The organism is Streptomyces xanthochromogenes, assembly GCF_014650455.1.
In the GTDB taxonomy this organism is placed as follows: Bacteria; Actinomycetota; Actinomycetes; order Streptomycetales; family Streptomycetaceae; genus Streptomyces; species Streptomyces xanthochromogenes.
This window is the reverse complement of the sequence record NZ_BMUZ01000007.1, coordinates 178,388-293,730: the sequence shown is the minus strand read 5'-3', so window position 1 is coordinate 293,730 and position 115,343 is coordinate 178,388. Positions and strand designations below refer to the sequence as shown.

Below are 115,343 nucleotides of genomic sequence, written 5' to 3'. Positions count from 1 at the left end.
ACGGCGCACTGAAGATATCCGCCGACAAGGGCAGGCTGACCGCCGTCGCGGTCGCCGACAGCAAGGGCAACGCGGTCGCCGGGAAGATATCCGCGGACGGCCTCGGCTGGGTCCCGGACCAGCACCTCGCCTCCGCCACGCAGTACAAGGTCCACGCGGTCGCCAAGGACGCCAAGGGCCGCGAGTCCGCCAAGGACACCACGTTCACCACGCTCGTCCCGAAGAACACCTTCATCGGCCAGTACGTGCCCGAGGACGGCTCCACCGTCGGCGTCGGGATGCCGGTCTCCATCAACTTCAGCCGGGGCATCACCAACCCGGACGCGGTCGAGAAGGCGATCACCGTGACGGCCGAGCCGTCCGTCCCGGTCGAGGGCCACTGGTTCGGCAACGACCGCCTCGACTTCCGCCCCGAGAACTACTGGGCGCCCGGCACCAAGGTCACCGTCAAGCTGAACCTGGACGGTGTCGAGGGCCGGCCCGGTGTCTACGGCAAGCAGACCCGCACCGTCCACTTCACCATCGGCCGCTCCCAGGTCTCCACCGTCGACGCGAGCGCCCACACCATGAAGGTGGAGCGCGACGGCAAGCTCCTGAAGACCATCCCGATCAGCGCGGGCTCCCCGCAGAACACCACGTACAACGGGCAGATGGTCATCAGTGAGAAGTTCGAGGTGACGCGCATGAACGGCGCCACCGTCGGCTTCGGCGGCGAGTACGACATCAAGGACGTGCCGCACGCGATGCGCCTGTCCAGCTCGGGCACCTTCATCCACGGCAACTACTGGGGCGACCCGTCGGTGTTCGGCTCGGCCAACACCAGCCACGGCTGCGTCGGCCTGCGCGACGCACGCGGCGCGGGCGACCCGTCGACGCCGGCCGCCTGGTTCTACAACAGCTCCCTGATCGGCGACGTGGTCGTCGTGAAGAACTCCAAGGACAAGGTCATCCAGGCCGACAACGGTCTCAACGGCTGGAACCTCTCCTGGTCGGAGTGGACCAAGTAGGCCCGAACCGACCCCGACGGACCCGGTGCTGTGAGCGACAGCACCGGGTCCGTTGCCGTTAGTGGCCGTTAACCTGCCTTCATGACTGTGAACCTGGAAGTCTCCGAGGGCGTCGGCACCATCCGCCTGAACCGCCCCCCGATGAACGCGCTCGACGTCGCGACGCAGGACCGGCTGCGCGAGCTGGCCGAGGAGGCGGCCCGGCGCGACGACGTGCGGGCGGTGGTCCTGTACGGCGGCGAGAAGCTGTTCGCGGCGGGCGCGGACATCAAGGAAATGCAGGCGATGGACCACGCGGCGATGGTCGTGCGCGGCCGGGCGCTGCAGGAGTCCTTCACCGCCGTCGCCCGGATCCCCAAGCCCGTCGTGGCGGCCGTCACCGGCTACGCGCTCGGCGGCGGCTGCGAGTTGGCGCTGTGCGCCGACTTCCGCATCGCCGGCGACAGCGCCAAGCTCGGCCAGCCCGAGATCCTGCTCGGCCTGATCCCGGGCGCGGGTGGCACCCAGCGCCTGGCCCGGCTGGTCGGCCCGTCCAAGGCGAAGGACCTGATCTTCACCGGCCGCCAGGTGAAGGCGGACGAGGCGCTCGCCATGGGCCTCGTCGACCAGGTGGTGCCGGCCGCCGAGGTGTACGAGCGGGCCCACGCCTGGGCCGCGCGCCTTGCGCAGGGCCCGGCGATCGCGCTGCGCGCCGCCAAGGAGTCCATCGACACGGGTCTGGAGGCGGACATCGACACGGGCCTCGCCGTCGAACGCAACTGGTTCGCGGGCCTGTTCGCCACCGAGGACCGTGAGCGGGGCATGCGCAGCTTCGTCGAGGAGGGCCCGGGCAAGGCCAAGTTCCTTTGAGCGCAGGGAAGTTGAGGGCGCTGGGTCGACGACGGCTGTACATGTGATGGTGATGTGTACACCCTGTGGGGGGATTAGCGCAGCCTTAAGGGCACCTTAAGGAAAACCTCTCCGGAACGCTTGGTGATCAAGCGAACGCGGCAGGTCATCGCAGGTCGGACGGGGTGTGGTCGCCTCTGGACTGCCCCTGACATATGCCAAGCGGCGCCTCCGGAGCGTCGGGTTCCGGAGGCGCTATTCCTTCGGAACCGCCCCGGAGGCCGCCCCGGGCCGCCATGATGGAGGCATGGCGGGGCTGGAGGGTGTGGAACAACCGGCGCAGCGCGTGAGTGCGACCGCGGCACGCTGGATGCCGTCCGCCGACGACGAACTGGCGCTGAAGGCGCTGGAGTTGTTCGGTAATCCGACGGAGGAAGAAGTGCGGCTGCCGTCGCGGCCGGAGTCCGCGGCGACGGCCCGCCGGATCACCCAGTCCGTGGTGCTGCGCCAGTGGGCGCTCTCGCCGACCCTCGCCGAACATGCGGTGCTGCTCGTCTCCGAGCTCGTCGGCAACGCGGTCCGGCACACCGGGGCCCGGGTCTTCGGGCTGCGGATGCTGCGCCGCCGGGGCTGGATCCGGATCGAGGTGCGCGACCCCTCGCGCGGCCTGCCCTGTCTGATGCCGGTGCACGAGCTCGACGTCAGCGGGCGGGGCCTCTTCCTCGTCGACAAGCTCTCCGACCGCTGGGGCGTGGATCTGCTGCCGCGCGGCAAGACCACCTGGTTCGAGATGCGGGTCGCCGACCGCTGAGGCGCCGGTCGCGACGGCCGGGAATCACAGAAGCCCCCTGGCTGCCGGTTGCGGCGCCTGCGGGGGCTTCTGTGGAGCGCCGCGGATCGAAGGGGGTGTGATCCACGGCGACTGAAGACGACCTGGCCCGGGTCAATGGGGGTCGTGGCTCCGACTATGACAGATGGGCGCCCCATCCTCAAAAGTCCTTAGTCAGACATAACGGGATGAACTATTACAGTTTAGCTGTGAATCGTAGGTGAGCTACAGCACTCACCTTCCAAAGCATGAATAAGTATCGGGACCCCTGAGTGAATCAGTGCCCTGGGTGCCCCCCGAGCGGCCCCGGGCAACGCGACCCGCAAAGGTCCTGAAGTGGGTCAATCGTTACCAACCGACCCTCGGCGCACTTAAATGTCCATGTGCTGAATCCATCACCCCGTGCGGTAGACCGCCGCAGCGCCCTGCGGGCCGGGGCGGGCGCGGCCATCGTGGGGGCATTCACGACGGGCTGCTCGGACGACAAGGGCGGCGCGCGGCCGGCCGAATCCCCGACGCCGCCGTCCGCCTCCGCGGCGGCCGCCGCCCCCGCCCGCCCCGGCAAGTCCCGCCCCGCACCGGCCCCCCGCGCCTTTCCCGGGCAGCCGGTCCAGATCGAGAGCGGACCCCGGGCCCGCCCGCAGGTCGCCCTCACCTTCCACGGCCAGGGCGATCCGAAGATCGCCACCACCCTGCTCAGCGAGGCCGAGAAGGCCGGTGCCCGCGTCACCGTCCTCGCCGTCGGCAGCTGGCTCGACGAGCAGCCCGCGATGGCCCGCCGCATCCTGGACGGCGGCCACGAACTGGGCAACCACACCCAGCACCACATCGACATCTCCACCATGGACGAGTCGGAGGCGTACGCCGAGATCACCGGCTGCGCGGACCGCCTGCGCCGGCTCACCGGCTCCATCGGGACGTGGTTCCGCCCCTCCCGTGCCCAGTACGCGACGCCGCTCGTTCAGAAACTGGCCCGGCAGGCGGGTTACCCGCACGTCCTGTCGTACGACGTCGACTCGCTCGACTTCACCTCGCCCGGCGCCTCGGCCGTGACCCGCAACGTCACCGGGCAGATCCGCAACGGATCGGTGGTGAGCCTGCACTTCGGCTATGCGGACACGGTCGCCGCGCTGCCCGTCCTACTCGCCGAACTGGAACGCCGCCGACTGCGCGCGGTCACGACCACGGAGCTGCTGATCTGATGCCGACCGCAACGAAGACGACCACCGCGCTGCTCGCCGCCGTCCTGCTCGCGGCCCTCGCCGGCTGCGGCTCGGGCGCCGACCACAAGGACGAGGCGCTCAGCACCAAGGCGGCGCTCCCGCCCGCCGTCGTCAAGAAGCCCGTGCCGCAGGGCCTGCCCGGGATGCCGCCCGTCCTCGACCCCAAGGACGCCTACGCGGCGGACCGGCCGAACGCGCTGCAGCCCGCGGTGAAGAACTTCCTGCCGCGCGTGTACGTGCCCAACACCAACTCCAACACGGTGTCCGTGATCGACCCTGCCACGTACAAGGTCATCGAGACGATTCCGGTCGGCCACCAGCCGCAGCACGTCGTGCCGTCGTGGGACATGAAGACGCTGTGGGTCAACAACGACCTGGGCGACTCGCTCACCGCCATCGACCCGGCGACCGGCAAGACCGGCCGTACCGTGCAGGTCTCCGACCCGTACAACCTGTACTTCACGCCCAACGGCAAGTACGCCATCGTCATGGCCTCGATGGACCGCGAGCTCGTCTTCCGCGACCCCGTCACCATGAACCGGGTCAAGACCGTCCCGGTGACCTGCGCGGGCGTCAACCACGCGGACTTCTCCATGGACGGCCGGTACTTCATCGTCTCCTGCGAGTTCTCCGGCGAGCTGCTCAAGGTCGACACCGAGAAGATGCAGATCGTCGGCCAGCAGAAGCTGCCGTTCGACGGGGCGATGCCGCAGGACGTGAAGATGTCCCCGGACGGCAAGACGTTCTACGTGGCCGACATGATGGCCCACGGCATGTGGGTCCTGAACGGCGACAAGTTCGACAAGCCGGTCCTGCTGCCCACCGGCAAGGGCTGCCACGGGCTCTACATCAGCCGCGACTCCAAGGAGATGTACATCTCCAACCGTGGCGAGGGCACCATCTCCATCTTCGACTTCACCAAGGACAAGCTCACCAAGAAGTGGGAACTGCCGGACGGCGGCAGCCCCGACATGGGCGGCGTCTCCGCCGACGGCAAGGTGCTCTGGCTGTCCGGCCGCTACAACGCCGAGGTGTACGCCATCGACACCGCCACCGGCAAGGAGCTGGCCCGCATCCCCGTCGGCTCGGGCCCGCACGGCCTCGCCGTCTACCCCCAGCCTGGCCGGTACTCGCTCGGCCACACCGGCATCTTCCGCTGAGCCGGCCCCGGTCCGCACCGCCACCACGTGCCCCGAGGCCCGCCGGCCCCGGGGCACCCGCCGGTCACCACAGCACCGGCAGCCGCTCCGGCAGGCGCTTGATGAAGCCGGTGCGCCACACCAGCTGCTCGGCCGGCACCGCGAGGCGCAGCCCCGGCATCCGGTCCACCAGGACCGAGAGCGCGGTCTCCGCGTGCAGCCGGCCGAGGCCCGTGGCCGGGCAGAAGTGCCGGCCGGCCCCGAACGACAGATGCGGGTTGTGCTCCCGGTCGAGGTCCAGGCGCTCGGGGTCGCTGAAGACCGCCGGGTCGAAGTTGGCGCCCTCGACCAGGACGAGCACCAACTCGCCCTTCTCGACGAGGACTTCACCCAGGCGCACGTCCTCCAGGGCGAGCCGCGGCAGCCCGTCGCCGATGGACAGGTTCCAGCGCAGCAGTTCGTCCACGGCCCGGCCCATGCGCTCGGGGTGTTCGCGCAGATGGCCGATCAGCTCCGGGTGCTGGAGCAGGGCCAGGACCGCCAGGCTCAGGAACGCGGAGGTCGAGACCGCGCCCGCGCCGAACATGGACACCGCGACCGTGGCCAGCATCTCGTCCGTCAGATGCGCGGACTCCCGGTCCTCGCGCAGCGCTCCGAGCCGGCCGAGCAGGCTGTCCGGCGGCACATCGGGCGCGTTCAGCCGCTCCACCATGTACCCGAGGTCCTTGTACCAGTTGAGCCCGGCACCTTCGAAGGCGTGCGCGCTCGTCATGAACGCGGTGTCCAGGCCCGACATCAGCCGCCGCCAGTCCGTGAACGGAACCCCGATCACCTGGCAGTGCAGCGCCGCCGAGAAGGGGTCGGCGAACCCCGCCCGGAGGTCGGCCGGCGGGCCCTCGGTGAGCAGCGCGTCGACGAACTCCCCGGCCCGCTCGCGCAGCCGGTCGACGAGACCGTCGGCGCGCGGGCTCAGGGACTTCATCACGGCGGAGCGCAGGCCCGCGCTGTTGATGTTGCCCATGTTGTTGACGACCTCGGGCGGGATCGTCAGCGCGTACTGGCGCGGGACGCCCGGCGCGGCGGTGTCCTTGAGGCTGAACCGCTCGTCCTCCAGGACCTGTTTGGCCAGCGCGTGACTGCTCACCAGCCAGGCCTGGTCGCCGGTGAGCGTACGGACCCGGGCCACGGGCTGCTTCTCGCGCAGCCAGGTGCACTCCTCGGGCAGCACGTCCCCGCGGCGCGAGAGCGGGAAGTCGAGTACGGGCTCGGGGGTCATGCGGCTGTTCCTTCCGGGCGCACCACTGCGTAGGCCTGGTTGCGGGAGGCGCGGAGCCCGCCGCCCTTGGCGTAGAGGAGTTCGGTCAGGGGGATCGGCGCGTGGTAGCACGACACCGAGGAGGGGACGCCGAGGATGCCCGGGGTGTCCAGGAAGAAGGGGAGCTCGGCGACGATGTAGTCGAGGCAGGCGGAGAGCTGCTCCGCGCTCACGGCGGGTTCGCCGACCTTCGTGGCGAGGAAGTGCGCCGCCATGTGCTCACAGCCCGCGCGGAAGTGCGGGTCGGTGGACAGGAAGTGCCGCACCCGGCGGTGCAGCAGCTCGTACACCGGGTTCCCGGCGAACTCCGAGAGCCCGTGCACATCGACCGGAGTGCCCTGCGGGTCCGCGTCCTCGATGCCGCGCAGAATCCTGCGGCGTACCGCCTTCAGCTCCTTGGAGGCGCGGCGGGCCGCGTGGTCCCGCTCGTAGCCGAGCGCGCTGAACAGATCGGCCACATGGAGGTCGGCGTACACGATGTCGATGCGGGAGAACCGTGCCGAAGCCCAACGGACGAGTTCGGTGATGCGGCCGGCGCTGAAATAGCTGTTACCCGGACTCACACCGATGAGGACGTGATCGCCCTCGTCCCATATGTGGTGGCAACTTCGTGTGAAGGGCTGCACGGTGAATGCTTCAGTTGTGATGGCCACAGCTGTAACGCCCCAGCGCCGCTAGTCCCTGGGTGCCCTGTGCTCCCGGTGTGGCGGCGACAGCATGAAGTTATCCACCAGTGGCGGAGCGTGAGGAAGCGGCGGTGGGAAGTTGGCGTGAACTCCCCTTTGTCGGGCGGAAAACTGTCCTCCGTGTATGGCGAACAGTCAGGGTCGCGGGCCCTTGGGCGATTCGGCCGAACGCCGGAGTCCGCACCGCCGGGATTCCAGCGGCGGGAACCGGCCATCCGCAGTGGCGGCGCTCAGGAGCCATCCGCCGCACGGTGCGCGCACATCGGCGGCTAATCTGACCGGCGTCAGAAAAGCACCAAGCAGTAGCACCAACAAAGGGGTGGACCCAGTGGCGGACATCGAAGAGGCGCGCAAGGCGTTCGCGAAGCTCGACGTCGATGGTGACGGACGCGTCACCGCGAGCGAGTACAAGGCGGTCATGGCGCAGCTGGGCGACTTCCACGTCACCGAGACCGTGGCCCAGGCCATCATCAGGGCCAAGGACGCCAACGGCGACGGCAAGCTCTCCTTCGAGGAGTTCTGGGCGTCCCTGAACAAGTGACCCCGATCGGTGCCGGTGGCGCGGAACCGCCTGGGCGGAGCGCCACCGGTGCCGGGCCGGAATAACCCGCAGTGGCCGTGGGTTCTCGGAGCGTGTCAACGCACCAACTCCGGAAGGCCAGCTCATGAAGATCGGCATCATCGGCGCGGGCAACATCGGCGGCAACCTGACCCGCCGTCTCACCGCGCTCGGCCACCAGGTGTCCATCGCCAACTCCCGTGGCCCGCACACCCTTTCCGCCCTCGCGGAGGAGACGGGCGCGACCCCGGTCACCGTCGCGGAGGCGGCCGACGGCGCCCAGGTCGTCGTGGTCACCATCCCGCTGAAGAACGTGCCCGCCCTGCCCAAGGGCCTGTTCGACAAGGCCGCCGACGGCCTCGCCGTCATCGACACCGGGAACTACTACCCGAAGGAGCGCGACGGCCGGATCGACGCGATCGAGGACGGCCTCCCCGAGAGCCGCTGGACCGAGCAGCACATCGGCCATCCGGTGATCAAGGTCTTCAACGGCACGTACGCGCAGGACCTCCTGGACCGGCCGCGCCCCAAGGGCGCCCCCGACCGGGTCGCCGTGCCCGTCGCCGGGGACGACGCGGCCGCCAAGCAACTGGTCCGCGAGCTCGTCGACGAGCTGGGCTTCGACACCGTGGACGCGGGCGGCATCGACGACTCCTGGCGCCAGCAGCCCGCCACCCCCGTCTACGGCCTGCGCGGCAACACGGCGGAGGTCACCGAGGCCCTGGCGGCGGCCCCCAAGGAGCGCCCGGCGGCGCACTCCGCCTGAGCGGAGCCGGGAGACCGGCTCAGCACTCGATGATGTTGACGGCGAGGCCGCCGCGGGCCGTCTCCTTGTACTTGACGCTCATGTCGGCCCCCGTCTCCTTCATCGTCTTGATGACCTTGTCCAGGGACACCTTGTGGCTGCCGTCACCACGCATCGCCATCTTGGCGGCGGTGACGGCCTTCACCGCGGCCATGCCGTTGCGCTCGATGCACGGGATCTGGACCAGGCCGCCGACCGGGTCGCAGGTCAGGCCCAGGTTGTGCTCCATGCCGATCTCGGCCGCGTTCTCGACCTGCTCGGGGGTGCCGCCGAGCACCTCGGCGAGCGCGCCCGCCGCCATCGAGCAGGCGGAGCCGACCTCCCCCTGGCAGCCGACCTCGGCGCCGGAGATCGAGGCGTTCTCCTTGAACAGCATGCCGATCGCGCCGGCGGCGAGCAGGAAGCGGACGATGCCGTCCTCATCGGCTCCGGGCACGAAGTTCATGTAGTAGTGCAGGACCGCCGGGATGATGCCCGCGGCGCCGTTGGTGGGCGCGGTCACGACCCGGCCGCCCGCCGCGTTCTCCTCGTTGACCGCCATCGCGTACAGCGTCGCCCACTCCATGGCGTGCGCCTCGGGGTTGCCCTCGGCGCGCAGCAGGCGGGCGGTGTTGGCGGCGCGGCGGCGGACCTTGAGGCCGCCGGGCAGGATGCCCTCGCGGGACATGCCGCGCGAGACACAGGCCTGCATGACCCGCCAGATGTCGAGGAGCCCGGAGCGGATCTCGTCCTCGGTGCGCCACGCCTTCTCGTTCTCCAGCATCAGCGCGGAGATGGAGAGGCCCGTGTCCTGCGCGAGGCGGAGCAGCTCGTCGCCGGTGCGGAAGGGGTGCCGCAGGACGGTGTCGTCCGGCACGATCGGGTTCTCGCCGGCCACGGCGTCCTCGTCGACGACGAAGCCGCCGCCGACCGAGTAGTACGTCTTCTCCAGGAGCAGCGCGCCGTCGACGTCGTACGCGAAGACCGTCATGCCGTTGGCGTGGTAGGGCAGCGCCTTGCGGCGGTGCAGGACCAGGTCGTCGTCGTAGGCGAAGCCGATCTCGTGCATGCCGAGGACGTTGAGCCGCCCGGAGTCCTTGATCTTCTCCACCCGCGCGTCGGCGTTCTCCACGTCGACCGTGCGCGGGGACGCGCCCTCCAGGCCGAGCAGCACCGCCTTCGGGGTGCCGTGGCCGTGGCCGGTCGCGCCGAGCGAGCCGTACAGCTCGGACCGTATCCGCGCGGTGTGGGCGATGAGGCCCTCGTTCTTGAGCCGCGCGGCGAACATCCGGGCCGCGCGCATCGGGCCGACGGTGTGGGAGCTGGACGGGCCGATGCCGATCGAGAACAGGTCGAAGACCGAGATGGCCACGGGAGACTCCTTGTGGGGGTTGGTAGACGCCGTTGTCTGCCGGGGTATCGCAGAGCAAAGCTGGCACAGCATGGGATGGGGCACCGCGCTCACTACCCAGTGTGCGCGGTGCCCCGGGGCTTCGTACGGAATGAACCGAGAACGAAAGCGTACGAAACTACTTCAGGCCGGGGTACAGGGGGTGCTTCGCGGCCAGAGCGGACACCCGGGCGGCCAGGGCGTCCTGGTCGAAGTCCGGCTTCAGGGCCTCGGCGATGATGTCGGCGACCTCACGGAAGTCGTCGTCGCCGAAGCCGCGGGTGGCGAGCGCCGGGGTGCCGATCCGCAGGCCCGAGGTCACCATCGGCGGCCGCGGGTCGTTCGGGATGGCGTTCCGGTTGACCGTGATGCCGACCTCGTGGAGGCGGTCCTCGGCCTGCTGGCCGTCCAGCTCCGAGTTGCGCAGGTCCACCAGGACCAGGTGCACATCGGTGCCGCCGGTCAGGACGTCGACGCCGACGGCCCGCACGTCGTCCTGGACCAGGCGCTCGGCCAGAATCCGGGCGCCGTCCAGGGTGCGCTGCTGGCGCTCCTTGAACTCGGGCGAGGCCGCGACCTTGAACGACACCGCCTTCGCCGCGATGACGTGCTCCAGGGGACCGCCCTGCTGGCCCGGGAAGACCGCCGAGTTGATCTTCTTGGCGAGCTCCTGCGTCGACAGGATGACACCGCCGCGCGGACCGCCGAGGGTCTTGTGCGTGGTGGTGGTCACGACGTGGGCGTGCGGCACCGGGTTGGGGTGCAGACCCGCGGCGACCAGGCCCGCGAAGTGGGCCATGTCGACCATCAGGTACGCACCGACCTCGTCCGCGATGCGGCGGAAGGCGGCGAAGTCCAGCTGGCGCGGGTACGCGGACCAGCCGGCCACGATCAGCTTCGGCTTGGACTCCTTGGCCAGGCGCTCGACCTCGGCCATGTCGACCTCGCCGGTCTCGTCGACGTGGTACGGGACCACGTTGTAGAGCTTGCCGGAGAAGTTGATCTTCATGCCGTGGGTCAGGTGACCGCCGTGGGCCAGGTTCAGACCCATGATCGTGTCGCCCGGCTTCAGCAGCGCGAACATCGCGGCCGCGTTGGCCTGGGCGCCCGAGTGCGGCTGCACGTTGGCGGCCTCGGCGCCGAACAGCGCCTTGATGCGGTCGATCGCGATCTGCTCGACCACGTCGACGTGCTCGCAGCCGCCGTAGTAGCGGCGGCCCGGGTAGCCCTCGGCGTACTTGTTGGTGAGGACCGAGCCCTGGGCCTCCATGACCGCGACCGGAGCGAAGTTCTCCGAGGCGATCATCTCGAGGGTGGACTGCTGGCGGTGGAGCTCGGCGTCGACGGCGGCGGCGACGTCCGGGTCCAGCTCGTGGAGGGGCTGGTTCAGAAGCGACATCAGACGATCCCTTGAATCCCTTGTCCCAGTGGCCTGGGTCAGCTGGCGAAGTCGGTGTACTCGTCGGCGGAGAGCAGGTCGCCCGGCTCGTCCGTGACCTTCACCTTGAACAGCCAACCGCCCTCGAACGGGGCCGAGTTGACGAGCGAGGGGTCGTCCACGACGTCCTGGTTGGCGGCGACGACCTCGCCGGTGACCGGGGAGTACAGGTCGCTGACCGACTTGGTGGACTCCAGCTCGCCGCAGGTCTCGCCCGCGGTCACCGTGTCACCCACCTCGGGGAGCTGGACGTACACCACGTCACCGAGCGCGTTGGCCGCGTGCTCCGTGATGCCGACCGTCGAGACGCCGTCCTCGGCGCTCGACAGCCACTCGTGCTCCTTGCTGTAGCGAAGCTGCTGCGGGTTGCTCATGACCTGAATTCTCCTGTACGCGGGGGAGTGCTGGTGACGGGGTCTGGACGAGTGTCTCGGACGGCGGGACGGGAAAGGGGCTGCCGGACGGAGGCGCTCGTCACTTCTGGCGCTTGTAGAAGGGCAGCGCGACGACCTCGTACGCCTCGTGCGTGCCGCGGATGTCGATGCCGACACCTTCGGTGCCGGGCGCGGCGTGCGCGGCGTCCACGTATGCGATCGCGATCGGCTTGCCGAGCGTCGGGGAGGGGGCGCCCGAGGTGACCTCGCCGACGACCTCGCCGCCGGCCACCACCGAGAACCCGGCGCGCGGCACCCGGCGCCCCTCGGCGATCAGGCCGACCAGCTTGCGCGGCGGGTTGGCCTCGGCCTTCTCGGCGGCGGCCTCCAGCGCCTTGCGGCCGACGAAGTCGCCGTCCTTCTCGAACTTCACGACCCGGCCGAGCCCCGCGTCGAACGGCGTGAGCGCGGTCGTCAGCTCGTGCCCGTACAGCGGCATGCCCGCCTCCAGGCGCAGCGTGTCGCGGCAGGACAGGCCGCACGGCACGAGGCCCGCGTCCTGGCCGGCCTCGGTCAGCGCCCGCCACAGCCGCTCGGCGTGCTCCGGCGCCACGAACAGCTCGAAGCCGTCCTCACCGGTGTAGCCGGTGCGGGCGATCAGCGCGGGCACACCGGCGACCGTGCCGGGCAGACCGGCGTAGTACTTCAGGCCGTCGAGGTCGGCATCGGTGACGGACTTCAGGATGCCGGGGGACTCGGGGCCCTGCACCGCGATGAGCGCGTAGGCGTCCCGGTCGTCGCGGACCTCGGCGTCGAAGCCGGCCGCGCGCTCGGTGATCGCGTCGAGCACGATCTGCGCGTTGCCCGCGTTGGCGACGACCAGGTATTCGGGGGCCTCGGTCTCGCCCAGGCGGTAGACGATCAGGTCGTCGACGATCCCGCCGTCCTCCTGGCAGATCATCGTGTACCGGGCGCGGCCGAGGCCGATGGTGGCGATGTTGCCGACCAGCGCGTAGTTCAGCGCCTTCATGGCCTCGGGGCCGGTGACGGTGATCTCGCCCATGTGGGACAGGTCGAAGAGCCCGGCGCGGGTGCGCACGGCGTTGTGCTCGTCGCGCTCGCTCCCGTACCGCAGCGGCATGTCCCAGCCCGCGAAGTCGGTCATCGTGGCGCCCAGCGAACGATGCAGGGCATCGAGGGAGGTCAGACGGGGGGCGTTGCTCATGGATGTTGCTCCAAGGTCCCGGGGCATGACGGTCGAGGACATCCTCCCCATCTGTCATCGGAACCTGAGAGGTTCACCGTCGCGCGCTGCGCGGCACGGCTTGCACCTTGGGTGGGACCGTCCGGCAGGGGACGGTCCGCTTTTCAGATCTGCCTCGTCCGCGCGGTACGGGGCCTGAGAGATTCAAGGGAGGAACTTGCTCCTTCGGCGCCCCAGCTCACAGCTGCTGAGGACTCTCCCGCGCGGATTCGAACGGCCGGTATGCAGTTGGCGCGCACATCATTGCACGCATCCCGGAAGCGGCAAATCGCTTGAGCCCTATTACCGTCTCTTTACACTTCCAGGGCAGGGGTCCGGGAATCCGAACAGGGGGGAGTGCCATGACGGTTGGACACGGAACGGGCCGGACGCGGGAGGCGCCCGAGGCGGAAGGGCCGGGGCGGGCGGCGCGGGACCGGCCGCCGCGCCCGGTGATGAGCGAGGCGGTGCGGGACCTGCGCGGGCGGCCCGGGAGCACCCCGCCCGAGCTGCTCTTCGACGCGGGGGACGTCGTGGTGGTGTCGGGTCTGCCCGGAAGCGGCAAGACGACACTGATGCGCCGCACCGTCACCGACCGCCGCATCGACTCCCAGGACACCCGCCTCGCCTGGCAGCGCCGACTCCCCGGCATCCCGTACGCCCTCTACCGCCCGCTCACCCGCACCGCGCACTTCGCCAGGACCTGGTGGGCGCTGCGCTCCGGCGACAGCCTCGTCGTGCACGACTGCGGGACGCAGGCCTGGGTGCGGCACTGGCTGGGCCGGGGCGCCCGGCGCCGGGGGCGCGCGCTGCGCCTGGTCGTGCTCGACGTGGCGCCCGGCACCGCCCTGGAGGGCCAGGCCGCCCGGGGCCGCTGGGTGTCGAGGTACGCGTTCGCCCGGCACCGCGGCGCGGCCCGCCGCCTCATAGCCCAGGTGGAGGCCGGACGGCTGCCGACCGGCTGCGCGAGCGCGGTGCTGCTCGACCGCGAGTCGGCGTCGGTACTGCACCGCATCGGCTTCACGAAGTAGCGCCGCATGGCGTGCGCCGGGCCCATTCCCGGCACCCTTTCCGCGGCGCGCGTCGGCGGCGCTAGGGTCGAGGGGCACGACAGCAGTCGGGGGAGAAGGACGGCACATGAACTTTCCGGAGCAGGCGTTCGCGCATCCGCACGGCGGCGGGGGATGGCCCGGCAACGAGCTCGAAGAGGTCCTGTCCGCGGCCGTCGGGCAGCCCGACGCGGGCCCCCGCCTCATAGAGGTGCTCGGCCGCAACCCCGTATGGGTGCCGCTGCCCAACGGCGGCAGCCAGGACAGCAGGGACCTCGACCTGCCCACCATGGAGCTCGACGGCTCCCCCTACGTGCCGGTGTACAGCTCCGAGCAGCAGTTCCTGCGCTGTGTCGGCTCCCACATGTCGTTCGCCGTCGCCCCCGCCGTCGAGTTCGCGCGCGGGCTGCCGCCGCAGCTCGGCATCGTCGTCAACCCCGAGGGCGCGGTGGGCATGCCGCTGCCTCCGCCCGCCGTCGCCGAACTGTGCCGCACCGGACTCACCGCGCTCGACGGGCCCGCGTCGGGCGCGCGGGTGCGGCTCTTCGAGCCGGACTGGCAGGAGGAGCCGGTCGACTTCCTGGCCGTCGCGGCCGAGGAGTTCGAGGCGATCGGCGTGGTGCTCAGCGCCCGCCGCGCGCTCGCCTCCATCGAGGGCGAGTCGCCCACGCTCTTCATCGGCGTGGAGTTCGCCACCTGGGACGGGGCGGGGCGCGGCGCCCCCATGGAGGCGCTCGGCCGGGCGCTCGGCCGGGTCCCGGTCGGATGGCCGGTCAATCTGGTCCTGCTCGACGTGACCCAGGATCCGGTCGCCACCTGGATGCGCGAGCGGGTACGGCCCTTCTACGCACGGGCCCAGTAGCAACCACCGGGTGCGTCGCGGCAGGTCCCGCCGGGTCATGGCGGTGTCTGTACGGCGGCTTAACCTGGTTTCATGACCCTTGCACCCCCGCAGCCGCACGCGTGTGCCCGGGGCTGCGGGGCGGCGCAGGCGTCGGCACGGTGGATCGAAGAGGGGCGGGACCCAGGGTGAGCGCGTCAGGCACCGCGGCGGCCGGGCAGGTCGAGCACATGCTGCGCCAGGTGACCCCCGGGCGCTACGACGTGTACGAGGCGCTGCTCCACGCGCTCGCGGACCCCGCATCCGGCCGGATCTGGATGCTGCTGTGGAACGGCCGGCCGGGCTCCCCGGATGCGCAGTACGGGAACATGGAGGTCGACGGCGTCTCCTACGCGCCCTGTGTCACCTCCGTGCAGGAGCTGTCCGCCAGCGGCTGGAACCGGGATCACGAAGTGACCGGCGCCCTCGACATCGCCCGCTCGCTCTACCCCGACCGCTACGGGATCTGGCTCAATCCGCACGCCCCCGGCGGCGGCGTCGGCATTCCCTGGACGGATCTGCGCCGGATCGCCACCGGCCTCGACCGGATGCCCGCGGGGCCGCTGCGGCTGTCCGAACCGGCCGTGGAGATCCCGCAGTTCTACGCCCTGCTCGCGCAGCACGCGCACCGCACCCCGGCCGTGCGCTCGCTGCGCCGCGCCTGGGTGCAGCCCGCGCTCGGCACGCCGTACCTGGCGATCGGGCTCGACCTCTACGACACCGGTCCGCAGTCGGTGGACGCGGTGCGGGCGATGATGCAGCAGTCCATCCCTGCGGTGCCGGACGGCCTCGCCGTCTCCACCGTCGCGATGTCGGACGAGTACGACCCGGTCGGCATGTGGCTGAAGGCCGCCACGCGGCCCTTCTACGACCGTGAGGCGCACGCCGCCCCGGCCCCCGGCGGGCCCGGCTACGGCTACCCGCCGGCCGCCCCGCGCACGTACTGACTCCCCCGGCACGTACTGCCCCCCGCACGTACTGATCCGCGTGCCGGGGCCGCCCCGCGCACGTACTGACGCCCCGCACGTACTGACCCGCGTGCCGGGGCCGCCCCGCGTACGGGGGTGTGTCCCGTCCGGCGCCCCAACCGGGACAGACCGTGCCAACTCCCCTCACGCGTAAGGGGAATGTCCGTTCTGATGGGGCGAACGCCGCAATGGTCCAGCGCGTCGCTTGCGCCCCAACTTCCGCATGTCCGCCCCTGGTTCACCTGCGTCCGCATAACGGAAACCCTCTTTCCGCATCACGTTTACGCATACATTCGCCGCCAGGTCTGGCGGGTGATCGCGACGCCATTGAAGACTCCCGGCATGCAGGGCCGTTCGGGCCCTTGTGCGAGCAGCTCGACCCGCTGCCCGGTGTCGCCCCCCGCTCGCACTGCTGATGGGAACGCGCCGCTACAGCGGCAAGTGCGGGCCGGTCACCGCCGGTTGAGAGGGGTCCTTGCCACGATGACGGCACCATTGCACGACACACCCGCCGACGCGGACCCGACCGCGGACATCAGTGTCACGCCGAGCGGCGAGACCAGAGCGGTCGAGGGACGTTCGCTGGGCCGCATCGCCTGGAACCGGCTGAAGAAGGACAAGCTCGCCCTCACCGGTGGCATCGTTGTCGTGTTCCTGGTCCTCGTCGCGATCTTCGCTCCGTTGATCGTCGACGCGTTCGGGCACCCGCCGGACGACTTCCACGAGGACCAGATCGACCCGCTGCTCTCGACCCCGGTGGGCAGCTGGGGCGGCATCAACTCGCACTTCCTGCTGGGTGTTGAGCCGGTCAACGGCCGCGACGTGTTCAGCCGGATCGTCTACGGCGCGCGCATCTCGCTGCTCGTGGGCTTCCTCGCGGCCGTCTTCGCGGTCCTGGTCGGCACCGTCCTCGGCGTGATCGCCGGATACTTCGGCGGCTGGCTCGACGCCATCATCAGCCGCGTGATGGACATGCTGCTCTCCTTCCCGCAGCTGCTCTTCATCATCGCGCTGATCTCCGTGGTCCCCAACCAGCTCTTCGGCCTCAACGGCACCGGGGTCCGGCTGCTCGTGATGATCCTGGTGATCGGCTTCTTCGGGTGGCCGTACGTCGGACGCATCGTGCGCGGCCAGACGCTGTCGCTGCGCGAGCGCGAGTACGTCGAGGCGGCGCGCAGTCTCGGCGCGGGCCGCGGCTACATCCTGTTCCGGGAGCTGCTGCCCAACCTCATCGCGCCGATCACCGTCTACATGACGCTGATGATCCCCACGAACATCCTCACCGAGGCGGCACTCAGCTTCCTGGGAGCGGGCGTCAAGCCGCCCACGGCCTCCTGGGGGCAGATGCTCTCGACCGCGATCGCGACCTACCAGTCCGATCCGATGTTCATGATCATCCCGGGTCTGGCGATCTTCATCACCGTGATGGCGTTCAACCTCTTCGGCGACGGCGTCCGCGACGCCTTCGACCCGAAGGGCTCCCGCTGATGCGGGACTTCACATACTCCGGCCCGGCGCACCGCACGGGCCGCGACACCCAAAACGCCCACAACGGAGGAAGCGAGATCGTGACAACCCTAGGTTCATCAAGGCGAAAGACGGTCGCCGGCGCCGCCATCGTCGTTGCGGCTCTGCTGTCCACCGCTGCCTGCGGCGGGGGCGGCGGCAACGACTCCAAGGGCAAGGCCCCCGGGTTCAACGCCGCCAACAGCAAGCTGGCGAACGCGTCGACGAAGAAGGGCGGGGAGCTCAAGTTCGTCGGCACCCAGGACGCCGACTCCTGGGACCCGCAGCGCGGTTACTACGGCTTCATGTGGGACTACGCGCGCTACTACACGCGCACGCTGATCACCTACAAGCCCGCCCCGGGCAAGGACAGCGAGACGCTCGTCCCGGACATCGCGACCGGGCTCGCGGACGTCTCGGCGGACAAGAAGACGTACACGTACCACCTGAAGGACGGCGTCAAGTGGGAGGACGGCAAGCCCGTCACCTCCAAGGACGTCAAGTACGGCATCGAGCGCATCTGGGCGCAGGACGTCATCTCCGGCGGCCCGGTCTACCTCAAGGAAGCCCTCGACCCCACCGGTGAGTACAAGGGTCCCTACAAGGACACCTCCGCCGACAAGCTGGGCCTGAAGGCGATCGAGACGCCGGACGACAAGACCATCGTCTTCAAGCTCCCGGCGCCCAACGTCGACTTCCAGCAGATGCTGGCCATGCCCTCGGGCACCCCGGTCCGCCAGGACAAGGACACCCAGTCGAAGTACGGCCTGAAGCCGTTCTCGCTCGGCCCGTACAAGTGGCAGTCCTACGAGCCCAACAAGTCCATGGTCCTGGTCCGCAACGACCAGTGGGATCCGAAGACGGACACCGCCCGCAAGGCCCTGCCGGACAAGATCAGCCTCACGCTGCTGACCAGCGCCGACGACATGGACAGCCGTCTGATCAACGGTGACTACGACGTCGACCTCAACGGCACCGGCCTCAGCCCGGCCGGCCGCACCAAGGCGCTCCAGACGGCCAAGGGCAACGTCGACAACCCGGACACCGGCTACATCCGTTACGCGGTCTTCCCGCAGACGGTCGCCCCGTTCGACAACGAGCACTGCCGCAAGGCCGTCATCTACGGCTCGGACCACAAGTCCCTGCAGACCGCCCGTGGCGGCCCGCAGGCCGGCGGTGACATCGCCACCAACATGCTGCCGCCGATCATCAGCGGTTCGGACCCGGCGTACGACCCGTACGGCGTGACCCAGAACGACGGCGCCGCGAACGTCGCCAAGGCCAAGGAAGAGCTCGCCGCCTGCGGCAAGCCGGGCGGCTTCTCGACCACCATCGCGGTCCGCAACAACAAGCCGGCCGAGGTCGCCACCGCCCAGTCGATGCAGGCCGCGCTCGCCAAGGTCAACATCAAGGCCGACATCGACCAGTACGACGGTTCGCAGACGACCGGCATCATCGGCAACCCCGAGGTCGTCAAGAAGAAGAACTACGGAATCATCATCATGGGCTGGGGCCCGGACTTCGCGTCCGGCCAGGGCTTCCTGCTCCCGCTGGTCGACTCCAAGTTCATCCTGTCGAACGGCAACAACAACTACTCGATGCTGAAGGACCCGGCGATCGACAAGCTCTTCGACGACGCCATCGCGGCGAACACCCCCGAAGAGGCGGCCGGCATCTACAAGCAGATCAACCAGAAGGTCTCCGAGCACGCCGTCTACCTGCCGTTCGTCTTCGAGAAGAACGTCAAGTGGCGCAGCTCCCGGCTCACCAACGTCTACACGACGACCAACAACAACGGTTTCTACGACTACGCCTCGCTCGGCGTCGAGAAGTGACCGTCGTCCAATCGCTCCGCCGGCGCACCCGCCGCTAGGCACGAAGGGCAGGTGAAGGCCGTCGCGTGACGGGTCGGGGGTACCGCAATCCGGTGCCCCCGGCCCGCCGCCGGGCCGAGAGCAGTGCTCGCATATCTCATCAGGCGGTTTTTCGCCGCCATCGTGATGCTGCTGATCGTCATGCTCGTGACGTTCGGCATCTTCTTCCTGATCCCCAAGTGGACGGGCGTCGACCCGGCCACGATGTACGTCGGCAAGCAGTCCGACGCCGCCGCGCTCGAAGCGGTCCGCGAGAAGCTGGGTCTCGGCGACCCGATCTTCGTCCAGCTCTTCGACTTCGTGAAGGGCATCCTGGCCGGCCGCGACTACACCGGCGGCGGCTCGACGATCCACTGCGACGCCCCGTGCTTCGGCTACTCGTTCCGCAACGAGCAGGCCATCTGGCCGGTGCTCAAGGAGCGCTTCCCGGTCACGCTGTCGCTGGTCATCGGCGCGGCCATCCTGTGGGTCATCTTCGGTGTGCTCACCGGCGTGGTCTCCGCCCTCAAGCGCGGCTCGCTGTGGGACCGCTTCTCGATGACCGTGGCCCTCGCGGGCGTCTCGCTGCCGATCTACTTCACCGGTCTGCTCTCGCTGGCGATCTTCACGTACGGACTGCACTGGATCGACGGCCAGTACGTCTCCTTCAGTGATTCACCGGGCGGATGGTTCAGCGGACTGCTGCTGCCCTGGATCACACTCGCCTTCCTCCAGGCGGCGATGTACGCCCGGCTCACGAGAGCGACCATGCTCGAAGTGATGGGCGAGGACTACGTCAGAACCGCCCGGGCCAAGGGCCTGAGCGAATCCACCGTCATCGGCAAGCACGCCATGCGCTCCACCATGGCGCCGATCCTCACGGTGCTCGGCATGGACATCGGCGCCCTCATCGGCGGCGCGATCCTCACCGAGACCACCTACAGCATCCCGGGCCTCGGCCAGGCGGTGCTCCGCGCGATCGGTGAGCGCGACCTTCCGGTGATCCTCGGCGTCACGCTGATCACCTCGGCGGCGGTGATCTTCGCGAACCTCGTCGTGGACCTCCTGTACGCCGTGATCGACCCCCGAGTGAGGCTCGCATGACCGACCTGAACAAGACCGGCGCCGCGGTCGGCGAGCCGGTCGCGGGTGAGCGGCCCTCGGACGCCTTCCTCGACGTACGCGACCTGAAGGTGCACTTCCCGACCGACGACGGCCTGGTCAAGTCGGTCGACGGACTGAGCTTCTCCCTGGAGAAGGGCAAGACCCTCGGCATCGTGGGCGAGTCCGGCTCCGGAAAGTCCGTCACCTCGATGGGCATCATGGGCCTGCACACGGCCGGCCAGTACGGCAAGCGCAAGGCGCAGATATCCGGCGAGATCTGGCTCAACGGCAAGGAGCTGCTCTCCGCCGACCCGGACGACGTGCGCAAGCTGCGCGGCCGCGACATGGCGATGATCTTCCAGGACCCGCTGTCCGCGCTGCACCCGTACTTCACCATCGGCAAGCAGATCGTCGAGGCGTACCGGGTCCACCACGACGTCGACAAGAAGACCGCCCGCGTCCGGGCGATCGAGATGCTCGACCGGGTCGGCATCCCGCAGCCCGACAAGCGCGTGGACTCCTATCCGCACGAGTTCTCCGGCGGCATGCGCCAGCGCGCGATGATCGCGATGTCCCTGGTGAACAACCCCGATCTGCTGATCGCGGACGAGCCGACGACCGCCCTGGACGTCACCGTCCAGGCGCAGATCCTCGACCTGATCCGGGACCTGCAGAAGGAGTTCGGCTCCGCGGTCATCATCATCACCCACGACCTGGGCGTCGTCGCCGAGCTCGCCGACGACATCCTGGTGATGTACGGCGGCCGCTGCGTGGAGCGCGGCCCCGCCGAGAAGGTCTTCTACGAGCCCCGCCACCCCTACACCTGGGGCCTGCTCGGCTCGATGCCGCGCATCGACCGGGAGGAGACCGAGCGTCTCATCCCGGTGAAGGGCTCCCCGCCGTCCCTGATCAACATCCCGTCCGGCTGCGCCTTCAACCCGCGCTGCCCGTACGCCGATGTGCCCAAGGACAACATCACCAGGACCGTACGCCCCGAGCTGAGCGACGGCGGGAGCGGCCACTGGGCCGCCTGCCACATGACGCCGGACGAGCGGGAGCGCATCTGGACCGAAGAGATTGCGCCCAAGCTGTGAGCGAGGACAAAGGCGTGACGGACAACGACGTGACGATTCCCGCCCAGGGCAAGGGCGCGGCCGGCAAGAGCGTGCTCAACAAGGCAGCCGCTCCCGGCGAGGTGCTGCTCAAGGTCAGCGGTCTGCAGAAGCACTTCCCGATCCGCAGCGGTCTGCTCAAGCGGCAGACCGGCTCGGTCAAGGCCGTCGACGGCATCGACTTCGACGTCCGCTCGGGCGAGACGCTCGGCGTGGTCGGCGAGTCCGGCTGCGGCAAGTCGACGATGGGCCGGCTCATCACCCGGCTGCTCGAACCGACCGGCGGCAGCGTCGAGTTCGAGGGCCGCGACATCACCCACCTCGGGGTGCGCGGCATGCGGCCGATGCGCCGCGACGTACAGATGATCTTCCAGGACCCGTACTCCTCACTGAACCCGCGGCACACGGTCGGCGGCATCATCTCCGCCCCCTTCAAGCTGCAGGGCGTCAACCCCGAGGGCGGGATCAAGAAGGAGGTCCAGCGCCTCCTGGAGGTCGTGGGTCTCAACCCCGAGCACTACAACCGCTATCCGCACGAGTTCTCCGGCGGCCAGCGCCAGCGCATCGGCATCGCCCGTGCGCTCGCGCTCAACCCGAAGCTGGTCGTCGCGGACGAGCCGGTCTCGGCGCTCGACGTGTCGATCCAGGCGCAGGTGGTCAACCTGCTGGACGACCTCCAGCAGGAGCTCGGACTGACGTACGTGATCATCGCGCACGACCTGTCGGTCATCCGGCACGTGTCGGACCGGATCGCGGTCATGTACCTCGGCAAGATCGTGGAGTTGGCCGACCGCAAGTCGTTGTACTCGGCGCCGATGCACCCGTACACCAAGGCCCTGATGTCCGCGGTGCCGGTGCCGGACCCCAAGCGGCGCGGGGTGAAGAGCGAGCGCATCCTGCTCAAGGGCGACGTCCCCTCGCCGATCTCGCCGCCGAGCGGCTGCCGGTTCCACACCCGGTGCTGGAAGGCGACCGAGGTCTGCAAGACGCAGGAGCCCGTGCTGGTGGAGCTCAAGCCCGGCCAGCGCGTCGCCTGCCACCACCCGGAGAACGCGCCGGACCAGGCACCCGGCGAGGCGATCCTGCCGGAGGCCCGGGAGTCGATCGAGGTCGTGACGATCGGCGAGAGCGTGGCCGAGGAGTCGGCGGAGCCCGAGGCGGCCGCGGGTTCCGAGGCGGCCCAGGAGGCGGTGACCGCCGCGGAGGCGACCGCACCCGCCGAGCCTGCCGCTGCCCAGGCCAAGCCCGAGCCGGCCAAGCCCGAGCCGGCCAAGTCCGAGCCGGCCAAGTCCGAGCCGGCCAAGTCCGAGCCTGCCGCTGCCCAGGCCAAGTCCGAGCCGGCCAAGGCTGAACCGGCCGAGGCCGTGGACGGCGAGGGCGGAACCGGACCGGACGACACCGCTCAGGAGTCAACCGACAAGTAGGCCATGACAGTTCGGCAAAGTCATGTCCATGCCGAAGCGGGAGAGTGCAGAGTCTGCGTGTCCGTAACAACGGCATGCGTTCGAAGGGCAGACTCATGGCACTCTCCCGTTCGGTACGTCGTACCTCCCGCTGGCTCTCCCTCGCCACCGCGGTGGCCGCCGGGCTCACCATCGCCGCCGCGCCCGCCGCCTCACCCGGCGCCCCGGGCATCGGGGACCCGTACTTCCCCGAGATGGGCAACGGCGGTTTCGACGCCCTCCATTACGACCTGGGCGTCAGCTACAACCCCGATTCGGGGCGCCTGGACGGGCGCACCACCGTGACCGCGCGCGCCACCCAGAACCTCTCCCGCTTCGACCTCGACCTCCAGAAGCTCACCGTCGACTCGATCCGGGTGAACGGCAGGCCCGCCGACTTCAACAGAAGCGGTGACGAGATCGTCATCACTCCGCGCCACCGCCTCAGCAAGGGCGAGGAGTTCGAGGTCACCGTCGTCTACGGCGGAGTGCCGCAGCCGCTCAACGGGCCCATCGTCTTCGGCTCCGACTACGGCTGGATGAAGACCAAGGACGGCGTCTTCGTGGCCTGCGAGCCCAATGCCGCCTCCACCTGGTTCCCCTCCAGCGACCACCCCTCCGACAAGGCGACGTACGACATCCGCATCGACGCCCCCAAGGGCCTCACCGGTGTCTCCAACGGCCGCCTGGTGGAATCCCACGACCGCGGAAACCGCTCGTACTACCACTGGCGCGAGTCCAAGCCGATGGCGACCTATCTGGCGACCGCCTCCATAGGCAAGTTCGACGTGAAAACGGGCCGGACGCCCGGCGGCACCCCCATCTACGTGGCCATCGACCCGGTCCTCGCCAACCAGAACAAGGTCGACGTGTACGCGGTGACCGCCGAAGCCACCGACTACTGGTCCAAGCTCTTCGGCCCCTATCCCTTCGAGGTGACCGGCGCGGTCGTCGACGACATGCCGCAGGCCGGGTTCTCCCTGGAGACCCAGTCCAAGCCCAGCTACTCGGCCGTGCGGAGCGAGTCGACGATCGTCCACGAGCTCGCCCACCAGTGGTTCGGCGACTCCGTCTCCGTCGCCCACTGGGACGACATCTGGCTCAACGAGGGCTTCGCGACCTACGCGCAGTGGCTCTGGGCCGAACACCGCGGCACGAGGAGCGCCCACGACTCCTTCATCGCCGCCTACAACTCCATCCCCGCGGACGACGACTTCTGGAAGATCGAGGTCGCCGACCCTCAGCGCGACACGATGTTCTCGGACGCGGTCTACGAACGCGGCGCGATGATGCTCCAGGCGCTCCGCGAGAAGATCGGTGACCAGGCCTTCTTCAAGCTGCTCCCGGCCTGGACCAAGGCCCACCGCTACCACAACGCCGACACCGAGGACTTCATCAAGCTGGCCGAGAAGGTCTCGGGCAAGTCGCTCGACAGCCTCTTCCAGAAGTGGGTGTACGACACGGGCAAGCCCGCGCTCTGAGTCCGGGGTGTGCCGAGGAGCGCCCCGCGATGAGTAAAAATGCGGGGTGCTTCACTCACTGTTCAGTCCCTCCGTCCAGCATGCGCTGGACCTCGTCGGGATCTTCGTCTTCGCGATCTCCGGCGCCCTGCTCGCCGTGCGCAAGAACTTCGACGTGTTCGGCATCGCGGTGCTCGCCGAGGTCACCGCGCTGGGCGGAGGGCTGTTCCGCGACCTCATCATCGGGGCCGTACCGCCGGCCGCGTTCACGGACCTGGGGTACTTCGTGACGCCGCTGCTCGCCGCGGTGCTGGTCTTCTTCCTGCACCCCGAGGTCGAGCGCACCCAGACCGCGGTCAACGTCTTCGACGCGGCCGGGCTCGGCCTGTTCTGCGTCAGCGGCACCACCAAGGCGTACGACTACGGGCTCGGTCTCACCTCGTCGGCGGCGCTGGGCCTCGCGACGGCGGTGGGCGGCGGTGTGCTGCGCGACGTCCTCGCCAACGAGGTTCCCTCGCTGCTGCGTTGGGACCGCGACCTGTACGCGGTGCCCGCGATCGTCGGCTCCACGATGATCGTGCTGTTCATCCGCTTCGACATCCTGACCGCCGGGACCAGCGGGCTCGCGGTGGTCACGGCGTTCCTGCTGCGCATCGCCGCGCTGAAGTACCACTGGCGGGCACCGCGCGCCTGGAACCGGCGCAGTTCGACGCTGGAGGAGGCGTGAGGGGTCCGGGGGAGCGCGGGGCCATGGAAAAAGCTACCGCTCAGTAATTTATCGGTGTACGGTGCTGCCCATGGCACAGGCATCGTCACCGGTACTCCCCGCCGCGATCGGGGACAGCGAGTTCGACCGCGACACCGCGGTCTCCCTGCGGGAAGCGGGGGTGTACGACGCGGAGCTCTCCGCGGGCTGGACCATCATCCACGCCGTCAACGGCGGCTACTTGCTCGCCCTGCTCGGCCGGGCGCTCGGCGACGCGCTGCCGCACCCGGACCCGTTCACCGTCTCCGCGCACTACCTCACGCCGTCCGTGCCGGGGCCCGCGGTCATCCGCACCCAGGTGGTCCGCACCGGCCGGACGCTCTCCACGGGCCAGGCCTCGCTCTTCCAGTACGACGAGAGCGGCGCAGAGGTCGAGCGCATCCGGGTCCTCGCCTCGTACGGGGACCTCGGCGCGCTCAGCGACGACGTGCGCACCACGGCGAAGCCGCCCGCGATGCCGCCGCTGTCGCACTGCATCGGCGCGGCGGACGCCCCCGACGGCAGCCGTCCGCCGATCCCGGGCAGCTCCGCCATCACCGACCGGCTGATGCTCAAGCTCGACCCGACGACGCTGGGCTGGGCCGTGGGGGCGCCGTCCGGGAAGGGCGAGATGCGGGCGTGGTTCGGGCTCGCCGACGGGCGCGACGCCGATCCGATCTCGCTGCTGCTCACGGTGGACGCGTTGCCGCCGACCTCCTTCGAGCTGGGCCTCAAGGGCTGGACGCCCACGGTCGAGCTGACCACGCACATTCGGTGCCGGCCGGCACCGGGGCCCCTGCGGGTGTCCATCACCACGCGGAACCTGGCGGGGGGTTTTCTGGAGGAGGACGCGGAGGTCTGGGACTCGGCGGACCGCCTGGTCGCCCAGTCCCGCCAGCTGGCGCGGGCGCCGCGGGGCTGACCCCGGAGGCGGGCTTGCCCGCCCTCCCGCCCGTGACCCGGGGTTGGTTGCTCCCGGCCCCTGGGACTCCGCCCCAGACCCCGTTCGCGCCTGAAGGGCGCTCGTCCTCGAACGCCGGACGGGCTGAGGATGCCTGCATTGGCCAGCGCCGATCAGCGGGGCGGGCTGAAGATGTCGGTGCGGGCGGGCGGCAGTACCGCCAAGGGGCGCGGGGGACTGCGCGAACGGCCCCTACGTTTCGCGGACGAAGTCGGTTTTAGGGGGCGCGGGGAACTGTGCGGCCGGCCACGGGCGGTGGGCGGGCGAGGGCGGGCTTGGGGGGCGGAGCCCCCAAGGGGCCGGGGCGGGGCTAGTCCAGCCAGTGGTGGCGGCCCAGGGTCACCAGGCGGAGCTGGGCCCTGGCCGTGGCCAGGACCGCTTCCTCGGACCCCTCGTCGCCCTCCAGCAACGCCGACGCCGTCATCACCATGTGGTCGACGTACACCCCCGCCAGCATCCGCACATCCTCCGGCGGCCACCCCGCCGACTCGGGGTCGGCCCCGAGCGCCTCCGCCACCTCGTCACCGAAGGCGCGCAGTTGGACGCCGATCGCCTCGCGCACCGGGGCGACCCCACCGTGCCGCTCGCGGGCGATGAAGCGCACATGCGCGGGGTGCGTACGCACCTGCGCGGCGATCAGCGCCACCGCCCGGTCGATCCGCTCCTCGCTCGACCCCGTCGTGACGATCGCCGCCCGGATCGTGTCGTGGAGCGAACCCAGCGCCTGCTCGACCAGCGCCACCCCCAGGTCCGCCGTTCCCGTGAAGTGCCGGTAGAACGCGGCCGGAGCCATCCCCACCGCCCGGGTGACCTCACGAAGCCCCAGGCTGCTCAGGCTCTGGTGCTCCAGCAACTGGAGCGCCGAGTCCATGAGGGCCTGCCGGGTCTTCTGCTTCTGGGCCTGCCGGATCCCGAGAGTGTGGCTCATACCACTCAGTAAACATGCGTTCGCCGAAGTTGGGAACACTAGACTCAGTAGTCAGTGAACAGTCGTACTCTCAAGGCTCGTTGGCGGAGCCGGTAGAGGAAATCTGTCGACGGAACCGTCCGTCCACAGTTGTCCTCCTGCCCGGAAGTCCCCCACAGAAAGGGATCGATCCCATGCTTTTCCTCGTCGCAGCCCTCCTCCTGCTGGGGGTCGTGCTGGGCTCAGCGGCGCACCTCCCGCTCCCGGTCACCCTGGCCGTCGCCGGTGTCATCGGCGTCTGGCTGCTGGTCTTCGCCGCCCGTGAACGCCTCTCGCACCGGAAGGGCTGACCATGGAACTCGCAGCGATCCGCCGCCGTACCCGCAACCGTGACAGGGACGGGATGGCCGTCGCGGCCTTCGTCCTCGGACTGGTCGGGCTGCTCGTCATGAACGTCGTCCTCGGCCCCATCGCCATCATCCTGTCGTCGCTCTCCCTGCTCTACGGCACCGAGCGCCGGGGCCGCGCGCTGCTCGGACTGGCCCTGGGCGTGGCCGACCTCGCGGTCCTCGCCGGCCTGATGATGGCCGACCACACCGTGTCCTGGGGCCTCAACGGCTGAGCCCCCGCGCCGGTCCTGGCCGGAACTGCGGCACGGCCCGCCCCGCGCGGCTCGTAGAATCGGGCCCACCATGGCTTACCTCGACCACGCCGCGACCACTCCGATGCTCCCGGAGGCGATCCGGGCGATGACCGCCCAGCTGACCGCCACCGGGAACGCGTCCTCGTTGCACGCCGCCGGGCGGCGGGCCCGCCGCACCGCCGAGGAGGCCCGCGAGGACCTTGCCGAGTCGCTCGGCGCGCGCCCCAGCGAGGTCGTCTTCACGGCCGGCGGCACCGAGGCCGACAACCTCGCCGTCAAGGGCCTGTACTGGGCCCGCCGGGACGCCGACCCGCGCCGGGTGCGGGTGCTCGCCAGCCCCGTCGAGCACCATGCCGTGCTCGACGCGGTGCACTGGCTCGCCGAGCACGAGGGCGCCACCGTCGAGTACCTGCCCGTCGACGCACACGGCCGGGTGCACCCCGAGGCGCTGCGCGCCGCCATCGAGCGCGACCCCGACGACGTCGCCCTGGCCACCGTCATGTGGGCAAACAACGAGATCGGCACCGTCATGCCGGTGAACGAACTCGCCGCAGTGGCAAGGGAGTTCGAGGTTCCGCTGCACGCCGACGCGGTGCAGGCCTTCGGCCAGCTGGACGTGGACTTCGCCGCGTCCGGACTCGCCGCCATGACCGTCTCGGGCCACAAGATCGGCGGCCCCTACGGCATCGGCGCCCTGTTGCTGGGCCGCGAGTACACGCCCGTCCCCGTGCTGCACGGCGGCGGCCAGGAGCGACACGTACGCTCCGGCACCCTCGACGTCCCCGCCATCGCCGCCTTCGCGGTCGCCGGGCGGATCGCCGCCGAACGGCGCGGCACGTTCGCCCGGGAGACCGGAGGGCTGCGCGACCGGCTGGTGGAGGCCGTGCACAAGGCCGTGCCCGACGCGATCCTCGGCGGCGACCCAGACCCGGCCGGCCGTCTGCCCGCCAACGCGCACTTCACCTTCCCCGGCTGCGAGGGCGACTCCCTGCTGCTCCTGCTGGACGCGCAAGGCATCGAGTGCTCCACCGGCTCCGCCTGCACCGCGGGCGTCGCCCAGCCCAGCCACGTCCTGCTCGCCACCGGCACCGATCCCGACCTGGCCCGCGGCACCCTGCGCTTCTCGCTCGGCCACACCTCAACCGCGGCCGATGTCGACGCGGTGGCCGGTGCCATCGGGCCGGCCGTGGAGCGGGCCCGTACCGCGGGCCTCGTCTGAGCCGGGGCCGCGCCGAGGGCCCCGCCCGTGGCACGGCTCCGCCACGGGGCGCGTGGCAGGCCCAAGCGCGGTTCAGGCCCGGCCGGCCGCCGCCCCGACCAGCTTGATGTAGCGCGGCCAGTCCCAGTGCGGGCCGGGGTCGGTGTGATCGGTGCCGGGCACTTCCACGTGCCCGATGATGTGCGTCCGGTCCACGGTTATTCGGTAGCGGGCGCAGATCGCCGCCGTGAGCCGCGCCGACGAGGCGTACATGGCGTCCGTGAAGGACGAGGCCTGCTCCACGAAGCCCGCGTGCTCTATGCCGACGCTGCGCTCGTTGTACTGCCGATTGCCCGCGTGGAAGGCCACGTCCAGCTCCCGTACGGTCTGCGCTATGTGACCGTCCCCGCGCACCACGTAGTGCGCCGCGGCCTTGTTCCCCGGGTCCTGGAAGGTCTTGAGCGCGCTGTCGAAACTGCCCTGCACGACATGGATCACCACCCGGTCCACCGCGTAGTCGTCCGGCCGGTCCGCCATCCGCCAGTTCGGCTGGGCCGCCGCCACCCACTGGGCCCCCGCGTAGTCCAGCTCCCCGGCCTTGCGCGGCTTGTGCGGCCGCGCGTGCGGCTGGTTGAGATATCCGATCGTGCCGAGCGCCACCACCGCGCCCCCGATCAGCAGCCCTCTGCGGCTGGTCGCCATACGCCCGCCCCCGTCACTCCCCGTACCGCTCCCCGTGGCCCCACCGCAGCCCGTGGGCCGGTGGACTCCCGGATCCGACCCCTCTGAGATCCACAACGGATACTCCCGCGCCCCGGGTTCCCGATCCCACGTACCCTTACGAGTGCTATGACTCAGACTTCGCCGCAGCCCTCGCCGATGACCTCCCCGCGTCCCCTGCGCGTCCTCGCCGCCATGTCCGGCGGAGTGGACTCCGCGGTCGCCGCCGCCCGGGCCGCCGAGGCGGGCCACGACGTCACGGGCGTGCACCTGGCGCTCTCCGCGAACCCGCAGTCCTTCCGCACCGGGGCCCGCGGCTGCTGCACCATCGAGGACTCCCGGGACGCCCGCCGTGCCGCGGACGTCATCGGCATCCCCTTCTACGTCTGGGACCTGGCGGAACGCTTCCGCGAGGACGTCGTCGAGGACTTCGTCGCCGAGTACGAGGCGGGCCGCACCCCCAACCCGTGTCTGCGCTGCAACGAGAAGATCAAGTTCGCGGCGCTGCTCGACAAGGCGCTCGCGCTCGGCTTCGACGCCGTGTGCACCGGCCACTACGCGACCGTCGTCCTGAACGAGGACGGCAGCCGCGAGCTGCACCGCGCCTCCGACATGGCCAAGGACCAGTCCTACGTCCTCGGGGTGCTCGACGAGCGCCAGCTCGCCCACGCCATGTTCCCGCTCGGCGACACCCTGACCACCAAGGACGAGATCCGCGCCGAGGCCGAGCGCCGGGGCCTGGCGGTCGCCAAGAAGCCCGACAGTCACGACATCTGCTTCATCGCCGACGGCGACACCCAGGGCTTCCTCGCGAACCGTCTGGGCAAGGCCGAGGGCGACATCGTCGACGAGTCCGGCACCAAGATCGGCAGCCACGAGGGCGCGTTCGGCTTCACCATCGGACAGCGCAAGGGGCTGCGCATCGGCCACCCGGCCGCCGACGGCAAGCCCCGCTACGTCCTGGACATCTCGCCGGTGAACAACACGGTCACCGTCGGCCCCGTCGAGGCCCTCGACGTCACCGCCCTCGGCGCGATCAAGCCCCGCTGGTGCGGCACCGCCCCGGCCGGCCCCGGCACCTACACCGCCCAGCTGCGCGCCCACGGCGGCGAGACCGAGGTGACCGCCGAGCTCGTCGACGGCGAGCTGCGGGTGCGCTTCGCCGAGCCCGTCCGCGGCGTCGCCCCCGGCCAGGCGATCGTGCTGTACGACGGCACGCGCGTGGTGGGCTCGGCGACGATCGCGACGACCGAGCGGGCCGCCGCGCGCGTCTGACCCCGGGGGCCGGGCGGCTACTCGGCGACCCGGAGCACGATCTTGCCCCGGGTGCGTCCGCGCTCGCCGTACGCGTGCGCCTTCGCGGCGTCGGACAGGTCGAAGACCGAGTCGATCTCGGCGCGCAGCCGGCCCTCCTCGACCAGCGCCGCGACCGCCCGCATGCCCGCCTGGTCCGGCTCGACCAGGGTGAAGCCCGCCCGGACGCCCAGGGCGGCCGCCTCCGGGCGCAGCGCGTCCTCGTCCGGGGACGAGATCGAGACCAGGGTGCCGCCCTGGCGCAGCACCTTCAGGGAGCGGCTGCCGTACTCGCCGCCGATGGGGTCGAGGACGACGTCCACTTCCCGCACCGCCTCGGTGAAGTCCACCGCCGTGTAGTCGATCAGCTCGTCCACGCCGAGCCCGCGCAGGAAGTCGTGCTTGCCGGCGCTGGCCGTGCCGATGACGTACGCCCCGCGCGCCTTGGCGATCTGTACGGCGAGGTGGCCGACACCGCCCGCCGCGGCGTGGATCAACACCCGCTGTCCGGCGGACAGCCGGGCCGTCTCGACGAGCGCCTGGTACGCGGTGAGCGAGGCCAGGGGCAGCGCCGCGGCCTGGATGTGGTCGATCCCGGCGGGCTTGCGGACGAAGTGCCGGGCGGGGGCGGCGACGTACTCGGCGTAGGCGCCGGCCTGGTGCGGGAAGAGCGGCATGCCGAAGACCTCGTCGCCGGCCTCGTACAGGGTGACGCCGAGGCCCACCGCCTCGACGGTCCCGGAGACGTCGAAGCCGAGGATCGGCGGCGTGGTCTCCCGGCCGAAGGGGCCGTGCTCGCGGATCTTCCAGTCGGCCGGGTTGACGCCGGCGGCGTGCACGCGCACCAGGACCTCGGTCGGGCCGGGCTCGGGACGCTCGGTGTCGATCTCGGCGAGTACCTCGGGGCCGCCGAGCCGGGGGGAGCTGATGGCACGCATGGTCTGGGACATGTCTGATCCTTTGAGGGGTGTTTTCGCTGGTGGGCGCCACCAGCGGAGACCAGCCTGCACCCGGGGCGCCTCGTGTGGTGCTGGCCGTTTGGCCATGATGTGACAGAATCTGGCCATGGCCGTACGACCGAAAGTCCACCGCGTGGCGGTGCTCGCCCTCGACGGAGTGGTCTCCTTCGAGCTGGGCATCCCGTCCCGGATCTTCGACAGCGCCCGGGGCCCCGAGGGCGAGGCCCTCTACGAAGTGACCGTCTGCACCGTCGACGGAGAGCCGGTGCGCACCGAGGCCGGGTTCTCGGTCGCGGTGGAGCACGGGCCCGAGGCGCTCGCCGCCGCCGACACCGTGGTGGTCCCGCCGACCCACGACCTCGGCGCCATCGCCTCCGGCGGCCCGCTGCCCGAGCCTTTGGCCCGGGCGTTCGAACGGATCCGGCCGGGCACGCGCATGGTGTCCATCTGCACGGCCTCCTACGTCCTGGCCGCCGCCGGGCTGCTTGACGGGCGCCCCGCCACCACGCACTGGTGCGACGCCGACGCCTTCCAACGCACCTTCCCGAGCGTCCGGTTGGACCCGGGCGTCCTGTTCGTCGACGACGGAGACGTGCTGACCTCGGCGGGAGCTGCGGCCGGGATCGACCTGTGCCTGCACATCGTGCGCCGCGACCACGGCAGCGCCGTCGCCAACCGGGCCGCCCGCCACTGCGTGGTGCCGCCCTACCGCGACGGCGGTCAGGCCCAGTACATCGAGCGCCCGGTCCCCGAGCCGACCCTCGCCGGCACCGCCGGCACCCGCGCCTGGGCCCTGGAACGGCTCCAGGAGCCGCTCTCGCTGGGCGAGTTGGCCGCCCACGCCCGGATGAGCCTGCGGACGTTCACACGCCGCTTCCGGGAGGAGGCGGGCATGACACCGGGCCAGTGGCTCACCGCCCAGCGCCTCGAAGTCGCCCGCCAGCTCCTGGAGTCCAGCGACCTGCCGGTGGACCTGGTCGCCCACCGGGCGGGCTTCGGCACGGCCAACTCGCTTCGCCAGCACATGCGTTCCGTGCTCGGCGTCTCACCCGTGACCTACCGGCGCACCTTCAAGGTCGCCGACCGGGTCGCGGTGTCCGGCGCCGGTCAGGCGCTCACGGTCTCCACTTCGTAGAAGCAGAGGTGGTCCTTGATCTCGGCCACGTCCTCCTTCGGGTCCGGGTAGTACCAGACCAGGTCCGGCGCGTCCGGCAGCGACCAATAGGAGGCCGTGCCCTTGAACGGGCAATAGGTGTGCGTGACCGACGGCGTCAAGAGGTCGGTGCGGACGTCCTCGGGCGGAAGGTAGTAGCGGACCGGAAGGCCGGTCTCGCGCAGCAGCAGCGGACGCCGGCTCTCGGCCAGCACCTGCCCGTCGCGCACGACCCGCACGTGCTCGCTGACCCGCTCCACGGTGATGCGATGTCCTGTCGTCATACGAGGTGCAGCGTCCTGGAAGGCCCACTTCTTCCCCTCGTATCGTTGCCCCATGAACATTTGCGTCTTCCTCTCCGCGGCCGACCTCGACGAGCGCTACACGCGCCCCGCCCGTGAATTCGCCGAACTGCTCGGCAAGGGCGGCCACACCCTGGTGTGGGGCGGGTCCGAGAGCGGTCTCATGAAGGTCGTCGCCGACGGAGTGCAGCACGCGGGCGGCCGGCTCGTCGGCGTCTCGGTCGACTTCCTGGCCGCCAAGGCCCGCGAGAACGCCGACGAGATGGTCATCGCCAAGGACCTCGCCGAGCGCAAGGCGCTGCTGCTCGCCAAGTCGGACGCCGTAGTGATCATGGTCGGCGGGACCGGCACCCTGGACGAGGCCACCGAGATCCTGGAGCTGAAGAAGCACGGGAAGACCACCAAGCCGGTCGTCCTGCTCAACACCGCGGGCTTCTACGACGGCCTCAAGGAGCAGTTCCGCCGCATGGAGGACGAGGGCTTCCTGCCCGTCCCCCTCACCGAACTGGTCTTCTTCGCCGAGGACGGCGTCGCGGCCCTCGCCTACCTGGAGGAGTCCCTCGGCATCCAGTGAGTCCCCGACCAGTGCGAGCATGGCGGGTATGGCTACTCATCTGATCACCGGCGCCGGTTCCGGCATCGGCGCGGCCGTCGCCCGCCGACTGCACGAGCGCGGCGACGAGCTCATCCTGCTCGCCCGCGACGCCGGACGCGCGAAGGAGTTCGCCGCCCGGTACCCGGGCGCCCGCACCCTCGTCGGCGACCTCGCGGACCCCGACCGCCTCTCCTGGGCCTTCGACAAGCAGCCGATGCCCGGGCAACTCGACTCGCTCCTGCACATCGCGGGCATCGTCGACCTCGGCCCGGTCGGCGAACTGCGCCCCAAGACCTGGCACCAGCAGCTCAACGTCAACCTGATCGCCCCCGCCGAGATCACCCGGCACCTGCTGCCCCAACTGCGCGCCTCGCGCGGCCACGTGGTCTTCGTGAACTCCGGTGCCGGCCTCGCCGCGCACGCCGAATGGGGCGCGTACGCCGCCTCCAAGCACGGCCTCAAGGCGCTCGCCGACTCGCTGCGCCACGAGGAGCACGCCAACGGCGTCCGCGTGACCTCGGTCTACCCCGGCCGCACCGCGAGCCCCATGCAGGCCAAGGTGCACTCGCAGGAGGGCAAGGAGTACGACCCCGCGAAGTTCATCGACCCCGAGTCGGTGGCCACCACCATCGTCATGGCCATCGACCTGCCGGCCGACGCCGAGGTCAACGACCTCACCGTGCGCCCCGGCAAGTAGCCGGGACCGGGCCGTGCGCTCGGTTGCGTAGGCTTCCGGGGTGAGCGAACAGAGCAAATTCCCCTGGGGGCCCGCCACCGGCGTCGGCTCGATGCCGGGCGGCGACGCGCGGGAGACCGCCAAGACCGTCACCGGCTCGCTGATCGGGGCCGAAGGGGCGCGCGGCGACTTCCCGCACCTCGCGGAGCTGCCCGCGCGCGGGCCCGGCGCCGACATGATCGGGCGGACCATCGGGCTCCTCGTCGAGATGTACGGGCACGTCGAGCCCAGCGGCTGGCGGGTCGGGGACCGGCCCGGCCGGGACACCCGCCGGGCCAGGTCCTGGCTCGGCGAGGACCTCGACGCCCTGGAGGAGTTCACCCAGGAGTACACCGGCCCGCTCAAGGTGCAGGCCGTCGGGCCCTGGACGCTGGCCGCGGCCCTGGAGCTCAGGAACGGCGAGCTCTCCCTCGGCGACCCCGGCGCCTGCCGCGACCTCGCGGGGTCACTCGCCGAAGGCCTGCGCGACCACCTCGCCGACGTACGCCGCCGCGTCCCCGGAGCCCGGCTCGTGCTCCAGCTCGACGAGCCCTCGCTCACCTCGGTGCTGCGCGGACAGATCCGTACCGCCAGCGGATACCGCACCCACCGGGCCGTCGACCGGCAGGTCGTGGAGGGCGCGCTGCGCGAGGTCATGGCCGTGCACGACGGCCCCGTCGTCGTCCACTCCTGCGCCCCCGACGTCCCGTTCGCGCTGCTGCGGCGGGCCGGGGCCGCCGGGGTGTCGTTCGATTTCTCGCTGCTCACCGAGCGTGACGACGAGCAGATCGGTGAGGCCGCCGAGAGCGGCGTGAAGCTCTTCGCCGGAGTGGTGCCCGCCACCGACGGCCCATTGTCAGACCCTGCCGGTAGCGTCATGGGTGTCAGGACGCTGTGGCGCAGGCTGGGGCTGAATCCGGGGACTCTGGGCGAGTCCGTGGTGATCACTCCCACGTGCGGCATGGCGGGCGCGTCCCCGGCCCACGCCCGGGCCGCGCTCGCCCACTGCGTCCGGGCGGCGAGATCGCTCGCGGACAACCCTGAGTGACGGGGACAACGGGAAACGGGAGGACATGACGGTGGCTGGCGAACAGAACGCGGCGGTGCCCGCAGAGGCACGGGAGCAGCACGTGCTCCTCGCCGAGCAGATCGAGGAGCACCGCTTCCGGTACTACGTCCGGGACCAACCGGTCATCAGCGACGGCGACTTCGACAAGCTGCTCCGCTCCCTGGAAGCCCTGGAGGACGAGCACCCCGAGCTGCGCACCCCCGACTCGCCGAGTCAGAAGGTCGCCGTGGCCTACGAGACGGACTTCGCCTCGGTCCAGCACCGCGAGCGCATGCTGTCCCTGGACAACGCCTTCGACGACGAGGAACTCGCCGCCTGGGCCGAGCGCGTCGCCAAGGACGTCGGCACCGGCACCTATCACTACCTGTGCGAGCTCAAGGTCGACGGCCTCGCCGTGAACCTGACGTACGAGCACGGCAGGCTGACCCGTGCCGCCACCCGCGGCGACGGCCGCACCGGCGAGGACATCACGCCCAACGTGCGCACCATCGCCGACATCCCCACCCGTCTCCAGGGCGACCGCATCCCGGCGCTCGTGGAGATCCGGGGCGAGGTCTACTTCCCGATGGAGGCCTTCGAGGGCCTCAACGCGCGCCTGGTCGAAGCGGGCGACAAGCCGTTCGCCAACCCCCGCAACGCGGCCGCCGGTTCGCTGCGCCAGAAGGACCCCAAGGTCACCGCGACCCGGCCGCTGCACATGGTCGTGCACGGCATCGGCGCCCGCGAGGGCTTCGACATCGACCGCCTCTCCGGTGCCTACGACCTGTTGCGCGAATGGGGCCTGCCCACCGCCCAGCACAACAAGGTCGTCAAGACCCTCGAAGAAGTACGCCAGTTCATCGCCTACATGGGCGAGAACCGGCACTCGGTGGTGGAGCACGAGATCGACGGCGTCGTCGTCAAGCTCGACGAGATCCCCCTCCAGGGCCGCCTCGGCTCCACCGCACGCGCCCCGCGCTGGGCCATCGCCTGGAAGTACGCGCCCGAAGAGGTCAACACCAAGCTCGTCAACATCCGCGTGGGCGTGGGCCGTACGGGCCGCGTCACGCCCTACGCACAGGTCGAGCCCGTCACCGTGGCCGGCTCCGAGGTCGAGTTCGCCACGCTCCACAACCAGGACGTGGTCAAGGCCAAGGGCGTCCTCATCGGCGACACCGTGGTGCTGCGCAAGGCCGGCGACGTCATCCCGGAGATCCTCGGCCCCGTCGCCGACCTGCGGGACGGCAGCGAGTACCCCTTCGAAATGCCCGCCGAGTGCCCGGAGTGCGGCACCGCGCTGCGCCCGATGAAGGAGGGCGACATCGACCTCCGCTGCCCCAACGCGCAGTCCTGCCCCGCCCAATTGAGGGAGCGGCTGTTCTACCTGGCGGGCCGCAAGAGCCTTGACATCGAGAACTTCGGATACGTCGCGGCCGCCGCCCTCACCAAGCCGCTGGAGCCCGCCGAGCCGCCCCTGCTCGACGAGGGCGGGCTCTTCGACCTCACCATGGATCAGCTCCTGCCGATCAGGGCGTACGTACTCGATCAGGACAGCGGGCTGCCCAAGCGCGACCCGAAAACCGGCGAGGAGAAGACGGCGCTCGTCTTCGCCAACATGAACGGCGAGCCGCGCAAGAACGCCGTCTCCATGCTGGAGAACATCGCGGCCGCCAAGGAGCGTCCGCTGGCGCGCATCCTCACGGGTCTCTCCATCCGCCACGTCGGCCCGGTCGCCGCCGAGGCGCTGGCCCGCGAATTCCGGTCCATCGAGCGCATCGAGCAGGCCGGAGAGGAGGAACTCGCCGCGGTCGAGGGCGTGGGCGGCATCATCGCGGCCTCCCTCAAGCAGTGGTTCGCCGAGGAGTGGCACCAGGAGATCCTGCGCAAGTGGAAGGCCGCCGGCGTCCGCATGGAGGACGAGAGCACCGGGGAGGACGAGGGGCCGCGCCCGCTGGAGGGGCTCACCGTTGTCGTGACCGGAACTCTTGAGCGGCACACCAGAGATGGCGCGAAAGAGGCGTTGCAGAGCCGCGGAGCGAAGGTCACCGGTTCCGTTTCGAAGAAGACGTCGTTCGTCGTCGTCGGAGACAGCCCCGGTTCCAAATACGACAAGGCGATGCAGCTGAAGGTTCCGGTTCTGGACGAGGACGGCTTCGCCGTTCTGCTGGAACAAGGGGCCGACGCGGCGAGAGAAGCCGCGATGCCGACTGCCCCGGAGGGGGAATGAGGGTCAAAGAAGGGTAGTAACAGGGGGCCTGGAGGCTGCGCGGAGTCACCCGTTCGGCGCATAGCAGACCGATGCGGGTGGCTGGGTCGCATTCGGGCAAGAGCTGTAGACCGCTGCCCGACAGAGCCTTCCGCGGCCTACTGTTGAGATGTGCGCCGGTCGTGCACGGCTGATGGCCCCTGCTCGTGGAGCGGTTGGGGAGGAACACCAGCCGTGGTGGCATGACATCGGGGCCATCGCGTGCACGGGCACCGCCGGCTGTGAGAGGGACGGGAATGAAACCGACCGAGAGCACCGCCCCGGCCGTGAGGCTGCGCGGGTTCACGGGCCTTTCGTCCGGGCTGACGGCCGTCGTCACGGGCCTTGCGGGCGTGGTCCTCGCCACCGGCTTCTACCGGGCCGTCCAAGCGGGCGACGCCCTGTTCCCGGGCGGGACCACGGGCTGGTCGCTGGCCGTCCTCAGCGGCATCATCGTCGGCCACCTCGTCGCGCTCGGCCGGGAGCGCTGGTGGGGCGGCACCGGCTCCGGCGCCGCCCTCACCATCGCGGTCCTGCTCCTGTACGGCTGGCTCCCGGCCGCGCTGGTCAGCCTGGCGGTGGTGGTCCTGGTCGGCGTCGCGCGGCGCAACCGGTGGCGCCAGGGCGTGCTGCACGGCGCCGTGGACGTCCTCGGGATAGGAGCCGCGGGCCTGGTCCTGGCCGCGCTCGACATCGTTCCGAGCGTCGCCCAGCCGTGGTGGCCCACCCGGTGGAGCCTCGCCACCGCCCCCGAGATCGTGCTCGCGGCGGGCACGTATCTGCTGATCACCCGGACCCTGCTCTGGTACGCCCTCGCCCCGCGCAACGGCCTGCCCACGGTCGCCCGCACGGCCCTGTTCCGTCAGGGGCTCGTGGCGGTCGCGCTGCTCGGCATCGCACCGCTGATCTGCGTCGTCGCCATGTCGGTGCCCGTGCTGCTCCCGCTGTTCGCGGTGCCGCTCGTCGCCCTCGACTCGACGCTCTGGATCGCCCGGGCCCGCGCCGAGGAACAGCTGCGCGATCCGCTGACCGGGCTCCCCAACCGCCAGTGGCTCCTGGAACGCACCTGGTCGGCCCTGGAGGAGGCGGAGAACACCGGCTCCCGCACCGCCCTCGTCCTGATCGATCTCGACCGCTTCCGGTCGGTGAACGACACCCTCGGTCACCTCGCCGGCGACCGCCTGCTCCTCCAGATAGCCGAACGCCTCAGGACCGCCCTGCCGCGCGGCGCGGAGGCGGCCCGGCTCGGCGGGGACGAGTTCGCCGTGCTGCTGCCGGTCTGCGAATCCGCGACCAGCGCCATGCGCACGGCCCGCGGTCTGGTCGCCGAGCTGTCCTCACCGCTCGACCTGGACGGGCTGACCCTGGTCCTGGAGGCGAGCGCCGGAGTGGCGCTCTTCCCCGACCACGCGCTCGACGCCGAAGGGCTGCTGCGGCGGGCCGACGTCGCGATGTACCAGGCCAAGCGGGACCGTACGGGCGTGGAGGTGTACGAGTCCAAGCGGGACTCCAACACCCCTGACCGTCTCGGCCTGTTGGGCGACCTGCGGCGGGCGCTCGACGCCGGGGACGTGGAGCTGCACTACCAGCCGAAGGTCCAGTTCGACGGGCAGGTGGCGGGTCTTGAGGCGCTGGTGCGCTGGGTGCACCCCGAACGCGGGCGGGTGGCGCCGGACGAGTTCATCGCCATCGCCGAGTCCAGCGGGCTCATGCCGCACCTCACCGAGTACGTCCTGGACACCGCGCTCGCGCAGGTGGCCCGGTGGCGTGCCCAGGGCCTCAATGTCCCGGTCGCCGTCAACGTGTCGCCGCGCGACGTCCACACGCCCGGCTTCGCGGGGTCCGTCGCGGCCCGGCTCGCCCGGCACGGCGTACCGGCGGGCGCGCTCCAGCTGGAGATCACGGAACACGTTCTGCTGGAGGACCCGCAGCGGGCCGCCGACACATTGGCCGGGCTGACCGGGCACGGCGTCAAGATGTCCCTCGACGACTTCGGCACCGGGTACTCCTCGCTGGTGCACCTGCGGCGGCTGCCGGTCAGCGAGTTGAAGATCGACCGGTCGTTCGTGGCCCGGCTCGCCATCGACAACGAGGACGCGGAGATCGTCCGTTGCACGGTCGATCTCGCCCATTCGCTGGGCCTGTTGGTGGTCGCGGAGGGTGTCGAGGACGACGAGACGTGGGAGCGGTTGCGCGACCTGGGGTGTGATGCGGTGCAGGGGTGGTTGGTGGCCGCGGCGATGCCGCCGGAGGAGGCCACGGCCTGGCTGCTCGCCCGGGGGGACTCCGGGTGGCACCGGCCCGCCGAGATCGCGGCGGCGGCCGCGCGGGCCGAGGCGGAGGCGTCCCGGTCCTCGGGCCAGCCCGTCCAGTGACCCGGGTGGGTTCCGGCCCCCGGGGCTCCGCCCCGGACCCCGTTCGCGGCGGGGAACTGCGCGAACGGCCACGCACGGCCCGCGGCCGAATTCCCCGCCCCTGGGCCGCGAAGGCCCGCACCCCCCGCCCCGGGGCCGCGAAGGCCCGCACCCCCCGCCCCGGGGCCGTGAAGGCCCGCGCGCACCCGGGTTCGCCCTACCCCGTGTGGACCGTCCCCGCGTACCTCCGCACGAACCGGCTCCCGCTCGCCGCCGTCACCGTGAGGTCGTAACTCCCGTTCTTCAACGGCCAGTTCACCGACGTGCGGTCGTGCGGCGGGACCCACACCACCCGTGAGCCCCGGTCGTCGGACACGGTGAAGGACAGCTCGGACGCGCCTTCGTTGCAGAGGCGGAGTTCCAGGCTGCGGCGCCCGTGCAGGATGGCGGTCACCGAGGGGACGGGGGCCGGGCCCGGGGGCGTCGCACGCGTCACCGTGCCGGAGAAGCGGCGCAGGAAGCCGTCCGCGCCGTGGACCGTGAAGTCGTAGCGGCCGTCCGTCTCCGCCGTCTCCCAGACATACGTCTTCGAGGCGCCCGGCGCGACCGTGAACGGCGTGCCCGTGAACGGCTTCAGCGTGTTGGGGAGCACCGTGAAGTGGAACGTGGCCGGCCCGTGGTTGGCCAGGGTGCAGGTCACCCGGCCCGTCGCGCGGTCCACCGTCACGTCCGCCCAGGGGCGGTACGGCAGCGACCGGTGCGGACGGCTGCCCGGCTCCTGGGTGGGCATCGACTGGGCCCCGTTGGCGGGCAGCCTGACGACGGGAAGCGCGTTGCCGGCGTCCGCCTTCGCCATCAGTGCCACGGTGTCGGGGAGCTTCGGAATCGAGTAGTCCGGCTTCGTGAAGTCGAAGCAGCTCGTGAGGTCGCCGCACACCGAGCGGCGCCAGTCCGAGATGTTCGGCTCCCGGACCCCGGTCACGAGTTCCAGGAAGCGCAGGACCGAAGTGTGGTCGAAGACCTGGGAGTTGACGTAGCCGCCGCGCGACCAGGGGGAGATCGCCCACAGCGGCACCCGGTTGCCCAGGCCGATCGGGCGGCCCGCCGCGAATTCGTCCGGGGTGCCCGGCTCGGGGAACGGAGGCGGGACGTGGTCGAAGTAGCCGTCGTTCTCGTCGTACATGACCAGGAAGACGGTGTGCTTCCACACCTCCGGGTTGGAGAAGAGCGACTGGAGGGCCTGATCGACCCAGTGCGCGCCGTAGTCGGGGCCCGCCGACGGGTGTTCGCTGAAGAGGTAGGGCGCCACCAGCCAGGACACCGTCGGCAGCGTGCCGTCCTTGCAGTCCTTGTCGAAGGCGGCCGGATCGAACTTGGTCATCGCGTTGACGTAACGCGGGTCGTCCTTCGCGAAGGTGTGGAACTGCTTGAAGTACGACAGCGCGTTGTCGTCGTAGTCGCCGTACCGGTCGTCCTTCGACGGGTTGTGGTAGACCCGCCAGCTGACCTTCGCCGCCTCCAGGCGCTCGGCGTACGTCGTCCAGTCCGCGACCGGGTTGTCGGTCACCGGGGTGTTGTCCGTCCAGGGCCCGGTCGTGCCGTCCTTGCCGGGGCCGCAGGTGCCCGTCCACAGGTAGAGGCGGTTGGGGTCGGTGGGGCCCGCCTGGGAGCAGAAGTAGCCGTCGCAGAGGGTGAACGCGTCGGCGAGGGCGTACTGGTAGGGGATGTCCTCGCGGGTGAAGTAGCCCATGGTGCGCTCGCCCTTGGCGGCCACCCACTTGTTCATCGCGCCGCCGTTGATCGCGGTGTGCCCGGTGCCCCAGTCGTGCGGGAGGCCGCCCGCGTTCTGGGCGTTGTACTTCGTGGTGTCCATCCGGTACGGCAGCATGAAGCCGTCGGCACGGCCCGCGTCCGGCTGGCGGAAGACCGGGTCGCCGTTGGGGAACGTCAGCGCCTGGCGGTCGTCGAAGCCGCGGACGCCGGACAGGGTGCCGAAGTAGTGGTCGAAGCTGCGGTTCTCCTGCATCAGGACGACGACGTGCTTGACGTCCTCGATGCTGCCCTTCGGGCGCGGGGCCGCGGTGGCGGTGGCGGGGTCGGGCAGACCGACGGCGGCAGCGGCCGCGGTCGCCGCGGACGCGCCCACGAAGGCGCGGCGGCTCAGGGGAGTCATGACGGGGGAGTCCTTCGAGTCTTCGGATCGGGGGAGGGGCCGGGGCGGGCCCGGCGGCGGATCGCCGCGTCGGCGGGTCGGGCCGGGCGCTCAGCGGACGGTGAAGGTGACCGCGGGCGCCGCGTGGTCGGAGGGCCAGCCGTTGGCTGCGGTGTCCGGCACCGGCTTCGGCCGGCCCGTGCACAGCGCGTACGCGGCCTCGACGTGCAGCGGGCCCGCGTACTGGACCTGGTCGATACGGTCCTGCGGCTCGTCCGGGCGCACCGGCGACCAGGTCGTGCCGGGCTCGCGGGACGGGTTAGGGTGCGCCTCGCGGAACGCGTCGTGCAGCCCTGCCGAGGCGAGCGCCACCGTCACCGGCCAGCGCACCTTGGCGGCCCGGTCGAGGTGCGAGGGCGAGGCGAGCCCGGCCGCGAGCACCACCGGGGTGCTCCGCGCCGCCAGGTCGCCCTTCATCGCGGCGAGCAACGCCGTCGCCTGCCGGTGGCGCAGGCTCGCGCGTTCGGCGGCCTCGACCTCGGCGGGGGTGCGTCCGTCCCGCACCGCGTAGGGCCCGTACGCGGCCTCGTCCAGCTGGGCCGCCCACAGCCGGAGCCGCCGCCCGCCCGGGAGTTGGAGGGTGGCCGCGACCGCGGGCACGTCCGTGACCGGGGCCGCGGCCTCCGTGAGCGGGAAGCGGCTGACGATGCCGACCCCGGCCGGGGTGTCGTAGGAGTGCCAGCCCAGGGTGTCGGCGAGCGGTTTCGCCGAGGTGCCGCCCGTCTCCTGGAGGGCCAGGACGTCGAGCCCCTGCCCGAGCACGAGGCGCGCCAGCTTCTCCGCCCGGCCGTCGATGTGCGTTCCGGCGTCCCACAGGTTCAGCGAGGCGATCGTCAGGCGCGGCCGGGATCCGGCGGCGCGCACGGGCACCTGGACGGTGACGGCATCGCTCGCGCCCGCGCTGTCCTTGACCGCGACCACGATCCGCCCGGGATGCGGTCCCGGCCGGCCGGGCGCGGTGCCGGTGACCGTGCCGTCGGCGCCGACGGACAGCCACGCGTCGCCGGACAGGCGCCGGAAGGACGGGGTGCCGGCCGGGTTGCCCGGCGGGCGCACCCATAGCGGGGCCAGCGGGACCGACACCGGGGACCCGGCCGCGTACGCCCCGGTCGTGAAGGAGTCCACGGCGGCGTGCGGCGCGAGCACCGGCGGACGCGTGGCGATCGTGATCGGGGCGGTCCGCGCGAGGATGCCGTAGCCGTCCTTGGCCAGCAGGTAGGCGGTGTAGGTGCCTTCGCCGAGGCCGGAGGTGTCGAGCGTGGTGTCGCCGGCGGCGGTCGTCACGTACGACCAGGCGAGCGAGGAGCCGGTGCCCGGGGCGCGGTCGCCGTCGTAGACGCCGATCCAGTTCTTGGGGTCGGGCGCGTCGGTGGTCCAGTGGAAGGAGAGCTTGTCGCCCTCGCGGGGGCTGCCCGGCGTGACGAGCCGGACCGTACTGAGCGGGGACACGGGGGGCCTGGTCCTCTCGATGGACGCCGTGGTGGGGCGAGTTGGCTGAACAACTTCGCCCAGTGAGCCAGGCGTCCGCACACGCGATGTGAACGGAGGATGACCAAATGCGGGAGATCCACGGACGCGCGGGGAAGCGGCCCGGAAGCCGCGGCGAGATGGCGGGGGAGCGGCCGGAACGCGGGCGACGGCGGACGCCGGGGCCGGTGACCGAGGGTGAGCGGGTAATCCGTTTCGTGGTGAGGGCGGTGCGCCCCATAGGATTGGGGCCAAACCACACTCACTCACCCCTGAGGATCGCTGCATGCCTGGCATTACGCGCGAGGAGGTCGCCCACCTCGCCCGGCTGGCGCGTCTGGAGCTGAAGGGCGAAGAGCTCGACCACTTCGCCGGACAGCTCGACGACATCATCGGCGCGGTCGCCCGCGTCTCCGAGGTCGCCGACCAAGACGTACCCCCGACCTCCCACCCGCTGCCGCTGACCAATGTCATGCGCGCGGACGAGGTCCGTCCGTCGCTCACCCCCGCGCAGGCGCTCTCCGGCGCCCCGGCCCAGGAGCAGCAGCGTTTCAAGGTGCCGCAGATCCTGGGGGAGGACTAATCACCATGACGGACATCATCAAGCTCACCGCGGCCGAGATCGCCGCGAGGATCGCGGCCGGCGAACTCACCGCCGTCGAGGTCACCGAGGCCCACCTGGCGCGCATCGAGGCCGTCGACGAGAAGGTCCATGCCTTCCTGCACGTCGACCGCGAGGGTGCGCTCGCCCAGGCCCGTGCCGTCGACGCCAAGCGCGCGGCCGGCGAGAAGCTCGGCCCGCTGGCCGGCGTTCCCCTGGCGCTGAAGGACATCTTCACCACCGAGGGCATCCCGACCACCGTCGGCTCGAAGATCCTCGAAGGCTGGATCCCGCCGTACGACGCGACGCTCACCAAGCGTCTCAAGGACGCGGACGTCGTCATCCTCGGCAAGACCAACATGGACGAGTTCGCCATGGGGTCCTCCACCGAGAACAGCGCGTACGGCCCGACCGGCAACCCCTGGGACCTGACCCGCATCCCGGGCGGCTCCGGCGGCGGCTCCTCCGCCGCCCTCGCCTCCTACGAGGCGCCGCTCGCCATCGGCACGGACACCGGCGGCTCCATCCGCCAGCCCGCCGCCGTCACCGGCACGGTCGGCGTCAAGCCGACCTACGGCGCGGTCTCCCGCTACGGCATGGTCGCCTTCTCGTCCTCCCTCGACCAGGGCGGCCCCTGCGCCCGTACGGTCCTGGACGCGGCGCTGCTGCACGAGGTCATCGCCGGCCACGACCCGCTCGACTCGACGTCCATCGACGCGCCGGTTCCGCCGGTCGTCGAGGCCGCCCGCAACGGCTCGGTGGCCGGGATGCGCGTCGGCGTCGTCAAGCAGTTCTCGGGCGAGGGCTACCAGGCCGGTGTCGTCCAGCGCTTCAACGAGTCGGTCGAGCTGCTCAAGTCGCTCGGTGCCGAGATCGTCGAGCTGGACTGCCCGTCCTTCGACCTGGCGCTCTCCGCGTACTACCTGATCGCGCCGTCGGAGTGCTCCTCCAACCTGGCCCGCTTCGACGCCATGCGCTACGGCCTGCGGGTCGGCGACGACGGCACCAGGTCCGCCGAGGACGTCACCGCGCTGACCCGCGAGGCCGGCTTCGGCGACGAGGTCAAGCGCCGCATCATCCTCGGTACGTACGCGCTGAGCTCCGGCTACTACGACGCGTACTACGGCTCCGCCCAGAAGGTCCGCACGCTCATCACGCGCGACTTCGAGAAGGCCTTCGAGCAGGTCGACGTGATCGTCTCGCCGACCACGCCCACCACCGCCTTCCCGATCGGCGAGCGCGCCGACGACCCGATGGCGATGTACCTCGCGGACCTGTGCACCATCCCGACCAACATGGCGGGCAATGCCGCCATGTCGCTGCCCTGCGGCCTCGCGCCGGAGGACGGCCTGCCGGTCGGGCTCCAGATCATCGCCCCCGCCATGAAGGACGACCGCCTGTACAAGGTGGGTGCCGCTGTCGAGGCCGCCTTCGTGGAAAAGTGGGGACACCCGCTGCTTGAGGAGGCTCCGTCGCTGTGAGTGCACTGACCAAGGCCAAAGGCTTCAAGAAGTCCAAGGCCGGTACGTACCTGTCCATCGGCACCACCGCCTTCGGTGCCATCAGCGTCGCGAAGCAGGCCAAGAAGGCCCGCACCGACAACGACACGCTGAAGCTCCTGGACGCCATCGTCTCCGCCGCCGCCATCGCCACCGGTGTCGCCCTCCTGCTGCGCGAGCTCAAGCGCATCGGTGACGACGACGTCCTGTTGGGCTGAGAGGGAAGTTTTTCACCGTGACCGTCATTGATCTGGTCTCGTACGAGGACGCCCTCGCGTCGTACGACCCCGTCATGGGCCTTGAGGTCCATGTCGAACTCGGCACCAAAACCAAGATGTTCTGCGGCTGTTCGACCGAGCTGGGCGCCGAGCCCAACTCGCAGACCTGCCCGACCTGCCTCGGCCTGCCCGGCTCGCTCCCGGTCGTCAACGCGATCGGGGTCGAGTCGGCCGTCAAGATCGGCCTCGCGCTGAACTGCGAGATCGCCGAGTGGTGCCGCTTCGCCCGGAAGAACTACTTCTATCCGGACATGCCGAAGAACTTCCAGACCTCGCAGTACGACGAGCCGATCGCCTTCAACGGCTATCTGGACGTCCAGCTGGAGGACGGCGAGATCTTCCGCGTGGAGATCGAGCGCGCCCACATGGAGGAGGACACCGGCAAGTCCACGCACGTCGGTGGCGCGACGGGCCGCATCCACGGCGCCTCGCACTCGCTCCTGGACTACAACCGCGCGGGCATCCCGCTCATCGAGATCGTCACCAAGCCGATCGAGGGAGCGGGCGAGCGCGCCCCCGAGGTCGCCAAGGCGTACGTGGCCGAGCTGCGCGAGGTCATCAAGGCGCTCGACGTCTCCGAGGCCCGCATGGACAAGGGCCAGATGCGCTGCGACGTGAACCTGTCGCTGCGCCCCAACGGCACCGAGAAGTTCGGTACGCGTTCGGAGACCAAGAACGTCAACTCGCTGCGTTCCGTGGAGAGGGCCGCCCGCTTCGAGATCCAGCGGCACGCGGCCGTGCTGTCCTCGGGCGGCACGATCGTGCAGGAGACCCGGCACTTCCACGAGGAGGACGGGTCCACCACCTCGGGCCGTATCAAGGACAACGCCGAGGACTACCGCTACTTCCCCGAGCCGGACCTGGTTCCGGTGGCTCCCGCGCGTGCGTGGGTCGAGGAGCTGCGGGCCGCCCTCCCGGAGATGCCGCGGGTGCGGCGCAACCGGCTCCGCGAGGAGTGGGGCGTCAGCGAGCACGACATGCAGTCGATGCTCAACGCCGGTGCGGTCGACCCGATCGTCGCGACGATCGAGGCCGGGGCGGACGCGGCGGGTGCCCGCAAGTGGTGGATGGGCGAGCTCGCCCGCAACGCCAACGAGCGGGGCGTCGCGCTCGACGAGCTGCCCGTGACCCCGGCGCAGGTCGCCCGGGTCGTGGCGCTCGTCGCGGCCGGTGACCTCAACGACAAGCTGGCTCGCCAGGTCATCGAGGGTGTCCTCGCGGGCGAGGGCGACCCGGACGCGGTCGTCGAGAAGCGCGGCCTGAAGGTCGTCTCGGACGAGGGGGCCCTGGGGGCCGCCGTGGACGAGGCGATCGCGTCCAACGCCGCGATCGCCGACAAGATCCGGGGCGGGAAGGTCGCGGCTGTCGGGGCGCTCGTGGGTGCGGTCATGAAGACGACCCGGGGCCAAGCCGATGCGGGCCGTGTGAAGCAGCTGATCCTGGAGAAGTTGGGCGTGGAGGGCTAGCCCTCCGACCCCGCGAAGGGGCGACCCCACCGGCGAATCACCCGGCGGGGCCGCCCCTTTCCCACGTCCTGGGGTTCGCCCACCAGCCCGCCCGTTGCTCGGGGTTGGTGGGTTCCGGCCCTCCTGGGGCTCCGCCCCAGACCCCGTTCGCGCCTGAACGGCGCTCGTCCTCAATCGCCGGACGGGCTGAGGATGCCCGCCCTGGCCCGCGCCCACCAGCAGGGCGAGCCAACAGCAGTACCGCCAAGGGGCGCGAGGAACTGCGCGACCAGCCACGCACGGCCGACGGGCGAAGTCGGGTTTCAGGGGCGCGAGGAACTGCGCGACCAGCCACGCACGGTGGACGGGCGAAGTCGGGTTTCAGGGGCGCGGGGAACTGCGCGACCAGCCCCCACGATCCGCAGGGATCGAATTCACCCCAGCACCCCCGGCCTGCAAGGCCAAGCCCACCCCCCCCCGGCACCCGGCCCGCAGGGCCACGCCCCCCCAGCCCCCCAGCCCCCAGCCCCCGAAGGGGAAAACCGGGTTGGACTTCCGGAGGGAGTGCTTGGACGTTCACCCGGGGGCCGGGGTGGGGCCTTCTGGGGGACACCCCGGGTCACTACCGTTCCCCCCGTACGCACCACACCGCTCGGGAGGACCACGTGACCACGGACAACGCCGCCGCAGGCTCCGGCATCTCAAGGCGCCGACTGCTCGCCCTGAGCGGCGGCGCCCTCGGCGCGGCCGCCGCCGGCTCGCTGCTGCCGCCCTCGCTGCAGTCGGCGATGGCCGCCGGGCCGCCCCCCGGCGGGCTGAGCGCGGTCAAGCACGTCGTGATCCTCATGCAGGAGAACCGGTCGTTCGACCACTACTTCGGCACCCTGCGCGGCGTACGCGGCTTCGGTGACCGCAACGCCCTCCAACTCCCGGGCGGGAAGCCCGTGTTCGAGCAGCCGGGCCCGCTCGGCAGCACCGTCCTGCCGTTCCCCGTGCGCGGTGCCGCGGCCACCCAGCACAAGGACCTCCAGTACATAGGCGCCCTCGACCACTCCTGGAGCGGCGGCGCGAAGGCCTGGAACGGCGGCTGGATGGACAACTGGGTCTCCGCCAAGACCTCGGCGACCATGGCCTACTACGACCGCCGGGACATCCCGCTGCACTACGAGCTCGCCGACACCTTCACCGTCTGCGACGCCTATCACTCCTCCATCCACAGCTCCACCAGCCCCAACCGCAACCACTTGTGGAGCGGGAAGACCGGGTTCGAGGCCAACGGCCAGCGGGCCGTCGGCAACGACGCCTACGACGAGGGCACACACGCCGGGTACGACTGGGGCACCTACGCCGAGCGGCTGGAGAAGGCCGGGCGCAGCTGGAAGACGTACACCGAGTGGGAGAACTTCACCGACAACCAGATCGAGTTCTTCACCACCTTCAAGGCGATCGCCCGCAAGGCACTGGCCAAGACCGGTGGCCACACCTTCATGGAGTCGTTCTACGGTGTCGTGCGCGACGCCCCCGACGACACCGAGCGGCAGCGGCTCCTGGGACTGCTCGACCAGGGCGTCGCCACCCTCACCAAGGCCGAACGCAGCCTGTTCGAGCGGGGGTTGAGGCGCGTGCCGACCGGTACGCTCGCCGACGCCTTCGGCAAGGACGTCGCCGCCGGGACCCTGCCCGAGGTCTCCTACCTGGTGCCCTCGGCGCTGGACTCCGAGCACCCCAGCGTCTCCTCGCCGGTGCACAGCGCCACCATCGTCTACAAGGTGCTCGACGCGCTCGGCAAGCACCCCGACGTCTGGCGGCACACCGTCGTGCTCATCAACTACGACGAGAACGACGGCTTCTTCGACCACGTCCCGCCGCCCGTCGCGCCGCCCGAGGTGACCGAGGAGCAGTGGCAGGGCCACCCGACCGGGCTCGGCGCGCGGGTGCCGATGCTGGTCGTCTCGCCCTGGAGCGTCGGCGGCTACGTCTGCTCGGAAGTCTTCGACCACACCTCCGTGATCCGTTTCCTGGAGCGCTGGACGGGCGTGCGCGAGCCCAACATCGGCAAGTGGCGCCGCACCGTCACCGGCGATCTGACCTCAGCGTTCGACTTCAAGCGCGGCAGGCCGCAGCCCGCGGTGACCCGCCCGGGCCCGATCCCGCCGCTGAGCGGACGCTGGAGCCCCAAGCCGCCCGCCGAGCAGCACATGCCCGTGCAGGAGGAGGGCACCCGGCCCGCCCGGCCGCTGCCGTACCAGCCGGACGCGTACGCCAAGGTCGCGGGCGGTGCGCTCCAGGTGCAGCTCAGCAACAACGGCCGGTCCAGTGTCCACTTCGCGCTCTATCCGTACGCCAAGGAATTCCCCGTGCCGCAGCACAAGGACGTCCGGGGCAAGGCGCAGTGGAGCGTGCCGCCGGCCCAGGGGGCGGACGGCGCCTACCGGTTCACGGTGACCGGTCCGAACGGCTTCCGGCGCGAGTTCGAGGGCGCGGCTCGCACCGATGCCGCCGAGCTGACCACGTATCTCGACCACGACGACCGCGATGTCCACCTGACGCTTCGCAACCGCGGTCACCAGGCCGTCACCTTCGTCGTGCGACCGTTGGGCTACGCCGACGAGGCCGATCTGCGGGACTGGAAGCGGATCGTGACGGTCAAGCCGGGGCGCAGCCGCACCGTGGTGCACTCCGCCGCGGATGCGCACGGCTGGTACGACCTGGAGGTGACGACGGACGGCGGAGCCCCGTTCCGCCGCCGTCTGATGGGGCACATCGAGAACGGGCGGTCCAGCGTCTCCGGCTGAACCCAGGGAAGGGCCGGGGGAGGCGTTCGTGTCCGTACCGATTCTTACGGACAGGCCTCCCCCGTGAGCCTCGTGACAGGGCGTCAGCTCTTGGTCGCCAGGATCGTCGCCGAGTTCCTCAGCGTCGCGTCCACCTGGCGCTTCACCTTGGTGAGCTCCTCGGCGTGCTGGTCGATGTACTGGTTCTCGTACGCCGTGAGCACCGCCCACCAGATGCCGACGACGTTCGTCTGCTGCTTGCAGGCGACGTCCGCGCGGGCCGTCGCGAGCTCCGTCGGGCTCGGCTGCGGGGAGCGCCAGGCGGGGTCGTTGACGGCGTCGTTCGGGGTCCCGTAGGCGTACCCCTTGCCTTTCATGCAGGTGCTCCAGGCGCTGAACGCGTCCTCGACCCGGCTGTCCGCCTTCGACTGCTGATAGGGGCCGAGCATGACGTTGGCGGCGTCGAAGACGCCCACTCCCGCCGCGCCGCCCTTGGACAACTCGGCCTCCACCACGGCATTACAGCCGCCTTTGGGAACGGAATGGCCATTGATGTCGGGGCCTTTGTAGGTCCCGGTGAAGACCGACTTCTCCACGGGGGTCGGATCGCTTCCGGTGCCGGTTTTCTTTCCGTCCCCGGAATGATCGTCGGGGGAGTGGTATCCGTACTGCGCGGCACGGTTCTCGTCGATGATCAGGAACAGGGTGTCGAGTTTCTGGCCGACGGGTGCCGGGTCGATCACATCACTGCCGTGCCAGTCGATTCCGTATTGCGTCATACAGCTCCGGGCCAGCACCCGCTGGGCGTTGAGAGTGTCCAGATACTGCTGCTGATTGAGGGTGTACGCGTCCAGCGGCAGCGGCTTGATCTGCGCGGAATTCGTGATCTTCGGAATGGCGCCGATCGTCGGCGCGTCGTGCGGTCGCGCGGAGCCGGAACAGCCCGCGGCAGCAAGCAGGGCCACCGCGGCGCCCGCGGCGACCGGGCCCGATATCCTGAGGGCTCCCGCACCCGGGCGCCCTTCTCGTGCAACTCGCGCTGTCATGGCCGCCCTTCAGGCCTTCCGGACTTCGTACCCGGGTGAAGTGGGGTAGGGAGCCGCCGGTTCGCCGGTTCGGCCACCGCCGCGGACCGTGCCCTGGTCCGCGGCGGCGGCCGAGTGGAATCCGGTCAGCTCCACTCGATGGAGCTGGCGCGGTCGTTCATCGCGTTCCCGACGTAGCTGGAGTCGCCGACGAACCCGTACGTCGACCCGTTGCGGTTGCTGTTCTCGTACAGCTTGGTGTAGCAGTTCGCATAGCTGTGGAACGAGGAGACGACGTCGTTCCAGCCACCGGGCATGGAGTTGACGTAGAAGTCGACGTCCGACGTGGTGGCGGTGCAGGTGCCGCCGGTCACGGTGTAGGTGGCGCCCTGGTAGTTGGCGTCGACGAACTCGATGCCGATGACGGTGGCGGCCGGGCCGAGGGTGCTCGCGGCGGGGGCGGCGGTGGCCGATGCGGGGGTCGCGAGGGTGGTCAGGGCGGCGACCGCGATGCCGGCCGCGGCCAGCGCATATCTGGATCTCACAGCGAATCTCCCTTGATGTCTTGGGAATTGACGTGACGCCGTGCTTTCTTGCGCTCTTTCGTGCACGGTTCCGGCCGGACACCGCCGTGTCCCGGGATGTCTCCCAGGGCAGGAGCACCGTAAGTGGTGGGCCCCGCCCGGTCAATGGAAGCTTTGCGGACTCCGCGACTCCATGGGATTAGAGCAACGTCAGGGGCGTCCCGCCGCGACCGTCATGGCCGAATCCCGCGAAGACCCCGATGAACGCAATCGCCCGGATTGGTTAATTCCCCCGGTGGTAACCCCAGTTGAAAAGGGTTGGCAAAGATCCCATGTCATCGGTTGTCCCGCGGCCCGCCGACCCGCAACGGCCGTGATTCGGACACATACGTCTTCGGGCGCCCGGGAATTCCCCCCTTGACGCGGCCCGGCCGGGACATCAAGCTGGCGCCCGATCCCGCGAGCGGACCGGGCGGCTACCTGGCAGGCGGACCGAATGGCAGAGAGTCCCACGCCCGAATCGGGTATTCCGAGTGTCCTGGAACCGGAGCGGGAAGTCCGCTCCGCGGACGGTGCCGCGCAACGGCCGTCGGGTGACGGGATACCGCCCGCCGCTTCGGCCCTGATCAGACGTCAGCGCATTCTCCTGATCGTCGCCGCGGGGGCCGTGCTGCTGTCCGTCGGGGGGCTCGTAGCCTCGGTCTTCGTCCGCTCGCCCGCCCAGGACGCGGCAGGGCGCCGGGCTCCCGACCCCACCGTGCTCACCGCCCCCGTGCAGCAGCGCGTGCTGACCAAGTCGGTGGTCCTGCGGGGCACCGTCACCGCGGGCGGCAGCGTCGGCTTCACCCCCGTCGCCGGACAGTCGGCGGGCTCGGCCGCCGGAGCGCTGCTCCTGACCGGCATCCGCAAGAAGGCCGGCAGCGCGATAGCGCCCGGGGACGTCCTGGTCGAGGTCTCCGGGCGGCCCGTGCTCGCCCTGCCCGGCGGCGTACCCGCCTACCGGGACCTCAAGCCCGGCGACACCGGCAAGGACGTCGGAGAACTCCAGGACGCGCTGCGCCGGCTCGGGTACGCCGACCGCGACCCGTCGGGCACGTTCGGGCCGCGCACCAAGGCCGCCATCGCGGCGCTCTACGCCGACCGCGGCTACGACCCGCCCGACACCGGTGGCCCGCACGGCGCATCGGACCGGCAGGCGCTCACCGCGGGCCGCCAGGCCGTCACCGCCGCCGAACGCGCCCTCGCCGCCGCCCGGGCCACCCGCGACGCTGCCAAGGATGCCGCCGCAGCCTCCGCGGCGGGCACCCAACTCGCCTACGCCACACAGGACTTGACGACAGCCCGGCAGTCGCTCGACGAACTCGTCGCGCACACCGGAGTGATGCTGCCGCTCGCCGAGTTCACCTTCGTGCCCTCCTTCCCCGCCCGCCTCTCGGCCGTCAACGGGACCGTCGGCACACCCGTCACCGCGCCGCTCCTGGTCATCGACTCCGGCCGGCCCGTCGTGACGACCGTCCTCACCCAGGACCAGAAGAGCGCGCTGCGCGAGGGAATGAAGGTCCGGCTCTCGGCCGAGGTGCTCGGCCAGGACGCCGAAGGGGCGGTCACCGCGCTCGGCGCCTACACGAACGGTGTCACCAACTCCGGTCGTACCGGCGGCAGTTCTGCGGGGCAGAACGGTTCCACCGGCGGTGGTCAGGGCGGACAGGGAAATGACGTGCCACAGGCCCGGGCCGGGTATCCGCTCACCGTCACCCCGGACACCGACCTCCCGGCCCCCTGGCTCGGTCTCGACGTACGGGTCACGGTGACCGCGGCCGCCAGCCCCGGGCCGGTCCTGGTCGTGCCCGCCACCGCCGTCAGCGCCGGGGCGGACGGCCGCACCTCGGTCCTGGTACGCGCCCGGTCCGGCACCCAGGACCGGGTCCCGGTCACCGCGGGCATGGACGCGGACGGCTATGTGGCCGTCACGGCGGCCCCGGGCCACCGGCTCGTGGCCGGGGACGACGTGGTCGTGGGCCGGTGAAGATCCCGGGGAGGCGGCGCCGCCCGGCGGGCCCCGCCGCCGAGGCGCTTCCCGCGCAGAGCGCCGACGTGCTTCCCGACCCGGGTGTCGAGGTGCTTCCCGACCCGGGCGCCGACGCGCTTCCCGACCCGGGCGCCGACGCGCTTCCCGGCGCGGCCGTCGACGCGGTGATCGAGCTGGCCGCCGCCGCGCGTACGTACCCCGGGCCGCCGCCGGTGCACGCGCTGCGGCCCACCGACCTCACGGTGCGCCGCGGCGAGTACCTCGCGGTGGCCGGCCCCTCCGGGTCGGGGAAGTCGACGCTGCTCAACGTCATCGGGCTCGTCGACCGGCCCACCGGCGGCCACTACCGGCTCGACGGCATCGACACCGGCCCGCTCGCCGAAGCCGACCGCACCGCACTGCGCGGACGCCGCATCGGCCTGGTCTTCCAGGCCTTCCACCTGCTGCCCTACCGCACGGCCACCGAGAACGTCATGCTCGCCCAGGTCTACCTCGCCACCCCGCGCGACCGGCGGCGTACCGAAGCGGTGGACGCGCTGCTCGCCGTGGGTCTTGGGCACCGGCTCGACGCGCTGCCCTCCGCCATGTCCGGCGGCGAACGTCAGCGGGTCGCCATCGCGCGCGCCCTGGTCAACCGCCCCAGCCTGCTGCTCTGCGACGAACCCACGGGCAACCTGGACTCGGCGTCGGCGGCCCGGGTCATGGACACCCTCGACGCCCTCAACGCCGGCGGCATCACCCTCGTCGTCATCACCCACGACCCCGCGGTGGCCGCCCGCGCCCACCGATCCATCACCCTGCGCGACGGCCAACTCTCGGAGGATGAAACCAAGTTGAGCACAGGGAGGCCGCGGTGAGGCGACCCGTACGGCGCCCGCGCCACCCGGACGTCCCGGGTACCCGCATGACGGCGCGGGACCTGGTGGCCGAGTCCGTGGCGGGCATCCTGCAGCGCCCGGCCCGTACCGCCCTCACCGTCCTCGGCACGCTGCTCGGCGTCGGTGCCTTCGTGGCCATCCTCGGGCTCACGGCCACCGCCCGCGGTCAGATCAGCTCCGACTTCACGGTGCTCGCCGCCACCCAGGTCACGGTCAAGGACGTCGGCGCCCCCGACCAGGGCGGACAGGCCGCCGCGGCCGCGCGCTACGAGTTCCCCGACGACGCCGACCAGCGCGTCGAGCGGCTGAACGGCGCCGTCCACGCCGGAACCTACTGGCAGGTCTTCAAGACCCCGCCCGACGTCTCCACCCGCTCGGGACCCGCCATCGGCACGGCCTCCGGCGACACGCAGGGCGCCGAGGGCCTCACGGTGTACGCGGCGAGCCCCGGCCTCCTGCGGGCCGTCGGCCCCACGCTCGGCGGCGGCGCCCTCTACAACACCTTCCACGACAGCCGCCGCATGCACGTCGCCGTCATCGGCTCGGCCGTCGCTCGGCACCTCGGCATCGGCAGCCTCGCCGCTCGGCCGGCCCTCTTCATCAACGGCACCCCCTACACCGTCGTCGGCATCCTCCAGGACGTCGAGCGGCTGCCCAACCTGCTGCTCTCCGTGATGATCCCCGAGCGCACGGCCCGCGCCGACTACGGCGATCCGGCGCCCGACTACGCCGCCGCCATGCTCATCCAGACGCGCGTCGGTGCCGCCCAACTCATCGCGCGCCAAGCCCCGTTGGCGCTTCGTCCGGACCGGCCGGACCACCTCCAGGCGGTGCCGCCGCCCTCGCCCCACGCCCTCCAGGACAGCGTCACCGGCAGTCTCGACTCGCTGTTCCTGCTGCTCGCGGGCATCACGCTGGTGATCGGCACCGTAGGCATCGCCAACACCACCCTCGTATCGGTCCTGGAGCGCACCGGCGAGATCGGGCTCCGCCGCTCGCTGGGCGCGCGGCCACGTCACATCGCCGCCCAGTTCCTCACCGAGTCCGCCGCGCTCGGCACGCTCGGCGGGCTGCTCGGCACCGCCGTCAGCATCGTGGTGACCCTCTCGGTGGCACTCGCCCACCACTGGACCGCGATCCTCGACCCGTGGACCACCCTGCCCGCGCCGCTGATCGGCACCCTCACCGGACTGCTCGCCGGTGCCTATCCCGCGCTGCGCGCCGCCCGCATCGAACCCGCGGAGGCCCTTCGGCGCTGAGCCGCGCCCGCACACCGCCGTGCGAAGATTCCGGGGCGGCCGAGCGGGCCGGGCCGCCCGTGCCGTGACGGGCCGCGTACGCAGGTGGAGGAGCCGGGATGTTCGCAGTACCGCTGGGTGACGACGGGGCCGAGCTGTGCCCCCTGGAGCCGTGGCAGGCCGAGGAGTTCCTCGCCCACATGGACCGGGGCCGCGAGTTCATCGGCACCCATGTCGCGCTGCCCGACTTCGTGACCGACCCGGCCTCCGCCCGCGCCTACCTCCAGAGCTACGCGGACAAGACGGCCGCGGACACCGGCCGCCTGTACGGCATCCGGCTCGACGGCACCCTGGTCGGCGGCGTCCTGTTCCGGATCTTCGACGCGGCACAGGGCACCTGCGAGGCAGGCTGCTGGCTGGAGCCGGCGGCCGTCGGGCGCGGCCTGATCACCCGGGCCGTGACGGTGCTGATCGACTGGGCCGTGGACGTACGCGGCATGCACCGCGTGGAGTGGGTGGCGGCCGCCGAGAACACCCCGAGCATCAACGTGGCCAAGCGGCTCGGGATGACCCGGGACGCGGTGCTGCGCGAGAACTACCTCTACCGCGGGGAGCGCCACGACAGCGAGGTGTGGGCGGTCCTCGCCGACGACTGGCGGGCGGCCCGGGCCGGGGGCTGACGGCGGAGGGGTGCGCGGCGCGCGCCGGACGATCCCGGCGGCGGGCACGCGGCCGCGGGCCGGGCGTTAAGGAAGCTCTCAGCGGGCTCTCAGAAACGGCCCCTAGCGTGCCGGTCATGAACGCCACCCCCGCCACGACGAAGACCGAAGCCGAGACCGAGCCCAGGACGGACGGCGAGACGGAGACCGCCGCCACCGCCGAGGCCGCGTCCACCCCCGGGGGAGCGCCCGCGGAAACGGCCCCCGGCGCCGCCCCGGAGACCCCGGACGCGACGGACACCGAGGACCGGCTCGAACCCGAGGACGAACTCGATGCCGAGGCCGCCCCCGCCCGCGCGGGCTTCGGCGCGGGCGCCGCGGCCGTCGTCGCCGGCGCGCTCGGCGCGGTGTCCCTGAGCGGCACCTGGATGGGCAAGACGCTCTCCGAGCGGGCCACCCTGATCGGCCAGATCAAGACCTCCCAGAGCGGCACCGCGGCCCAGCAGATCCAGGAGATCTACGGCAACTCGTGGCACACCACCGCCCTGGTCAACGGCGTCTTCGCGCTGCTCGCCCTGATCGTCGGCGCGGTCGTCCTGGCCCGGCCCGCCTTCGGCACGCCCGGCCGCGCCGAGCAGCCGGTGTGGGTCAAGGCCGTCGCGCTCGCCGGAGTCGTCCTCGGCCTGGTCGGCCTGCTGATCTCCGCGGGCATGTACCTCGACCTGTTCGCGGCCCTGCCCAGCACCAAGGGCTGAGCCTCCGGCGGGGTGCCTCTAAGGCACCCGCCCCCTGCCTTAGGCGGCTCCGGTCCGCCATACGGACCGTCTAAGGCGGCGCCCCCGCACAGATGCGGCACTCGCCCCATGTGCGAGGGGCCCCTGGGAGACGAGAGTTGAGGCATCGCAAGGAGCCCGGAACACCGGGACCGAGCGGAAAGCCCGACCACTCACACCCAGGAGCACCGAGATGTTCGACTACGAGATCTACAAGAACCGTCAGGCCGAGCTGCTGCGCCAGGCCGACCAGGAGCGCCTCGCGGGCCAGGCCCGCAGGGCCGGCCGCCGCTTCGGCCGCCGCAGTGGCGGCAACGGGCCTGAGGGGCGGGTGAGTTCAGCGCGGAACCGGTTCGTACGGGCCGCCTGAACCGCCCGGTCGACCGCGATGACCACCACCCCGGCCCGCCCCGCCGACCCGGCTCGGACGCCGTCCCCGGCCGCGGCCCCCACCTCCTCGGGGGCCGCTCACCCAGCCGGGGACGGACCGCCCGCCTCCCCGTTGTCGGAGGCCTGTGCGATGCTCGGCTCCGTGGAGACCAGGTCAGTCAGCCCCGTGTTCGTCGGCCGCGCCGACGAGTTGCGGACATTGAACGAAGCACTCGCGCGCGCCGCGGCTCCGGAGGGCGAGCCGCAGGCGCTGCTCGTCGGCGGCGAGGCCGGCGTCGGCAAGAGCAGGCTCGTCGAGGAGTTCACCGACGCGGCGCGCGCGGCCGGCGCCGTGATCGCCATCGGCGGCTGTGTCGAGGTCGGGGCCGACGGACTGCCCTTCGCCCCCTTCTCGGCGGCACTCCGCGCGCTGCGCCGCCAACTGCCCGAGGAGCTGGCCGCGGCCGCCGACGGCCAGGAGGAGGAGCTCGCCCTGCTCCTGCCCGAGCTGGCCAGGACCGGACCGCCCGCCGCCCGCGAGGACGGCACCGCGCGCCTGTTCGAGCTCACCGTACGGATGCTGGAGCGGATCGCCGCCGGGCGCACCGTCGTCCTCGTCCTCGAAGACCTGCACTGGGCGGACGCCTCCACCCGCCATCTGCTCGCCTACCTCTTCCGCACCCTGCGGCGCGGCCACCTCGTCGTGGTGGCCACCTACCGCGCGGACGACATCCACCGCCGCCACCCGCTGCGCCCCCTGCTCGCCGAGCTGGACCGGTTGCGCAGCGTGCGGCGCATCGAACTGCCCCGGTTCAACCGGGCCGAGGTCCACCACCAGCTGACCGGCATCCTCGCCGCCGAGCCCGAACAGCGGCTGGCCGACGAGGTCTTCGAGCGATCCGACGGCAACGCCTTCTTCGTCGAGGAGCTCGTGGTCGGCCGCGACCCCGACGGCACCTGCCCCGACCTGAGCGACTCGCTGCGCGATCTGCTGCTCGTCCGCGTCGAGGGCCTGCCCGAGGACGCCCAACGGGTCGTGCGGATCGCCGCCGAGGGCGGCTCCACCGTGGAGTACCCGCTGCTCGCCGCCGTCGCGCGGCTGCCCGAGGACAAGCTCATCGAGGCGCTGCGAGCCGCCGTCGGCGCCAACATCCTGCTGCCCGCGGGCGACGGCGACGGCTACCGCTTCCGCCACTCCCTGGTCCGCGAGGCCGTCAGCGACGACCTGCTGCCCGGCGAGTGCTCGCGCCTCAACCGCCGTTACGCCGAGGCTCTGGAGGCCGACCCCTCGCTCGTCAGGGCCGACGAGCGGACCACCCGGCTCGCCACGTACTGGTACCACGCGCACGACGCGGCCAAGGCGCTGCCCGTGGTCCTGCGCGCCGCCGTCGAGGCCCGACGGCGGCACGCCTACGCGGAGCAACTGCGGCTGCTCTCGCGGGCGATGGAGCTGTGGGACAGCGTGCCCGCCGAGCTGCGCGAGGGGCTCAGGCCCCTGGACCACGCGGGTTCCTACCCGCCCTGCGGCTGCGCCCCCGAGAACGCGGCGTCGCTGCGCTACCTCGATCTGCTGGCCGAGTCCGTCGAGGCGGCCCGGCTCTGCGGCGATCGCGAACGCGCCCTGAAACTCGCCAAGCAGGCGCTCCGCCTCATCGAGGCCGAGAGCGACCTGAGCTCCGGGAACGACCCGCTGCGCGCCGCCTGGTTCTGGCTCCAGCGCTCCCGCCTGGTGGAGAACCTGGGGCGCGGGGACGGCTGGACCGAGATAGCCACCGCCCAGGACCTGGTGCGCGGCCTGGCGCCGTCCGCCGTGCACGCCGAGGTGCTGGCCACCGCGGCGGGCTGGGGCATGCTCCACAAGCCCGGCCCCGAGTCCCTCGCGGAGGCCGAACGGGCCGTGGAATACGCCCGGTTGGTGCGCACCGAGGAGGTCGAGCTCAACGTCAGGCTCACCCTGGGCAGCCTGATGACCGACTCGGGAGCGGTCGAGGAGGGCATCGCCACCATGCGCGCGGTGATCGACCGCTCCCTCGAACTGGGCCTGGTCGGCGAGGCTGCCCGGGGCCATGTGAACCTCTGCTCCGGCCTGGAGGCGGTCGGCCGCTCGACGGAGGCGGTACGCGTCGCCGACGACGGGGTACGGCTGGCCCGGAAGTACGGCCTCCTGGACAACGAGGCCTGGGTGCAGGCCAATCGGGCCGAGTCCCTGTTCAACCTGGGCCGTTGGGAGGAGGCCGCCGACGCCGCCGAGCGGGTCCAGCGCACGGCGGTGAGCCCCCGGCCGCTGGGCAAGGCCCTGCTGCACCGGTCCGAACTCGCCCTGTTTCGGGGCGAGTTGGAGCAGGCGGCGCTCTCCCTCGACGACGCCCACGCCGCCTTCGGCAAGCAGGATCCGATGGTCCAGCACGCCATCCCGCTCGCCCGGGCCGGGCTCGGCATCGCGGCCGCCCGGGGCCGTATCGACGAGGCCCGTACCGAGCTCGCCCGCGCCGTGGAGTCGGGCTTCCCGCCCGGCGCCCAGCGCTACGGCTGGCCGCTGCTCGCCGCGGCCGCCGCCGTGGAGGCCGATGTGCGGGGGCTTCCCTCGGCCGAGCAGGGCAGGCGCGCCGCCCTCGACCTGATCCGTACCGCGGCCCGGAGGCTGCCCACCGGCTGCCCCTCGTGCGAGGCGCTCTCGCTGGTCGTCGCCGCCGAGCTGGACAGGGCCGAGGGCCGTGAGACGGCGGCCCGCTGGGAGGCCGTCGTCCAGGCCCTCGGGCCCTTGGAGCGCCCCTACGAACTGGCCCTGGCCCGTCATCGCTCGGCTCACGCCCTGCTGGCCGAGGGCGGCGACCGCGAGACCGTCGCCACGCTGCTGCGCCAGGCCCACGCCGAGGCCGAGCGCCTCGGCGCCCGGCCCCTGCGCGAACAACTGGAACTCCTGGCCCGCCGGGCCCGCGTCTCGCTGTCCGCCCCGGACCCGGCCGGGTCCGAGGAGCCCGCCGACCCGGTGGAGGCGCTCGGGCTCACCAGCCGCGAGCAGGACGTCCTCCGGCTGGTCGCGGCGGGCCACAGCAACCGCCAGATCGCCGAGGAGCTCTACATATCGCCGAAGACGGCGAGCGTGCACGTTTCCAACATCCTTGCCAAGCTGGGGGTTTCGGGCCGCGGCGAGGCGGCGGCCCTCGCCCACCGCATGAACCTGTTCACCGCACAGCCGGCGCGGGGCTGACGCCGCTCGCGGGACGGCCGGCTCGAAGACGCGGTCGTCTCAGGTGACGTCCAGCTCCAGGACGCGGTCGTCACCGGGCTTGGGGGTGCCGCGCGAGTCGGTGTTGTTGGTGAGCAGCCACAGCTTCCCGGGCCCGGCCGTAAGGACGGTGCGCAGCCGGCCGTACTGGCCGCCCAGGAAGGCTTCGGGGTCGGCGAGCGCCTTGGTGCCGTCCAGCGGGACGCGCCACAGCCGCTCGCCCCGCAGCGCGGCCATCCACACCGAGCCGCCCTGGAACGCGATCCCGCTGGGGGAGGCCTCGGACGTCTTCCACTGGGCGACGGGGTCGACGTACCCCGCCTTGCCCGCCCTGCCCTCCACCACGGGCCAGCCGTAGTTCTTGCCGGGCTCGATCAGATTGAGCTCGTCCCAGGTGTCCTGTCCGAACTCCGCGGCCCACAGCCGATTCTCGCCGTCCCACGCCAGGCCCTGCACATTGCGGTGCCCGTAGGAGTAGACGAGCGAGTCGGCCTCGGGGTTGCCGTACGCGGGCTGCCCGTCGGGCGTCATCCGCAGGATCTTCCCGGCCAGCGACTTCCGGTCCTGCGCGAGGCCCCGCTCGCCGGTCTCGCCGGTCCCGGCGTACAGCATCCGGTCGGGGCCGAACGCGATGCGCCCGCCGTTGTGGATGCTGCCCTTGGGGATCGAGCGCAGGATGGTGTCCGGCGCCCCCAGCTGCTGGCCCTCCGGCCGCTGCGGATCGTAGATCATCCGGGCGATGCGGTTGTCGGACTCCGTGGTGAAGTACGCGTACAGGAGGTGGTCCGAGGCGTACGTGGGCGAAAGGGCGAGCCCGAGCAGGCCTCCCTCGCCCTGGTGGGCGACGCCGGGCACACTGCCGACGGCGGTCTTCCCGCCGGTCGCGGTGTCGACGCGCACGACCGAGCCGTCGTCCCGCGAGCCGACGAGGAGCGCGCCCTCGGGGAGCGCCGCGATGCCCCAGGGCGACTTCAGCCCTTCGGCGACGGTCCTGGCCACCTTCACCGAGCCCTTGGCGGGCGGGAGTTGAGCCTTGGGCGAGGCCGTCGAGGCCGTCGAGGGCGCCTTGGTGGCGGAGGCGGAGCCCTGGCCCCGCGGCTGCGCGGGCCCCGACGAGCAGCCGGCCGAGAGCACGAGCACGGCTGCGGCCAGGGCGGTTGCCACGGTGGTACGTCGCACGGTTGGGGTTCCCTTCGCCGGGGTCGATGCGCTGGGCTCATTCTGGGGCCCGGCCCGGGCGTCCAGCGGTTCCAACTCCGTTGCCGGGCGCGGTTCGTGCGGGCTCCGGGCCGCCGAAGGGCCGCCACGGGTCCACCGGACGCCCCGCTCAGTCCCGGGCCGGCGGCAGCGCGGCCAGTTCCGTCAGGTCGCGGGGGGTCAGGGGCAGGTCCGCCGCGAGGGCGTTCTCGCGCACCCACTCCTCCCGCTTGGCCCCCGGCACCGGGACCACCTGCTGCCCGAGCCGCAGCAGCCAGGCGAGGGCCACCTGCGCCGGGGTCGCCCCGTGCCGCTCGGCGACCCGGCGCAGGCCCGCCACCACGGGCTGGTTCGCGGCCATCATCTCCGCCGTGAAGCGCGGGTGGCGGGCCCGGATGTCGTCCGGTTCGAAGCCCTGCCCGGGGGTGAGCGTGCCGGTCAGGAACCCGTTGCCCAGCGGCATCGCCGCCAGCAGGCTCACGCCCCGGACCGTGCACCACGGCAGCAGCGTGCGCAGCGCCTCGCGCGACCAGAGCGACAGCTCCGCCTGCACCGCGGCCACCGGGAACACCTGCTGGACGCGGTCGAGCAGCCGCACCGTCTCCTCGTAGCGGCCCACGTGCAGCCCGTGCACCCCCGCCGGCGGGGCGGTCCGGCGCACCGCCCGCGCACCCATCGCGCTGAGCCCGAGCGCGCGCACCTTGCCCGCCGTCACGAGCTCCGCCATCGCACCCCAGGTCTCCTCGACGGGGACCTCCGGGTCGGCGCGGTGCAGCAGGTACAGGTCGATGACCTCGGTGCCGAGGCGGCGCAGCGAGGCGTCGCAGGCCCGGCGCACGTATCCGGGGCGGCCGTTGGCGACCACGTGCTGGTCGACGCCGACGAGCAGCCCGCACTTGGTGGCGACGAAGGCCTCCGCACGGCGCTCCCGCAGCACCCGCCCGATCAGCAGCTCGTTGGTGAACGGGCCGTACATGTCGGCGGTGTCGAGAAGGTTCGAGCCGGTGTCCAAGGCGGCGTGCACGGCGCGCAGCGAACGCTCCAGGTCCTGCTGTGAGCGGGTGTAGCCCCAGCTCATCGGCATGCAGCCGAGCCCGATCGCACCCGCCCGCAGGGCCCCCGCCCCGATTGTCCTGCGCTCCACCTGGCCGGATCCCTCCCTAGTCGCTCCCCAAACTAACCTCTGGCCTCCGGAACCCTTCGCATAGCCTCCTGACCATGACTTCCGACGTGTGGATCCCCTTCGACCCGGCCGATGTCCCGGGCCTGCCCGACTCCTTCGCCTACCGGGTCTGGGACGGCGGCCCCGACTTCCCGGCCGACCCCGCCGACTGCGTCTTCTACGTCGTCCCGTACATGAAGCCGTCGGAGACCTCGGTCCGCCCGCTCCCCGCCATGACCGGCGTCCAGGTGGTGCAGACGCTGACCGCCGGCATTGACCACGTGCAGCCCGGCATCGGGCTGCTGCCGCCCGGCGTACGCCTGTGCAACGCGCGCGGGGTCCACGAGGCGTCCACCGCCGAGCTCGCCGTGACCCTCGTCCTCGCCTCGCTGCGCGGAATCCCCGGGTTCGTCCGGGGGCAGGAGAGGCAGGAGTGGCGGTCCGGCTTCTATCCGGCCCTCGCCGACAAGTCGGTGCTGATCGTCGGCTACGGGTCGATCGGGGCGGCCGTCGAAGACCGGCTCGCCCCCTTCGAGTGCGCGCGGGTGGCGCGCGTCGCGCGCTCCTCGCGCGCAACGGAGCGCGGCCCGGTGCACGCACTGGTCGAGCTGCCCGCGCTGCTCCCCGAGGCCGACGTGGTCATCGTCTGCACGCCGCTCACCGAGCAGACGAAGGGCCTGGTGGACGCCGAGTTCCTGGCCCGCCTCAAGGACGGGGCGCTCCTGGTGAACGTCGCGCGCGGACCCGTCGTGGACACCAAGGCGTTGCTCGCCGAACTGGAGTCCGGCCGCATCCACGCGGCGCTGGATGTCACCGACCCCGAACCCCTGCCCGCGGGGCACCCGTTGTGGCACGCCCGCAACGTCCTCATCAGCCCGCACGTGGGCGGTTCCAGCTCCGCCTTCCTGCCCCGGGCCAAGCGTCTGCTGGTCGCTCAGCTCACCCGCTTCGCGGCCCAAGAGCCGCTCGACAACGTGGTTCTGACGACGAATCAGTAACTCTCCGGAGTGATTCGGGTGCGCCGGGTGCCCTCGCGACTCCAGGCTGTCACGGAGCGTATATGGGCTATGTCCCTGAGTGACGAGACTGGTGTATCGTCCCGACCGGGGCCCCGCCGCCGTGCGTCTGCGGCGCGGGGAGCGATCACTGCGAGGGGGGCGACGGGCGATGCACGGCCAATGGACGAACGATCCGACGCGGTGGAGCCGCCTGCGGCGATCCCGCCGCGGGCAGCACGCCGCGATGCACCGCGGTGGAGCGGCGACCGCCGAGGCGATAAGCGGCACAACGACGAACAGCGCCCGAAAGCACGGCTCTTGGGCCGCGAATCCCGGCACCCGGCCCCGGCCGGGCGGGACCGCGCCCGGGCCCCAGTGGCGTGGAGCGGTCCGGTGAGCGCGCCGGGAGCGATCCTGACCCGGCCCCCCGTGACCGGAGGTGGCGGGACCGGCATGGTTTCCCAACTCGTGCTCGCACTGATCTGTGCCGGATATGCCACCGGCGCATTCCTCGGCTGGGGCTCTGACGAACTCGCCCAGATCATGGGCGACTTCGGACTCTCCGCCGCCGCCCTGATCGCCGCGGTCTCCTGCTTCCGCTACGCGCGTGGCGGAGCCACCGGCAGCGAGAGCAGCTTCCGGCCGGCCTGGCTGCTGTTCTCCTTCTCCTCCGCCATGGCCGCCTGCGGCAACGGCGTCTGGGGCTTCTACGAGGTGGTGCTCCGGCAGGTCGTGCCGACCCCCTCCGCCGCCGACTTCTTCTTCCTCTGCTTCGCGCCGCCCGCCATCGTGGGCCTGCTCGTCCTGGCCAAACGCCCTGTCACCAGGGCGGGTTGGGTCTGCCTCGGCCTCGACTCGTGGCTCATCGGCGGCTCCCTGCTCACCCTGTCCTGGAGCCTCGCGCTCGCCCGCACCGCACGTCAGGGCGAGGGCGAGGGGGTTGCCCACGCCACCCTCACGCTGGCCTATCCGCTGCTCGACATCGTGCTCGTCAGCATGGTGCTCGCGCTGCACTTCCGGCGCTCCTCGGCCAACCGGTCCGCCGTGAACACCGCCATCGCGGCGCTCGCCCTGACCGTCCTGTGCGACGCCCTGTTCACCTCGCCGCTGCTGCGCCAGCACTACCACTCGGGCCAGCTCCTGGACGCCGGCTGGTTCGCCGGCTCGCTGCTCCTCGCCTACGCGCCCTGGGGCGCCCGCAGGCTGCCCGCCGCCCCGCCGCGCAGGCCCGCCGTGGCCCCGCGCGGGGCCCGCCCGGCGCCCGGCCGGCCGCGCGCGCACCCGGTGCCGACGTCCCGGCCGCTCGCCAGCTCCCTGGCCGCGCTCACGCCGTACCTCGCGGCCGCCGTGTGCACCCTCGGCATCCTCTACAACGTCATCGAGGGCCACCGGGTCGACCGGATGGTCGTCTTCACCGGCTGCACCGTCGTACTCGCCCTGGTGGTCCGCCAGGGGATCATGCTGCTCGACAACATCGCGCTCACCCATGAACTCGCCCAGAAGGAGAACCACTTCCGCTCCCTGGTGCAGGGGTCGAGCGACGTCATCATGATCGCCGCCCCCACCGGGATACTGCGGTACGTCAGCCCGGCGGCCGCCGGTGTCTACGGGCGGGACGCGGAGGAGCTGGTCGGCTCCGAGCTGGCCTCGCTCATCCACCCCGAGGACCTCGGCCGGGTGGTGCACGAAGTGCGCAGGTTTCTGGCGGCGCCGCCCGCCGAGGAGCCCACGACGCGGATCGAGTGCCGCTTCAAGTCGGGGACCGGCGAGTGGCTCAACGTGGAGTCCACCGTCAACCGCCACCAGGGCGGGCTCATTCTCAACAGTCGCGACGTGACCGAACGGGTGCGCCTGCAGGCGCAGTTGGAGCACAACGCCGAGCACGACCCGCTGACCGACCTGCCCAACCGCGCGCTGTTCACCAAGCGGGTGCGCAAGGCGCTCGGCGGCCGTCGCACCACCGACCCGGGCACCGCCGTGCTCTTCATCGACCTCGACGGCTTCAAGCAGGTCAACGACACCATCGGCCACCAGGCCGGCGACGAACTGCTCATCCAGGCCGCGCGCAGGCTGCAGGACTCGGTACGGGCCGGAGACACCGCGGCCCGGCTCGGGGGCGACGAGTTCGCCGCCCTCATCCTCGGCGACGGCACCCGCGACCCGGCGGCCCGCGAGTACCAGGTCAGGGAGATCGCCGACCGGCTGCGCCTGACCCTGTCGCAGCCGTACCTGATCGACGGCAACGATGTCCGGGTCGCGGCCTCCATCGGCGTCGCCTTCGCCGAGCCGGGCGTCGGCGCCGGGGAACTGCTGCGCAACGCCGACCTCGCGATGTACCGCGCCAAGAAGGGCGGCAAGAACCGCGTCGAGATGTACGCCCCGCAGATGCAGGCCGAGGTCGTCCGCAAGTCCGAGCTCGCGGCGCGGCTGCGCAGCGCGCTGAACGAGGGCGAGTTCGCCGTCCTGCACCAGCCCGTCGTCGACCTCACCACCGGTGAGGTCTCCGCCGTCGCGGCCCAGGCCAGGTGGCGCTCGGCGCAGGGCATCCTGTTCACCCCGGCCGAATTCCTGCGGGTCGCCGACGAGAGCGAGCGGGCCGCCGAGCTCGGCCGCTGGCTGCTCGAAGAAGCCGTGGAGCAGGCCGCCGAGCGGCGCCGGGCCGGCCACGACGCGCCCGTCTCGGTGCGCCTCTCGGCCCGCCGGCTGCTCGACAAGTCGATGCCGCTCGGCGCGGTGGAAGCCCTCCTGACCAGGCACGGACTGCCGTCCGGTGCCCTGGTCATCGAGCTCGCGGACAGCGACCCGAGAATCTCCTTCGACGATCTTGAGCGGCGTCTGGTGGGCCTGCGCAGGCTCGGCGTGCGGATCGCGCTCGACGGGTTCGGCAGCGGCTACGCGGCGATCAACGCGCTGCGCCGGCTCCCCGTCGACGTCCTGAAGCTGGACCGGGGGCTGGTCGAGGGCGTCGTCGAGTCGGCCCGCCTCCACAAGATCACCGCCGGGTTGCTCCGGATCGCCTGCGATCTCGGCATGCAGTCGGTGGCCGACGGCGTGGATGTGCCGGAGCAGGTCTTGGCTCTGCGCGCCATGGGGTGTACGCATGGGCAGGGCATGGCGTTCTCCGGCCCGCTCGACGAGTTCCGGCTGCGCAGGGCGCTGGTGCGGGGCGAATACCCGGTGCCGGGCGGGGTCGCGCTGCCCGTGCTCAGTGGCCGGCGCGGAACCCTGCTCGGCTCAAATAATGAGACGCCCGTCCCACCTACTTGACACCACCAGCGCGCCGGGGGGAGGGTCAAGGCCATGCGCACCCGAATTCTCGTACTTGGAAAGCGCGTCGGCTGAAGCGGAGCCCTTGCGGGCTCCGTAGACCGCACCCGACGCGCTCCCCTCGCTTGCCTCACGGCACGAGGGGTTTTTTGTTGCACTGGCACCCCTCAAGCACCACCGCGATCTCGATCAAACCACCGCAAAAGCCCTCAGCTTCGAGAAGAGAATGCCGATGACCGAGCAGGCCACCGGGGCCCACCATCCGCAGCCGCGGCCCCGTAACGGCGGACACCAGTCCGCGACCGTTGAGCACGTCACGGGCGCGAAGTCCCTCATCCGTTCTCTCGAGGAAGTCGGGGCGGAGGTCGTGTTCGGTATCCCCGGCGGCGCCATCCTCCCGGCGTACGACCCGATGATGGACTCCACCCGGGTCCGTCACGTCCTGGTCCGCCACGAGCAGGGCGCCGGCCACGCGGCCACCGGCTACGCCCAGGCCACCGGCAAGGTCGGCGTGTGCATGGCGACCTCCGGCCCCGGCGCCACCAACCTGGTCACCCCGATCGCCGACGCGCACATGGACTCGGTGCCGCTGGTCGCGATCACCGGCCAGGTCTCCTCCAAGGCGATCGGCACGGACGCCTTCCAGGAGGCGGACATCGTCGGCATCACGATGCCGATCACCAAGCACAACTTCCTGGTCACCAAGGCCGAGGACATCCCGCGCACCATCGCCGAGGCCTTCCACATCGCCTCGACCGGCCGCCCGGGCCCCGTCCTGGTCGACATCGCCAAGGACGCCCTGCAGGCGCAGACCACGTTCGCGTGGCCGCCGGGGACCGACCTGCCGGGCTACCGCCCGGTCACCAAGCCGCACGCCAAGCAGATCCGCGAGGCCGCCAAGCTGATCGTGGGGGCCAAGCGCCCGATCCTGTACGTCGGCGGCGGCGTCCTGAAGTCCGGCGCGACCGCCGAGCTGAAGGTCCTCGCGGAGCTCACCGGAGCGCCCGTCACCACCACCCTGATGGCGCTCGGCGCCTTCCCCGACAGCCACCCGCTGCACGTGGGAATGCCCGGCATGCACGGTGCGGTCACCGCCGTCACCGCACTGCAGAAGTCGGACCTGCTCATCGCGCTCGGCACCCGCTTCGACGACCGCGTCACCGGCAAGCTGGACAGCTTCGCACCGTTCGCCAAGGTCATCCACGCGGACATCGACCCGGCCGAGATCGGCAAGAACCGCGAGGTCGACGTCCCGATCGTGGGCGACGCCCGCGAGGTCATCGCCGATCTGGTCCAGGCCGTCCAGGCCGAGTACTCCGAGGGCCACAAGGGCGACTACACCGCCTGGTGGAAGGACCTCAACCGCTGGCGCGAGACCTACCCGCTGGGCTACGACGAGCCGAACGACGGCACGCTGTCCCCGCAGCGCGTCATCCAGCGCATCGGCGAGCTCGCGGACGCGGACACCATCTACGCGGCCGGCGTCGGCCAGCACCAGATGTGGGCCGCGCACTTCGTGAACTACGAACTGCCCGCCACCTGGCTGAACTCGGGCGGCGCCGGAACCATGGGCTACGCGGTCCCGGCCGCCATGGGTGCCAAGGCCGGTCAGCCGGACCGGATGGTCTGGGCGATCGACGGCGACGGCTGCTTCCAGATGACCAACCAGGAACTGACCACCTGCGCGCTCAACAACATCCCGATCAAGGTCGCCATCATCAACAACGGCGCGCTCGGGATGGTCCGCCAGTGGCAGACCCTGTTCTACAACCAGCGCTACTCCAACACCGTGCTGCACTCCGGCCCCGAGAACGGCGTCGCCGAGCAGGGCAAGCCGAGCGGCGGCACCCGCGTCCCCGACTTCGTCAAGCTGTCCGAGGCGATGGGCTGTTACGCGATCCGCTGCGAGCGCCCCGAGGACCTCGACAAGGCGATCGAGGAGGCCAACTCCATCAACGACCGCCCCGTCGTGATCGACTTCATCGTCCACGAGGACGCCCAGGTGTGGCCGATGGTCGCCGCCGGCACCTCCAACGACGAGGTCATGGCCGCCCGCGGCGTCCGCCCCGACTTCGGCGACAACGAAGACGACTGAGAGCTGTAGGAAGAGGTAAGAGGCTCATGTCCACCAAGCACACGCTCTCGGTCCTGGTCGAGAACACCCCCGGCATCCTGGCCCGGATCGCCGCCCTGTTCTCCCGCCGCGGCTTCAACATCGACTCGCTCGCGGTCGGTGTCACCGAACACCCCGACATCTCCCGCATCACCATCGTGGTCAGTGTCGAGGACCTGCCCCTGGAGCAGGTGACCAAGCAGCTCAACAAGCTGGTCAACGTCCTGAAGATCGTCGAACTCGAGCCCAGCGCTGCGATCCAGCGCGAGCTCGTCCTGGTGAAGGTGCGTGCCGACAACGAAACGCGCTCCCAGATCGTCGAGATCGTCCAGCTGTTCCGCGCCAAGACCGTGGACGTCTCGCCGGAGGCCGTCACCATCGAGGCCACCGGCGGCGCCGACAAGCTGGAGGCGATGCTGAAGATGCTGGAGCAGTTCGGCATCAAGGAGCTCGTCCAGTCCGGCACGATCGCCATAGGGCGCGGCGCCCGGTCCATCACGGACCGCTCGCTGCGCGCCCTGGACCGCAGCGCCTGAGCCCCGCCGGTACGGGCCCTGACCCGCCCGTATCGCGAGACTCACCCGTTCCTTACTCACCGCCACCGATACGGTGGACGCAACACCAGCACACCAAGGAGATTTCCCAGTGGCCGAGCTGTTCTACGACGACGATGCCGACCTGTCCATCATCCAGGGCCGCAAGGTCGCGGTGATCGGTTACGGCAGCCAGGGCCACGCCCACGCGCTGTCGCTCCGTGACTCGGGTGTCGACGTCCGCGTCGGCCTGCACGAGGGCTCCAAGTCCAAGGCCAAGGCCGAGGAGCAGGGCCTGCGCGTGGTGACGCCCGCCGAGGCGGCCGCCGAGGCCGACGTCATCATGATCCTGGTCCCGGACCCGATCCAGGCCCAGGTCTACGAGGAGTCCATCAAGGACAACCTCAAGGACGGCGACGCGCTGTTCTTCGGCCACGGCCTCAACATCCGCTTCGGCTTCATCAAGCCCCCGGCCAACGTGACCGTCGCCATGGTCGCGCCCAAGGGCCCGGGCCACCTGGTGCGCCGCCAGTACGAAGAGGGCCGCGGCGTTCCGTGCATCGTGGCCGTCGAGCAGGACCCGCAGGGCAACGGCCTGGCGCTGGCGCTCTCGTACGCCAAGGGCATCGGCGGCACGCGGGCCGGCGTCATCAAGACGACCTTCACCGAGGAGACCGAGACCGACCTGTTCGGTGAGCAGGCCGTGCTCTGCGGTGGCACCGCGGCGCTGGTCAAGGCGGGCTTCGAGACGCTGACCGAGGCCGGCTACCAGCCGGAGATCGCGTACTTCGAGTGCCTCCACGAGCTGAAGCTGATCGTGGACCTCATGTACGAGGGCGGCCTGGAGAAGATGCGCTGGTCGATCTCGGAGACCGCCGAGTGGGGCGACTACGTCACCGGCCCCCGGATCATCACGGCCGACACCAAGGCCGAGATGAAGAAGGTCCTCGCCGAGATCCAGGACGGCACGTTCGCCAAGAACTGGATGGACGAGTACCACGGCGGTCTGAAGAAGTACAACGAGTACAAGACCCAGGACTCCGAGCACCTCCTGGAGACCACCGGCAAGGAGCTGCGCAAGCTCATGAGCTGGGTGCAGAACGACGAGGCGTAGGCCTCCTCTCGGCGGGGCCGGGCACGTCATCGGTGTCCGGCCCCGTCGGCTTCGCAGCGCCCTGGACATCCCGTCCAACCCCCATCGGGTGATCCTGCCTCCGAGGCGGAAATCCTCCGGGGGAGCGGCACTACACTGCTCAGCAACACCTACGCGTCAGGCCCACAGCGTCGTGCGTCTTCCACGCGGCTAGCTAGCCCCTCCACCGCATGCGGCCGTCGGGACGGCCGTCCGCAAAGGATTCAGTGAGGACCCACGTGAGCTCGAAACCTGTCGTACTCATCGCTGAAGAGCTGTCGCCCGCCACCGTCGACGCCCTCGGGCCGGACTTCGAGATCCGGCACTGCAACGGAGCCGACCGCGCGGAGCTGCTGCCCGCCATCGCCGGTGTCGACGCGATCCTGATCCGCTCGGCCACCAAGGTCGACGCCGAGGCCGTCGCGGCCGCCAAGAAGCTGAAGGTCGTCGCCCGCGCGGGAGTTGGCCTCGACAACGTCGACGTCTCCGCCGCCACCAAGGCCGGCGTCATGGTCGTGAACGCCCCGACCTCCAACATCGTCACCGCCGCCGAGCTCGCCTGCGGCCTCCTGGTCGCCACCGCGCGCAACATCCCGCAGGCCAACACCGCGCTCAAGAACGGCGAGTGGAAGCGGAACAAGTACACCGGCGTCGAGCTGAGCGAGAAGACCCTCGGCGTGGTCGGCCTCGGCCGCATCGGCGTGCTGGTCGCGCAGCGCATGTCGGCCTTCGGCATGAAGATCGTCGCGTACGACCCCTATGTGCAGCCGGCCCGGGCGGCGCAGATGGGCGTCAAGCTGCTCTCCCTGGACGAGCTGCTCGAAGTCTCCGACTTCATCACCGTGCACCTGCCCAAGACCCCCGAGACGCTCGGCCTGATCGGCGACGAGGCGCTGCACAAGGTGCAGCCCCACGTGCGGATCGTGAACGCGGCCCGCGGCGGCATCGTGGACGAGGCCGCGCTGTACTCCGCGCTCAAGGAGGGCCGCGTCGCGGGCGCCGGTCTCGACGTGTACGCGAAGGAGCCCTGCACGGACTCCCCGCTCTTCGAGCTCGACCAGGTCGTGTGCACCCCGCACCTGGGCGCTTCCACCGACGAGGCCCAGGAGAAGGCCGGCATCGCCGTCGCCAAGTCCGTACGCCTCGCGCTCGCGGGCGAGCTGGTGCCGGACGCGGTCAACGTCCAGGGCGGCGTCATCGCCGAGGACGTGAAGCCGGGCCTGCCGCTCGCCGAGCGCCTGGGCCGGATCTTCACCGCCCTGGCCGGCGAGGTGGCGGTCCGCCTCGACGTCGAGGTGTACGGCGAGATCACCCAGCACGACGTCAAGGTGCTCGAACTCAGCGCGCTCAAGGGCGTGTTCGAGGACGTGGTGGACGAGACGGTCTCCTACGTCAACGCCCCGCTGTTCGCGCAGGAGCGCGGTGTCGAGGTGCGCCTGACCACGTCGAGCGAGTCCCCCAACCACCGCAACGTGGTCACCGTGCGCGGCACCCTGTCCGACGGCGAGGAGGTCTCGGTCTCCGGCACCCTGGCCGGCCCCAAGCACCTCCAGAAGGTCGTCGCGATCGGCGAGTTCGACGTGGACCTGGCGCTCGCGGACCACATGGTCGTGCTGCGCTACGAGGACCGCCCCGGCATCGTGGGCACCGTCGGCCGCGTCCTCGGTGAGGCCGGCCTCAACATCGCCGGCATGCAGGTCGCCCGTGCGGCGGCCGGCGGCGAGGCGCTCGCCGTGCTGACCGTGGACGACACCATCCCGGCGCACGTGCTGGCCGAGGTCGCCGAGGAGACCGGCGCCAACTCGGCCCGCTCGGTGAATCTGACCGACTGACCGGGCGGACCCGGCCTTCGGGGCCGCGCGGCTCCCGTACCCGGCTGCGGACATCGCACGTCGTAGACGCTTGTCTTAGACGGATGTCTGTATGCCGGGTACGCTGCTGTCATGGGACACCGTGAGGATCTGCTCGCAGGCGCCAAGCGCTGCCTGCTGGACAAGGGCTACGCCCGCACCACCGCCCGCGACATCGTCGCCGAGTCCGGCACCAACCTCGCCTCCATCGGCTACCACTACGGCTCCAAGGAGGCCCTCCTCAACCTGGCCTTCCTGAAGCTCACCGAGGAGTGGGGCGATGTGATCGCCGAGAGCCGGGCGGACGGCGAGGGCGCCACCACCGAGGACCTGCCCCCGCTGGAACGCTTCGAACGGGGCTGGGCGAAGGTCATCGGCTCGTACGAGGAGAGCCGCCCGGTGTGGAAGCTCCAGATGGAGATCGTCTCCCGGCTCGACAGCGACCCCGAGCTCCAAAAGGCCCTCGCCGGGCCGCAGTTGGAGGGTCGCAAGGGGCTCGCGGAGGGCTTCCTCGGCATCGACGAGCACGCCGACCCCGAGCGGGCCCGGCTCGCCGGAACCTTCTTCCAGGCGCTGCTCGCCGGGGTGATGGTGCAGTGGATGGTCGACCCGGAGACCGCCCCCTCGGCCAAGGACCTGACCGAGGGCCTGAAGATCGTCATGGGGCTCGACGGCGGCCCGGCCGAAGGCTGAGCCTCAGAGCCGCGCCGCCTTCAGCGCCATGTGCAGCAGCAGCCGGTCCTCGCCCCGGTCCAGGTCGAGGCCGGTGAGGTGCTCGACGCGCGAGAGGCGGTAGTAGAGCGTCTGGCGGTGGATGCCGAGCGCCGCCGCCGCGCGCCCCGCCTGGCCCGCGCTGTCGAGGAACACCTCGGCGGTGCGGGCGAGTTCGAGGTGGGTCGGGCTCAACAGGGCGCGTACGCACGGGTCTTGGTGCTCCGGGACGGCCAGCGCGGTCAGCATCCGGTACGGCCCGATGTCCGACCAGTGGGCCACAGGGCCGAGCGTAGGTTCGGCAAGTGCTGCCCGTACGGCGGAAGTTGCCTCCCGGTGGGCGAGGTCCAGCTCGGCGAGACCGCGCCGGGCCGTCGCCACCCCGGCGGCCGCCCCGACCCCGGCGTCCCCGCGCAGCCGTTCCGCCGCGGTGCGGGCCGGGGCGAGCGCGTCGGCCGAGCGCAGCCGGACCAGGGCGGCCAGCGCGTGCCCTGCGGCCCCGCCCGGGCCGGGCCGGGGCAGGGTGCACACGGCCGCCGCTCCCGGCACCGTACGGACCGAAGGGGCGTCCTCGCCCGGCCAGGGCGCCACGCAGACCAGCGCGTGCAGGCCGTCCGCGTCCGGGCCGAGGGCGGTCTGGAGTGCGGCCGTCGCCGTGTCGCGCTGCCAGCCGCGCTCGGCGGTGAGCACCGCGCGGAACTCGCGGGACAGATCCGCGCCGGCCTGTGTCTCGTCGGCGAGCAGCACCCCGATCCGGGCGGCCACCTCCATCGCCGCGGCCAGCTTGTCCTCGGCGGGCCCCGGATCGGCGTCGAGCAGCCAGACGTAGCCGAGGGCCACGCCCCGATGGCGCACCGGCAGGCAGATCCGGTCGCGGAAGACCCCGGCGTCGGGCGCGGCGGGGATGCGGACCGGTCCGGTGGCACGGGTGATGCCGAAGCCCTCGAACCAGGCGCGGACGGCCGGTGTCGACTTCCGGGTCAGGATCGAACGGGTGCGGACGGGGTCCATGGCGAGGTCGTCGTCGGAGTCGTGCGCACCGAAGGCGATCAGCCCGAAATCCCGGTTCTCCAGCGTCGCGGGGGCGCCGAGCAGCGCCGAGATCTCATCGGCCAGGTCCTGGTAGTCGCCCTTCACGGAAGCCATTCTCGCTCATCGCGCGCCGCGCTTCAGACATGTGTATGAGATCTGGGCCACGGATGCGTGACAGCTGTCCATGGCAGAGGATCGGGGGGATCCATAGGTTTCACGGTGGTTCTCCGTGCCGTTACCGTTTCGCCCCGAAGGCGTCCATCGTCCCAAAGGCCCCGGTCGCGGCCCCGTCTAGTTCTTTCCGTGGAGGTGCCCCGTGCTGGGTCCCGTGATCCTCGCCGCGTCGCGCAGCGACAAGATGCGCAAGCTCGTTTCGGCCGCCCCGGTGACCAAGCCCGTGGTGAACCGGTTCATCCCCGGCGAGAGCGTCGACCAGGTGGTCCGCATCGTCGAGGAGATGGTCGGCAAGGGGCTGGAGCTCACCCTGGACGTGGTGGGCGAGGACATCACCACCCCCGAGCAGGCCGCCCACGCGCGCGACGCCTACCTGGAGCTCATCGAGCGGCTCAGGGACCTCGGTCACGGCACCAAGGCCGAGATGTCGGTGAAGCTCTCGATGTTCGGCCAGGCCCTTGAGGGCGGCCACGAGCTGGCCCTCGCCAATGTGCGCCCGGTCGTCGAGGCCGCCGCCGCGATCGGCACCACGGTCACCCTGGACGCCGAGGACCACACCACCCTCGACTCGATGTTCGCCATCCACGAGGAGCTGCGGAAGGACTTCCCGCAGACCGGCTGCGTCATCCAGGCCGACCTCTTCCGCACCGAGGACGACGCCCGGCGCCTGGCCGCCGCGGGCAGCCGGGTGCGGATCGTGAAGGGCGCCTACAAGGAGCCCGCCGAGGTCGCCTACCTCGACAAGAGCGAGATCGACAAGGCGTACGTCCGCATCCTGAAGATCCTCATGGAGGGCGAGGGCTACCCGATGATCGGGTCCCACGACCCGCGTCTGATAGCCATCGGCCAGGAGCTCGCCCGCCGCGCCGGGCGCAAGCTGGACGAGTACGAGTTCCAGATGCTGTACGGGATCCGCAGCGAGGAGCACCTGCGGCTCGCCGCCGAAGGGCACCGGATGCGCGTCTACACGGCGTACGGCACCGACTGGTACGGCTACTTCATGCGGCGCCTCGCGGAGAAGCCGGCCAACCTGCTGTTCTTCGTCCGCTCGATGATCACCAAGAACTAGTCGTCCCCAGGACCACGGATTTTTCGGACAGGCCCCGAGCCTCCGTTCACCCGAACACCCCTCACACAGGACAAAGGAGTCAAGGAATCATGGACGCTGTGACCCAGGTCCCCACCCCGGTCAACGAGCCGGTGCACGGCTACGCCCCTGGTTCCCCGGAGCGCGCCCGTCTGGAAGCCAAGCTCAAGGAACTGGCGGAGAACCCCGTCGACCTGCCGATGACCATCAACGGCGAGAAGCGGATGGGCGGCGGCGAGCGCTTCGACGTCGTGCAGCCGCACAACCACCGGGCCGTCATCGGCACCTACGCCAACGCCACCGAGCAGGACGCCAAGGACGCGGTCGACGCCGCCCTCGCGGCCGCCCCGGCCTGGCGCGCGATGTCCTTCGACGACCGCGCCGCGATCATCCTGCGCGCCGCCGAGCTGCTCTCGGGCCCCTGGCGCGAGACGCTGGCCGCCTCCACCATGCTGGGCCAGTCGAAGACCGCGCAGCAGGCCGAGATCGACACCCCCTGCGAGCTCGTCGACTTCTGGCGCTTCAACGTCCACTACGCCCGCAACCTGCTCGCCGAGCAGCCCCCGGCGAACTCGCCGGGCGTGTGGAACCGGATGGACCACCGCCCGCTCGAAGGCTTCGTCTACGCGATCACGCCGTTCAACTTCACGGCCATCGCGGGCAACCTGCCGACCGCCCCGGCCCTGATGGGCAACGTCGTCGTGTGGAAGCCGTCCCCGACGCAGACCCACGCCGCCGTGCTGCTCATGCAGCTCCTGGAGGAGGCCGGTCTGCCCAAGGGCGTCATCAACCTCGTCACCGGTGACGGCCTGGCCGTCTCCGAGGTCGCCCTGGGCCACCGCGACCTGGCCGGCATCCACTTCACCGGTTCGACCAAGACCTTCCAGCACCTGTGGAAGACCGTCGGCACGAACATCGAGAAGTACCGCACCTACCCGCGTCTGGTCGGCGAGACCGGCGGCAAGGACTTCGTCGTCGCGCACCCCAGCGCCGACCGGGCCGTCCTGAAGACCGCGCTGACCCGTGGCTCCTTCGAGTACCAGGGCCAGAAGTGCTCCGCGTCCTCGCGCGCCTACGTCCCGGCGTCGATCTGGAACGACGGCTTCAAGGAGGAGTTCGCGGCCGAGGTCGACGGCATCTCCATGGGTGACGTCACCGACCTGTCGAACTTCATCGGCGCGGTCATCGACGAGCGCTCCTTCGCGAAGAACAAGGCCGCGATCGACCGGGCGAAGGCGGACGCCTCCTGCACGATCGTCGCGGGCGGCAGCTACGACGACTCGGTGGGCTACTTCGTGCGCCCGACCGTCATCGAGTGCACCGACCCGGCGAACGAGGTCTTCACGACCGAGTACTTCGGCCCGATCCTGGCGGTCCACGTCTACGACGACGCCAAGTACGACGAGATGCTGGAGCAGATGGAGTCGGCCTCCGACTACGCCCTGACCGGCGCCGTCATCTCCAACGACCGCGCCGCGGCGGCCCACACGATGGAGAAGCTCCGCTACGCGGCGGGCAACTTCTACATCAACGACAAGTCGACCGGCGCCGTCGTCGGCCAGCAGCCCTTCGGCGGCGGCCGCGCCTCCGGCACCAACGACAAGGCGGGCGCCCCGCAGAACCTGATGCGCTGGACGCTGACCCGCGCCATCAAGGAGACGCTGGTTCCGCCGACCGACTACGGCTACCCGCACATGGGCTGATCCCGTAGGCGCACCGAAACCCCGCCCCCGTCCTTGGTCCCCCAACCGAGGACGGGGGCGGTTTCCATGTCCGCCCGTCTCCGAGCGGGCCGCCCGCTCAGATCTCGACGAGCACCTGGTCGAGGGACTTGCGGACCAGGTCGGGCACCTCGCAGTCGTCGGCCGGATAGCCGACCGGTATGACGGCGAACGCCTTCTCGTTCGCGGGGCGGTCGAGCACCTCGGACAGGAACCGCATCGGGCTCGGCGTGTGCACCAGGGCGGCCAGGCCCGACTGGTGCAGCGCGGAAAGGAGCAGGCCCACCGCGATGCCGACCGATTCGTCCACGTAGTAGTGCTTGTGCTTGGTGCCGTCCTCGGCCAGCCAGTAGCGCTGCTGGAAGACGACGAGCAGGGCCGGGGCGTCGGTGAGATGGGTCTTCACCGAGTCCGTGCCGATCGGCCGCAGCGCCGCGAGCCACTCCTCGCCGAGGCGCCCGTCGTAGGAGATCCGCTCTTCCTCCTCGGCCGCCTCGCGAATCCTGCGCCGTACGTCCGCGTCCTTGACCAGGACGAACGTCCACGGCTGCTGATGGGCGCCGGAGGGCGCGGTCGCGGCGCAGGCGACCGCGTCCCGGACGGCCTGCTCGGGCACCGGGTCCGGCGAGAAGCTGCGCACGGTACGGCGCTCGTCCATGCGGGCGCGCAGCTCGGCGGCCCGCGCCAGGGTCTCGGCCGTGGCCATGCGGGCCGGGCGGTAGGGGACGGGCCGGTAGGGCTCGCCGTGGACGGGGGTCCAGTGCTGCTCGGTAGGTGTGGGCATGGAGCGAGTCTGACGGGCGGGCTGGTCCAGTCCAAGTCCCTTGGTGCACACGTGACTTGAAAGTCCGTGCAGGGTGGCGAGTGTGCGCGCGCCGGGGGCCGCGGGGCGGACGGAAAGCGGTTCGCCCGTCCCGTGCTGTGAGGTTCCTGTGCGGCCACTACTATGCAGCTCTCGCTCGGCTCACATGCCCGGGCGAGTCGTTCCTTTGGGGGGAACCTTCCATGCGCACCACGTTTCGCGCTGCCCTGGTGACGGCTGCCGCCGCCCTGGGTCTCGTCGCGACCTCCGTCGTCCCGGCCCAGGCCGCGACCGGCTTCGACCGCTGCCCGCAGGGCAAGTTCTGCGTCTTCGAGGGTGCCGAAGGGCAGGGCGCGATGGCGTCGTACTCGACGCCGCAGCGCGACTTCGGCTCCTGGCGCTTCAAGGCGTCCTCGGTCATCAACCGCACGGGCTACGAAGACCTCTGCCTCTACAGCCGGACCAACTACGAGTACCTCGACGCCGTCCACGACGTCGAGGTCAGCGCGGGGAGCGACGGGGACGGTTCCGGCATCGAGCTGTCCGAGTTCGCCGACAAGAACAGCCATCTGGACAACAACCTCGGTTCCGCCCGCTGGGCGCACACCTGGCGGGAGTGCCAGGGCGGCACCGAGAACGTCGACTGGTCGACCCAGATCTTCCCCGGCACGATGTCCGCCCAGCCGTTCGGGGACCTCGACCGCGACGGGTCGCCCGACCTGCTTCAGCGCAGCTATGCGGGACGGCTGTGGTTCCTGGGCGACGGCAGGAACTTCCCGATCGGCGGCGGCTGGAACTCCATGACCGCCCTGACCCGGCACGGCGACCTCACCGGCGACGGCAACGAGGACCTGCTGGCCCGGGACACCGCCGGCAACCTCTACATGTACCCGGGCAACGGCCGGGGCTGGTTCGGTACCCGGCTGCTCATCGGCGGCGGCTGGAACACCATGAGCGCGATCCAGGCCGCGGGAGACCTCAACGGTGACGGCAAGGGCGACCTGCTGGCCCGCGACACCTCGGGACAGCTCTGGATGTACCCGGGCAACGGCCGGGGCTGGTTCGGCAAGCGTCTGCTCATCGGCGGCGGCTGGAACGTCATGAAGGCCTTCGCCGGTCCTGGCGACCTGAACGGCGACGGCAAGAACGACCTCGTGGTCAGCGACAACTCGGGCAAACTGTGGCTCTACCCCGGCAACGGCCGCGGCTGGTTCGGCACCCGCGTCATGATCGGCACCGGTGGCTGGGGCGCCTACGACTCCCTCATCGGCGTCGGCGACTACAACGGGGACGGGCACCCGGATCTGCTCGGCACCGGCACCTTCACCCGGATCTACAGCGGCCTGGCGGGCGGCAGGCTCTCGGCGGGCGAGTACGTCATCGACCTGGACCGGAGCGACCGGCTGTTCTGACCGGGGCCCCGGCCGGTCCTGAGCCCTTCCGGCGCTCGTTCCCGATCGCCGGAAGGGCTGGGATGATCCGGGTCATGGACGTGACACAACGCACCGCGCACACCGCCGAGCTGACCTCCACCGAGCTGGCCGGCATCCGGGCCCTGCTCGACACCGCCTTTGAGGGCGGCTTCAGCGACGACGACTGGGACCACGCCCTCGGCGGCGTGCACGCCCTCGTCCACCGGGGAGGCGAACTCGTCGCCCACGGCAGCGTGGTCCAGCGGCGGGTGCTGCACGCAGGGCGCTCCTACCGCATCGGTTACGTGGAGGGCGTCGCCGTCCGCGCGGACCAGCGGCGGCGCGGGCTCGGCGGGCTCGTCATGGCGCCGCTCGAACGGGTCGTCGAGGGCGCGTACGCCTTCGGTGCCCTGTCGGCCAGTGCGAAGGGCGCGCCGCTGTACCGGGCGCGGGGCTGGCAGGTGTGGGGCGGACGCATCGAGGTGCTGGCGCCGGACGGGGTGGTGCCGCTCCCCGACGAGGAGGGCACCACCTATGTCCTGGGGCCACAAGTCCCTTGCGCCGCAAGCCCGTTGACTTTCGACTGGCGGGACGGGGACGTGCTGTAGGGCCGGGCGGAACGCCGTCGGTCAGCCGCTGACCGACGCCGCGCCCGTCTCGATGTGACCGGTGTACCGCCGCGACCACGTGCTGTCGGAGTCCGCCGTGATCGTGAAGTCGTACCAGCCGTTCTGGTTCGCCACCGCGTTGAAGAAGTCCTCGGTGGAGCCGCCCGCCGGGACGGTGTACGTCCAGGTGCCGGTGCGGTACTGGTTGGAGCTGATGGTGAACTTCACCGCCGCGGCCGAGGAGTTGGTCATCTTGAACCAGATCGCCATCTTGCCCGTGCCGGACTCCACCGCGTAGCGCGCCGCCACCTCGATGGACTTGCCCGCCTTCGTGGCGTCCCCCACGAACCGGCGCAGGAAGCGGTTCGGGCCGGCCATGGTGAAGTCGTACTTGCCCGCGCCCGCGCCCGTACCGATCTGGAAGAAGTCCGCGGCCGTGCCGCCCGGGTCGACCGTGTACTGCCACGGGGTGGTGTCGCGGTAGGCGTTGGGGTGGATGGACAGATGCGCGGCGCTGGTGGCGGGGGCGCCCTGGTTGGCCATGCCGAACCAGGCCACGATCTGCCCGGCGGCCTTGAACTCGAACCGGTCGAGGTTGCCGTTGGGCTGGTACGGCAGCGCGCGGGCCGGGCGGGTGCCGGCCTCCTGCTCGGGCAGCGCGTTGTTCTGGGGAGCCGGGTTGGGCAGCGGGCCGCAGGTGCCGATGCCGATCACCTTCGTGCCGGGGAGCCCGGACGGCATGCCGTACACCGGCGAGGCGAAGTCGAAGAGGCCCGTCAGGTCGCCGGTGACCTTGCGGCGCCAGGCGCTGATGTTGGGGCAGTTCGCCGGGGTGCCGATCGCGGCCGTCCACTTCTCCATGAACCGCAGGACCGAGGTGTGGTCGAAGACCTCGGAGGAGACCCAACCGCCGCGCGTCCAGGGCGACATGACGAGCATCGGCACCCGGAAGCCGAGCCCGTAGGGGATGCCGTTCAGGAACTCGCCCGCGGTTCCGGCGGGCGGTGAGGGCGGGGGCACGTGGTCGAAGAAGCCGTCGTTCTCGTCGTAGTTGAGGAACAGGACGGTGGAGTCGAAGACCTCCGGAGCCGCGGCGAGCGCGCGGTGGACCAGGTCGACGAAGTGCGCGCCGTCGCCGGGCGGGGCGTAGGGGTGCTCGGAGAACGCCTGGTTGGCGACCACCCAGGACACCTGGGGGAGCGTCCCGTTCAGCGCGTCCGCCTTGATCGCGGCGGCGATGTCGTCGGGGGTGGAGCCGGTGACCGCGGGGACGGAGCCCATGCCGCGGTCGTGCAGGGGGTCGCCCGCCTTGGCGGCGGTGAACTTCGAGAAGTAGGCGAGACCGTTGTCGCCGTAGTTGTCGTTCGCGTTCTGGTAGACCTTCCAGCTCACCCCGGCGCGCTGCAGGGCCTCCGCGTACGTCTCCCAGGTCAGGCCCGACTCGTCGCCGCCGTCGTTGCTGGTGGCGTCCACCTTGCCGCTCCACAGGAAGGTGCGGTTGGGGCCGGTCGCGCTGAGAGTGGCGCTGAAGTAGGCGTCGCAGATGGTGTAGTTGTCGGCCAGCGCGTAGTGGAACGGGATGTCGCCGCGGTCGAGGTAGCCGAGCGAGCGGACGTTGCCCACGCCCGCGACCCAGTTGTCCATCCGGCCCTTGTTCCACGCCGAGTGCTGCGAGGTCCAGCTGTGCGGCAGGTCGCCGTTGCACTGGGCGAGGGTCGCGCCGTCGACGCCGCCCGCCGCCGGGGTCGAACTGAGCTTCCACGGGTACTGGCGGCCGAGGCCGTTGGGCTGGTTGAAGACGGGCCGTCCGCCCGAGAGCAGGATGCCGCTCTTGTCGCCGAAGCCCCGGACGCCCTTGAGGCGGCCGAAGTAGTGGTCGAAGCTGCGGTTCTCCTGCATCAGGATCACCACGTGCTTGACGTCCTTGATGGTGCCGGTCGCCGAAGCGGCCGCCGTGCTCGTGACCGCCGGACCGGCGGCCTGGGCAGCCGCCCCCGACGGCAGCACCGCGCCGGCCGCCATGCCCGCACCGAGTGCCACGAACCCTCTACGACTGATCGGTGTCATCCGCCCGCCTCTTCGTCGCATGTGCCCCTGCGGCACATCGAGCGCAAGAGTGGCGCCGCCCAATGGTCTGAAGCTAGACCTCTACAGGGATGGATTTGTGAACAGTCGGTCAACGCCAGGGTTTCTTAAGGTTCGATGAGAACCTTCGGCGCTTTCGTGCCATTCGGCGGTCGGGCCCGTACGGCTGTCGGAGCCGACGGTCAGGCGCTCTCGATGCCCTTGGCGACGTCCCGCCCGACCCCGTACGAGCCGAGCAGCCCGCCTCCGACGGCCGCGCCCAGGAGGGTGAGGACGACCCAGGGCCGGTCCAGGTCGATCAGGCCGAAGCCCAGACTCAGGGCGAGCAGCACCACGGACACCGCGAACACGGCTATCAGGCCCCGGTACTTGGCGCTGAAGAAGACGTGCCGGGCCGGCGGCGCGGGCGTCACGGCCAGGTCGGCGGCCGGACCCATCCCGGCCGCGAGCGGGCGCTTGAAGTAGGTCATGTGCAGCCAGCGCCCGCACGGCTCCCAGCCGTCCGGCTCCAGCTCGGCGAGCAGCGCGCCGCGCTCCTTCTCGCCGTGCGCGGTCTCGCGCCGGTACTCCCAGCGCATCGCGTCCCCGGGGGTGCGGCGGCTCACGAAGCGGCCGACGAAGTCGATGCCCTCGACCTCCCAGCCCTCGGCCCCGTAGCGGTTGAGGAGCAGCCGGTCGGTGTAGATGTCGCTGGTCCACTTCCAGGTCTCGGCCTCGGGTTCGGGCCGCTCGCCGTCGTGGTCCCGGGTGAGCCGGTCGGCGAACGCCTCCGGCGCGCCGAACTCCGCACGGGCGTCGGGCGAACCGGACTCCGCGAGGTAGCCGGTGAGGTCGGTGACGGTGGCCGCCACCTCCTGGGCCTGCATTCCGCGTGCCGCGAGCAGCCGGCCCAGTTCCGCGAAGTATTCGGTGTTCATGCTGATCCCCCTGGAAGTGTGCTGGTGAGCATGGCCGTGACCGCCGAGTGGAACTCCCGCCAGGCGGTGCCCTGTTCGGCGAGGGCGCGGTGCCCTTCGTCGGTCAGCGCGTAGTAGCGGCGCCCCGGTCCGCGCTCGGCGGCCCGGAACTCGCCGACCACGAGGCCGGCCTCCTCCAGGCGGTTGAGCACGGGATAGAGGGTGCCGCCCTTGATCTCGCCGAGCCCCGCGGCGGTGAGTGCCTTGGAGATCTCGTATCCATAGCTCTCACCCCCGGTGAGACAGGACAGGACGAGGAGGTCGAGGACACCCTTGAGCCAGCTGGATCTGCGGTCTGCGGCCATGGGTGTATTCCAACACCACCTAGGTAGGAATGCAACCTAGATGGGGGCGCCGAGCCAAATCGGCGACGATCTCCGCCAAGGCGCCCCGCAGCCACCGGTGGGCCGGGTCCGCGTCCACGCGGATGTGCCAGGCCTGGCGGTAGGGGTTGGCCGGCAGGTCGAGCGGGATGCCGAGCACCGCGAGCGGCATCACCCGGGCCGCCTCCACCGCGAACTCGTGCGGCACGAGCGCGAGCGCGTCCGAGCGCAGGGCCAGGAAGCAGGCCGCGGTGTACGTCGGCGCGGTCGCCAGCACATCGCGTTCCAGGCCGAGTTCGGCGAGCTTCTCGTCGACGACGCTGCGCACCCGGCCCCGCCGGGTCACCGTGATGTGGGGCAGCGCGGCGAACCGCTCGGGGGTCAGCCGCTCGGTGGCGTACGGTCCGTCGGCGCGGGCGACCGCCGCATAGCCGTACGCGCCGAGCGACTCGCTGCGCACGTCGTGCGGCAGCTCGCCCATCTGCCCCACGTCCAGGTCGATGCGGTCCCGCAGGTCCGCCGGGTCCTCGTCGCCCTCGGGCAGCATCCGCAGCCGCACCCCGGGTGCCTCGCGCAGCACTCGTTCGGTCAGGGCCGAGCCGAATATGACCGCCACGGATTCATTGACCCTGATTCTGAACTCCCTTTGCAGGGTGTCGAGTTCGAGCTGCGGTGGGGGCCGGAGCGCGGCCAGTGCGGAGGTGAGTGCCGCCTCCACGTGCGGCTGGAGCTCGCGGGCCCGCGGCGTCAGGGTCAGGCCGCGCCCGGACGGCACGAGCAGCTCGTCACCCACCACCCGACGCAGCCGGCCGAGGGTCCGGCTCATCGCGGAGGGCGAGATACGCATCTCGGAGGCGGCCCCCGCCACGCTCCCGGCCCGCAGCAGGGCATCGAGTGCGGGCAGCAGATTCATGTCGGGGAGCTGTTGCATGCCCCCAGCATGCGCGAATGCTGCGCGATGTGCAGTACTGGGCTGAGTAATCGGACCTTGTGTGCAGCAATGCGGGCCGCCACGCTGATCGCATGCTCGACACCCGACAGCGCGCGACCGCCCTGCTCATCGCCGGCTGCTTCTTCATGGAGATGCTGGACGGCACCATCGTGGCCACCGCCGCCCCGCAGATGGCGGCCTCCCTCGGCACCACGCCCTCCTCGGTGGGCCTGGTGATCACCGTCTATCTGCTGACCCTCGCCGTGCTCATACCGCTCAGCGGCTGGCTCACCGCCCGGTTCGGCGCCCGGCGGATCTTCCTCACCGCCATCGTCCTGTTCACCCTCGCCTCGGCGGCCTGCGCCGCGAGCGACAGCCTCGGCCCGCTCGTCGCGATGCGCGTCCTGCAGGGCGCGGGCGGCGCGATGATGGTCCCGGTGGGCCGGCTGCTCGTGCTCGCCGGGGCCGCCAGGACCGACATACCGAAGATCATGGCGTACATCGTGTGGCCCGGGCTCATGGCGCCCGTGGTCGCCCCGCTGCTCGGCGGGCTGCTCACCACGTACGCCGGCTGGCACTGGCTGTTCCTGGTGAACGTCCCGCTGGGCGCGGTCGCCTTCGTCGTCGCCCGGCGCCTGGTCGCGGCCGGGCCCACGGCGGCCCCGCCGCCGCTCGACGTGCCCGGCGTGCTGCTCACCTGCACCGGGCTCGGCGCCCTCACCTGGGCCGCCCATCTCGTCGCCGAGACCGACACCGGCTGGGAAGCCGTCGCCGCCGTCGCCGTGATCGCCGCCCTCGCACTCGGCGCGGCCGCACGCCATCTGCTGCGTACCGCACACCCGTTGGTGAACCTGCGCACCCTGGACGTGGCCTCGTTCCGGGCCAGCGTGACCGGTGGCTCGCTCTTCTGGATCGTGGTCGGCTCGATGCCGTTCCTGCTGCCGCTGCTGTTCCAGGAGGTCTTCGGCTGGAGCGCGGTGAAGTCCGGCGCGGTGGTGCTCTTCGTCTTCGTCGGGAACATCGGGATCAAGCCCGCGACCACCGCCCTGCTCAACCGCTTCGGCTTCCGCCCGCTTCTGCTCGTCTCCACCGTCGGCCTCGCCGTCACGGTCGCGGGCTGCGCCCTGCTCACGGCGGCGACGCCCCTCGCGGTGACCGCGGCGCTCGTGCTGCTCGGCGGCGCGGCCCGCTCGCTCGGTCTGACCTGCTACTCGACCATCGCGTTCAGCGAGGTGCCGCCCGAGCGGCTGCGCGACGCCAACGCGCTGTCCGCGACCGCCAACCAGCTCGGAGCCGGGCTCGGGGTGGCGGTCGCCACGGTCGCGCTGCGCCTGGGCGGCGCCGTCACCGGCACCCCGTCCGGCTCCTGCGCGGTGGCGTTCTGCCTGCTCGGCGCGGTCTGCCTGGCCGCCACGGCCGGCGCGCTGCGGCTGTGCCCGGGCGCCGGGGACGCGGTGCGCAGCGGGCCCGCGAGCAAGGCGGCCCGGGCCTCCGCGGGGGCGGCCGTCTCAGATAGTAGGAAGTCCGAGTAATTGTGGAGACAGACTCCAGCGGAAGGCTTAGCTTTGTAGGAGCCGAACGTCTCGCCGATCCGGCGAATGGCGGTCGAGAGTGCAGTGCCCTTTGGCAGGCAACCCCTGCGGCAGCGCTCCCCGCCCCTTCCGGCACCTCACTGCATCCGCCGGGGCATGCCCCCGGACCTCCCAGCAGAGGAGTCGAATCCCCATGGTCCAGCAGCCCGCCCGCCGAGTCCGTCACTCTTCGCGCAGCAGCGAGTCCGACCGCAAGAACGCCGCCGCCGCCCTCCAGCGTGCGCTGGACCGCAGGGACAACGGCGGCGCCACCGGGCACTGAGCCCGGGCCCGGCCGAGGAGCTAGCGTCCGCGCTGGATCTCGAAGTGGTCGATGCGCTCGCCCGTCTCGGCGAGCGCGCTGACCTTCAGCTTCGGGTGGCGGCCGGTCTCGACCTCCACCGCGAGGAACGAGTAGTTGGTGTAGCGCACCCGCGACCACTCCACGGTCTCGGTGACCTTCGTGCCGCCGTTGGCCCAGTGGTAGGTGTCCACGCTGTCGCGGTCCGCGACATGGCCCTCGTACGAGTCGGGCACCGGGAAGCTGTAGAGCGAACGGCCCGCCGCGCCGGCCGTCACGTACACGATGCCGTCGCGGGTCGGGTCGGTGCGCTCGCCGATCGCGACCTTGCGGCCCACCTTGTTGCCCTTGATGGCGTCGGTCCGCTCGTACACGTGGTTGTGGCCGTTGATGACCAGGTCCACCTGGTGCTTCTCGAACAGGGGCACCCACACGTCGCGCACGCCCCCCTCCGAGGCGTGCGAACTCGTCGTGGAGAACGCGCAGTGGTGGAAGAAGACCACGATGAAGTCGACGGCGTGGTTGGCACGCAGCTCCCCGAGTCGCTTGTCCAGCCACTTCGTCTGCTTGCCGCCGCTGATGCCGAAGTTGGCGGGGATCTCGTACGACACGTCGTTCGCGTCGAGCGCGATCACGCCCACGTTGCCGTGCACGAAGGAGTACACACCGGGCTGGTTCACCGGGTCCGGGCCGTTGGCCGGCAGCGACCAGCGGGCGTTCTGGCCGCCGTAGCCCTGCGGCGAGTACCAGGCCTCCATGTCGTGGTTGCCGGTCGTGACCATCCACGGCACGGTCTTGGCGACCGACTCGGTCTGCGCGAGGAACTGGTCCCAGGTGCGCGCGTCGTACTGGTCCGAGGACTGGCCCGAGCCCGACGGGTCGGCGTAGCAGATGTCGCCGGCGTGCAGGTGGAAGGACGGGTTCTGGCCCAGGATCACCTGGTCGTTGCCCAGGGCGTGATAGCTGACGCCCTGGTCGCCGAAGGCCGTGAAGGTGAAGTTCTCGGCGTGCGCCGGGGCGGTGGTGAAGGTGCCCAGCGTCCCCAGGTTGCGGCGGTCGGCCGGGTCGAAGCCGTCGTGGCCGACGCCGTAGTAGTACGTCTGGCCCGGCCGCAGCCGGTCGAGGCCGGCGTGCACGTAGAACTGCTCGGCCGCCGCGATCTTCCCGCCGTTCAGCGCGGGCGTCGTCAGGTGGCGCACCTCGGCGTCGATCTTCCGGCTCAGCGACCAGGGGCTGGTGCCGATGCGGATGTACGGCTTCTTCACCGCGAACGGGACCTGCCAGGAGACGCGCATCTGCGTCTTGGGGTCGGCCCCGTACGCGAGGTGGCGGCCGAACGGCGCGGCCAGCGAGCCGTCCACGCCGTGCCGGGACGTGGAGGTGAGCGTGGTCGGGGCCGCGTAGGCGGGCGAGGCCGCCCCGGCGGTCGCGAGACCCGCCCCGGCGACGGCGGCCGTGGCCGCGGTGGTGCGCAGCACACCGCGACGGCTCAGCCTGCTCCGCAGGTACTCGTGCTGCTCGGCCATGCTCATACGCTCGGCGAGCTTGTCGGGGATGCCGAATCTGGGGATGTCCATGGCCGAAAAAGTCCTCCATCGAGTCGACGCGATTCTCTCCGGCGGGTGAACGCAAGGCGTACAACTGCCTACGCGATTCCCCGAGTGATTCCGGGCCGGCGTCCGGGATGTCCATACTGTGGACATCGGGTGTCAATGGCTGGGACGGCGCGTAGGGTTCCCCCATGTCGGCAAGTTCTCGCAGCATCAATCTCGCAGTGATCCCCGGTGACGGCATCGGCCAGGAGGTCGTGGCCCAGGGCCTCAAGGTCCTCAGGTCCGTCCTCCCGCAGGATGTGAAGCTGGAGACCAGAGAGTTCGACTTCGGCGCGCGGCGCTACCACGCCACCGGTGAGACCCTCACCGACGTCGACGTCGAGGCCCTCAAGCAGCACGACGCGATCCTGCTCGGCGCGATCGGCGACCCCACGGTCCCGTCCGGCGTCCTGGAGCGCGGCTTCCTGCTGAAGCTCCGCTTCCTCTTCGACCACTACGTCAACCTCCGCCCCAGCAGGCTGCTCCCCGGCGTCTCCACCCCGCTCGCCGGCCAGCCCGAGATCGACTTCATCGTCGTGCGCGAGGGCACCGAGGGCCCGTACACCGGCAACGGCGGTTCCATCCGTACGGGTACGCCGCACGAGGTGGCCACCGAGGTCTCGGTCAACACCGCCTACGGTGTCGAGCGCGTGGTCCGGGACGCCTTCGCGCGTGCCCAGGCCCGCCCGCGCAAGAAGCTGACGCTGGTGCACAAGAACAACGTCCTGGCCTACGCCGGTCACCTGTGGACCAACATCTTCAACGCGGTGGCCAAGGAGTTCCCCGACGTCACCACCGACTACCTGCACGTGGACGCGGCGACGATCTTCCTCGTCACCGACCCGGCGCGATTCGACGTGATCGTCACCGACAACCTCTTCGGCGACATCATCACCGACCTCGCCGCGGCCGTCTCCGGCGGCATCGGCGTCGCCGCCTCGGGCAACATCAACCCGAGCGGCGAGTTCCCGTCGATGTTCGAGCCCGTGCACGGCTCCGCGCCGGACATCGCGGGCCAGGGCAAGGCCGACCCGTCGGCCACGATCCTCTCGGTCGCGCTGCTGCTCCGCCACCTCGGTCACGAGGACGAGGCGGCCCGCATCGAGAGCGCCGTCTCCGCCGACCTGGCATCGCGCGGCGACTCGGTCCGCACCACGGACGAGATCGGCGACGCCATCGCCGCACAGGTAGCCGGCTGACCCCGCGGCACACGTATCGGAAGCCGCCGGGTCGCATTTCGCACCCGGCGGCTTTTCGCATGCGGCCACCGGGTGACACCATCAACCCCGGACCGCACATCACACCGTGATGTCCAACGCCCCGACAAGAGCGATAATCGGACCTGGGGCCGCGGCATGCGGAGCTCGGACGTCCAGCACAGGCAGCGGCGTGAGCGCGGTCCGTCACTATCCACCGGTGAAGGACACAGCACTCATGACGACGCCCACGATCGAGCTCAAGCCCACCTCGCACCCGCTGTCCGACGCGGAGCGCGAGGCGATTCTGGCCAGCCCCGGTTTCGGCCGCCACTTCACCGACAACATGGTGACGGTCCGCTGGACCGAGGGCCGCGGCTGGCACGACGCCCAGCTGGTGCCGTACGCCCCGCTCTCCATGGACCCGGCGAACATGACGCTGCACTACGCGCAGACGATTTTCGAGGGCCTCAAGGCCTACCGCCAGCCCGACGGCACGGTCGCCACCTTCCGGCCCGAGGCCAACGCGGAGCGCTTCCAGAACTCGGCCCGCCGCATCGCGATGCCCGAGCTCCCCACGGACCTGTTCATCGCCGCCTGTGACGCGCTGATCCAGCAGGACAAGGCATGGGTGCCGTCCACCGGCGAGGCCTCCCTCTACCTGCGCCCGTTCATGATCGCGACCGAGGTCGGCCTCGGGGTGCGCCCGGCGAACGAGTACCTGTTCATCGTGATCGCCTCCCCGGCGGGTGCCTACTTCCCCGGCGGCGTGCAGCCCGTCTCGGTCTGGCTGTCCGAGGAGTACGTGCGTGCCGTCAAGGGCGGCACCGGCGCCGCCAAGACCGGCGGCAACTACGCGGCCTCCCTCGTCGCCCAGGCCGAGGCCGCCCGGCACGGCTGCGACCAGGTGGTCTGGCTCGACGCCGTCGAGCACCGCTGGATCGAGGAAATGGGCGGCATGAACCTGTACTTCGTGTACGGCCAGGAAGACGGAACGCAGAAGATCGTCACGCCCGAGCTCACCGGCTCGCTGCTTCCCGGCATCACCCGCGACTCCCTCCTGAAGATCGCCCGGGACCTCGGTTACGAGGCCGTCGAGGGCCGGATCTCCACGGAGGACTGGAAGCGGGACAACGAGAACGGCACCCTGACCGAGGTCTTCGCCTGCGGCACCGCCGCGGTCATCACCCCGGTCGGCTCGGTGAAGTCGGCGCGGGCCAACTGGACGCAGGGCGACGGCGAGCCGGGCGAGGTCACGATGAAGCTGCGCAAGGCGCTGCTCGACCTCCAGACCGGGGTGACCCCGGACCCGCACGGCTGGATGCACCCGCTGGGCTAGGCGGCGCTTCCGGGGGCTCGCGCCCCCGGAGAGCCGTCAAACGCCGGAGGGGCTGGATGCCCGGCCGACCTCGGCCTCGGCTTCCAGCCCCTCCGGCGCGTCCGCCCGACGTGGCGTCAGGATCAGGTACGCCAGCCCTCCCACGACCCCCGACATGAGGAAGCTGCAGTCCACCCCGCCGGTCCAACTCAGCAGCGGGCCCTGGTAGTTGGGCAGGGAGACCGCCAGCAGACCGGCTCCCGCGCCGAGTGCCCAGGCGGCCACCGCACGCAGGTTCCAGCCGGAGCGGTACCAGTAGATGCCGCCCCGGGAGCGGCGGTTGAAGACCTGGAGGGCGTCCGCGTCGTACACGCCACGACAGCGCACGAAGCCGATCAGGGTGATGACCGCCCAGGGGGTGCCGATCGCCGTGAGCAGCAGGACGAACGAGGTCATCGCGGCCTGCGCGTCCCAGGCGAAGTGACCCGCGAAGACGCACACCGTGGCGACGCAGGCCACCGCGAAGGTGGCCTGGGTCCGTGAGGCGCGCGGCAGGATCGCGTCCAGGTCCAGGCCCATCGAGTAGAGCATCAGACCCGCGTTGCCGACCGACCCCGCGGAGGCCGCGAGCAGCAGCGGTACCAGGTACCAGCCGGGGGCGGCGGCGACCAGCGGACCCGCGTAGTCGGTGGCCGCGCGGGCCGCGTACGCCGTGAACGTGCCGAAGAGCTGCGGGATCAGGAGGCCCGCGGTCAGGCCGAGCCAGGTGGCGTGCAGGACGCGGCGCGGGCGGTGGCGGGTCGGCGAGATGTAGCGGGTGTAGTCGCCGAGCAGGGTGATGAACGCGATCGGCCCGCTGAGCCCGGCCGCGACGAGCGCGAGCAGCCAGGTCGGCCAGAACGAGCCGAGCAGATAGCCGCCCGCGTCCGGCAGCGCGGCGGTGGTGAAGTGCGGTGCGTAGGCGACGACGCCGAGGATCAGCAGCGCCGTCATGCCCACCGCGAGGATGCGCGAGAGGCGCAGCAGCACCCGGTAGCCGTAGACCGCGCCGATGACGGTGGCCGCGGCGAGCAGCGCGTACACGACCGAGTACGAGATCCCGCCGGTCGGCAGGCCGAACAGGCGGTGGAGCACGCCTGTCATCGCGTCCCCGCCGATCCACACGGTCAGGGCGGTGTACCCGAGCGAGAGCAGCAGGCCCACGACCGAGCCCACCAGCCGCCCCCGTACGCCGAATTGGGCGCCGGAGGACGTCGACAGATTGGTCGCGGTGCGCAGCGAGACGAGCGCGAGCGGGGCCGTCAGCAGCGTGCCGAGCGCGGTGCCGGCCGTGACCGCGCCGATCGACGCCCACCAGCCGAGGCCGAAGGAGACCGGCAGCCAGCCGAAGACGATCACCCCGAGGCACAGGTTCGAGCCGAGCAGGATCGACACGAGATCGCGCGGCCCGCTGGTGCGTTCCGCCTCCGGGACCGTATCGACTCCGCGCTGTTCTATGGGCATGCCGGGGCCTCTCGCTCTTCGGGTTCACTCTTCGTGCGGTTTGAGTGCCGCTCAATGTGACGCACACCAAGCCGTGACGTCAATGCTTCCCGTCTGTGAAATCTCTGGTTAGAGTGGCGTTCAAACAGGAGGTGTGGTGGCGTGCGACTGACCCCGACGGAACGTGACCGGCTGCTTTTGTTCGGTGCCGCGGAACTGGCCCGGGCCCGTAGGGCCCGGGGGCTGCGGCTGAACGTGCCGGAGGCGACCGCGCTGATCGCGGACACCGTGTGCGAGGCGGCCCGCGACGGCCGGCGCCTGGCCGAGGCCATCGAGGCGGCCCGGTCCGTGCTCGGCCCCGACGACGTGCTGCCCGGCGTGTCCGACGTGGTCACCGAGGTGCATGTGGAGGCCGTCTTCGACGACGGCTCCCGGCTCGCGGTGGTCTCCGACCCCATCGGCGGCACGGCCGGCCAGGAGGCGCCCGGCGCGCTCCTCCCCGGCGAGGGCTACCCGGAGGCGGAACCGGTGGTGCGGCTCACCGTGACCAACACCGCCACCGTGCCTGTCTCGGTCACCTCGCACTTCCATTTCTTCGAGTGCAACCCCCGGCTGGATTTCGACCGGGCTGCCGCGTATGGGATGCGGTTGTGTGTGCCGGCGGGGTCGTCGGTGAGGTTCGGTCCCGGGGAGAGTGCGGACGTCGGCCTCGTGCCCATCGGCGGCGACCGCATCGCGATCGGCTTCGCGGGCCTGGTCGACGGGCCCCTTGACGCGCCCGGCGCCAAGGACGAGGCCTTGCGCAGGGCGGCTGCCTGCGGATACCTCGGAACCGGTGCGCGAGAGGGAGACAAGTGATGGACCCGTACGAGTACGCCTCGGTGCACGGCCCCCGTGCCGGGGACCGTGTCCGGCTGGGGGACTCCGGTCTGACCGTGCGCGTCGAGTCCGACTCGCAGGCCCCGGGTGACGAGTTCCTGGCCGGGTTCGGCAAGACGGCCCGGGACGGGCTGCATCTGAAGGCCGCCGCCGTCCGCGAGACGTGTGACGTCGTCATCAGCAACGTGGTCGTCATCGACGCGGTGCTGGGCATCCGCAAGGTGTCCATCGGTATCCGTGAGGGGCGGATCTGCTCGGTCGGGCGGGCCGGGAATCCGGACACGCTCGACGATGTGGACGTGGTCGTCGGTACCGGCACGTCGATCGTCTCCGGTGAGGGGCTGATCGCTACCGCCGGGGCGGTGGACACCCATGTGCATCTGCTGTCGCCGCGCATCATGGAGGCCTCGCTCGCCTCGGGTGTGACCACGATCATCGGCCAGGAGTTCGGCCCGGTGTGGGGTGTGGGTGTGAATTCGCCGTGGGCGTTGCGCAACGCGTTCGCGGCGTTCGACGCGTGGCCGGTCAACATCGGGTTCCTGGGCCGGGGTTCGTCCTCGGATCCGGCTCCGCTGGTGGAGGCTTTGGCGGAGGGCGGGGCGTGCGGGTTCAAGGTGCATGAGGACATGGGTGCGCACACCCGGGCGTTGGATACGGCGCTGCGGGTGGCGGAGGAGCACGATGTCCAGGTCGCCCTGCACAGTGACGGGTTGAACGAGTGTCTGACCGTCGAGGACACCTTGAAGGTGCTGGAGGGGCGGACGATCCACGCCTTCCACATCGAGGGGTGCGGGGGCGGGCATGTGCCGAACGTGCTGAAGATGGCGGGGGTGCCGAATGTGATCGGCTCGTCCACGAATCCGACGCTGCCGTTCGGGCGGGACGCGGTCGCCGAGCACTACGGGATGATCGTCTCGGTGCATGATCTGAAGACGGATCTGCCGGGGGACGCGGCGATGGCCCGGGACCGTATCCGGGCGGGCACGATGGGTGCGGAGGACGTGCTGCACGATCTGGGGGCGATCGGGATCACGTCCTCGGACGCGCAGGGCATGGGCCGGGCCGGTGAGACGGTGCGCCGTACGTTCGCGATGGCCGGGAAGATGAAGGCCGAGCTCGGTGCGCTGGAGGGTGACGGGGACGGTGACGACAACGCGCGGGTGCTGCGGTACATGGCGAAGCTGACCATCAACCCCGCGATCGCGCACGGGCTCGCGCACGAGATCGGCTCGATCGAGGTCGGCAAGATGGCCGACATCGTGCTGTGGCGACCGGCGTATTTCGGTGCGAAGCCGCAGATGGTCCTCAAGTCCGGTTTCCCCGCCTGGGGTGTCACCGGTGACCCGAACGCGGCCACCGACACCTGTGAACCCCTCGTGCTGGGGCCGCTGTTCGGGGCGCACGGCGGGACCGCGGCCGAGCTGTCCGTCGCGTTCGTGGCGAAGGCCGCCCTCGACCAGGGCGGCGACCTGCTGCCCACCCGGCGGCGCCGGGTCGCGGTACGCGGCACCCGCGGCATCGGCCCTGCCGACCTCCTGCTCAACTCCCGTACCGGCGCGGTCGGCGTCGACGGCCGCACCGGACTCGTCACCCTCGACGGCGACCCACTGCGCTCCGAACCGGCCGACTCCGTCTCCCTCAACCGCCTCTACTTCCTGTAAGGACCACGCTGATGTCAGCTGCCGCCGACGGCTTCCGCATGCCCGCCGAGTGGACCCCGCACGAGCGGACCTGGATGGCGTGGCCCGGGCCCAACGTCACCTTCCCCAACGAGGCCGAGCTCGCCGAGTCCCGCGCCGCCTGGGCCTCGGTCGCCCGCGCGGTCCGCCGCTTCGAACCGGTCACCATGGTCGTGGGACCCGGCCAGGCGGAGGAGGCCCGCGCCCTGCTCGGCCCCGACATCGAGCTCGTCGAGCGTGAACTGGACGACGCCTGGATGCGGGACATCGGGCCCACCTTCCTCACCGACGGCAAGGGTCAACTGGGCGCCGTGGACTGGACGTTCAACGGCTGGGGCGCCCAGGACTGGGCGACCTGGGAGCACGACGCCAAGATCGGCGCCCATGTCTCGGACCTGGCCGGGGCGCGCACGTACACCTCGCGCCTGGTCAACGAGGGCGGCGCCATCCACGTCGACGGCGAGGGCACGGTGCTGCTCACCGAGACCGTGCAGCTCGGCCCCGAGCGCAACCCGGACTGGACCCGCGAGGAGGTCGAGACGGAGATCCACGCCATGCTCGGCACCCGCAAGGCGATCTGGCTGCGGCGCGGCCTGACCGCCGACTACCCGCCGCACGGCTACGGCACCCTCGGCCACGTCGACATCGTGGCCGCGTTCGCCCGGCCCGGCGTCGTGGTCGTCCACACCCAGCCGGACCCGGCCCACCCCGACCACGAGCTCGGCAAGGAGAACGTGGCCCTGCTGCGCTCCCAGAAGGACGCCAGGGGACGCTCCCTGGAGGTCGTCGAGATCCCCGCGCCGACCGTCATCAAGGACGAGCACGGCTGGGTCGACTACTCGTACATCAACCACTACCTCTGCAACGGCGGTGTGGTCCTGTGCGCCTTCGACGACCCGCGCGACGAGAACGCGGCCGGCATCTTCCGCCGGCTGTTCCCCGAGCGCACGGTGACCCTCGTCGACGCCCGGACGATCTTCGCGGGCGGCGGCGGCATCCACTGCATCACCCAGCAGCAGCCCAAGGTGTGACCGCGGGCGGCGCCGGCGGGCGCATCGGGTAGAACTGACGCGTGATGAGTCCCGCCGCCCGCCGCCGCAACACCGCTCCGCCCCGCGAGGAGGTCCTCGTCGCCGCCATGGCCACGATCGCCGACCGCGGACTCGACGGGCTCACCATGGCCGGGCTCGGCCGCGAGGTCGGCATGTCCAGTGGGCACCTCCTCTACTACTTCCGCACCAAGGACGAGCTGCTGCTCCAGACCCTGGAGTGGAGCGAGGGGCGCCTCGGCGACGAGCGGCGCGCACTGCTCGCCCGGCCCGGCACCGTCCGCGAGCGCCTCGACGCCTACGTCGACCTGTACGTTCCGGACGGGCCGCGCGATCCGCACTGGATCCTGTGGCTGGAGGTCTGGAACCGCTCGCAGAACGCGGACGTCGCGGCCCGTGCCCGCCAGGCCGCCATCGAGGGCGCCTGGCACCGCGACCTGGTCGCGATACTCGCCGAGGGCGTCTCGCGCCGCGAGTTCCGAGCGGTCGACGCCGACCGCTTCGCCTCCCGGCTGCGCGCCCTGCTCGACGGGTTCAGCGTGCATGTCGCGGTCGGCCTGCCCGGTACCGGGCGCGCCCAAGTGCTGGACCACGTAAGGGAGTTCGTGGACGAGGCGCTGATGCGCCCCTGATTCGCGCCCGCTACGGGGAACGCAACGCACGCAAGTAGGCCCGATCGTTGCGCCCGCACGCCTTGTCGACCGGGCGGGCCTGCGTCAACGTGGGCGTCCATGGGACGAGAGCAGTGGAAGAAGATCTGGGTCGGTTCGGCCGGCAACATGGTCGAGTGGTTCGACTGGTTCGTGTACGCCACGTTCGCCGTCTACTTCGCGGACGCGTTCTTCCCGAAGGGCAATGAGACCGCCAACCTCATGAACACCATGGGGATCTTCGCGGTGGGCTTCTTCATGCGGCCGGTCGGCGGCTGGCTGCTCGGCCGGATCGGCGACCGCAAGGGCCGCAAGGCCGCGCTCACCCTGACCGTCACGCTCATGTCCGCCTCCGCGATCCTGATCGCGATCGCCCCGACGTACGCGGTCGCCGGATACGGGGGAGTGGCCGTCCTGCTGGTCGCCCGCCTCCTGCAGGGGCTCTCCGTCGGCGGCGAGTACGCGGCCAGCGCCACTTACCTCACCGAGGCGTCCGACCCGAAGAAGCGCGGCTTCGCCTCCAGCTTCCAGTACGTGTCGATGACCGCGGGCCAGCTCCTCGGCCTCGGCCTCCAGATCGTGATGCAGCGCAGCCTCTCGGACGCCGCCCTGCACAGCTGGGGCTGGCGCGTCCCCTTCATCGTCGGCGCCCTCGGCGCGGCCGTCGTCTTCTACCTGCGCCGCTCCATGCTGGAGACCGAGGTGTACGAGGAGTCCGGCGCGGCCCGCGACGAGGACCGGGGCACCCTCAAGGCGCTGTGGGCCCACAAGCGCGAGGCGCTCCTGGTCATGGCGCTCACCATGGGCGGCACGGTCGCGTACTACACGTACACGACGTACCTCACGAAGTTCCTGTCCAAGAGCGCGGGCATGGACAAGTCGACCGCCTCCCTCGTGAGCTTCTGCGCCCTGTTCGTGTTCATGTGCATCCAGCCGCTCGCGGGCGCGCTGTCCGACCGGATCGGGCGCCGACCGCTCCTGATCACCTTCGCCGTCGGCTCCACCTTCCTGACCGTGCCGATCATGACCATGCTCAAGCATGCGGGGACCTTCTGGCCGGCCTTCGGCCTGGCCCTGCTCGCCCTGGTCGTGGTGACCGGCTACACCTCGATCAACGCCTGTGTGAAGGCCGAGCTCTTCCCGACCGGCATCCGCGCGCTCGGCGTCGCCCTGCCCTACGCCATCGCGAACGCGCTGTTCGGCGGGACCGCCGAATACGTGGCGCTGTGGTTCAAGAAGGCGGGCGCCGAGTCCGGGTTCTACTGGTACGTGGCGGGCTGCGCCGCCGTGTCCCTGGTCGTCTACCTGACCATGCGCGAGACGCGCGACATCGATCTCCACCGGGTCGAGGACGAGCCCCGGCGCACCCAGGCGGAGCCGGTTCCGTCGAATTAGTGCAGGTCGGCGGGGCGCCCGGATGGTGAGACCCCCGATCAGGACCCCCGGCCCATGTGGCAGACTGCCAGCGTGCTCGCTTCCGACATGATTATGGACAGCAGCGCGCCGGTCCGCAGTGACCGCTGAAACCGTGGACACCTCCCGCGGCAGCGGCCATCGTGCCCCAGACCCGCGCGCAGACCTCTCGCACCCGCGAGGGGTCTTTTCGTTTACCGGCCCCCACCACGGCCGGGGCGAGGAGCGCGACGACGGGGGCAAGTGGAGCCATGAGTTCGGAGCCACTCACCCGACAGGAGTCAGATCAGCATGACGACCAACGAGGCGAACGAAGCCGCCGAGGAGAGTCTTCGCGACGGCCTCCGGGTCGACGACAGCTTCCACGTCTTCGACACGACGCTGCGCGACGGGGCACAGCGCGAGGGCATCAACCTCACCGTCGCGGACAAGCTGACGATTGCCCGGCACCTGGACGAGTTCGGTGTGGGCTTCATCGAGGGCGGCTGGCCCGGCGCCAACCCCCGCGACACGGAGTTCTTCGCCCGCGCGCAGCAGGAGATCAGCTTCCGCAACGCCCAGCTCGTGGCCTTCGGCGCCACCCGGCGTGCGGGCGGCAGGGCCGCCGAGGACCCGCAGGTGCGGGCCCTGCTCGAATCCGGTGCCCCCGTGATCACGCTGGTCGCCAAGTCGCACGACCGGCACGTCGAACTGGCTCTGCGCACCACCCTGGACGAGAACCTGGAGATGGTCCGGGACACCGTCGCCCACCTGCGCGAGCAGGGCCGCCGGGTCTTCGTGGACTGCGAGCACTTCTTCGACGGCTACCGGGCCAACCCCGAGTACGCCAAGGCCGTCGTGCGGGCCGCGAGCGAGTCCGGCGCCGACGTCGTCATCCTGTGCGACACCAACGGCGGGATGCTGCCCGCCCAGATCCAGGCCGTGGTCGCCACCGTGCTCGCCGACACCGGCGCCCGGCTCGGCATCCACGCCCAGGACGACACCGGCTGCGCGGTCGCGAACACCCTGGCCGCGGTCGACGCGGGCGCCACCCATGTGCAGTGCACCGCCAACGGCTACGGCGAGCGGGTCGGCAACGCCAACCTGTTCCCGGTCGTCGCCGCCCTGGAGCTCAAGTACGGCAAGCGGGTGCTCCCCAAGGGCGCGCTCGCCGAGATGACCCGCATCTCGCACGCCATCGCCGAGGTGGTCAACCTCGCCCCCTCCACGCACCAGCCGTACGTCGGCGTCTCCGCCTTCGCGCACAAGGCCGGCCTGCACGCCTCGGCGATCAAGGTCGACCCCGATCTGTACCAGCACATCGATCCGGGCCTGGTCGGCAACCACATCCGGATGCTCGTCTCCGACATGGCCGGCCGCGCCTCCATCGAGCTCAAGGGCAAGGAGCTCGGCGTCGACCTCGGCAACGACCGGGACGTCGTCGCCCGGGTCGTGGAGCGGGTCAAGGCCCGTGAACTCCAGGGCTACACCTACGAGGCGGCCGACGCCTCGTTCGAGCTGCTCCTGCGGGACGAGGTCGAGGGCGGGCCGCGCGACTACTTCCGCATCGAGTCCTACCGGGCGATCATCGAGACCCTCAAGGACGGCACCCACGCCAACGGCGCCACCGTGAAGTTCTGGGTCGGCGGCGAGCGCATCATCGTCAGCGCCGAGGGCAACGGCCCGGTCAACGCGCTGGACTCGGCGCTCCTGGAAGGCCTTGAGCGGTTCTACCCGCAGGTCGCCAAGTTCGAGCTGGTCGACTACAAGGTCCGGACCCTGGAGGGCAAGCACGGCACGGCCTCCACCACCCGCGTCCTGATCACCACCACCGACGGCACCGGCGAGTGGACCACGGTCGGCGCCGGCCCCAACGTGATCGAGGCGTCCTGGGAGGCACTCCAGGACGCGTACACCTACGGCCTGCTGCGGGCCGGGACCCAGCCGCCGCGCTAGCCGCGCGGCCCGGGGGAGCGGCAGGACCAAGGGCCGCGTCCCCGCGGGACCCCGGTCCCGCGGGCGCCCCTCGGCCCCCGGCCGCGGTACCCCGTATGTCCGTTTCCGCGCGGCCTCGGGTAGCGTCGGGACCATGAGGCTCAGGGTTTTCTCCGCACTCTCCGCCGTCGCACTCGCCGCACTGGCCACGGCGGGCCCCGCCATGGCCGCCGGTGGCGCGTCCGACGTGGCCGACCACCTCAAGAAGAGCCCGGTCTACGTGGACCCCGGAGCCGCGAACCAGCTCAGCCAGGCCCAGGCCGACGCCCTGGCCAAGAAGATCAAGGACGCGGACAAGCCGCTGTTCGTGGCCGTGCTGCCCAACAGCGCCGCGTACCCCAAGAACTCGATCCTGCCGAACCTGCGCACGGACACCGGCGTCACCGGCCTGTACGCGATCCGGCTCGGCGACGCCTTCACCTCCGGCGCCGACAGCAAGGTCATGCAGCGCCAGGCCGTCCAGAACCTGAACAGCGCCGTGCGCGCCCCCGGCACGGGCGAGAGCGCCGCCACCCAGCTCAACGCGTTCGTCGACAAGGCCCTGCCGCAGATGAAGGGCCACGCCCCCGCCTCGTGGGGCGGCGGCTCGGGCTCCGGCGGCGGGGACGGCACCGGAGCGCTGATCGCGGTGGGCGCCGTGGTCGTGGTCGGCGGCGCCGGTGGGTACGCCCTGGTGCGCCGCAACCGCAAGAAGAAGGCCGAGGAGGAGCGGGCCGCGCTGCAGCGCCTCCAGGTCGTCGTGGACGAGGACATCACCGCCTTCGGCGAGGAGCTCGACCGGCTCGACTTCCACCCCGCCGAGGCCGGCGCCGACGACGCGATGCGCGCCGACTACGAGCGCGCCCTCGACTCGTACGAGACGTCCAAGACGCTGATGGCCAAGGCCGAGCGCCCCGCCGATGTGACCGGCGTGACCCAGGCCCTGGAGGACGGCCGGTTCTCGCTGGCCACCCTGGCCGCCCGGCGCGAGCACCGGCCGCTGCCCGAGCGCCGTGCCCCCTGCTTCTTCGACCCGCGCCACGGCCCCTCCGTCGAGGACGCCACCTGGACCCCGGCCGGCGGCGCCCCGCGCCAGGTCCCGGTGTGCCAGGCCGACGCGACCCGGCTGCGCGACGGCCAGGACCCGATGGTCCGCGAGGTCGACACCGACCAGGGCCGCCGCCCCTACTACGACGCGGGCCCGGCCTACGGCCCCTGGGCGGGCGGCTACTTCGGCGGCGGCATGCTGCCCGGCCTCCTGATGGGCACGATGCTCGGCTCGATGCTGTCGACGCCCGCGTACGCGTCCGACTACGGGGCCGGGTCGTACGACACGGGCTCCAGCTACGACGGCGGCGACGTGTCGGGCTCCGACTTCAACCCGTCCGACTTCGGCGGCGGTTGGGGCGACGGGGGCGGCGGCGGAGACGGCGGCGGCTTCGGCGGCGGGGACTGGTAACCCGCCCCGGCCCGCCTGACCTGCCCGGCTGCTGTTGACCCACCCCGTTCCAGCAGGTGATAGTTGCGAGCCGCACATCCAGGGTTGGGGACACATTGCAAGCCGGGCACGAAGACGTCACGGCGGCCTGCGCCGACGTGGAGGCGCTGCTGCGGGCGGGCCGCACCAGCGCCGCGCGCAAGGCGGCACGAGCCGCGCTCTACACGGACGGGCCCGATCCCGCCCTGTACGCCCTGCTCGGCCGGGCGCACGCGGCCGAGGGCCACGGCGACCACGCCGACCGGGCCGCGGCCGTCCTCGACGAGGGCCTCGCGACCTTCCCCGAGGACCTCGGCCTGCTCCTCGCCTACTACGACCTGTGCCGGACCGGCGGCGACCCGGAACAGGGCCGTCGCCTCCCCGAACTCGCCGCACGCATACGGGAGTTGGACCCCGATGCGGTACCCGGGCCGATCGCGCCCGAAGCGGCGTCGAGGCCCGGGGGCCGGGTGCAGCGCCATGACGCCCGCCTCGTCCTGACCGTGATCGGCCACCCGGTCGGTGCCGCCCAGCAGGCCTGGGACCGGGCGCGGGCGCGCCCCGCGGACGACCGGACCGCCGTGCTGGCCGAGACCCTCACCACGCTGGCCCGCCGGGGCCGCGCCCCGCTGCGGCTCCTCGTACGGGCCCCGCTGACCGCGGCCCTCGGCTGCTGGGCGTGGTTCGACGCGGTGCTCCTGACCGTGGCCGCACTGCGCCTGCCGGCCTGGACGGGCCTGGCCGCGCTGCTCGGCCCGGCGATGTTCCCGCTCCTGTACGGGCTGCTGCGCGGCGCCCGCCGCAGGGCCGTCGGCCGCGCGCCCGCCGACTCCGCGTCGACGCCCGCGCACGAGGGCTTCCCGTCGCTGCCGCCCGTGCCGCCGTACACCACGCGCGAGAAGGCGACCGCGGCACTGGTCGTGCTCACGGTCGCCGTCACGCTGGCCGTCTTCGCGGCCCGATTCCCGGGCTGATCCGGGCCGGGCGGGGCCCGCTAGAGGGTGCGGGCCACGCCGCCGTCCACGCGCAGGTTCTGTCCGGTGATGTACGAGGACGCCGGTGACGCCAGGAAGGCGACCGCCCGGGCCACCTCCCGCACGGTGGCGTACCGGCCGGCCGGGATGCGGGCCACGGTGTCCGGGTCCTCGGGCCAGCTGTCGACATAGCCGGGCAGCACGTTGTTCATGCGGACGCCCCGGGCCGCGTACTCGTCGGCGTACAGCTTGGTGAACGAGGTCAGGGCGGCCCGCAGGCTGGACGAGACCGGGATGAAGTCCAGCGGTTCGAAGGCCGTGTACGAGGAGATGTTCACGATCGTGCCGCCGTGCTCGTTGGCCGTCAGGTGCGGGGTGACCAGCCGGGCCATGCGCACGACGTTGAGCAGCAGCATGTCGAGTCCCGCGTGCCAGTCGGCGTCGCTCGTCTCCAGGAGGCCGCCGTTGGCGGGGTGCCCGGTGTTGTTGACGACCGTGTCGATCCGGCCGTAGGCGTCGAGGGTGGCCGCGACCACCCGCTCCAGGTCGGCGGGCTCGGTCACCGAACCGCGCACCGCGATCCCGCCGAGCTCCTCGGCCAGGTCGAGCACCCCCGGCGAGCGGGCGAGCAGCGACACCCGGTAGCCGTCGGCCGCCAGCTCGCGGGCGATGGCCGCGCCGATGCCCTGGCTAGCGGCGGTGACGAGGGCGACGGGCTGGGTCGGGTGGGGCATGGGGAAGCTCCGGGGGTTCGGTCGGCGGGGGTCCTGGCGTGACCCAGTGCGGTTCCGTACGCAGGGGCACGGAAAGGTACGACAGTACGTAAGAAATCGTACAGTACGAGATCTCTCTTACCGTCGCGCTTACACTGGGGGAATGCCGACCCACCACCCCGATCTCGACCGCGTCGCCGTGGAAGACGTGCTGGCCGCCCTGGGCAATCCGGTGCGGATCTCGATCGTGCGCGAGCTCGCCGGCTCGGCCGGGCCGCGCAGCTGTGGCAGCCTGCCCGTCGAGGTCACCAAGGCCACCGCCACGCATCACTGGCGGGTGCTGCGCGAGAACGGGCTGACCCGCGAGAGCCGCTCCGGCCGCGAGAAGCAGATCACCCTGCGCACGGCCGAACTCGACGCCCGTTTCCCGGGGTTGCTCGCGGCGGTTCTGGCGGCGGCCCCGCCGCGGGAGCCCTGAGGCCCCCGGCGGGGATGCGGGCCGGGCGTTACGCGGACTTGATGGCGGAGATGTCGAAGGTGAGCTTCACCTTGTCGCTGACCATGACGCCACCGGTCTCCAGGGCCGCGTTCCAGGTCAGGCCCCAGTCGGAGCGCAGGATCTCGGCGCCGCCCTCGAAGCCCACGCGCTGGTTGCCGTAGGGGTCGGTGGCCGTGCCGTTGAACTCCAGGTCGATGGCGAGCGGCCGGGTGACGTCCTTGATCGTGAGGTCGCCGGTGATCCGGTACTTGTCTCCGCCGAGCTGTTCGGCGCCGGTCGAGCGGAACGTCATGAGCGGGAACTGCTCGGCGTCGAAGAAGTCGCCGCTGCGCAGGTGGGCGTCGCGGTCGGCGATGCCGGTGTCGACGCTGGCGATCTTGACGTCGAGGGAGGCGGCGGAGGCGGCCGGGTTCGCGCCGTCCAGGGTGAGGGTGCCCTCGTGCTCGGAGAAGGAGCCGCGGACGTTGGTGACCATGGCGTGCCGCACGGAGAAGCCGATGCTGCTGTGCGCCGGGTCGACGGTGTACGTGCCGCTCAGGGCGGCCAGCGCCGGGTCGACCGCGACGGGCGCGGGCGCGGCGGGGTCGAGCGTGGTGTCGGTGCTGTTCTTGCGGCCGAAGAGACCCATGACCTGCTCCTTGGGGGACGCGCCGCGGCTTTGCGCCGAAGCGGTTTAAGTTTCAACGAGTTCAACGCGATTCACTGTAGGACTATTCCGTTCGACTTTCAACTACTTCGACGCAACGGCGTGGCGGCCCGCCTGCCGACGGCCCGCCGGCGGGGGTGGGGCGGCGGCTGTTACGGGACTCGAATGCGGGGCTCAGATGCGGGGCGGCAAGGGGGCCGGGCCCAGCGTGGTGGTGCCGGGGGCGGCACGGTGGCCGAGGCCGGTGCGGTAGGCGTCCATGGCGGCTTCGACGCGGCCGGTGCGGCGCAGCAGGTCGCCGAGGAGCCGGCACAGGTCGGCCAGGTCGCCGCTCGCGCCGCTCCGCTCCAGCAGGCCGAGCGCGGTGACGTAGTGCTCCTCCGCCGCCTCGCCGTCCCCCTGCTCCTCGCGGATCAGACCGAGCAGCCGGTGCGCGCCGCCCGCGTGCACCGCGCCGTGCTGGTCGCCGAGCTCGGTGAGGGGGGCCAGCAGGGCCATCGCCTCCTCGTGCCGCCCCAGCCGTCGCAGTACGTCCGCGAGCTCCACCTCGACCTGGGCCGTGAACAGCGCGGCCCGCTTGGCCGCGAGCATGTCGCGTGCGGTGCGCAACTCCCGCTCGGCGCGGTCGAGTCGGCCCTCCTGGGCGTAGACGTAGCCGCGCATCCAGTGGCAGTGCGCCAGATCGGTGCGCAGCCGCAGCTGGCGGTAGATCGACTGGGCCTTGGCGAGCGAGGCGTCCGCATCGGCGAGGCGCCCCTCGGCCAGGAAGGTGCGGGCGACCTGCCGGTGCATTCCGGCGACCAGGGCCGGGTCCGAGACCTGCGGGGCGAGCGCGAGGGCCAGCTCGGCGGCGCGCGCCGCGCGGGCCTGCGCGCCCATGTCCAGGTACGGCCCGATGATCGCGGCGTACAGGAGCACCAGCGCCTCTGGGTCGCCGAGCCCGCTGGTGCCGAGCTCGTCGATGGCCGACTCCAGTACGTAGCAGGCGTAGCGCAGCTCGCCCGCCAGGATGTGGGCGACCGCCCGGCCCCGCACGGCGCGCACCCGGCGAGGCAGCGGCTCGGCGGCCAGGAGTCGCTCGCTCGACTCGAAGTGCCCTACGGCGTCGGCCAGTTCACCGGTTTCGAGCGCGCAGTCGCCGAGTCCGAGCAGCGCCTCCGCACGTTCCTCGTCGAGGTGGTGCAGCTCGGCCTCGGTGAGCAGGCGGCGGAAGCGGACGGCCGCCTCGTCCGCCTCGCCGGTCGCGAGGGCGCGCTGGGCGTCGGTGAGCCCGAGGCGCAGCTCGGTGAGCAGCCGGGCGGGGCGCCCGGTGGCCAGTTCCTCGTACGTCGTGCCGAGGCGCTCGGCGAGATGGCGCAGGGCGGCGTCGGAGGGGCGGACCTTGCCGGACTCCAGGGTGGACACATAGGCGGGCGTATAGGCGGGCTCGGCCAACTGGCGCTGGGTCAGGCCCAGTTCGGTGCGCAGTCGCTGAACTCGGCGACCGATCACGGCTGGTTCGTCCATGGCGTCCCCTTGGCCCCAGGGCATTGCGCACGCCCCGTGCGCCCCCTAATTTAAGCAGCTCGTTCAATGCGTTTACCCGAATGCTTAACTTCCGTTGCAGGGAGGGGACTTCATGCGTCCGCCCACACGTTCAGCCATGCGCCTGTCCAGGCGCCCGCACAGGCGTTTCGGGACGGCCGCGCTCGCCGGTGTCGCCGTGCTGGCCGCGCTCGCGGCCGGGCCCGGCACCGCGGCCGCCGCCGGTCCACCCCTGCCGGGGCCGCGGGTGCAGGTCGAGATACCCGGCCCGGAAGCCGCCTCCGGGCCCACCCCCGCGGGTTCGGGCCATGCGCTGGTCCCGGTGGCCGGGCAGGGCAGGCCCGCACCGCACCTCTCGGCGCCGGCCGCCGTCGCCGCGGACGGCCAAGTCACCAAGGTGGTCGACAACGGCTCGACCGCGGACCGCCTGGACATCGTCGTCGTGGGCGACGGCTACACGGCCGACCAGCTGGACCGGTTCCACGCCGACGCCAAGGAGAAGTGGGGCGAGATCACCGGCGTCGAGCCGTACACGACGTACCAGAACCTCTTCAACGTGTGGACGGTGGACGCGGTCTCGCCCGAGAGCGGTGTCTCCGGCGACCCGGCGCAGGGCGACGTGAAGAGCACCGCGCTCGGCTCGTACTTCTGGTGCGACGGCGTCGAGCGGCTGCTCTGCGTCGATCAGGACAAGGTCGACTCGTACGTGGCGAAGGCGCCCCAGGCCGACCTGGTCGTCGTCCTCGCCAACAGCGCGAAGTACGGCGGGGCCGGGTACAACGAGCCGTCCGTGAAGCTGGGTTACGAGGGCATATCCACCGCGTCGGCCGGCAACGCGAAGTCCGGCCAGGTCGCCATCCACGAGACCGGCCACTCACTGGGCAAGCTGGCCGACGAATACTTCTACCCGGACACGCCGGGCTACGAGCACTACTCGGGGCCGGAGGCCGAGCAGTCCAACATCTCGATCCTGACGGCGGACCGGATGGCCGCCGACCGGACCAAGTGGTACCGGTGGCTCGGCGAGACCTCGCCGGACGGCGGGACGGTGGGCGCGTACGAGGGCGGCGGCTACTACGTCACCGGGCTCAGCCGGCCGACGGACGGATCGATCATGCGGATCCTGGGCAAGCCGTTCAATCTGCCCGGGGTGGAGGCGATGATCGCGGGGTTCTACCGGCACGCCTCGATCGCGACGCCGGGAACTTCCACGGCGCGTACGTTGCGGTCGTCCGACACGGCTCGGGTCGTGGTGCCGCGGCTCGCGGGGGCGCGGCAGTTGACGGTGCGGTGGTATCTGGACGGGCGGGAGCTCCGGCGGTACGAGGGGCGTACGGCGGTGCCCGTACGGGGGCTCGGCCTCGGGCGGGGCGCCCATGACCTGACGGTCCGGGTCGCCGACCGTACGGCCTCGGTCCGCGACCCCGGGATCGCGGCGGGGCTGCGGGGTGCGGTGCGCTGGGAGGTCCGCCGCTGATTCGCCCGTGGCCGGTTTCCCCACCCACCTCCCGTGCGGCGGCATCGAGGCGTTCGGCTCTCCGGGGCTCCGCCCTCCGCGCCCCCGTTCGCGCCTGAACGGCGCTCGTCCTCAAACTCCCCCAAGGCCTTAAGGGCCAGGGGGGACCCCCATGACGGGCTGAAATGCCCGATGCGGGCCAGCACCGAAGCTTTCAGGGGCGCGGGGAACTGCGCGGGAAGCGGGCACGGCCCGCAGCCGAAATGGGGGTCGGGGCGCGGGGGACTGCGCGAGTAACCACGCATGGTGCGAGGTCGAAAGGGGGTCAGGGGCGCGGGGAACTGCGCAAACGGCCCCGTGCCGGCGGGCCCGCACACGTATGCGACCCCGCCCCCCCCGGGACGTGCCTACGTGCTGGACGCGCGGACGTTCAGGTCCGGGAGGATCGAGAGGTGGTGCCGAGGCCGCCCGGGATCGGTGACGCGGAGGGCGAGGAGGTCGACCGCCGCCACCCCCACCGCCCGTTTCGGCGGCGCGACCGCCGTCAGCGGGATGTCGGCCAGCGCCGCCACCTCGTCGTCGTACGCCACGAGCGCGACATCGCCCGGCACCGAGAGCCCCCGCACCCGCAGCCGCGGCAGCAGCACGATCGCGTCGTGGTCGTTGTGGACCAGGGCCGCGTCGAGGAGGTCGGCCTCAACTGCCTGGGTGAACGCGTCCAGTTGGGCTTCCCGGCGTACCGGGTCCGTCTCCGGCGCCGCGACCGTGAAGCGCAGCGAAGGCGGTGCGGGCAGGCCGAGCGAGGCGAGGCCGGCGAGGTAGCCCTCCTGGACCAGCGCGCTGTGCGGGCTGTCCGCGCGAAGGAGCAGTCCGATCCGCCCGCGCCCGGAGTCGGCGAGGTGGCGGACGGCGAGCCGGGCGCCGTGGGCGTGGTCGGTCACCACCCGCTCCGCGCCCGGCACGTCGTCCCCGGACCGCCGCTCCACCAGGACGAACGGCACGCCGAGTGCCGCGAGCCAGTCCTGGGCGCCGGGCGTCCCGCAGGGCGCGATGAGCAGCCCGTCGATTCCGTGGGCCAGCAGTTGGCGGACCTGGGCCCGCTCCTCGTCGGGGCTGTACTGCGAAAGGCCCAGCACCAGGCGGACACCTCGGGCGGCGGCCGCCTCCCTCGCGCCCCTGATCACCTCGGGGTAGTAGTAGTCGGCCGTCGGCACGACGAGGCCGAAGACCAGGCCGGGACCGGCCGGAGGGGGCGGCTGGGCGGCGGTTGGGGAGGACACCTCGGGGAGCAGTGCGCCGCCGTGCACCCGGGCCACCAGGCCGCGCTCGGCGAGCGCCTCCACGTCCCGCCGCACGGTGACCGCGGAGACCTTCAACTCCTCGGCGAAGTCCGTGACGCGAAGCGAACCGCGTTCCCGTAGCCGCCGCAGTATCGCCTGGTGCCTGTCCTCGGCGTGCACGTGGTTCCGCCCCTCCCCGTCGGCCCCTGCCGACCACCGTCAACCGCTGACCAGGAGCGTAACCCTCGTTGGATCGTTCGTGCACGATTCTGTGCGAACGATCAATTTCCTTGATGAATGTGCGAAGTATTGCGCGTTCTTTCGATGTCATGAGAGAAACCGCTCCATCGCGCCTCGCTCAGCCCCTCCTCGCTCCTCCCTCCTCATTCGCTTTCGCTCCGGAGGTCCGCCACCGTGCCATCCCCGCAGGGCAGTTCACGCCGCACCTTCCTCACCGCGTCGGGCACCGGCGTCGCCGCCGCCACCCTCGGTCTGACGCTGCCTCCCGCACCGGCCTCGGCGGTCCAACTCCCCGTAGCGGCCGACGAGTTCGACGCCCTGCGTCTGCGCTGGCGCGACCTGACGCTCGGCACCGGCTTCGACGCCACCGCCGAGCCCTACGCCACCAAGCTCGCCGCGCTCGGCGCTTCGGCCCGGACCGCGCTCGCCGCCATGGCCCCCGCGAACGGCTCGCTCTGGCCCGACCAGCCGCTGACCGACCCGGCCACCGGCTCCGCCAACATGAGCTCCAGCTACGGCCGGCTCAACACCATGGCGCAGGCCTGGGCCCAGCCCGGCACCGGATCCACCGGCGACGCCGCCCTGATCGCCGCCGTCGGCAGGGGCCTCGACCACCTCTGCACACAGATCTACAACGAGAACACCAAGCCGTTCGGCAACTGGTGGGACTGGCAGATCGGCAGCCCCCGGCTCGTCCTCGACACCGCCGTCATCGCGTACGACACCCTCACCGCCGGACAGATCGCCCACTACACCGCGGCCGTCGACCACTTCGTGCCGGACAGCGCGGTCGCCGTCTACAGCGGCACCTCCACCGGCGCCAACCGCACCGACCTGTGCCGGGTGCTCGCCACCCGCGGGGTGCTGGGCAGGAACGCCGCCAAGATCGCCCTCGCCCGCGACGCCCTCTCGCCCGTCTTCCCGTACGTCACCGGCGGCGACGGCCTGTACGCCGACGGCTCGTTCGTCCAGCACACCTGGATCGCGTACACCGGCTCGTACGGGGAGGTGCAGATCGACGGCCTGTCCCGGCTCTTCGCGCTGCTCGCCGGATCCACTTGGGCGGTCACCGACCCGAACCGGCAGATCATCCTCGACTCCGTCGAGCGCAGCTACGCGCCCTTCATCCACGACGGCCTGATGATGGACTGCGTCAACGGCCGCGCGATCTCCCGCCAGACCACCGACGACCAGCTCATGGGCCGCACGATCATGGCCCACATCGCCATGCTGGCCCTCGGCGCCTCACCCGCCGAACGCGACCGCTGGCGCGGGCTGATCAAGGGCTGGGCCGAGCGGAACCGGACCACCCCGGTCCTCACCGACCAGCGCCTCTCCGTCGCCAACCTCGCCCTGCTGCGCGCGGCCGTGGACGCCGCGCCCTCGGCGGCCCCGGCGCCGACCGGGCCGCGCCTCTTCCCCGCGATGGACCGCGCGGTGCACCGCGGCGCCCGTTTCGCCGCCTCCCTGAGCATGGCATCGAGCCGCATCGCGTACTACGAGAACGGCAACGGCGAGAACCTGCGCGGCTGGCACACCGGCTCGGGGATGCTCGCCTGGTGGGGCGAGGGCTTCGCGGGCGACCAGTACAGCGACGGCTTCTGGCCGACCGCGGACCCGTACCGCATGCCCGGCACCACCGTCTCGCGCAAGCCGCTCGCGGACGGCGAGGGCGGCGCGTGGGGCGCGGCCAGGCCCGCCACGACCTGGGTCGGTGGTGCGGGCGACGGTACGTACGCGGCCGTCGGGCAGCACCTCAAGGGGCTCTCCTCCACCCTCACCGCCCGCAAGTCCTGGTTCTTCGCGGGCGACGAGATCGTCTGTCTGGGCGCCGGGATCACCGCCGCGGACGGCGTCCCCGTCGAAACGGTCGCCGACCACCGCAACCTCGGGGCCGCCGGCACCAACGCGCTCACCGTCGACGGCCGTCGCCTGCCTGCCACCCCCGGCCGGCACGACTCCTTCCGGCGGGCCCACTGGGCGCACCTCGCGGGCCACGGCGGTTATGTCTTCCCCGACGGAGCGGCCGTGCAGACCTTGCGCGAAGAGCGCACCGGCACCTGGAAGGCCATCAACACCGGCGGCACCGCGGACCCCGTCACCCGCCGCTACCTCTCTCTCTGGTTCGACCACGGCACCGACCCCACCGACGCCTCGTACGCCTACGTGCTGCTGCCCGGCGCCCGCCAGTTGGAGACCGCGGTGCGTGCCGCCGACCGAGACAAGGTCCGCATCCTCGCCAACTCGCCCTTGGTTCAGGCGATTTCGTCCCGCAGGCTCGGGCTTCTCGCCGCCAACTTCTGGACGGCGGGCGCGACCGGCGGCCTCGGTGTGAACGGCCCGGCGAGCGTCCTCGTGCACACCGCGCACCGCGCGGCGACCCTCTCGCTCGCCGCTCCCGAGCGGACCGGAGCACCCGTCGAGCTGACCTGGGACCGGCCGGTACGCTCGGTCGCCACCCGCGATCCGAGGGTCGAGGTGCTGGCCACCGGTCGCTCGCTCCGGCTGCGCGTCGTGCCCGGCACCTCGTGCGAGACCGTGCGGACCGAGGTCGTCCTCGGCTGACGCGGGGCCGGCCCGGAGCCGGCGACGCGCTGACGGGACGTCGTCGAGCAGGCGCGAGGCGTTGTCCGAACCCAACAGATCTCGGGGCCCCTGGGCTGTCGAGTCGGCTGCCTGGTGCGGGTCTACTGTCAGCCCTCACTAGGAAAGCGGTCCCGAGACTGTTCGGAGTCGACGGAGGAAATCCTTGGTCCCTTTCGTAGGGTCGGTACATGACCGTTGTGGACCAGACCCCGGGTGAGCCGAGCGATACGCGTGGCCGTGTGGCCGAACTTCTCGCCCTGCGTGAGGAAGCCCGTCGCGGGCCGAGCGAGCGCGCGACCGAGGCGCAGCACGCCAAGGGCAAGCTGACCGCCCGTGAGCGCATCGACCTGCTCCTCGACCCGGACTCGTTCCACGAGGTCGAGCAGCTGCGGCGGCACCGGGCCGTGGGGTTCGGTCTGGAGGCGAAGAAGCCGTACACCGACGGTGTGATCACCGGCTGGGGCACGGTCGAGGGCCGCACGGTCTTCGTGTACGCGCACGACTTCCGCATCTTCGGCGGTGCGCTGGGTGAGGCCCACGCCACGAAGATCCACAAGATCATGGACATGGCCATCGCGGCCGGTGCCCCCCTGGTCTCCCTGAACGACGGCGCCGGTGCCCGTATCCAGGAGGGCGTCAGCGCGCTCGCCGGGTACGGCGGCATCTTCCAGCGCAACACCCGGGCCTCGGGCGTGATCCCGCAGATCAGCGTCATGCTGGGCCCCTGCGCGGGCGGCGCCGCCTACAGCCCGGCGCTCACGGACTTCGTGTTCATGGTCCGTGAGACCTCGCAGATGTTCATCACCGGACCGGACGTGGTGCGGGCGGTGACCGGCGAGGAGATCACCCAGAACGGCCTCGGTGGCGCGGACGTGCACGCCGAGACCTCCGGTGTGGCGCACTTCGCGTACGACGACGAGGAGACGTGTCTGGCGGAGGTGCGCTACCTCATCTCGATGCTGCCGTCGAACAACCGGGAGAACCCGCCGGTCCACGCGAGCGACGACCCCGCCGACCGCCGCTCCGAGATCCTCCTGGACCTGGTGCCGGCGGACGGGAACCGGCCGTACGACATGCACAAGGTGATCGAGGAGCTCGTCGACGACGGCGACTTCCTGGAGATCCACGAGCGCTGGGCACGGAACATCATCTGTGCGCTCGCCCGGCTCGACGGCCAGGTCGTCGGCATCGTGGCGAACCAGCCGCAGTCCCTGGCGGGTGTCCTGGACATCGAGGCGTCCGAGAAGGCTGCCCGCTTCGTCCAGATGTGCGATGCTTTCAATATCCCGATCGTCACCCTGCTGGACGTCCCCGGCTTCCTGCCGGGTGTCTCGCAGGAGCACGGCGGGATCATCCGCCACGGAGCGAAGCTGCTCTACGCGTACTGCAACGCGACGGTGCCCCGCATCTCGCTGATCCTGCGCAAGGCCTACGGCGGCGCGTACATCGTCATGGACTCCCAGTCCATCGGCGCGGACCTCACCTACGCGTGGCCCACCAACGAGATCGCGGTGATGGGTGCCGAGGGTGCCGCCAACGTCATCTTCCGCCGTCAGATCGCGGAGGCCGAGGACCCGGAGGCGATGCGCTCGCGCATGGTCAAGGAGTACAAGGCCGAGCTGATGCACCCGTACTACGCGGCCGAGCGCGGCCTGGTCGACGACGTGATCGACCCCGCCGAGACCCGGGCCGTCCTCATCGCCTCGCTCGCGATGCTCAAGACCAAGCACGCCGACCTGCCGTCCCGCAAGCACGGCAACCCGCCTCAGTAAGAGGACCTACCGGACCTCAGTCAAGAGGAGACGAACTTGAACACCCCGAACGCCAAATCGTCCGAGTCCCTGCTCCGCGTGGAGAAGGGCGACGCCGCTCCCGAGGAGCTCGCCGCGATCACCGCGGTCCTCCTGGCCCGCGCCGCCGCCCAGCCGGCCGCCGCCGCTCCCAAGCGCGGCCGCTCCACCGCCGGCTGGCGCCGCCTGGAGCGCACCCCCGGCTTCCGCGCTCCGCACTCCTGGCAGGGCTGACCCCGACCGGGTCACCCTCGCAGCAAGCCCCCGCCCGATGGGCGGGGGCTTTTTCGTTCGCCCGCGGCGGGTGGGCTAGGTATATTAGGCGAAAACCTAGGGCCCCTAGGTTTGTCTGGAATCCGAATCCGGGACCGGGGAGCGCAGGGATGGCACGAGCAGGGCTGACGGCCGAGCGGCTCGCCGTCGCCGGCGCCGAGCTGGCGGACGAGGCCGGGTTCGACGGCGTCACGGTGTCCGAGCTGGCCCGGCGCTTCGGCGTCAAGGACGCGAGCCTGTACTCGCACGTCAAGAACCTCCGCGAGCTGCGCCAGCGGGTCACGCTGTACGCGGCCGGCGAGTTCATCGACTCCATCGCGGCCGCCATCGCGGGCCGGGCCGGCAAGGACGCGCTGGTCGCCTTCGCCGACGCCTACCGGGCGTACGCCCTGGCCCACCCCGGCCGCTACGCCGCCACCCAGCACCAGGTCGACCCGGAGCTGCTCGTCGGCACGACCGTTCTGGCGCGCACGGTGGACACCACGTACGGAATGCTCCGCGCCTACGGCCTCACCGAGCCCGACCTCACCGACGCCGTACGCCTGCTGCGCAGCACCTTCCACGGCTACATCGCCCTGGAGGCGGAGGGTGGATTCGGCCACCCCCGCGAGGTGCAGCGGTCCTGGGACCGCGGGGTCCAGGCACTGCACGTCCTCCTGGAGCACTGGCCCAGGAGCGAAGAGGGGGAGAAGGACGATGACTGAGCCGGTCGTGCACCTGCTGAAGGTGCCCGGTGCGACCCTGCGCTACGAGGTGCGCGGCACGGGACCCGTGCTGCTGCTCATCGCGGGCGGTGGCGGGGACGCGGGAATCTTCGAACCGGTCGCCGAGGCGCTCGCCGACCGTTTCACCGTGGTCACCTACGATCCCCGGGGCCACTCCCGCAGCCCGCTCGACGGACCGGACGTGGACCAGTGCGTCGGAACGCAGGCCGAGGACGCGTACCGGCTGCTCGACCGGGTCGCGCCGGAGGGCCCGCCCGCGTACGTCTTCGGTACCAGCTCAGGGGCGATCGTGGCGGTGGAGCTGCTCACGCGGCACCCCGACCGGCTGGCGAAGGTGGTCGCGCACGAGCCGGTGCTGGTGTCGCTCCTGCCCGACGCGGCCGAGCAGCGCGCCTTTTTCGGCCAGGTCGTATCCACCTTCCATCGCGCGGGGGTGGGCGCGGCGATGGCCGACATGGGTGCGGGGTGCGGTGAGGAGCGCGGCGAGAAGCCGGACCTGTCCGGGCTCTCCCCGCGGATGACCGCCACGTTCCAGCGGGTCCAGGGGAACGCGGCGTTCTTCCTGGGGCGGATTCTGGGTCAGTTCAGCGCGCACGTGCCGGACCTGGCCCAACTGGACGCGCACGCGGGCAAGTTGGTGCCCGCCGCGGGGTGGGCGTCGTACGGGTTGCGGCTGTACCGGCCCGCGGCGTGGCTGGCCGAGCGGTACGGGGTCGCTCTCGCGGAGTTCTCGGGGGGCCACGTCGGTGTGGTGACCCACCCCGGTGAATTCGCCCTCGAACTGGGCGAGTTGCTGCGCTGAACGCGGAGCCCCGCACCCCGGGGCTCCGCACGCGGTTGCGTCTCGTTACCGCAGTCGTGCCATGAGGGCGTGTTCGACGAGGGTGATGAGGGCGCTTTTGGCGTCGGCGCGGTGGCGGGCGTCGGTGACGATGATGGGGGTGTCGGGTCCGATC

At 71.3% G+C, this 115,343-nt stretch carries 98 protein-coding genes, 1 pseudogene and 1 riboswitch (1 of these 100 cut by a window edge); of the genes and pseudogenes, 70 read left to right on the top strand and 29 right to left on the bottom strand.

The genetic code is table 11. From position 1 onward, the window contains the following. The 5 genes from IE267_RS20325 to IE267_RS20305 all read left to right on the top strand — a co-directional run. Positions 1-1,007, top strand: the 3' portion of a protein-coding gene (locus IE267_RS20325; protein ID WP_167156758.1) for a L,D-transpeptidase. Its footprint begins 229 nt before the window's first position; only the last 1,007 of its 1,236 coding nucleotides appear in the window; its start codon lies beyond the left edge, outside the window; the stop codon is at positions 1,005-1,007. An 81-nt stretch (positions 1,008-1,088) separates the two neighbouring features. Then, positions 1,089-1,856 carry an enoyl-CoA hydratase/isomerase family protein gene (locus IE267_RS20320; protein WP_189764170.1) on the top strand — a complete coding sequence of 256 codons (768 nt, stop codon included), beginning with the start codon at positions 1,089-1,091 and terminating at the stop codon, positions 1,854-1,856. Positions 1,857-2,037: 181 nt separating this feature from the next. Continuing rightward, on the top strand, positions 2,038-2,646 hold the full coding sequence (locus tag IE267_RS20315; RefSeq protein WP_189764236.1) for an ATP-binding protein: 609 nt from the start codon (positions 2,038-2,040) through the stop codon (positions 2,644-2,646). Between the two features lie 404 nt (positions 2,647-3,050). Next, complete coding sequence (locus IE267_RS20310; protein ID WP_189764235.1) at positions 3,051-3,866, top strand: polysaccharide deacetylase family protein; 816 nt, start codon at positions 3,051-3,053, stop codon at positions 3,864-3,866. Further along, positions 3,866-5,047, top strand: a complete 1,182-nt coding sequence (locus tag IE267_RS20305) for a YncE family protein (protein WP_189764169.1) — start codon at positions 3,866-3,868, stop codon at positions 5,045-5,047. Before IE267_RS20310 ends, IE267_RS20305 begins: the two co-directional genes overlap by 1 nt. 64 nt (positions 5,048-5,111) lie before the next feature. Here the strand turns inward: IE267_RS20305 and IE267_RS20300 are convergent, their stop codons facing one another. After that, entirely contained in the window at positions 5,112-6,302 is a 1,191-nt protein-coding gene (locus IE267_RS20300; RefSeq protein ID WP_189764168.1) for a cytochrome P450, read from the bottom strand. After that, positions 6,299-6,967: a tRNA-dependent cyclodipeptide synthase gene (locus tag IE267_RS20295; RefSeq protein ID WP_229861338.1), complete on the bottom strand. Its 669-nt coding sequence runs from the start codon at positions 6,965-6,967 to the stop codon at positions 6,299-6,301. The genes IE267_RS20300 and IE267_RS20295 overlap by 4 nt, the downstream gene beginning before the upstream one ends. Before the next feature lie 388 nt (positions 6,968-7,355). On the opposite strand from IE267_RS20295, the gene IE267_RS20290 reads away from it, so the two are divergent. Both IE267_RS20290 and IE267_RS20285 read left to right on the top strand, forming a co-directional pair. Further along, on the top strand, positions 7,356-7,568 hold the full coding sequence (locus IE267_RS20290; RefSeq protein ID WP_161251968.1) for an EF-hand domain-containing protein: 213 nt from the start codon (positions 7,356-7,358) through the stop codon (positions 7,566-7,568). Between the two features lie 61 nt (positions 7,569-7,629). After that, the gene (locus IE267_RS20285; RefSeq protein WP_268251565.1) at positions 7,630-8,352 is read left to right on the top strand and encodes an NADPH-dependent F420 reductase; all 723 of its coding nucleotides are present in this window, start codon (positions 7,630-7,632) and stop codon (positions 8,350-8,352) included. Positions 8,353-8,371: 19 nt separating this feature from the next. Here IE267_RS20285 and IE267_RS20280 read toward each other — a convergent pair whose 3' ends face one another. The 4 genes from IE267_RS20280 to gcvT form a co-directional block, all read right to left on the bottom strand. Further along, positions 8,372-9,742: an L-serine ammonia-lyase gene (locus tag IE267_RS20280; RefSeq protein WP_161251963.1), complete on the bottom strand. Its 1,371-nt coding sequence runs from the start codon at positions 9,740-9,742 to the stop codon at positions 8,372-8,374. Between the two features lie 157 nt (positions 9,743-9,899). Beyond that, positions 9,900-11,159 (bottom strand): serine hydroxymethyltransferase, encoded by a 1,260-nt coding sequence (gene glyA / locus IE267_RS20275; protein WP_161251961.1) that lies wholly within the window; start codon positions 11,157-11,159, stop codon positions 9,900-9,902. Positions 11,160-11,197: 38 nt separating this feature from the next. Then, complete coding sequence (gene gcvH, locus IE267_RS20270) at positions 11,198-11,572, bottom strand: glycine cleavage system protein GcvH (protein ID WP_161251959.1); 375 nt, start codon at positions 11,570-11,572, stop codon at positions 11,198-11,200. Positions 11,573-11,672: 100 nt separating this feature from the next. Further along, a complete protein-coding gene (gene gcvT, locus IE267_RS20265; protein ID WP_167156748.1) occupies positions 11,673-12,797 on the bottom strand; it encodes a glycine cleavage system aminomethyltransferase GcvT in 1,125 nt (374 codons plus the stop codon). Positions 12,798-12,950: 153 nt separating this feature from the next. Continuing rightward, positions 12,951-13,048: riboswitch (glycine riboswitch) on the bottom strand. 129 nt (positions 13,049-13,177) lie between these two features. Between gcvT and IE267_RS20260 the strand changes: the two genes are divergently transcribed. The 11 genes from IE267_RS20260 (at position 13,178) to IE267_RS20210 (ending at position 25,856) form a co-directional block, all read left to right on the top strand. Next, the gene (locus tag IE267_RS20260) at positions 13,178-13,846 is read left to right on the top strand and encodes an AAA family ATPase (RefSeq protein ID WP_189764166.1); all 669 of its coding nucleotides are present in this window, start codon (positions 13,178-13,180) and stop codon (positions 13,844-13,846) included. Positions 13,847-13,952: 106 nt separating this feature from the next. Beyond that, complete coding sequence (locus IE267_RS20255; RefSeq protein ID WP_189764165.1) at positions 13,953-14,726, top strand: enhanced serine sensitivity protein SseB; 774 nt, start codon at positions 13,953-13,955, stop codon at positions 14,724-14,726. Between the two features lie 167 nt (positions 14,727-14,893). After that, a complete protein-coding gene (locus IE267_RS20250) occupies positions 14,894-15,691 on the top strand; it encodes an enhanced serine sensitivity protein SseB C-terminal domain-containing protein (RefSeq protein WP_189764164.1) in 798 nt (265 codons plus the stop codon). A gap of 504 nt (positions 15,692-16,195) precedes the next feature. Further along, positions 16,196-17,200, top strand: coding sequence for an ABC transporter permease (locus IE267_RS20245; protein WP_161251948.1), 1,005 nt, complete (start codon positions 16,196-16,198; stop codon positions 17,198-17,200). A gap of 80 nt (positions 17,201-17,280) precedes the next feature. After that, on the top strand, positions 17,281-19,053 hold the full coding sequence (locus IE267_RS20240; RefSeq protein ID WP_229861337.1) for an ABC transporter substrate-binding protein: 1,773 nt from the start codon (positions 17,281-17,283) through the stop codon (positions 19,051-19,053). A 123-nt stretch (positions 19,054-19,176) separates the two neighbouring features. Beyond that, on the top strand, positions 19,177-20,175 hold the full coding sequence (locus IE267_RS20235) for an ABC transporter permease (RefSeq protein ID WP_161251945.1): 999 nt from the start codon (positions 19,177-19,179) through the stop codon (positions 20,173-20,175). Beyond that, complete coding sequence (locus IE267_RS20230) at positions 20,172-21,269, top strand: ABC transporter ATP-binding protein (protein ID WP_167156738.1); 1,098 nt, start codon at positions 20,172-20,174, stop codon at positions 21,267-21,269. Before IE267_RS20235 ends, IE267_RS20230 begins: the two co-directional genes overlap by 4 nt. A 29-nt stretch (positions 21,270-21,298) precedes the next feature. Beyond that, positions 21,299-22,711: an ABC transporter ATP-binding protein gene (locus IE267_RS20225; protein ID WP_189764234.1), complete on the top strand. Its 1,413-nt coding sequence runs from the start codon at positions 21,299-21,301 to the stop codon at positions 22,709-22,711. Positions 22,712-22,806: 95 nt separating this feature from the next. Continuing rightward, positions 22,807-24,210, top strand: coding sequence for a M1 family metallopeptidase (locus IE267_RS20220; protein ID WP_189764162.1), 1,404 nt, complete (start codon positions 22,807-22,809; stop codon positions 24,208-24,210). Between the two features lie 46 nt (positions 24,211-24,256). Beyond that, positions 24,257-24,916, top strand: a complete 660-nt coding sequence (locus IE267_RS20215) for a trimeric intracellular cation channel family protein (RefSeq protein WP_100577557.1) — start codon at positions 24,257-24,259, stop codon at positions 24,914-24,916. 70 nt (positions 24,917-24,986) lie between these two features. Continuing rightward, entirely contained in the window at positions 24,987-25,856 is an 870-nt protein-coding gene (locus tag IE267_RS20210; protein WP_167156734.1) for a thioesterase family protein, read from the top strand. Positions 25,857-26,205: 349 nt separating this feature from the next. Here IE267_RS20210 and IE267_RS20205 read toward each other — a convergent pair whose 3' ends face one another. After that, the gene (locus tag IE267_RS20205; protein ID WP_167156731.1) at positions 26,206-26,823 is read right to left on the bottom strand and encodes a TetR family transcriptional regulator; all 618 of its coding nucleotides are present in this window, start codon (positions 26,821-26,823) and stop codon (positions 26,206-26,208) included. 173 nt (positions 26,824-26,996) lie between these two features. On the opposite strand from IE267_RS20205, the gene IE267_RS20200 reads away from it, so the two are divergent. From IE267_RS20200 to IE267_RS20190, 3 genes are all read left to right on the top strand, one after another. Further along, positions 26,997-27,152 carry a hypothetical protein gene (locus tag IE267_RS20200; RefSeq protein WP_162952519.1) on the top strand — a complete coding sequence of 52 codons (156 nt, stop codon included), beginning with the start codon at positions 26,997-26,999 and terminating at the stop codon, positions 27,150-27,152. Between the two features lie 2 nt (positions 27,153-27,154). Next, the gene (locus IE267_RS20195; protein WP_167156729.1) at positions 27,155-27,424 is read left to right on the top strand and encodes a DUF4190 domain-containing protein; all 270 of its coding nucleotides are present in this window, start codon (positions 27,155-27,157) and stop codon (positions 27,422-27,424) included. 70 nt (positions 27,425-27,494) lie between these two features. Then, entirely contained in the window at positions 27,495-28,664 is a 1,170-nt protein-coding gene (locus IE267_RS20190) for a cysteine desulfurase family protein (protein ID WP_189764161.1), read from the top strand. A 72-nt stretch (positions 28,665-28,736) separates the two neighbouring features. Here the strand turns inward: IE267_RS20190 and IE267_RS20185 are convergent, their stop codons facing one another. Beyond that, a complete protein-coding gene (locus tag IE267_RS20185; protein ID WP_167156725.1) occupies positions 28,737-29,345 on the bottom strand; it encodes an N-acetylmuramoyl-L-alanine amidase in 609 nt (202 codons plus the stop codon). A gap of 147 nt (positions 29,346-29,492) precedes the next feature. On the opposite strand from IE267_RS20185, the gene mnmA reads away from it, so the two are divergent. Continuing rightward, positions 29,493-30,638 carry a tRNA 2-thiouridine(34) synthase MnmA gene (mnmA, locus tag IE267_RS20180; RefSeq protein ID WP_229861336.1) on the top strand — a complete coding sequence of 382 codons (1,146 nt, stop codon included), beginning with the start codon at positions 29,493-29,495 and terminating at the stop codon, positions 30,636-30,638. Between the two features lie 17 nt (positions 30,639-30,655). Here the strand turns inward: mnmA and IE267_RS20175 are convergent, their stop codons facing one another. Beyond that, on the bottom strand, positions 30,656-31,606 hold the full coding sequence (locus tag IE267_RS20175; RefSeq protein WP_161250077.1) for an NADP-dependent oxidoreductase: 951 nt from the start codon (positions 31,604-31,606) through the stop codon (positions 30,656-30,658). 115 nt (positions 31,607-31,721) lie between these two features. Here IE267_RS20175 and IE267_RS20170 point away from each other — a divergent pair, with 115 nt between their 5' ends. After that, positions 31,722-32,750 carry a GlxA family transcriptional regulator gene (locus IE267_RS20170; RefSeq protein ID WP_189764160.1) on the top strand — a complete coding sequence of 343 codons (1,029 nt, stop codon included), beginning with the start codon at positions 31,722-31,724 and terminating at the stop codon, positions 32,748-32,750. Here IE267_RS20170 and IE267_RS20165 read toward each other — a convergent pair. After that, on the bottom strand, positions 32,723-33,052 hold the full coding sequence (locus IE267_RS20165; protein WP_167156721.1) for a DUF427 domain-containing protein: 330 nt from the start codon (positions 33,050-33,052) through the stop codon (positions 32,723-32,725). The two genes, IE267_RS20170 and IE267_RS20165, sit on opposite strands and share 28 nt — an antisense overlap. 52 nt (positions 33,053-33,104) lie before the next feature. Between IE267_RS20165 and IE267_RS20160 the strand changes: the two genes are divergently transcribed. The 5 genes from IE267_RS20160 to IE267_RS20140 all read left to right on the top strand — a co-directional run bounded on the left by IE267_RS20160 (position 33,105) and on the right by IE267_RS20140 (position 40,048). After that, positions 33,105-33,644, top strand: coding sequence for an LOG family protein (locus tag IE267_RS20160; RefSeq protein ID WP_161250083.1), 540 nt, complete (start codon positions 33,105-33,107; stop codon positions 33,642-33,644). 19 nt (positions 33,645-33,663) lie between these two features. Continuing rightward, positions 33,664-34,362, top strand: coding sequence for an SDR family oxidoreductase (locus IE267_RS20155; protein ID WP_161250085.1), 699 nt, complete (start codon positions 33,664-33,666; stop codon positions 34,360-34,362). A 40-nt stretch (positions 34,363-34,402) separates the two neighbouring features. Beyond that, the gene (locus tag IE267_RS20150) at positions 34,403-35,428 is read left to right on the top strand and encodes a methionine synthase (RefSeq protein WP_167156717.1); all 1,026 of its coding nucleotides are present in this window, start codon (positions 34,403-34,405) and stop codon (positions 35,426-35,428) included. Positions 35,429-35,459: 31 nt separating this feature from the next. Continuing rightward, positions 35,460-37,655, top strand: a complete 2,196-nt coding sequence (gene ligA / locus IE267_RS20145; protein ID WP_189764159.1) for an NAD-dependent DNA ligase LigA — start codon at positions 35,460-35,462, stop codon at positions 37,653-37,655. 275 nt (positions 37,656-37,930) lie between these two features. Further along, on the top strand, positions 37,931-40,048 hold the full coding sequence (locus IE267_RS20140; protein WP_189764158.1) for a putative bifunctional diguanylate cyclase/phosphodiesterase: 2,118 nt from the start codon (positions 37,931-37,933) through the stop codon (positions 40,046-40,048). 196 nt (positions 40,049-40,244) lie between these two features. On the opposite strand, the gene IE267_RS20135 is transcribed toward IE267_RS20140, so the two are convergent. Continuing rightward, positions 40,245-42,200: a phosphocholine-specific phospholipase C gene (locus IE267_RS20135; protein ID WP_189764157.1), complete on the bottom strand. Its 1,956-nt coding sequence runs from the start codon at positions 42,198-42,200 to the stop codon at positions 40,245-40,247. 90 nt (positions 42,201-42,290) lie between these two features. Beyond that, positions 42,291-43,688, bottom strand: a complete 1,398-nt coding sequence (locus IE267_RS20130) for an endonuclease/exonuclease/phosphatase family protein (protein WP_189764156.1) — start codon at positions 43,686-43,688, stop codon at positions 42,291-42,293. 304 nt (positions 43,689-43,992) lie between these two features. On the opposite strand from IE267_RS20130, the gene gatC reads away from it, so the two are divergent. From gatC to IE267_RS20105, 5 genes are all read left to right on the top strand, one after another. Further along, the gene (gene gatC / locus IE267_RS20125) at positions 43,993-44,289 is read left to right on the top strand and encodes an Asp-tRNA(Asn)/Glu-tRNA(Gln) amidotransferase subunit GatC (protein WP_003966094.1); all 297 of its coding nucleotides are present in this window, start codon (positions 43,993-43,995) and stop codon (positions 44,287-44,289) included. A gap of 5 nt (positions 44,290-44,294) precedes the next feature. Continuing rightward, positions 44,295-45,788: an Asp-tRNA(Asn)/Glu-tRNA(Gln) amidotransferase subunit GatA gene (gene gatA, locus IE267_RS20120; RefSeq protein ID WP_167156706.1), complete on the top strand. Its 1,494-nt coding sequence runs from the start codon at positions 44,295-44,297 to the stop codon at positions 45,786-45,788. Next, on the top strand, positions 45,785-46,024 hold the full coding sequence (locus IE267_RS20115) for a hypothetical protein (protein WP_100577574.1): 240 nt from the start codon (positions 45,785-45,787) through the stop codon (positions 46,022-46,024). The genes gatA and IE267_RS20115 overlap by 4 nt, the downstream gene beginning before the upstream one ends. A 17-nt stretch (positions 46,025-46,041) precedes the next feature. Further along, positions 46,042-47,550 (top strand): Asp-tRNA(Asn)/Glu-tRNA(Gln) amidotransferase subunit GatB, encoded by a 1,509-nt coding sequence (gene gatB, locus IE267_RS20110; RefSeq protein WP_167156704.1) that lies wholly within the window; start codon positions 46,042-46,044, stop codon positions 47,548-47,550. 677 nt (positions 47,551-48,227) lie between these two features. Next, positions 48,228-50,324, top strand: a complete 2,097-nt coding sequence (locus tag IE267_RS20105) for a phosphocholine-specific phospholipase C (protein ID WP_167159500.1) — start codon at positions 48,228-48,230, stop codon at positions 50,322-50,324. Positions 50,325-50,407: 83 nt separating this feature from the next. On the opposite strand, the gene IE267_RS20100 is transcribed toward IE267_RS20105, so the two are convergent. Beyond that, the gene (locus IE267_RS20100; RefSeq protein ID WP_189764155.1) at positions 50,408-51,349 is read right to left on the bottom strand and encodes a hypothetical protein; all 942 of its coding nucleotides are present in this window, start codon (positions 51,347-51,349) and stop codon (positions 50,408-50,410) included. Between the two features lie 125 nt (positions 51,350-51,474). Next, the gene (locus tag IE267_RS20095) at positions 51,475-51,873 is read right to left on the bottom strand and encodes a hypothetical protein (RefSeq protein WP_161248809.1); all 399 of its coding nucleotides are present in this window, start codon (positions 51,871-51,873) and stop codon (positions 51,475-51,477) included. 475 nt (positions 51,874-52,348) lie between these two features. Here IE267_RS20095 and IE267_RS40170 point away from each other — a divergent pair, with 475 nt between their 5' ends. The 7 genes from IE267_RS40170 to IE267_RS20060 all read left to right on the top strand — a co-directional run bounded on the left by IE267_RS40170 (position 52,349) and on the right by IE267_RS20060 (position 61,009). Continuing rightward, positions 52,349-53,878, top strand: coding sequence for a peptidoglycan-binding protein (locus IE267_RS40170; protein ID WP_189764154.1), 1,530 nt, complete (start codon positions 52,349-52,351; stop codon positions 53,876-53,878). A gap of 167 nt (positions 53,879-54,045) precedes the next feature. After that, entirely contained in the window at positions 54,046-54,738 is a 693-nt protein-coding gene (locus IE267_RS20085; RefSeq protein ID WP_229861351.1) for an ABC transporter ATP-binding protein, read from the top strand. A gap of 47 nt (positions 54,739-54,785) precedes the next feature. Further along, positions 54,786-56,018 carry an ABC transporter permease gene (locus tag IE267_RS20080; protein WP_189764230.1) on the top strand — a complete coding sequence of 411 codons (1,233 nt, stop codon included), beginning with the start codon at positions 54,786-54,788 and terminating at the stop codon, positions 56,016-56,018. Between the two features lie 98 nt (positions 56,019-56,116). Beyond that, positions 56,117-56,677: a GNAT family N-acetyltransferase gene (locus tag IE267_RS20075; RefSeq protein WP_189764153.1), complete on the top strand. Its 561-nt coding sequence runs from the start codon at positions 56,117-56,119 to the stop codon at positions 56,675-56,677. A 116-nt stretch (positions 56,678-56,793) separates the two neighbouring features. Then, on the top strand, positions 56,794-57,411 hold the full coding sequence (locus IE267_RS20070) for a hypothetical protein (protein WP_189764152.1): 618 nt from the start codon (positions 56,794-56,796) through the stop codon (positions 57,409-57,411). 211 nt (positions 57,412-57,622) lie between these two features. After that, positions 57,623-57,799 carry a hypothetical protein gene (locus IE267_RS20065; RefSeq protein WP_189764151.1) on the top strand — a complete coding sequence of 59 codons (177 nt, stop codon included), beginning with the start codon at positions 57,623-57,625 and terminating at the stop codon, positions 57,797-57,799. Positions 57,800-57,949: 150 nt separating this feature from the next. Then, positions 57,950-61,009 (top strand): helix-turn-helix transcriptional regulator, encoded by a 3,060-nt coding sequence (locus IE267_RS20060; RefSeq protein ID WP_189764229.1) that lies wholly within the window; start codon positions 57,950-57,952, stop codon positions 61,007-61,009. 39 nt (positions 61,010-61,048) lie between these two features. Here the strand turns inward: IE267_RS20060 and IE267_RS20055 are convergent, their stop codons facing one another. Together IE267_RS20055 and IE267_RS20050 are read right to left on the bottom strand one after the other, a co-directional pair. Next, positions 61,049-62,206: a PQQ-dependent sugar dehydrogenase gene (locus tag IE267_RS20055; RefSeq protein ID WP_229861334.1), complete on the bottom strand. Its 1,158-nt coding sequence runs from the start codon at positions 62,204-62,206 to the stop codon at positions 61,049-61,051. Positions 62,207-62,354: 148 nt separating this feature from the next. After that, positions 62,355-63,368 (bottom strand): aldo/keto reductase, encoded by a 1,014-nt coding sequence (locus tag IE267_RS20050; protein ID WP_167156686.1) that lies wholly within the window; start codon positions 63,366-63,368, stop codon positions 62,355-62,357. A 74-nt stretch (positions 63,369-63,442) separates the two neighbouring features. Here IE267_RS20050 and IE267_RS20045 point away from each other — a divergent pair, with 74 nt between their 5' ends. From IE267_RS20045 to IE267_RS20015, 7 genes are all read left to right on the top strand, one after another. Continuing rightward, complete coding sequence (locus IE267_RS20045; protein WP_189764150.1) at positions 63,443-64,384, top strand: 2-hydroxyacid dehydrogenase; 942 nt, start codon at positions 63,443-63,445, stop codon at positions 64,382-64,384. A gap of 393 nt (positions 64,385-64,777) precedes the next feature. Beyond that, positions 64,778-67,651, top strand: coding sequence for a putative bifunctional diguanylate cyclase/phosphodiesterase (locus IE267_RS20040; protein WP_189764149.1), 2,874 nt, complete (start codon positions 64,778-64,780; stop codon positions 67,649-67,651). A gap of 226 nt (positions 67,652-67,877) precedes the next feature. Continuing rightward, positions 67,878-69,746, top strand: coding sequence for an acetolactate synthase large subunit (locus IE267_RS20035; protein ID WP_167156680.1), 1,869 nt, complete (start codon positions 67,878-67,880; stop codon positions 69,744-69,746). Between the two features lie 26 nt (positions 69,747-69,772). Beyond that, positions 69,773-70,300 (top strand): acetolactate synthase small subunit, encoded by a 528-nt coding sequence (ilvN, locus tag IE267_RS20030; protein WP_100577584.1) that lies wholly within the window; start codon positions 69,773-69,775, stop codon positions 70,298-70,300. Between the two features lie 109 nt (positions 70,301-70,409). Beyond that, the gene (gene ilvC / locus IE267_RS20025; RefSeq protein ID WP_167156678.1) at positions 70,410-71,411 is read left to right on the top strand and encodes a ketol-acid reductoisomerase; all 1,002 of its coding nucleotides are present in this window, start codon (positions 70,410-70,412) and stop codon (positions 71,409-71,411) included. 257 nt (positions 71,412-71,668) lie between these two features. Next, positions 71,669-73,261 carry a phosphoglycerate dehydrogenase gene (gene serA, locus IE267_RS20020; RefSeq protein ID WP_161248049.1) on the top strand — a complete coding sequence of 531 codons (1,593 nt, stop codon included), beginning with the start codon at positions 71,669-71,671 and terminating at the stop codon, positions 73,259-73,261. A gap of 111 nt (positions 73,262-73,372) precedes the next feature. Beyond that, positions 73,373-73,972: a TetR/AcrR family transcriptional regulator gene (locus IE267_RS20015; protein ID WP_189764148.1), complete on the top strand. Its 600-nt coding sequence runs from the start codon at positions 73,373-73,375 to the stop codon at positions 73,970-73,972. A gap of 3 nt (positions 73,973-73,975) precedes the next feature. On the opposite strand, the gene IE267_RS20010 is transcribed toward IE267_RS20015, so the two are convergent. Continuing rightward, positions 73,976-75,127, bottom strand: coding sequence for a PucR family transcriptional regulator (locus tag IE267_RS20010; protein ID WP_229861350.1), 1,152 nt, complete (start codon positions 75,125-75,127; stop codon positions 73,976-73,978). 211 nt (positions 75,128-75,338) lie between these two features. On the opposite strand from IE267_RS20010, the gene IE267_RS20005 reads away from it, so the two are divergent. Together IE267_RS20005 and pruA are read left to right on the top strand one after the other, a co-directional pair. Further along, positions 75,339-76,265 (top strand): proline dehydrogenase family protein, encoded by a 927-nt coding sequence (locus IE267_RS20005; protein WP_189764147.1) that lies wholly within the window; start codon positions 75,339-75,341, stop codon positions 76,263-76,265. An 89-nt stretch (positions 76,266-76,354) separates the two neighbouring features. Further along, the gene (gene pruA / locus IE267_RS20000; RefSeq protein WP_189764146.1) at positions 76,355-77,986 is read left to right on the top strand and encodes an L-glutamate gamma-semialdehyde dehydrogenase; all 1,632 of its coding nucleotides are present in this window, start codon (positions 76,355-76,357) and stop codon (positions 77,984-77,986) included. 97 nt (positions 77,987-78,083) lie between these two features. On the opposite strand, the gene IE267_RS19995 is transcribed toward pruA, so the two are convergent. Continuing rightward, positions 78,084-78,788 (bottom strand): nitroreductase family protein, encoded by a 705-nt coding sequence (locus IE267_RS19995; protein ID WP_189764145.1) that lies wholly within the window; start codon positions 78,786-78,788, stop codon positions 78,084-78,086. Positions 78,789-79,009: 221 nt separating this feature from the next. On the opposite strand from IE267_RS19995, the gene IE267_RS19990 reads away from it, so the two are divergent. Together IE267_RS19990 and IE267_RS19985 are read left to right on the top strand one after the other, a co-directional pair. Beyond that, positions 79,010-80,218, top strand: coding sequence for an FG-GAP-like repeat-containing protein (locus IE267_RS19990; protein WP_189764144.1), 1,209 nt, complete (start codon positions 79,010-79,012; stop codon positions 80,216-80,218). 74 nt (positions 80,219-80,292) lie between these two features. Beyond that, positions 80,293-80,826, top strand: coding sequence for a GNAT family N-acetyltransferase (locus IE267_RS19985; protein ID WP_189764143.1), 534 nt, complete (start codon positions 80,293-80,295; stop codon positions 80,824-80,826). 21 nt (positions 80,827-80,847) lie between these two features. On the opposite strand, the gene IE267_RS19980 is transcribed toward IE267_RS19985, so the two are convergent. The 4 genes from IE267_RS19980 to IE267_RS19965 form a co-directional block, all read right to left on the bottom strand. Then, a complete protein-coding gene (locus IE267_RS19980) occupies positions 80,848-82,893 on the bottom strand; it encodes a phosphocholine-specific phospholipase C (RefSeq protein WP_189764142.1) in 2,046 nt (681 codons plus the stop codon). Positions 82,894-83,093: 200 nt separating this feature from the next. After that, positions 83,094-83,828 (bottom strand): hypothetical protein, encoded by a 735-nt coding sequence (locus tag IE267_RS19975; RefSeq protein WP_167156660.1) that lies wholly within the window; start codon positions 83,826-83,828, stop codon positions 83,094-83,096. Continuing rightward, a complete protein-coding gene (locus IE267_RS19970) occupies positions 83,825-84,172 on the bottom strand; it encodes a PadR family transcriptional regulator (protein WP_167156658.1) in 348 nt (115 codons plus the stop codon). Before IE267_RS19970 ends, IE267_RS19975 begins: the two co-directional genes overlap by 4 nt. 19 nt (positions 84,173-84,191) lie before the next feature. Next, positions 84,192-85,121, bottom strand: a complete 930-nt coding sequence (locus IE267_RS19965) for a LysR family transcriptional regulator (RefSeq protein WP_189764141.1) — start codon at positions 85,119-85,121, stop codon at positions 84,192-84,194. A gap of 92 nt (positions 85,122-85,213) precedes the next feature. Between IE267_RS19965 and IE267_RS19960 the strand changes: the two genes are divergently transcribed. Together IE267_RS19960 and IE267_RS40165 are read left to right on the top strand one after the other, a co-directional pair. Beyond that, on the top strand, positions 85,214-86,653 hold the full coding sequence (locus tag IE267_RS19960; protein ID WP_189764140.1) for an MFS transporter: 1,440 nt from the start codon (positions 85,214-85,216) through the stop codon (positions 86,651-86,653). Positions 86,654-86,846: 193 nt separating this feature from the next. Further along, a complete protein-coding gene (locus IE267_RS40165) occupies positions 86,847-86,975 on the top strand; it encodes a hypothetical protein (RefSeq protein WP_267895424.1) in 129 nt (42 codons plus the stop codon). Positions 86,976-86,995: 20 nt separating this feature from the next. Here IE267_RS40165 and IE267_RS19955 read toward each other — a convergent pair whose 3' ends face one another. After that, positions 86,996-88,570, bottom strand: coding sequence for a purple acid phosphatase family protein (locus tag IE267_RS19955; RefSeq protein WP_189764139.1), 1,575 nt, complete (start codon positions 88,568-88,570; stop codon positions 86,996-86,998). 164 nt (positions 88,571-88,734) lie between these two features. On the opposite strand from IE267_RS19955, the gene IE267_RS19950 reads away from it, so the two are divergent. Both IE267_RS19950 and IE267_RS19945 read left to right on the top strand, forming a co-directional pair. Next, on the top strand, positions 88,735-89,784 hold the full coding sequence (locus IE267_RS19950; protein ID WP_167156650.1) for a 3-isopropylmalate dehydrogenase: 1,050 nt from the start codon (positions 88,735-88,737) through the stop codon (positions 89,782-89,784). 235 nt (positions 89,785-90,019) lie between these two features. Further along, positions 90,020-91,120 carry a branched-chain amino acid aminotransferase gene (locus tag IE267_RS19945; RefSeq protein ID WP_167156648.1) on the top strand — a complete coding sequence of 367 codons (1,101 nt, stop codon included), beginning with the start codon at positions 90,020-90,022 and terminating at the stop codon, positions 91,118-91,120. Positions 91,121-91,156: 36 nt separating this feature from the next. Here IE267_RS19945 and IE267_RS19940 read toward each other — a convergent pair whose 3' ends face one another. Continuing rightward, positions 91,157-92,602: a cytosine permease gene (locus IE267_RS19940; protein ID WP_189764138.1), complete on the bottom strand. Its 1,446-nt coding sequence runs from the start codon at positions 92,600-92,602 to the stop codon at positions 91,157-91,159. Between the two features lie 141 nt (positions 92,603-92,743). On the opposite strand from IE267_RS19940, the gene ureA reads away from it, so the two are divergent. From ureA to IE267_RS19900, 8 genes are all read left to right on the top strand, one after another. Next, positions 92,744-93,439 carry an urease subunit gamma gene (gene ureA, locus IE267_RS19935; protein WP_167156644.1) on the top strand — a complete coding sequence of 232 codons (696 nt, stop codon included), beginning with the start codon at positions 92,744-92,746 and terminating at the stop codon, positions 93,437-93,439. Beyond that, entirely contained in the window at positions 93,439-95,121 is a 1,683-nt protein-coding gene (locus IE267_RS19930; protein ID WP_189764137.1) for an urease subunit alpha, read from the top strand. The genes ureA and IE267_RS19930 overlap by 1 nt, the downstream gene beginning before the upstream one ends. 11 nt (positions 95,122-95,132) lie before the next feature. Continuing rightward, entirely contained in the window at positions 95,133-96,170 is a 1,038-nt protein-coding gene (locus IE267_RS19925) for an agmatine deiminase family protein (RefSeq protein ID WP_189764136.1), read from the top strand. A gap of 44 nt (positions 96,171-96,214) precedes the next feature. Then, positions 96,215-96,820 carry a TetR/AcrR family transcriptional regulator gene (locus IE267_RS19920; protein ID WP_161251138.1) on the top strand — a complete coding sequence of 202 codons (606 nt, stop codon included), beginning with the start codon at positions 96,215-96,217 and terminating at the stop codon, positions 96,818-96,820. Between the two features lie 99 nt (positions 96,821-96,919). Next, positions 96,920-98,233, top strand: coding sequence for an MFS transporter (locus IE267_RS19915; protein WP_167156640.1), 1,314 nt, complete (start codon positions 96,920-96,922; stop codon positions 98,231-98,233). A gap of 309 nt (positions 98,234-98,542) precedes the next feature. Beyond that, on the top strand, positions 98,543-100,186 hold the full coding sequence (gene cimA, locus IE267_RS19910; RefSeq protein ID WP_167156638.1) for a citramalate synthase: 1,644 nt from the start codon (positions 98,543-98,545) through the stop codon (positions 100,184-100,186). A 133-nt stretch (positions 100,187-100,319) separates the two neighbouring features. Further along, entirely contained in the window at positions 100,320-101,663 is a 1,344-nt protein-coding gene (locus IE267_RS19905; protein WP_161251132.1) for a hypothetical protein, read from the top strand. A gap of 95 nt (positions 101,664-101,758) precedes the next feature. After that, positions 101,759-102,655, top strand: a complete 897-nt coding sequence (locus IE267_RS19900; RefSeq protein ID WP_189764135.1) for a hypothetical protein — start codon at positions 101,759-101,761, stop codon at positions 102,653-102,655. Positions 102,656-102,675: 20 nt separating this feature from the next. On the opposite strand, the gene IE267_RS19895 is transcribed toward IE267_RS19900, so the two are convergent. Next, on the bottom strand, positions 102,676-103,389 hold the full coding sequence (locus IE267_RS19895; RefSeq protein WP_189764134.1) for an SDR family oxidoreductase: 714 nt from the start codon (positions 103,387-103,389) through the stop codon (positions 102,676-102,678). Positions 103,390-103,531: 142 nt separating this feature from the next. On the opposite strand from IE267_RS19895, the gene IE267_RS19890 reads away from it, so the two are divergent. Then, positions 103,532-103,846 (top strand): ArsR/SmtB family transcription factor, encoded by a 315-nt coding sequence (locus IE267_RS19890; RefSeq protein WP_161251126.1) that lies wholly within the window; start codon positions 103,532-103,534, stop codon positions 103,844-103,846. A 28-nt stretch (positions 103,847-103,874) separates the two neighbouring features. Here IE267_RS19890 and IE267_RS19885 read toward each other — a convergent pair whose 3' ends face one another. Continuing rightward, on the bottom strand, positions 103,875-104,495 hold the full coding sequence (locus IE267_RS19885) for a YceI family protein (protein ID WP_167156630.1): 621 nt from the start codon (positions 104,493-104,495) through the stop codon (positions 103,875-103,877). Between the two features lie 192 nt (positions 104,496-104,687). Beyond that, a complete protein-coding gene (locus tag IE267_RS19880) occupies positions 104,688-106,019 on the bottom strand; it encodes a helix-turn-helix domain-containing protein (protein WP_189764133.1) in 1,332 nt (443 codons plus the stop codon). A gap of 136 nt (positions 106,020-106,155) precedes the next feature. On the opposite strand from IE267_RS19880, the gene IE267_RS19875 reads away from it, so the two are divergent. Then, the gene (locus IE267_RS19875; protein WP_229861333.1) at positions 106,156-107,514 is read left to right on the top strand and encodes a M64 family metallopeptidase; all 1,359 of its coding nucleotides are present in this window, start codon (positions 106,156-106,158) and stop codon (positions 107,512-107,514) included. Positions 107,515-107,900: 386 nt separating this feature from the next. Here the strand turns inward: IE267_RS19875 and IE267_RS19870 are convergent, their stop codons facing one another. Then, positions 107,901-108,953 carry a substrate-binding domain-containing protein gene (locus IE267_RS19870; RefSeq protein ID WP_189764131.1) on the bottom strand — a complete coding sequence of 351 codons (1,053 nt, stop codon included), beginning with the start codon at positions 108,951-108,953 and terminating at the stop codon, positions 107,901-107,903. A 234-nt stretch (positions 108,954-109,187) separates the two neighbouring features. On the opposite strand from IE267_RS19870, the gene IE267_RS19865 reads away from it, so the two are divergent. The 5 genes from IE267_RS19865 to IE267_RS19845 all read left to right on the top strand — a co-directional run bounded on the left by IE267_RS19865 (position 109,188) and on the right by IE267_RS19845 (position 115,189). After that, the gene (locus IE267_RS19865; protein ID WP_189764130.1) at positions 109,188-111,578 is read left to right on the top strand and encodes a polysaccharide lyase 8 family protein; all 2,391 of its coding nucleotides are present in this window, start codon (positions 109,188-109,190) and stop codon (positions 111,576-111,578) included. Positions 111,579-111,787: 209 nt separating this feature from the next. After that, a complete protein-coding gene (locus tag IE267_RS19860) occupies positions 111,788-113,371 on the top strand; it encodes an acyl-CoA carboxylase subunit beta (RefSeq protein ID WP_167156622.1) in 1,584 nt (527 codons plus the stop codon). 36 nt (positions 113,372-113,407) lie between these two features. Continuing rightward, positions 113,408-113,623, top strand: coding sequence for an acyl-CoA carboxylase subunit epsilon (locus tag IE267_RS19855; RefSeq protein ID WP_189764129.1), 216 nt, complete (start codon positions 113,408-113,410; stop codon positions 113,621-113,623). A 149-nt stretch (positions 113,624-113,772) separates the two neighbouring features. Beyond that, entirely contained in the window at positions 113,773-114,366 is a 594-nt protein-coding gene (locus IE267_RS19850) for a TetR/AcrR family transcriptional regulator (protein WP_189764128.1), read from the top strand. Then, positions 114,359-115,189 carry an alpha/beta fold hydrolase gene (locus tag IE267_RS19845; protein WP_189764127.1) on the top strand — a complete coding sequence of 277 codons (831 nt, stop codon included), beginning with the start codon at positions 114,359-114,361 and terminating at the stop codon, positions 115,187-115,189. Before IE267_RS19850 ends, IE267_RS19845 begins: the two co-directional genes overlap by 8 nt. A gap of 45 nt (positions 115,190-115,234) precedes the next feature. Here IE267_RS19845 and IE267_RS39680 read toward each other — a convergent pair. Continuing rightward, positions 115,235-115,343: pseudogene (locus IE267_RS39680) on the bottom strand (ATP-binding protein); the annotation flags it as partial.

Coding starts and splice junctions, on each gene's coding strand:
- IE267_RS19945 (WP_167156648.1), top strand. CDS start 90,020: ATGACGACGCCCACGATCGAGCTCAAGCCCACCTCGCACCCGCTGTCC.
- IE267_RS20065 (WP_189764151.1), top strand. CDS start 57,623: ATGTTCGACTACGAGATCTACAAGAACCGTCAGGCCGAGCTGCTGCGC.
- IE267_RS19985 (WP_189764143.1), top strand. CDS start 80,293: ATGGACGTGACACAACGCACCGCGCACACCGCCGAGCTGACCTCCACC.
- IE267_RS20305 (WP_189764169.1), top strand. CDS start 3,866: ATGCCGACCGCAACGAAGACGACCACCGCGCTGCTCGCCGCCGTCCTG.
- IE267_RS19885 (WP_167156630.1), bottom strand. CDS start 104,495: ATGGGTCTCTTCGGCCGCAAGAACAGCACCGACACCACGCTCGACCCC.
- IE267_RS20175 (WP_161250077.1), bottom strand. CDS start 31,606: ATGTCCCAGACCATGCGTGCCATCAGCTCCCCCCGGCTCGGCGGCCCC.
- pruA (WP_189764146.1), top strand. CDS start 76,355: ATGGACGCTGTGACCCAGGTCCCCACCCCGGTCAACGAGCCGGTGCAC.
- IE267_RS19970 (WP_167156658.1), bottom strand. CDS start 84,172: ATGGCCGCAGACCGCAGATCCAGCTGGCTCAAGGGTGTCCTCGACCTC.
- IE267_RS19920 (WP_161251138.1), top strand. CDS start 96,215: ATGAGTCCCGCCGCCCGCCGCCGCAACACCGCTCCGCCCCGCGAGGAG.
- IE267_RS20210 (WP_167156734.1), top strand. CDS start 24,987: ATGGCACAGGCATCGTCACCGGTACTCCCCGCCGCGATCGGGGACAGC.
- IE267_RS19850 (WP_189764128.1), top strand. CDS start 113,773: ATGGCACGAGCAGGGCTGACGGCCGAGCGGCTCGCCGTCGCCGGCGCC.
- IE267_RS20045 (WP_189764150.1), top strand. CDS start 63,443: ATGACTTCCGACGTGTGGATCCCCTTCGACCCGGCCGATGTCCCGGGC.
- IE267_RS20300 (WP_189764168.1), bottom strand. CDS start 6,302: ATGACCCCCGAGCCCGTACTCGACTTCCCGCTCTCGCGCCGCGGGGAC.
- IE267_RS20220 (WP_189764162.1), top strand. CDS start 22,807: ATGGCACTCTCCCGTTCGGTACGTCGTACCTCCCGCTGGCTCTCCCTC.
- IE267_RS20160 (WP_161250083.1), top strand. CDS start 33,105: ATGAACATTTGCGTCTTCCTCTCCGCGGCCGACCTCGACGAGCGCTAC.
- IE267_RS20255 (WP_189764165.1), top strand. CDS start 13,953: ATGAACTTTCCGGAGCAGGCGTTCGCGCATCCGCACGGCGGCGGGGGA.
- IE267_RS40165 (WP_267895424.1), top strand. CDS start 86,847: ATGGTCCAGCAGCCCGCCCGCCGAGTCCGTCACTCTTCGCGCAGCAGC.
- IE267_RS20140 (WP_189764158.1), top strand. CDS start 37,931: ATGAAACCGACCGAGAGCACCGCCCCGGCCGTGAGGCTGCGCGGGTTC.
- IE267_RS20070 (WP_189764152.1), top strand. CDS start 56,794: ATGAACGCCACCCCCGCCACGACGAAGACCGAAGCCGAGACCGAGCCC.
- IE267_RS20060 (WP_189764229.1), top strand. CDS start 57,950: ATGCTCGGCTCCGTGGAGACCAGGTCAGTCAGCCCCGTGTTCGTCGGC.
- cimA (WP_167156638.1), top strand. CDS start 98,543: ATGACGACCAACGAGGCGAACGAAGCCGCCGAGGAGAGTCTTCGCGAC.
- IE267_RS19950 (WP_167156650.1), top strand. CDS start 88,735: ATGTCGGCAAGTTCTCGCAGCATCAATCTCGCAGTGATCCCCGGTGAC.
- IE267_RS19940 (WP_189764138.1), bottom strand. CDS start 92,602: ATGCCCATAGAACAGCGCGGAGTCGATACGGTCCCGGAGGCGGAACGC.
- IE267_RS40170 (WP_189764154.1), top strand. CDS start 52,349: ATGGCAGAGAGTCCCACGCCCGAATCGGGTATTCCGAGTGTCCTGGAA.
- IE267_RS19875 (WP_229861333.1), top strand. CDS start 106,156: ATGCGCCTGTCCAGGCGCCCGCACAGGCGTTTCGGGACGGCCGCGCTC.
- glyA (WP_161251961.1), bottom strand. CDS start 11,159: ATGTCGCTTCTGAACCAGCCCCTCCACGAGCTGGACCCGGACGTCGCC.
- IE267_RS20135 (WP_189764157.1), bottom strand. CDS start 42,200: ATGACTCCCCTGAGCCGCCGCGCCTTCGTGGGCGCGTCCGCGGCGACC.
- IE267_RS19990 (WP_189764144.1), top strand. CDS start 79,010: ATGCGCACCACGTTTCGCGCTGCCCTGGTGACGGCTGCCGCCGCCCTG.
- IE267_RS19845 (WP_189764127.1), top strand. CDS start 114,359: ATGACTGAGCCGGTCGTGCACCTGCTGAAGGTGCCCGGTGCGACCCTG.
- gcvT (WP_167156748.1), bottom strand. CDS start 12,797: ATGAGCAACGCCCCCCGTCTGACCTCCCTCGATGCCCTGCATCGTTCG.
- IE267_RS20260 (WP_189764166.1), top strand. CDS start 13,178: ATGACGGTTGGACACGGAACGGGCCGGACGCGGGAGGCGCCCGAGGCG.
- IE267_RS19860 (WP_167156622.1), top strand. CDS start 111,788: ATGACCGTTGTGGACCAGACCCCGGGTGAGCCGAGCGATACGCGTGGC.
- IE267_RS20170 (WP_189764160.1), top strand. CDS start 31,722: ATGGCCGTACGACCGAAAGTCCACCGCGTGGCGGTGCTCGCCCTCGAC.
- IE267_RS19995 (WP_189764145.1), bottom strand. CDS start 78,788: ATGCCCACACCTACCGAGCAGCACTGGACCCCCGTCCACGGCGAGCCC.
- IE267_RS20165 (WP_167156721.1), bottom strand. CDS start 33,052: ATGACGACAGGACATCGCATCACCGTGGAGCGGGTCAGCGAGCACGTG.
- gatC (WP_003966094.1), top strand. CDS start 43,993: ATGCCTGGCATTACGCGCGAGGAGGTCGCCCACCTCGCCCGGCTGGCG.
- IE267_RS20190 (WP_189764161.1), top strand. CDS start 27,495: ATGGCTTACCTCGACCACGCCGCGACCACTCCGATGCTCCCGGAGGCG.
- IE267_RS20205 (WP_167156731.1), bottom strand. CDS start 26,823: ATGAGCCACACTCTCGGGATCCGGCAGGCCCAGAAGCAGAAGACCCGG.
- IE267_RS20230 (WP_167156738.1), top strand. CDS start 20,172: ATGACCGACCTGAACAAGACCGGCGCCGCGGTCGGCGAGCCGGTCGCG.
- IE267_RS19960 (WP_189764140.1), top strand. CDS start 85,214: ATGCTCGACACCCGACAGCGCGCGACCGCCCTGCTCATCGCCGGCTGC.
- IE267_RS20195 (WP_167156729.1), top strand. CDS start 27,155: ATGGAACTCGCAGCGATCCGCCGCCGTACCCGCAACCGTGACAGGGAC.
- IE267_RS19955 (WP_189764139.1), bottom strand. CDS start 88,570: ATGGACATCCCCAGATTCGGCATCCCCGACAAGCTCGCCGAGCGTATG.
- IE267_RS19930 (WP_189764137.1), top strand. CDS start 93,439: ATGGACCCGTACGAGTACGCCTCGGTGCACGGCCCCCGTGCCGGGGAC.
- gcvH (WP_161251959.1), bottom strand. CDS start 11,572: ATGAGCAACCCGCAGCAGCTTCGCTACAGCAAGGAGCACGAGTGGCTG.
- IE267_RS19890 (WP_161251126.1), top strand. CDS start 103,532: ATGCCGACCCACCACCCCGATCTCGACCGCGTCGCCGTGGAAGACGTG.
- ilvN (WP_100577584.1), top strand. CDS start 69,773: ATGTCCACCAAGCACACGCTCTCGGTCCTGGTCGAGAACACCCCCGGC.
- IE267_RS20100 (WP_189764155.1), bottom strand. CDS start 51,349: ATGACAGCGCGAGTTGCACGAGAAGGGCGCCCGGGTGCGGGAGCCCTC.
- IE267_RS19880 (WP_189764133.1), bottom strand. CDS start 106,019: ATGGACGAACCAGCCGTGATCGGTCGCCGAGTTCAGCGACTGCGCACC.
- IE267_RS20075 (WP_189764153.1), top strand. CDS start 56,117: ATGTTCGCAGTACCGCTGGGTGACGACGGGGCCGAGCTGTGCCCCCTG.
- IE267_RS20035 (WP_167156680.1), top strand. CDS start 67,878: ATGCCGATGACCGAGCAGGCCACCGGGGCCCACCATCCGCAGCCGCGG.
- gatA (WP_167156706.1), top strand. CDS start 44,295: ATGACGGACATCATCAAGCTCACCGCGGCCGAGATCGCCGCGAGGATC.
- IE267_RS19915 (WP_167156640.1), top strand. CDS start 96,920: ATGGGACGAGAGCAGTGGAAGAAGATCTGGGTCGGTTCGGCCGGCAAC.
- IE267_RS19975 (WP_167156660.1), bottom strand. CDS start 83,828: ATGAACACCGAATACTTCGCGGAACTGGGCCGGCTGCTCGCGGCACGC.
- IE267_RS20185 (WP_167156725.1), bottom strand. CDS start 29,345: ATGGCGACCAGCCGCAGAGGGCTGCTGATCGGGGGCGCGGTGGTGGCG.
- IE267_RS19980 (WP_189764142.1), bottom strand. CDS start 82,893: ATGACACCGATCAGTCGTAGAGGGTTCGTGGCACTCGGTGCGGGCATG.
- IE267_RS20320 (WP_189764170.1), top strand. CDS start 1,089: ATGACTGTGAACCTGGAAGTCTCCGAGGGCGTCGGCACCATCCGCCTG.
- IE267_RS20200 (WP_162952519.1), top strand. CDS start 26,997: ATGCTTTTCCTCGTCGCAGCCCTCCTCCTGCTGGGGGTCGTGCTGGGC.
- IE267_RS20080 (WP_189764230.1), top strand. CDS start 54,786: ATGACGGCGCGGGACCTGGTGGCCGAGTCCGTGGCGGGCATCCTGCAG.
- IE267_RS19895 (WP_189764134.1), bottom strand. CDS start 103,389: ATGCCCCACCCGACCCAGCCCGTCGCCCTCGTCACCGCCGCTAGCCAG.
- IE267_RS19925 (WP_189764136.1), top strand. CDS start 95,133: ATGTCAGCTGCCGCCGACGGCTTCCGCATGCCCGCCGAGTGGACCCCG.
- IE267_RS20245 (WP_161251948.1), top strand. CDS start 16,196: ATGACGGCACCATTGCACGACACACCCGCCGACGCGGACCCGACCGCG.
- IE267_RS19905 (WP_161251132.1), top strand. CDS start 100,320: ATGAGGCTCAGGGTTTTCTCCGCACTCTCCGCCGTCGCACTCGCCGCA.
- IE267_RS19965 (WP_189764141.1), bottom strand. CDS start 85,121: ATGCAACAGCTCCCCGACATGAATCTGCTGCCCGCACTCGATGCCCTG.
- IE267_RS20015 (WP_189764148.1), top strand. CDS start 73,373: ATGGGACACCGTGAGGATCTGCTCGCAGGCGCCAAGCGCTGCCTGCTG.
- IE267_RS20155 (WP_161250085.1), top strand. CDS start 33,664: ATGGCGGGTATGGCTACTCATCTGATCACCGGCGCCGGTTCCGGCATC.
- mnmA (WP_229861336.1), top strand. CDS start 29,493: ATGACTCAGACTTCGCCGCAGCCCTCGCCGATGACCTCCCCGCGTCCC.